We start from the raw sequence: 114307 nt of genomic DNA on the forward strand, positions 1-114307 counted from the left end.
CCGCCGCAGCCGCCATGACTTGCGCGTCGCTGAAGGTGCCAAAGGCGTCAAGGCTGGCCACGCCAAACGCCTCGGCCATGCGCTGGCGGGCGGCATCCGCGCTGGCGGGCGGGACGATGGTGGTGCGCCGGGCCGCGAAATCACCCAGTTCCACGTTATCCGCGCACAGGATTTCCGCCGGGTCCAGACGGCCCAGCAGGTCGTTCAGGTCACGCGCGGGAACAGCGGCGGTTTCAAACAGGCCGGTGGAAATGTCGATCCACGCAAGGCCGGGATAGTTGGCGTCGCGCCCGGTGGGGCAGACGATGGCGGCCAGCAGGTTCTGCCGTCCCGCCTCCAGCAGTTCATCTTCGGTCAGGGTGCCCGGCGTGATCAGGCGCACGACCTCGCGCCGCAGCGGCCCCTTGGATGCGGGGCGTCCCTTGCGGGGCTGTTCGGTCTGTTCGGCCACCGAGACACGGAACCCGCGCCGGATCAGCCGTGCCAGATAGGCCTGCGCCGCATGCACCGGCACCCCGCACATGGCGATGGGTTCGCCCCCATGCGTGCCGCGCGCGGTCAGCGATATGTCCAGCGCCGCCGCCGCTGCTTCCGCATCATTGAAAAACAGTTCGTAGAAATCCCCCATCCTGAAGAACAGCAGGGCGTCGGGGTGTTCGGCTTTCAGCGCAAACCACTGCGCCATGGCGGGTGTGGCACCCTCGGGGGATGGGAATGTCATGTCCGGTGTCTAGCGGCGGGATGGGGGATACGCCAGTGCGGATTCATGGCCCCTGTTCCCTATGCCGTCCGGTTGCGGCGCAGGCGGCGGCTGATCGCGGCCATGGCCTGGCGCATGTCCGCAATCCCCAGGACCTGCAGCGCCAGCAGGTAGATGCCCACGCCCAGCGTGACCATCGCGCCCACATCCACGATCCGCATGACCGCGCCTGCCTGCATGGCATCGCCCAGCGGCGTATGGCCCAGCATGAGCAGCCCCATCGCCATCATCACCGCGCACCCCGTCATGCCCGCCAGTTGCCGGATCAGGGTCGGGTCGGGCACCAGCGCGCCGCGCCGCAGCAGCAGGAACGCCAGCACCCCCGCATTGACCATCGCCGCAAGGCTGCTGGCCAGTGGCGGGCCGATATGGGCCAGCCAGTGCATGAAGCTTATGTTCAGGATGAAATTCAGCACCAGCGTGCCCATGCCCACCAGCACCGGCGTGCGCGTATCCCCGCGCGCGAAGAACCCCGGCGAGAGCACCTTGACCAGCACGAAGGCGGGCAGCCCCAGCGCATAGGCCCGCAGCGACTGCGCCGACAGCACCGCGTCATGCGCCGAAAAATGCCCATGCCCGAACAGCGCCATCATGACGGGCGCCGCAATGACCAGCAGTCCCGCCGCCGCCGGCAGCGTCAGGATCAGGGCGTAGGAAATGGCCCGGTTCTGGATATGGTGCGCCCCGTCGAGGTCATCCGCCGCAAGGTGGCGTGTCAGCACCGGCAGCAGCGTGGTGCCCGCCGCCGCCCCCAGCACGCCCAGCGGCAGCTGGTTCACCCGGTCGGCAAAATACATGAGCGAGACACTGCCCGCAGGCAGCAGGGTGGCGATGATGGTATCGACCAGGAAGTTGATCTGCGTGATCCCGCTGCCCACCAGCCCCACGCCCATGCGCGCCAGCAGCGTGCGGATGCGCGGCGTAAGGCAGGGCGTGACCAGGCGCAGGCGCATCCCCGCGCGGCCCGCGGCATACAGCAGGATGCCGAACTGCACCACGCCCGACGCGGTCACCCCCCATGCGGCGGCATGAGCGACATCACCCGCAAGCGGCGGCAGGATGAGGATGGCGGCAATGCCGATGACGTTGAAGCTGACATAGGCCGCCGCCGCCACGCCAAAATGGTGCATGCCGTTCAGCACGCCGGAAACCAGCGCCGCCCCGCAGATCATCAGCAGGTAGGGGAATGTGATGCGGCTGAGGGATATGGCCAGCGTGTCCCGCACGTCACCATGCGTGAACCCGGGTGCTATCAGGCGCAGCACGCCGGGCATGAAGATTTCCCCCAGCACCGTCAGCAGCAGCAGCCATGACAGCAGGACGCTCATCGTCTCGCTGGCGAACTGGCGCGCGGTGTCTTTCCCCTCGCGTTCCAGCAGGGCGGAAAACAGTGGCACGAAGGCGGCGTTCAGCGCGCCCTCGCCAAACAGGCGGCGGAACATGTTGGGCAGGCGGAAGGCGATCTGGTACGCATCCTGCGCCGCCCCCGTCCCCAGCAGGGCCGCAAGCAGCTGGTCGCGCACCAGCCCCAGCACGCGGCTGATCATGGTCCAGCCGCTGACGGTCAGGAAACCCTTCAGCATCGTGTCAGCATGACGCGCGCGGGCATGATGGGGGCATCAGTGATCCATCACCGCCCGTTCGACCGCCATGCGCACGCGCCGCGATTCGGGCGATGTGACGGAGGTGAACCAGTTGACCAGCTGCCCGTCGCGTCCGATCAGGTATTTGTAGAAATTCCAGCGCGGCAGCGACAGGAACCCGCCCTCACGCGCCAGCCACCGGAACAGCGGGATCGCCTGCGGTCCCTTCACATGACTCTTGGCGGTCAGGGGAAAGGTGACGTTGTAGTTGCGCTGGCAGAAGGTGGTGATCTGTTCGGGCGTGCCCGGCTCCTGGTTGCCGAAATCACTTGATGGCACGCCAATCACCATCAGGTCATGGCTGCGCCATGTGGTCCACAGGCTCTGCAACCCTTCGTACTGCGGCGTGAACCCGCATTTGGACGCCGTATTGGCGATCAGGATAGGCTTGCCCCGCAATTTGGACAGGTCGATGTCGGGACCATTCAGGGCAGGCAGGACAAAGTCATAGATCGTGGTCATGGGAATGCTCGGTTTCATAAGCGCGCCGGAGTAACCGGATTGCCGGGTCACATGCCGGGGGTCAAGCCGCCTGTTTGCAGATGTGGGATGTGGCGCAGGGTCCGGTCAGGCAAATTCATGTCCGACCGGGCGTGACAGCAGCAGCTGGCTGGCGTCATCAATGTCGATCGTGCCCGCCAGCAGGCTGGTGACGGTGGCGATGACCGGCGTGCCGGCGCCATGCTGGCGGGCAAGCTGCAGCAGTGCCGGGGCGGTCGCCCGGCCTTCGGCCACGCCCTCCAGCGCATCCGCCGCCTGCTGCGCGGGGGTGCCCTGCCCAATGGCCAGCCCAAGGCGGTAATTGCGTGACGCGGCACCGGTGCAGGTCAGCAGCAGGTCCCCGATTCCCGCAAGGCCCGACAGGGTTTCGGGCCGCCCGCCCAGCGCGTGGGACAGGCGCGACAGTTCGGCAATGCTGCGGGTAATCAGCGCCGCGCGGGCATTTTCCCCCAGCTTCGCCCCCATGGTGGCCCCCGCGGCGATGGCCACCACGTTCTTGGCGGCCCCCCCCAGTTGCACACCCGTCGGGTCGTCACTGGCATACAGCCGGAAGGCGGCCGTGGTCAGCAGGTCCGCCAGCCTGCGGGCCTGCGTGCGATCCGCACTGGCCAGCACGGCGGCGGCGGGCAGGCCGGCTGCGATTTCATGCGCGAAATTGGGGCCGGACAGGACCCCCAGCACGCTGTGGGGAAATATTTCCTCCAGCACCTGCAGCGGCATGAGGCCGGTCGCCTGTTCGATCCCCTTGCAGCACGCGATCAGCGGCGCGCAGGGCGGCACGGTGCGGGCGGTGGCGCGCAGGTGCTGCATGGGACAGGCCAGCAGGATCAGGTCGGCCTGACGCGGCATGACGTCACTTACGGTAATGCTGGATGGCAGGGCGTAGCCGGGCAGGCGGGGCATGACGCGGCCTGCCGACATGGCGGCGGGATTGCGTGCCCACAGGCTGACTTCGGCGCCCGCGCGCGCGGCCTGCAGCGCCAGCGCCGTCCCCCATGCGCCTGCGCCGATCACGGCAATCCGTGCGGTATGGGTCATCCGTTTGTTCCCCGACGGTTATGTGCCGTATCCGGCATCTTTGTTGTTTGCTTATCAGCCTGCTAACAAAACGGCCTGCAAATCATAAAGAAGTTTTTGGTGAAGCTTTTTTCAAAAAGCTGCCCGAAACGCCGCCTTTATTGAAAAAAGATGCCATCCGGAAATTTTTGTCTTTTCTTATCAAAAGGTTACTTTCAGATGGGCCTCCTGACCGCAAGGGCCGTCCCGACGCGTGGGGCGCATGCGATCAGGCGGGCAGGCTGTCCGCATCCGCCCTCATGCGCTGCGCCATTTCCGACAGCGGCCAGCGCGGGCGCGGACGCATGGCGATGTCATTGGGTATGGGCAGGCCCAAGGCCGCGCGTGCGCGCATGGTCTCGATCGCGGCCCATGCCACCATGACCGCATTGTCCGTGCACAGCCGCAGCGGCGGGGCGGCAAAGGGCAGGCCATGCGCCGTGGCGAATTCCTGCAGCCGTGCGCGCAGGACGCCATTGGCGGCCACCCCGCCNCGCCACGACCAGCGTGGTCGGGCGTTCCATCATGTCCAGCGCGTGACCAAGGCGGTCGATCACGATGTCGCTGACCGCCTGCTGGAAGCTTGCAGCGATATCGGCGGCCTGCTGCCGGGGCAGGGCGGCGCGGACCTCGGTCGGCAGTTTCTGCGCCACGGCGGTCTTGAGGCCGGAGAAGGAAAAATCACATCCCGGCCGCCCCATGAGCGGGCGCGGCAGGGGCACGGCATGCGGGTCGCCCTCACGCGCAAGCTGTTCCACTGCCGGGCCACCGGGCCAGCCAAGGCCAAGCATCTTGGCCACCTTGTCGAAGGCTTCGCCCGCCGCGTCGTCAATCGTGCCGCCCAGCCTGCGGTAATGGCCGACCCCTTCCACCGCGATGCACTGGCAGTGCCCGCCCGATACCAGCAGCAGCAGGTAGGGAAACGGCGCGCCATTGCCGGCGACACCGGGCAGGCGCGCGGTCAGGGCGTGGGCTTCGATATGGTTGACGGCAATGAAGGGCCGGTCCAGCGCGATGGCCATGCCCTTGCCCATGTCGGCGCCCACGATCAGGCCGCCAATCAGTCCCGGCCCGCAGCTTGCGGCAATCGCACCCAGTTCATGGGGCTGCATGCCGGCTGCGCGCAGCGTGTCGCGCACCAGTGTGGGCAGCGCGCCAAGATGGGCGCGGGCGGCGATTTCGGGCACGACCCCGCCAAATGGCACATGGCCGGATTGCGATAATGTCGCTTCTGCCAGGATCTGGCCCCCTGTCGTAACGATCGCGCAGGCCGTGTCATCGCATGAAGATTCAATGGCCATAACGGGAGTTGGCAGATCGGGGCATGTCGGTTCGGTATGGGGCATGGCGTAATTTACAATCCGGATGTGCCGAATGTCATCTTTCCTTTATCGCGGTGCGGTAATAGACACGCGATATGGAGTCCGCAAAGCCATCAGCCCCGTTTCCATCGTCCGCGCTACAGAAAGTCGCGGCCGAGGCCGCTGCACGCCAGCGAAAGGAAGCCACACATCCCGAACCCCACCGCCGGCAGCTGCCGCTGAAGGTCGGGACGCGCGCTTCCCCGCTGGCGCTGGTGCAGACACGGGCGTTCCTGACGCTGCTGACCCGTTTCTGTCCCGTGCTGCGCGACATGGGCGCGTTCCAGGAACACCAGATCAGCACCACCGGCGATCAGGTGCAGAACCGCAAGCTGGCGGAAATTGGCGGCAAGGGCCTGTTCGCCAAGGAAATTCATGATGCGCTGCTGGATGGCCGGATCGATTTCGCCGTCCATAGCCTGAAGGATCTTGAAACCACGCTGCCGCCGGGGCTGGTGCTGGCCTGCACCCTCAAGCGCGAGGATGCGCGTGACGCCCTGATCCTTGGCCCGGGCTGTGGGGAGCCTGATCCTGCCGATCCATATGCGGTCCTGCCACACGGCGCGCTGGTGGGCTGTGCCTCCGTCCGGCGTCAGGCGCAGATGCTGCATGTGCGTCCCGACCTGAAATTCGGCCTGCTGCGTGGCAATGTGCAGACGCGGCTGGACAAGCTGGCGGCACGGCAGTGCGATGCAACGCTGCTGGCCTATGCCGGGCTGCGTCGCCTTGGTATGGAAGACCGTGCCGATGTGATCCTTGATCCCACCATCATGGTGCCTGCGGCGGGGCAGGGCATTGTCGGGGTCACGGTGCGCGAAAGCGATATCGAGTTGCGTGAACTGCTTTCCGCGATCGAGGATTACGAAGCGCGCGCCGTCGCCACGGCCGAACGCGCGCTGCTGGCGGAACTCGATGGTTCGTGCCGTACGCCGATCGGTGGCTATGCCCGCCTGATCCCGGTCGTGGCCGGTGGCGCGCCCGAACTGCACCTGACCGGCCTTGTCGCGCGTGAAGACGGGACCTTCCTGCTCAAGCGTTCGATCAGCGGCGCGCCGGCCGATGCCGCGCGTCTGGGCCGTGACCTTGGCCGTAGCCTGCGCGCCGACAGTCCCGCCGATATTTTTGTTGAACAGCCGTAACCTGTCTCCATCCCCCGCCCTGCGCGCGGGGGTGATCGTGACCCGCCCGCCGCCGGGGCTTGGCCCCACCATGGCGGCGGTGGCGGCGCGGGGGCTGCACCCCATTGCCGCCCCCATGCTGCATGTCAGGCAGCGCGCGCTTTCCATCGGCGCATTCCGTCCCGACGCCATCGTCCTGACCAGTGGGCAGGCCGTGGGCAGCCTGACCGACCCGCAACTGCATGATATTCCCTGTTACGTTGTGGGGGCCGCCACCGCGCGGCGCGCCCGTGCGGCGGGTTTTTCCCATGTCACCGCCGCATCCGGCACGGCGGATGAGCTGACGATGTTGTTGCAGGCCGTCATGCCGTCCGCGTCCCGGCTGCTGCTGGCGGTGGGGCAGGGTTATGGGCACGAAATGGCCGTGGCGCTGCGCGGGCAGGGATACCGGGTGCTGCGGCGCTGCGTTTATGCCGTGCGGCCTGCACCATGCCTGCCGCCGGATGCCGTCGCGGCCCTGCGGGCAGGGCAGGTGGCGGCAGTGATGTTCTATTCCACCCGCACGGCGGAAGCCTTCATCGCGGCCCTGACGCCCGCGCTTGCGCCCCTGCTGGCTGTGGTGGAGGCCATCGCCATGTCGGATGGGGTCGCGGCCGTCCTTGGCGCGGGTGTGCGCTGGCATGGCCTGCGCGTGGCCGATCGTCCGGACCAGGACGCCATGCTGGCCTGCCTGCCCCATGGTGGTGTCTGAACCCGGTAATGAAAAAGGCCGGGAGCATATGCCCCCGGCCCGTTCATTAGAGACCGTTTCAAAAGTCCCGCAGAGTGACAGGGACGTTTCCGGTGAAGCTTTTTTCAAAAAAAGCGGCGCCAGAAACGTTTCCTATCAATGACTTATCCTGAAACAGCCTCTGGTATCAGGCGTGGCCAGGCGTCTGGTCGAAGGAGTTGCGCTTGGCCTGCCACAGCGCCACGAAGTCGATCGGCTGCAGCACCACGGGCGGGAACCCGCCATCGCGCGTGACTTCACTGAGGATGTTGCGCACATACGGGAAGATCAGGCGCGGCACTTCCACCAGCAGGATCGGCTCGATCAGTTCGGCCGGCGGGTTGTTCAGGGTCGCGATCGCGGCATAAGACAGTTCGGCAATGAAGACCGGGCGACCGGCGGGGCCACCTTCCTGCTGCGGGGCTTCGCTGGCTTCGGCCTTTACGGTCAGGACCACCTCGAACACCGGCTGTTCCTGTTCCAGCCGGTTGGCCTGCACGTCGATGTTGACCGAAATCTGCGGGTTCGTGCGCAGGGTTGCGAAGATTTCCGCGCCAGCGGGCACTTCAAACGAAAGGTCCTTGATATACTGCAGGTTGATCGCCAGCGGCAGCGCCGGGGGGGCGCTCTGGCCGTTTTCAGGGGTGGGCGGCTGAGTCGTGTCGGACATGCTTGTCTGTATTCCCCAGAAGATATGCGGAAAAAAGAAATGAATACCGTATTCTCTGGCCGTAGCATGGGTCTGCGGGCGATGCCATACCAGCTGTCGGAATTTTAACGGTCCTTGCGCATTGTGCTGGCTCCGGCCGTTGCCTATGTTGTTGCGCAGGGTAATCTGGGCAGGGGACCCGCCTGCATTATGGACGCGCGCGGCATGAATTTTTCTTTTGGTCATTTTCCGCTGGATCTGATTGTTCTGGGGCTGGTGGCTGTATTCCTTGTTCTGCGACTGCGCAGCATTCTTGGCCGCCGGGTTGGTGCGGAACCGGCCCCGCGCCCCATGGCGCCGCCGCCCATGGCCGCGAATGTCGTGGAACAGAAGCCCGAACCGCCGCCGCCAGCCATCAACTATGACATTCCCACACCCGATACACGGGTGGGTGGCGTGCTGGCCCGTATCGGCGCGCTCCAGCCCGGTTTCACCCCGCAGGATTTTGCAAGGGGAACCGAGGCCGCCTTCCGCCAGATTGTCGGCGCGTACGCGGCGGGCGACCTGAACGTGCTGCGCCAGCACCTGACGGCCGCGACGTTTTCCGCTTTCGAGGCCGCGATCCAGTCCCGCCAGCAGGCAGGCGAAGTCCTGCGCAGCGAAATCAGGGATATTACCGATATCGCCATCATCGGCGCGGACATTGACGAGACGACCGGCCCGCACCCGCTGGCCCGGATCGAGGTACGGATCGTGTCCGACCAGATCAGCCTGACCGTGGACAGCAACGGCCAGCCCGTGGCCGGTGTCGATGCCGTGACGGAATTTTCGGATCTGTGGACGTTCGAGCGTCTGCTGGGCGTCAACACCGATGGTGCGGGCTGGCGTCTGGGGGCCAGTCGCAGCGCCTAGGTCACCGTGCCATAATTTTTCGATAAATCCGTGATCAGTCTGTGTGTATGAAAGTAATGAAGCGTCTGGCGCCGTTGTGCGCCGTTCTCACCTTATGCGGATGTCATATCGGGGAAGCCCCCAATCTCGGGGCGCCCCAGGCCCCACGGGGACATCATAAATCAAGCCATGCCCGGCCCGTTTCCTTCAATGCCCTGCCGGGATGGAAGGATGATGCGCTGGAAGATGCCCTGCCGGTTTTCCTGCAGGACTGCCATCAGGTCGGCAGCCTGCCTGCCGACAGTTCGCTGGGCGGCGCAGACATCGGTTATCCCGGACGGCAGGTTGGTGACTGGCAGGCCGCCTGTAACGCGGCGCGCAGCGTGCCCGCAGGTGATCGCGCCGCGGCACAGGCATTTTTTGAACAATGGTTCGTGCCCTATGCCCTGCCGGCGGGCAAACGGGCGGATGGCACGCTGTTCACCGGGTATTATGAACCCGAAATCCGTGGTTCCCTGCGTCGTGGTGGCATTTACCAGACGCCGGTCTATCGCCGCCCGCCCGATCTGGTGCGCGAACGCGACGCGCAGGGCAAGGTCGTGACCGGCCGCAGCCAGGATGGGCAGATCGTGCCATACTGGAGCCGCGCGCAGATTGACCGGGGCGAACTTGCGCATAAAAAGCTTGAACTGCTGTGGCTGGCGGATCCGGTTGATCTGTTCTTCCTGCAACTGCAGGGCGCGGGCAGGGTGCGCCTGCCCAATGACAAGGTGATCCGCCTTGGCTTTGATGGCCTGAATGGGCAGCCTTACGTGCCGCTGGGCCGCGTGATGGTGGCGCAGGGCCTGTTGGGCGCCGATGACGTGAGCATGGCGTCCATCCGTGGCTGGCTTGAGGCGAATCCGGACAAGGCGAGGGACATGATGGAACAGAACCCGAATTATGTCTTTTTCCGTGAACTGGATCAGGACGATACGCAGGCCGGTGCGCCGGGCGCGCTGGGTGTGGCGTTGACGCCGGGCCGTTCCATGGCGGTGGACCGGGATTTCATTCCGCTGGGCAGCCCGGTATGGGTGCAGGCGCAGGTGCCGGTGGATGGACATCCCGTGACATGGAACCGGCTTGATTTCGCGCAGGATCTGGGAACCGACATCAAGGGGCCCGACCGTGCCGACCTGTATATGGGATGGGGGCCGGAGGCGGCACAGGCGGCTGGCAACCTGCGTTCGACCGGGCAGATGATCGTACTGGTGCCCCGTGCCGCGGCCGAACCGGCAAAAAAGACACACAAGCCCACACACTAGATCCGCATGAGCGGAGTGAAGAGCGTAGTAGCATCATGACAGGGCGACCCCGCGCGGGGCAGGCTTGCGCACCCCAGACCCGCCTGCCGCGGACTGTCCGCTATACCGAGGGGCCGCACCTGCTGGTGCGCGGCGACTGCGTCCGGGCCATGCGCCGCATGGAACCCGACAGCGTGGACGTGGTCGTGACCTCGCCCCCATACAATATCGGCCTGAAATACCGCACGTACCGCGACCGGCTGGAGGAAGACGGCTATCTGGACTGGATGGTTGATGTCGCGCGTGAGGCGCGTCGCGTCATGCGTCCTGACGGGTCGTTCTTCCTCAATGTCGCCGGTTCCTCGGCACAGCCATGGCTGCCGTTTGAACTGATGGTCCGGCTGCGCGAACTGTTCGTGCTGCAGAACCATATCACCTGGGTCAAGTCGATTTCGGTGGGAACGGAAACGCATGGGCATTTCAAGCCGGTCAACAGCCACCGTTACCTTAACCGCAATCACGAACATCTGTTCCACCTGACGCGTACGGGCAATGTCGGGCTGAAACGCCTGGATATCGGCGTGCCCTACATGGACAAGTCCAATATCGTGCGCCGGGGCCACCGGCAGGACCGGCGCTGCCGGGGCGACACATGGTTCATCCCGTATGAAACCGTGCAGGGCAAGGCGCAGAAATTCCACCATCCCGGCACATTTCCCGTGCTGCTGCCACAGATGTGCATCCGCCTGCATGGCAAGGCCGCACCCGTGGTGCTGGACCCGTTCATGGGGACGGGCACCACGCTGGTCGCCGCCGTGCGCGAAGGGGGGCAGGGCATCGGAATCGACCTGGATACCATCTATGTCAATGTCGCGCGGCAAAGGGTACGGCAGGCCATGCAGGCGCAGGTGGATGGCGCGGCCGGGACAGATGATCGAAAACTTTGATGGTTTTCATTTAAACGATTATTTTGACAGATAATCCCTGAATCGGCCAGAAACCCACTCAAGCAAGGGACAGGGGGTATGGATGTCGGTTAAAACAGCAGTGGCAGGGTTGGTGGCCGCGGGTATCGTGGCGTACGGGGGAACGGTCGCCTACCTGACTCATTTCGATCATGCGGGCGCACCTGCGCCAGCGGGTGCAGGGGTGGACCCCACATCGGCGGCCGCACTGAATGTCATACGTGAGGCCCGGTGTGACTACTGCCACGCGGCCAAGGTCGACCTGCCGTTCTATTTCAGCCTGCCCGTGGCCAATACGTTGATGAGCCATGACCGGGACCAGGGGCTGCGGCATTTCCGTGTGGAACCGGTCATAAACGCCCTGCAGAACGGTGGCGTGCCCGATCAGGAACCGCTGGCCCGCATTGAGGAAGTCATCAATCAGAACCGCATGCCGCCCACGTTGTACCTGCTCATGCACTGGCATGCCCACCTGTCGGCGGCCCAGCGTGAAAGCATGCTGGCATGGATTGCGCAGGTGCGCCGCCAGCATTACGCGACACCGGGCGTTGCCGACCGCTTTGCCGCCGAACCGGTACAGCCCGTGCCCGAATCCGTGCCGGTGGACAGCCATAAGGTCGCGCTGGGCCAGCGCCTGTTCTTTGACCGCAAACTGTCCGGTGATGGCACGCTGAACTGCGCCAGCTGCCACAGCCTGCAGCATGGTGGCGTGGACGGGCTGGTCACCGCCACCGGCATTCATGGACAGAAGGGGCCGATCAATGTGCCCACCGTCTATGATGCGGTGTTCAACAAATGGCAGTTCTGGAACGGCCGCGCGGGCACGCTGGCGCAGCAGGCGGCCGGCCCGGTCATGAACCCGGTCGAGATGGGATCGCATGACTGGACATCGGTTGCGGCCCGCCTGCGTGAAGACCCGACCTACGGCCCGGATTTCCAGGCTGCGTATGGCAGCGACACGATTGATGAAAACACCATCACCGACGCCATTGGGGAGTATGAAAAGACGCTGGTGACGCCCGACAGCCGCTTTGACCAATATCTCAAGGGGGATGACGCGGCGCTGAACACACAGGAAAAGCACGGTTATGCGCTGTTCAAGCAGGTTGGCTGTTCAGGCTGCCATACCGGCTCGTCCATGGGTGGGCAGGCGTTCGAGCCGCTGGGGCTGGAAGGCAATTATTTCTCGGCCCGTGGCGGCAAGCTGACGGATGCGGACAAGGGACGCTTTGAAGTGACCCACGATCCCGCCGACATGGAACGTTTCAAGGTGCCCAACCTGCGCAATATCGCGCTGACCGGTCCCTATTTCCATGACGGCAGCATCAAGACGCTGGACGACGCGGTGCGTGACATGGCGCGTTACCAGACGCCCGACCATGACATTTCCAATCAGGACGTGGCGGATATCGTGGCGTTCCTCAATACGCTGACCGGGCGTTATCAGGGCGAGACCCTGCGGAATACAACGCCGTAACACGGTTCCTGTCCGTGCGGGAACGCAGGCCCTGCCGCCCATGCGGCAGGGTTTTTGCGCATGGGGCGATGCCTGAAAACATGGACCTGTCGGGCGGGGTATGATTCTATGGCTACGGACAGCGGCCCGGAGAAAGGAATCATACCGTGAGGCAGCGCAGACTGAACGAGGAGGAACAGGCCCTGTGGGCGGCCTTCGCGCATGGGATCGCGCCATTGCGGACCGCCCGGCAGGCAAAACCCGTCGCCCTGCCGCCAGAACCGCCCGCCATTCCCCCCACCATCCCGGCAAAACCCGGCATGAGCCGCGCCGCCATCATGCAACGGCTGACAGCGGGTGGCGTGCATGCGGTGCATGGCACCGCCAGCCACAGCCTGACCGTGCAGAAAGGCAGGGGCGGGGCGTTTGAAATCGGCGTTCGCAGGCCGGGACTGGATGACACAAGCTGGCGCGGGCTGGTCAGTGGAAAGCTGCGCCCGGCCCGCAGGCTGGACCTGCACGGGCAGGTGGCGCAGACGGCGTTTCACCGCCTGCATGGCTTCCTGATCCAGGCGCATGCGGACAATGTGCGCTGTGTCGAGATCATAACCGGGCTGGGCAGCGGCCATAATGGCGGCATCCTGCGCCGTGAACTGCCGTTCTGGCTGGGGCGTGGCGATCTGGGGCGGCTGATCCTTGCGGTCGTGCACCCGCATGCCGCCAATCAGGGCGCGGTGCGTGTGCTGTTGCGCCGGTCAGTGCGTGGCAACGGTTTGTGAAAGATTGTCTGAAACGGCTGGCGGTGTCAGCCCAGGCGCCATGTCGGCAGGTTCGCAGCCAGCCAGCGGCGTAGCGTCATGATGGTGGACGTATCCCCTGCCGCCAGCCGCAATGCCTCGGTCGCATCGGTGCCGGTCAGCAGGATACGGCCGGTATCCTGCGCCATGGTATGCACGGCGCTGTCGCGTATGGCCTGTGTCGTGGCCGCGCGCCACCGGGCCAGTGTCGCGGGTTGGGTCAGCATGGGCAGCACAAGGGCCAGATCCACGCCTGCCGCCGCCGCCAGCGGCTTCCATGCGGCGTAAAGCAGGCCATGCAGGGCGGAATGCGCATCCTGCTGCAGGCGGCTTTGCATGCTCATGACCTGCTGGTCGGACAGGGTAAGTGGGTTCGCCTGCGTGCCGAGGGTGAACAGGGCGGGAAAACCGGCCTGCGCCAGGCTGCTGACCAGTGCGGAGGTCTCGGGCGTGCCCAGCGGGTCGGTGATCTGTATGGTATCGACCTGGTTGTCGCGCAGGGCGGCTGCCGCGGCCTGTGGCGTGGCAAGTCCGGTGACGGGAATGGGACGCAGCCCGAACAGGCTCATGGCCAGTACGGTCGGCAGTTCAATGCCCGTCAGGGTCGATACGGCAATGCGTACGGGCCGGTCACGTATGAAGCTGCCCAGGCCGCGGTGCAGTTGCGCGCGCCCGATCACCACCGGCATCGTCGTGCTGAGCAGCAGGGGCACCCAGCGGCTGTAGTCGAAATGCGCGCGCGGGTCGCCACACAGGGAAGCGATAAGCGCCGAACCGGGTGCTGCCAGCGCCATCATGCCATCGGACGCGAACTGGGAATCGAACAGGTTGGCCCCGGTCACGCCGTCCTGTCCCACCGTATCACGCACCGGCAGGGGGGCGGGCAGACCCAGCCCCTGCGCCAGCGCGCCGGGCAGGACCGGCTTCCACCGGTCGGCCATGGCGCTCTGGTTTCCCGCCATCAGCAACCCGGGCCCGCCTGCCATGCCCGCGGGCATGGGCAGGCGCTCACGCGGGAGTTCGGACGCGGCCCCCCGCCGCATGGGCGCTGCCATCGCCCCACCAGCCAGCAGGGCCAGAAGGGCCCGTCGGCCGATCATGACCGTGCCCGCGCAGGCGCGGTCCCGTCCATCCGCATGGCGCGGCAGGGGATCGGGACAGGTCGGGACGGGAGGCGTGAGGCAGGCATGGGCCTATTCTTATGGCCAGTGGACTTCCGGGGGAAGACTCATGAGGATGGCTTCGGTATTTCCGCCGGTTTTCAGGCCAAAAATGGTGCCGCGGTCATGCAGCAGGTTGAACTCCACATACCGCCCGCGGCGGACAAGCTGCGCCTTGCGCTGTTCGGCGGTCCACGGTTCCATCATGCGGCTGCGCACGATGTCGGGATAGGTTTCCAGGAAACCCAGCCCCACATCGCGCGTGAAGGCGAAGTCGGCGTCAATGTCGCCGGTATTGAGGCGGTCATAGAAAATGCCGCCCAGGCCGCGCGCTTCATCACGGTGGGGCAGGTAGAAATACCGATCGCACCATTCCTTGAAACGCGGGTAATATTCCGGATCATGCTTTTCGCATGCCAGCCGGAAACCATCATGGAAACGGGCGGCGTCGCTGATGGCCTCGGCACTTTCGGGGAACATGGGCGTAATGTCGCCGCCGCCGCCAAACCATCCCTGCGTCGTGACGATCATGCGGGTGTTGAAATGGGCGGCGGGTACCAGCGGGCTGCACATATGGGCGACAAGGCTTATGCCCGTGGCGAAGAAACGTGGATCTTCCGACGCGCCGGGAATCGAGTCGCGAAAGCCGGGACTGAATTCCCCGCTGACGGTGGAAACGTTGACCCCCACCTTTTCAAATACGCGTCCGCGCATGAGGCTGATCACCCCGCCGCCGCCGGGCGTGCCGTCATCATTCGTGCGGTTCCATGGCGTGCGTTCGAAGCGGCCGGGCGCATCCTTGCCCGGCAGGGTCGGGCTGCCCTGTGCCACGGCGTCGTCCTCGATCTTTTCGAAGGCGTCACATATCCGGTCGCGCAGGTTTTCAAACCAGGCCCGGGCCGTGTCCTTCAGTCCATCGTGGGCAACTGGGGTGCGGGATGTTGTCATGGTTGTATCGTTCTGCCCGTTCTGGTCATTCGCAATGGGTATTACGGGTGCCCGTTTGTTCCGCTTATTGCAAGACGGGCGATTGCAAGACCCGTTACGCAACCGCTAGGAAGGGGGCACGCTTTTGGCGGGAACGCGAAAAGGAACACGTAATTGCGGCGGGAACGTAGCGGACATGCATGAACGGGGTCATCAGCAGGGCAATGCGCCATCTGCGCGTAATTTGTTGCGACGTGGCATGCTGCTGGCCTGTCTTGTCATCCCGACATCCATGGTCGGTGGCGGGGCAATGGCGCAGGCGCATGACTATCGTGAACCACCCCGGCAGGACTGGAGCTTCACCGGGCCGCTGGGCCATTTCGACATGGCGTCGGTCCAGCGCGGCTATACCGTTTACGCACAGGTCTGTTCCGCCTGTCATGGCATGAAATCGGTCACCTATGGCGACCTTGCGGGACTGGGCCTGAAGGAGGCGGACATCAACGCCATAGCCGGCGCGCACCGCGTCCCGGCGGGGGTGGACGCCAGTGGCCATCCGACCACGCGCCCGGCCAACATGGATGACCACCTGCTGTCGCCCTATCCAGACACGCACACGGCCGCCGCCGCCAACCATGGCGTGGTCCCCCCGGACCAGTCGCGGCTGGCGGTGGTGCATCCCGGCGGCGTGGACCGGATCTATGCCTTCCTGACCGGGTACGGACAGACACCGCCACCGGGCACGGTCGTGCCGCCGGGCCTGTTCTACAACCCCTATGCCGCGAACGGGCAGATCGCCATGCCGCCGCCGTTGTACGATGGCGCGATCACCTATCCCGACGGGACGCCCGCAACCGTGGCGCAGCAGGCGCGCGACGTCACCACCTTCCTGGCATGGGCTGCCAGCCCGCATCTGGTGGAACGCCACCGTACGGGTGTCGGGGCGGCCGTGTTCCTGCTGATCCTGCTTATTCTTTCCATCTGCCTGAAACGGAGAACGTGGTCCAATGTCCACTAAGCCTGCCACCGAAGAACAGATCGAGCCGGTGATCGGCCTGATCGGCGGTTCCGGCCTGTATGATATCGAAGGCCTTGAAGACAAGGAATGGCGCACGGTCGAAACCCCGTGGGGCAAGCCGTCCGACCAGCTTCTGTTCGGCAGGCTTGATGGCGTGCGCTGCGTGTTCCTGCCGCGTCATGGCCGGGGCCATCCGCTGCCGCCCTCGCGCCTGAACTACCGCGCCAATATCGACGCGCTGAAACGTTCGGGCGTGACCGATATCGTGTCGCTTTCGGCTGTCGGTTCGCTGAAGGAAGAACTGCCGCCGGGCCACTTCGTGGTGATCGACCAGTTCATCGACCGTTCGTTCGCGCGTGAAAAGAGCTTTTTCGACACGGGCTGCGTGGCCCATGTCGGCATGGCCGACCCGCTGTGCCCGCGTATTGGCGACGTGCTGGAAGGCCAGTGCCGGGAACTGGGGCTGGATGTGACCCGTGGTGGCACATACCTGGTCATGGAAGGCCCGCAGTTTTCCACCCGCGCAGAAAGCAACCTGTACCGTTCATGGGACTGTTCCGTGGTGGGCATGACCAACATGCCCGAAGCCAAGCTCGCCCGTGAAGCCGAGATCTGCTACGCCACCGTCGCCATGGTCACGGATTACGACTGCTGGCATGCCGATCATGACAGCGTGACGGTAGATGCCGTGGTCAAGGTCATGCAGGAAAACGCCAGCCGTGCCCGCGCCCTTGTCCGTTCGGTCATCCCGAAGCTGGGTGCGAAGCGTGGCCCCTGTTACGCCGGTTGTGACCGCGCGCTGGAACACGCCATCATCACCGCACCGGACAAGCGCGACCCGGCCCTGCTGAAAAAGCTGGAAGCCATTGCGGGCCGCGTGCTGAACCGGGTTTGACCTGAAAAAGCGCCCATGCCGGAAGGCACGGGCGTTTTTTTATGCGGGCAGATTACAGCCAGTGTTCAAAAAAGCTTAGCGTGCGCTGCATCGCCAGGGTTGCGGCGGCCTAGTTATAGGAAGGGCGGTCGGTGCAGCCAAAGCCGTGATCGGCGCCTTCATACGTGAAAATCTCGATATCCTCATGCGCGGCACGGATCGCGTCCACCTCATCGGCGGGGATATGCGCGTCTTCGGCGCCAAAATGCAGTTGCACGGGGCAGTTGGGCATCTGGTTACGGGTCTGGGCGATGCCGCCGCCGTACCATGCCACCGCCGCCGCGAACGCTTTGGTATGGCACGCCGCTTCCCATGCCAGCTTGCCGCCCCAGCAGAACCCGACAATCCCCTTCTTTTCCGTCGGGAGCATTTCCGCCGCGGCGACAAGGTCCTTCAGCGTGTCGGCCTGTGCAATCTCGCTGCGCAGTTTCAGGCCTTCGTGCATGCCGGCGTTGTCATAGGGCAGGATGGCGTCGCGCTTCACGCGGTCAAACAGGGCGGGGGCGATCGCCTGATACCCCTGTGCCGCAAAGGAATCGCATACGGCGCGGATATAGGGTGTAACCCCGAATATTTCCTGCACCACCACAACACAGCGCGCGGCATCCGGCCGACCAGCCCGGTAGGCGGAAAACGTATGTCCGTCCGCCGCTGTAACGGTGATGACTGCGCCCATGGCCTTTACTCCATTCGTTCCTTCGTTGCCCGCCACACAATGATGCCGTGTCCTGCCGCGTCAATATGAAACCCGCGTGATGAGACGGTTTATAAGAATTTTTTCCCTGTCGCGCCGGTCTGTAACGGGGCGGCAGCCAGCGTTCCGGCAGTCTCCTGACCGACGGTCGGGAATCGGTGCGCGCATTCATCATGCGCTGGGGTGACGGCTGGGCTTCCGCTTTTGACTGGGCTGCACTTCTTCAATCAATGCATTGATATTAAACAATAAAGTTTCGATATCCCGCTTTCTTGTCTGCGGGGTGCGAATTATGCGCGCCCAGTCCCGTTCCGCTTCTTGACACCCGTCGGGGGGCTTCCTATCTGGTTCTTAGCACTCTCATGAGGGGAGTGCTAACGCGATGCGGCCTGGCGCGCGCGCCAACCGGTGGCGTTGCTTGATTCAAGGGCGTTACCTTTTAAGAGATTTGGAGCGATCCATGACGAAATTTCGTCCCCTGCATGACCGTGTGGTCGTCCGTCGCCTCAAGAGCGAGGAAAAAACAGCAGGTGGTATCATCATCCCTGAGACCGCCAAGGAAAAGCCGATGGAAGGCGAGGTGATCTCGGTGGGCGCAGGTGCCCGTAACGAGCAGGGGCAGATCGTCCCCCTCGACGTGAAGGCGGGTGACCGCGTCCTGTTCGGCAAGTGGTCGGGCACGGAAGTGACGATCGACGGTGAAGAACTGCTGATCATGAAGGAAAGCGACATCATGGGCGTGGTCGCCTGACCCACCCGGTGCTTTCCTGACCGAGTAACCTTTTAGAACTTTCCATATCGGAGAAGAAGAAAATGGCAGCCAAGGACGTAAAGTTCGGCGGTGAAGCCCGCCAGCGCATGCTGCGTGGCGTGGACATTCTTGCAGACGCGGTAAAGGTGACGCTGGGCCCGAAGGGTCGCAACGTTGTCCTGGACAAGAGCTTCGGCGCACCGCGCATCACGAAGGACGGTGTCTCCGTCGCCAAGGAAATCGAACTGGCTGACAAGTTCGAGAACATGGGCGCGCAGATGGTCCGTGAGGTCGCATCCAAGACCAACGACATCGCAGGCGACGGCACCACCACGGCGACCGTGCTGGCGCAGGCCATCGTGCGTGAAGGTGCCAAGGCTGTTGCCGCCGGCATGAACCCGATGGACCTCAAGCGCGGCATCGACAAGGCGGTTGGCGTTGTCGTTGAAGAGCTGAAGAAGAACGCGAAGAAGATCACGACCCCGGCCGAGACGGCGCAGGTCGGCACGATTTCCGCCAATGGCGAGCATGAAATCGGCGAGATGATCTCCAAGGCGATGCAGAAGGTCGGCTCCGAGGGCGTCATCACGGTGGAAGAGGCCAAGGGCCTGCACACCGAACTGGACGTGGTCGAGGGCATGCAGTTCGATCGTGGCTACATCTCCCCGTATTTCGTGACGAATGCGGAAAAGATGACCGTCGATCTGGACAGCCCCTACATCCTGATCCACGAAAAGAAGCTGTCCTCGCTGCAGCCGATCCTGCCGCTGCTTGAAGCGGTCGTGCAGTCCGGCCGTCCGCTGCTGATCATCGCGGAAGACGTTGATGGCGAAGCGCTGGCGACCCTGGTGGTCAACAAGCTGCGTGGTGGCCTGAAGATCGCCGCCGTCAAGGCGCCGGGCTTCGGTGACCGTCGCAAGGCCATGCTGGAAGACATCGCGATCCTGACCGGTGGCCAGGTCATCAGCGAAGACCTCGGCATCAAGCTGGAAAGCGTGACGCTGGACATGCTGGGCACCGCGAAGAAGGTGCACATCGACAAGGAAAACACCACCATTGTCGAAGGCGCCGGCAACACGGACGGCATCAAGGGCCGCTGTGCGCAGATCCGCGCGCAGATCGAGGAAACGACCTCCGACTACGACCGTGAAAAGCTGCAGGAACGCCTGGCGAAGCTGGCAGGCGGCGTTGCCGTGATCCGCGTCGGTGGTTCCACCGAGATCGAGGTGAAGGAACGCAAGGACCGCGTTGACGACGCCCTGCACGCGACCCGTGCGGCGGTTGAGGAAGGCATCGTCCCCGGTGGCGGCACGGCACTGGCCCGCGCATCGACCAAGCTGGGTGGCCTGCACTTCCATAACGACGACCAGCGCGTCGGTGCGGACATCATCCGCAAGGCCCTGCAGGCTCCGCTGCGCCAGATCGCCCACAACGCGGGTGAAGATGGTGCGGTCATCGCTGGCAAGGTTCTGGAAAACGACACCTACACCTTTGGTTTCGATGCCCAGATCGGCGACTACAAGGACCTGGTGGAAGCCGGCATCATCGATCCGATGAAGGTTGTCCGCACGGCGCTGCAGGATGCGGCATCGGTTGCCGGCCTGCTGATCACCACCGAAGCGATGGTGGCCGAGCGTCCGGAAAAGAAGGCCCCCGCAATGCCGGAAGGTGGCATGGGTGGTATGGGCGGCATGGATTTCTGATCCGGCCGGGCATGTCACGGTCCCCGCGCAGGCGGGGACCGGCGCCACGAAAAGAAGGGGGAAGGGCCAGTGGCCTTTCCCCCTTTTTTTGTACACATGGCAGGGATGTGCGCGGCGGGCATGTCAGGATGATTTGACACGGGCGGTCATTTCATGCTGCCCCTAGGGAGCACGAACGACGTGAAAGTGGCAGGGTGTTTTCCGGATGCCCCGTTTTTTTCATGGCCGTAAAGGCACGCGCCCGGATTGCCGGTATTAGGACCGGCAAGGATGGCGCTGGAGAAGAGACTGGCTATGGCTACCGGAAAAGTAAAATGGTTCAACGCAACCAAGGGTTTTGGCTTCATCATGCCTGATGATGGCGGCAAGGACGTGTTTGTGCACATCACCGCGGTGCAGGCCGCCGGCCTGCGTGGCCTGAACGAGGATCAGGCGGTCAGCTACGACATCGCCATGGAACGTGGCAAGGCCGCCGCGACCAACCTCAAGGCGCTCTGACGTCCTGCCCCGTAGCGGGGCGGCCCATGGGGGAGCAGTGATCAGGAAAGCTGGTCCACGGATGTATCCTGCGCCTGCAGGAAGGCCGTGATCTCCCGCGCTGCGGCACTCAGGCCAAGGCGGCGGACCGCCACCCCTTCGGGGAAGGCGGACAGAAGGCGTGACGGGGTGCGCCTGTCCAGCAGGACAAATACACCCCTGTCCTGTCGGCTGCGGATCAGGCGCCCGAACGCCTGGCGCAGGCGCAGGCGGGCGATCCTGTCGTCATAACGCCCCGGCGCGCCACCAGACAGGTGAATGCGCCGTTCACGGTGCAGGATATCGGGACGCGGCCACGGCACGCGCTCGAACGCCACCAGACGCAGGGCATTGCCCGGCACGTCCACCCCATCACGCATCGCATCGGTTCCCAGCAGGCAGGCATTGCGCTCACTGCGCAGGATGTCCACCAGCGTTGCATTGTCCATCGGGTCCACATGCTGGGCAAACAGCGGCAGGCCCGCGGCCTCCAGCGGGGTTACGATGCGGCGATAGACTTCGCGCAGGCGCGATATGGCGGTAAACAGCCCCAGCGCGCCGCCGTTCGATGCCATGAACAGCGTGCGGTAGGCCCCCGCCAGCGCTGCCGGGTCATCATGCGCCACGTCGGTGATGATGAAGGCGCGACTCTGTTTCGCGTAATCGAACGGGCTGGGAAATGACGACCGGATCGCGGGGGATGGCAGGTGGATTGCGCCCGACCGGGCTTCGGCTGCGTCCCATGCGCGCTCGGCGCTATCGTTTTCCGTGTCCTCTCCCGTTTCGTCACGCAATGTGGCCGATGTGACCAGCACGCCATGGGCCGGGGCCGCCAGCACGCTGGCAAACGGAATGGTCGGGTCCAGCCAGTGGCGGTACAGGCCCACATCCCGCTCGCCGGGGTTCTGGCCCTCGCGCCGGTCCATGCGGATATAATCGATATATTGCGGGGTCTCGCCTTCTGGCGGCGGCGCGCCCGCCTGCATGGTGCCCAGCATGGCGCACCAGCCATCCACGCGTGACAGCGCCCGCCTGCGGATCGAGCGGATGGCGGCGGCAATCCGTTCGCGCATGGGGGTGTCCAGCCAGTCGGCTTCGGTTTCCAGCGCTTCATCCAGCCGCGCGATCAGGGTGCGCAGCGGTTCGGCCAGCCGTCGCAGCGCACGCTCCAGCCCCTGTGCCGCCGCATGCAGGGATTCGGGCATGGGGTGCAGGTCGCATTCGCTGTCGCTGCGGCGACCGCCCCCCTCGGGGCTGCCATGGGTGCGGGCCAGCACCTGCTGGCGCAATTCGTGCAACAGGACTTCGGACGGGTTGGACAGGGCGGGCTCACCCGCTTCCACTGGGGTATCGGCAGGGGCTGCCGTCCTGTTGCCGGGGTCGAGCGCGGCAAGGCGGGCGGACCATCCCGGCGCGGGCAGGGCGCGGGCAGCCATCAGCGCCGTATCCAGCGGTGTCTCGATACGGGGAATATGCACCAGCAGGTCTTCCAGCCTGCGCCGCAGGCCGCGTGCGCGTGACCGTGCGCCCTCGGCCCCCAGCAGCCACCGCCGCAGTTCTGCCGCCTCCAGCCCCGACAGTTCCAGGGCGAAGGCGCTGTCGGCGGCATCGGCGATATGATGTCCCTCATCCATGATGTAGCGGGTGGGGGTGTTGTCCTCGTTATTGGTGTCCGCGCCATCCATGGCGTGCCATGCCGCCTGTGACATGACCAGCGCATGGTTGGCGATCACCAGGTCCGCCGTGCGGGCGCGACGGATGGAGTGTTCGACCATGCACTGCTGGTAATGCGGGCACGCGCCGTGAATGCATTCGCCGCGCCGGTCAGCGATGCTGGTCAGCAGGCCGCGCCCGAACAGGTCCGCAAACCACCCCGGCAGGTCACCGCCAAACAGGTCGCCATCACGCGTATGCGCCGCCCACAGCGCCACAAGCGCCAGACCGATGAAGGACGCATTTCCCGCCTGCCCACGCGACAGCGCGATATTCACGCTTTCTTCCATGTTCAGCAGGCACAGGTAGTTCTCCCGTCCCTTGCGCACCACCACATGGCTGCGCCGGATGTCCGGGTCGGGATAGACGCGGGCCAGTTCCGATTCGATCTGGCGCTGCAGGTGGCGGGTATAGGTGCTGACCCATACGGCCCCGCCATTGCGCTGCGCCCAGATGCTGGCGGGGGCGACGTAGCCAAGGGTCTTGCCTGTTCCCGTTCCCGCTTCCGCCAGAACCATGTGCGGGTCGCCCTGCGTCGTGCGCGGGGCGAAGGCGCGTGCGGCAACGTGGCTGAAGGCTTCCTGTGCCGGGCGATGCTCCGCCCCTTCGCCAAGGATGGCGCGCAGGTTGGCGCGTGCTTCCTCCCCCGTGACCGGATGCGCGGCGGGTGCGGGGCGGGGGGCGGTTTCTTCCCATTTGGGCAGGCGCGTCCAGACCTTCAGCGCCTCGTTGGGCTGGATCATGCCTGCGGGCAACCCGCCGGCGGGGGACAGCCCCAGTGCAGCGCAGACCGATGGCCCCCATGCCCATCCGGCGCGGCGCATGCCCCAGGCCAGCGTGGCCTTTATGCTCCCTTCGGGCGTGTTGCGGCTGGCTGCGATCCGGCGCAGCAGTTCAAACACCAGATCGGGCAGCAGGTCGGCTTCCGGCGCGTCCAGCCTGGCTTCGGCAATGCCAAGTGCCGTTCCCAACCCGCGTGCGGTGGGCGGCGCGCTGTGGGCGGGCAGGGCGAAGGCGAACAGTTCCAGCAGGTCCAGCCACGGGCTGGGGCGTGGCGGCGGCGGCAGGTCCAGCCTGCGCGCGGTCGCGGGCGCATGGATGACCATGGGGGCCGGCCACTGGGGCAGTTCGCGCCGTATGTCGTCGGCCGACATGGACAGGATTTCCCCGTCCGGGGTCAGGACCGACCATGCGCCGTGCCGGGGAATGAGCGCCGGCGCACTGTCCGGCAGGGGCGGGGTGTCTGGCATGTCGGTAAATGATATAGGGTACGAGCGGACGAATGTCGCCCGTCGTGTGTCATGTCATTATTATTGCTGTACCCCCGGGTGTGGAATAGGATAGATTGACCCGCGCCCCTCCTGTCCATAGCTTGCCGGTCCATGTCAGAACAGCATCGTCCCCTTATCTCGCCCCTTCCCAAATCCTGGCCGTTTGAGGAGGCCGCCAAACTGTCCACGCATGTTGGCGCGCGTGATGTCACGACTGAACGGCCTGTCCTGCTGGAAACCGGCTATGGCCCGTCGGGGCTGCCCCATATCGGCACGTTTGGCGAGGTCGCGCGCACATCATGGGTGCGTCAGGCGTTCACGAAGCTGACCGGCCTGCCCACGCGGCTACTGGCGTTTTCCGATGACATGGACGCCCTGCGCAAGGTGCCGGACAACGTTCCCAATCAGGACATGCTGCGCCAGTATATAGGCAAGCCGCTTTCGCGCGTGCCCGATCCCTTTGGCACGCATGAATCCTTTGCCGCCCACAACAATGCCCGCCTGCGCTCCTTCCTCGACGGGTTCGGGTTTGAATACGAATTCGCATCCTCCACGCAGTATTACGAAGGCGGTCGCTTTGATGCGGCCCTGAAGCGCGTGCTGGAGGTGCATGACAAGATTGTGGCCGTGATCGCCCCGACACTGGGGGAGGAACGCCGCGCGACCTATTCCCCCGTGCTGCCCATCCACCCGCGCACCGGTCAGGTCATGCAGGTGAAGATGGACGCCATCGACCCCGTGGCGGGCACGGTGCGCTGGACCGATGAGGACGGCGAGACGTTCGAGACCCCGGTCACCGGCGGCCATGCCAAGATGCAGTGGAAGGCCGACTGGGCCATGCGCTGGTATGCGCTGGGTGTCGATTACGAAATGTCGGGCAAGGACCTGATCGACAGCGTGCGCCTGTCGGGCAAGATCTGCCGTATCCTGGGTGGCCAGCCGCCTGCGGGCCTGACGTATGAGCTGTTCCTTGACCAGAACGGCCAGAAGATTTCCAAGTCCAGGGGCAATGGCATCTCGGTCGAGGAATGGCTGCGCTACGCCCCGGCGGAAAGTCTTGGGCAGTACATGTTCAATGCGCCGCAGCGCGCCAAGCGCCTGTTCTTTGACGTGATCCCCAAGGCGACGGACGAATATCTGGCCCATGTGGCCAAGGCGAAAACGCTGGCGGTGGAAGATCCCGCCCTGCTGACCAACCCGGCATGGTTCATTCACAAGGGGGAAATCCCGGCGGATGCAGGCAGCCCGGTCACGTTTGGCATGCTGCTCAACCTCGCCTCTGTCGCCAATGCCGAGACGCCGGACGTGCTGTGGAAGTTCATCCAGCGTTATGATGCGAAGGCCACCCCCGAAAGCTGCCCCATGCTGGCGCGGCTGGTGGATCATGCCATCGTCTATTACGCTGATTTTGTCCGCCCGACGAAGCACTACCGTGCCCCCGACGCGCATGAACGCACGGCGCTGGCTGCCCTGGCCGAAGCCCTGCGCGGGCTGGAGGGGGAGGATGTCTCCCCCGATACCTGCCAGAACCTTGTGTTCGAGATCGGCAAGACCCATGGTTTCGAGCCGCTGCGGGCGTGGTTCGGCTGCCTGTATGAAGTGCTGCTGGGGCAGAAGGAAGGCCCGCGTTTCGGGATTTTCGTGGCGCTGTACGGGATCGCGGAAACCGTGGCCCTGATCGAGGCGGCGCTGACCCGTGGCGAAGGGGTCGTGGCCTAAGGGCCAGCCCATGTCCGACCGTTCGTTGCACGATCCCCCCCCACAGCAGGTCGGGGATGACAATGCGGCCGGGGGAAGCGTGCCGCCACCGCCAAAACACTCGTTGCTGCGGCACCTGCCGCATGTGCTAGGCCTGCTGCTGCTGGTCGGCGCCGTGGTCGTGGTGCAGCGCGAGGTGCGCCACCTGCACTGGCGCGACATCAGCCATGCGCTGGCCGCCATCCCGGTGGGCACATTATGGGCCGGGGCGGGTTTTACGCTGCTGTCCTATCTTGTCCTGTCCTTCTACGACTGGCTTGCGGTGCGGCAGGTGGGCTGCCCGCTTGGGTTCAGGCGCACGGCGTTCGCCGCGTTCTGTTCCTACGTGCTGTCGCACAACCTTGGTTTTTCCGCCATTTCCGGTGCGGCGGTCCGTTTCAGGCTGTATGGCAACTGGGGGCTGAAGCCGTTCCAGATCGCGCAGATCATTGCCTTCTGTTCGGCCACCTACCTGCTGGGGGCGGCGGTGCTGATCGGCAGCGTGCTGGTGCTGGAACCCGGCACGGTGCCCTTCGTGGGCCATATGCTGCCCGGCTTCCTCATGCGGTTGGTGGGAATCGTGCTGTGGGGCGGGGTCGTCGCCTATGTCGTCATGGGCCGGTATGTGAACGAAATCCGGCTGTGGCGATGGCAGATCACCTTTCCCTCCTCGGGCATGGCGATCATGCAGACGGTTGTCGCGACGCTGGAGGTCGCGGCCACGGCGGCCATTGCCTATACCTTCCTGCCTGACGCACCCGGTCTGGATTACGGCACGTTCCTTGCCATTTATATCGCGTCCTACACGGCGGGCCTTGTGGCCAGCGTGCCCGGTGGGCTTGGTGTATTTGATGGCGCGATGATGTTCGCGCTGGGGCCGTACGTGCCCGCGACCCGCATCGTGACGGCCATCCTGATCTTCCGCCTGTTCTATTATATCGTGCCGCTGTTCGTGGCGGGCATCATGTTTGCAGCCCATGAACTGTTCCTGCGCGGGGATGCCGCGCTGTCGCGCAAGGTTGGCGCGCGCAGCCCGGTGCGGGGACCGCGCATGGGTCGTCCCAGTCAGGTCATACGTGAAAGCGAGGCCGATTTTTCCGTGGCGGTGGCAACCGGCGCGGTTTCACTGTGTGGCTGGCTTTTGCTGGCGCTGACCCTGCTGGACCCGGAAAACTGGCTGAATGCTGGCCGCATGCAGCCCCTGTTCGCGACGGTGGGGGATTACCTGCTGTCACTGATCGGGGTGGTGCTGATCGGTCTTGGCATCGGTCTGTCGCAGCGTGTGACCCTGGCGTGGAAGGCCACGATGGTGCTGCTGGCGGGGGCGTGCGGGCTGACGTTGCTGCGGGGATCGCCCATGGCGGTGCCGGGACTGCTCATGCTGGTCTGCATGCTGATCGCGCCATTTCGCGGGTCGTATTACCGCCATGCCCGGATCATGAGCGAGCCGCTTTCTTCCAACACCATCGTGTCGCTGGTGCTGCTGATCAGTTCCATCGTGATTCTGGTCATGGCGGGACCGCATGATTCCGCAGGTGGCAGCTGGTGGGAAATCATGCTGTTCGCCACGCGTCCCGGCATTGCGCAGTGGACGCTGGGGCTTGCGGTCATGCTGGCGCTGATCATGATCGTGCGGCTGGTACGGCCGGGTCGTGTTCACGTCATGCCATGGAATGCGCAGACGAAGGCCCTGTATCACAGCTTTGATCATTCGCTGGATGGACTGGGACAGATGACCCCGGTGCCGGTGTGGCTGATACCGGGCGCGCGCAGGCGCGCGCTTCTGCCATTTGTACGACTGGGACCGTATCTGGTCGGGCTGGGTGACCCGGCGGGGAAGGCGGATGATTGTACATCCGCCATATGGTGGTTGCGTGACCTTGCGCTGCAGGAAGGGTGTCAGCCGGTTTTCTGGCATGTCGGGATCAGCCTGCTGCCGGTCTATAATGAACTGGGGCTGACACCATGGCCCCTGACGGAAGAGGGGCATCCGACCCATCCCGGCTACCTGTGCGCCGCGGCGGAGGACCTGACCATGGTCCGCAGCCTGATGCGCCCGTCATTCCATGTCCCATCCCACGCAGGGGAATAAGCGCATGCAGGGACCGCGTGGCAGGAAGGGGCGATCATGACCAGCCATGCGGGATTACTGCTGACCCATTTTTCCACCGTGGTGGGGTTGCCCAGCCTGTCCGGTGCCTTCCTCATGGCGTTTCCGGCGCTGTTTTCCATTGTCAATCCGCTGGGGGCCGCGCTGATTTTCGCGCAGGTCACGGCAGGACATGACCGGCGTACCTGCATGGCGCTGGCACGGCAGGTGGCGTTCTATTCCGCGATGCTCATGCTGGCCTCGATCTGGATCGGGGGGCTGGTTCTTTCATTTTTTGGCATCACCATCGATGCCCTGCGTATCGCAGGCGGGCTGGTTGTGGCGGTGCGGGCCTGGTCCCTGCTGCAGGCCCCTGAAACGGAAGAAGCCCGCAAGCAGGCCCAGGCCAGTCAGGGCAGTAACGCGCAGGCCAGCAGCAACATGATGGGACAGGCATTCTTTCCCCTGACCATGCCCTTCACCGTTGGTCCGGGCACGATTGCGGTCGCCATTGCGCTGGGGTCGGAAGGACCGCCGGGCGGGCACCACATCATATTCTATGGCGTGCTGTCACTGGCGGCCATGCTGGTGGCTGCGATCGTATGGGCGGCCTATACCTATGCCGATCAGCTTCTGTGCCTGCTGGGCACGACCGGCACGCGCATTGTCTCGCGCCTTGCCGCCCTGATCCTGCTGTCGATTGGCGTGCAGATCCTGATTACCGGCATACAGGGCGTCATCCTGTCCAGCGCGCGCGCTGTCCTGCTCATGGCTGGCTGAAGGCCGGGGATAACGGCGGGATGTCCGGCAGGTCGTCACCCGCCAGTATGGCCCGCACGCAGGCCCGTAGCGCAGGCAGCACATCGGCGCCAAACCGGGGCGTGCGCCGTTCCCACGCCCCCGTGCGCCATGACGGGTGGGGCAGGGGGAAATACCGGGGCAGGTAACGCCGGAAATCAAGGCTGCGGTCACTGACGCGGCCCTTGCCCAGAATATGCAACTGCGCATAGGACCCGACCACAAGTGTCAGCCTGATATCGGGCATCTGCGCCATGATGCGCGCGCGCCATTGCTGTGCGCATTCGGGCCGGGGTGGACAGTCACCACCCTTTGGCAGCCTGCCGGGATAACACAGCCCCATGGGAACCAGTGCGACGCGGCTGGAATCATAGAATGTCGCCCGGTCGATTCCCATCCAGCCACGCAGCCTGTCGCCTGATGCATCATTGAAGGACTGCCCGGTCTCATGTACGCGCGTGCCGGGCGCCTGGCTTGCGATCAGTAGCCGCGCCGTGCGCGAGACATGCAGCACCGGACGCGGCCCAAGCGGCAGGTGGACGGCACAGGTCTGGCACGTGCGGATGGCGTCCAGAAGGTCTTCCAGTGTTTCGGCCATGGCCCATTTACGCTTCCAGCAGGTCACGTGTCCATGCGGGTACGGTGCGTGTCGCGGGACCCGCAATGGCCTGGTCAAAGGCGGAGGGACCGGATGGGATTTCCAGGTTGAACAGCATCGTATCCGCATGTCCGGCCACGCTGTCCACAAAACCGGCGGCAGGATAGACCACGCCGGATGTGCCTATGGCAACAAACAGGTCACATGCCGCCAGATGCCGGGAAATGGCCTCCATATGGTAGGGTATTTCCCCAAACCAGACGATATCGGGCCGTAATGTCGGCTGACCACAGGCAGGACACGGCGTATCGGGAAAACAGTCCGTGCGCCATGCCGGGGTCGCGCGGCAGGCGGTGCAGCGCAGGCGCAGCAGTTCACCATGCATGTGGATGACGTTGCGGCTACCGGCGCGTTCATGCAGGTCATCGATATTCTGGGTGACGATGGTGACCTGTCCGTCCCAGCGTCCCTCCCGTCCCGCGCGTTCCAGTTCCGCCAGCGCCAGATGGGCGGCGTTGGGATGGACAGTGGGTAACCGGGCCCGCAGGCCGTTGTAGAAACGGTCAACCCGCAGGGGATCGCGCTGGAAGCCCTGCGGCGTGCAGATGTCCTCAATCCGTTCATGGTTCCACAGGCCGTCCGCACCCCGGAAGGTCTGCAATCCCGATTCCTGGCTTATGCCCGCCCCGGTCAGGACCACGATGCGTTGCATGATGGCATTTCCCCCTGTTGGCTGCCCGCCCCAGTGTGGGGGAACGCCGTACATAAGAAAACCGCCATGGGCGGAACCCATGGCGGTTTTCAGTAACTGTATCAGGAGAAGGTGGTTCCAGTGGGGAACCACCCATCCGCCTTACTGTGCGGCGTCCTGACCGGTGTGCGTCTGCGGGGCAAACGTCCAGCCCGAGCCGTAAGGCTGCGGCAGGAAGACCGACCAGCCGCTGCTCACGCTGTTCCAGCCAGAGCTGGAAACCGGGGCGCCCGTGTCGCGCAGCTTGGTAACATCCGCAGCCGTAACGGTGCCGGGCGCCTTGTTGCCCCAGCTGGTGCGGATGAAGTTGACCACATCAGCAATCTGCTGGGCGGACAGCGACTTGCTGTAACCCGGCATTGCCACTGCGGACGGTGCCCAGTTGCTCGGCGGCAGCACGCCACCATGCGCAATCACGTTCACCAGCGAGGTCGGGTTCTCGGTCACGACAACCGGGTTGCCAGCCAGCGGCGGGAACATGCGGGCCACGCCACCACCGTCGTTACGGTGACAGATGGCGCATTCCTTCACATACGTATCAGCACCCGGAACGCTGGCGGTATTACCCGAAGCCAGCATGTTCGCGGTGGACGGATCGTAGGTGTAGTTGCCCTGTGACGGCGGCACCGGCGGCAGGCTCTTCAGGTACTTCGCGATGGCGTGCAGGTCGTCATCGGTGAAGTACTGGGTGCTCCATGCCACTACATCGCCCATGCCACCGAACACGGCGGAGTGGTCGATACGGCCGGACTTCAGGAAGGTGTAGATGTCATCCTCGGACCAGCGGCCCAGACCAACGACAGGATCGTTGCGCAGGCTCGGCGCGACCCAGTTGTCGATCGGTGCGCCACCGGACAGGAAGTCAGGACCACCGGCAGCGTCCAGCGCCTTTTCCTGAATGGCGAAGCCACGCGGGGTATGACACGCACCGCAATGCCCGGGGCCGGTAACCAGATAATCGCCACGTGCGATTTCAGGATCCGTGCCTGGCGCCGGCGTGAAGTCCTTCGGCGAAGGCGAGAACATCATGCGCCAGATGCCCAGCGGCCAGCGCATGGACAAGGGCCAGGAGATGTCCGGCTGCTTGTCCGGCTGCGCGACCGGCTTCACCCCATGCATGAAGTACGCATACAGCGCCTGCATGTCTTCCTTCGTCATGCGCGAGAAGGAGGGATACGGCATGGCCGGATACAGCGTGGAACCGTCCTTGCGGATACCATGGCGCACGGCTTCGTCGAATTCGGCGAAGGTGTAGCGACCGATACCGTAGGTCGGGTCCGGTGTGATGTTCGTGGAGTAGATCGTACCGATCGGGCTCTTGATTTCAAGCCCGCCTGCGTACGACTGTCCATGGAGAGCGGTATGACATGCTACGCAGTCACCCAGTCGCGCGACATATGCCCCCTTCTGGACCAGCGCGGAGTCAGCATCTGGCGTCTGTGCCAATGCCGTCCCTGCCAGCAGACTAAACGCTGCCGCGCTGAATGTCACCTTAAGTCTGTTGATCATTATGTTCACCATCATGCGTCGCGTTGATGCGAAAAATTGTCAAAACCGGGAGATTACGGCAGCTGCTCGGGGATACCGTCAGCGTTCTTCCGGGCATCAACTTCCCTCTGATAGGTCTCGTTCGCACGCTTGATCAGGAACTGGCGGATGTCCTCAATCTCGGTCGGGTTCATGTTACCGTCGAAGCGATCCATACCGTAGGCGGTAAGCGCGCCGCGGCCGACAACATTGTAGAACGCGTCCTCATGACGGATGGACCCGGACCAGCGCAGGTCAGGCAGCACACCGGCACCTTCTGCGTTATCGCCATGACAGGCGGCGCAATAGGTCTGGAACTGGAAGTAACCGTTATCGGTACGCTTGCTGTCGAACTGTGCCGGCGGCTTGACGGGCAGGAAGCCCTGGTCATTCTGCTTGGGCAGCGGGCCGGACTTGCCATCGAGCGAGAAGGCAATGATGCGCGAGTGGTTGACGGTCCAGCCGCTGGTACGGGCCAGGCCACCAAGGAAGAACGGATAGATGCCGCCCCAGCCCACTTCAACCGCAACATACTGCTTGCCATTGGCAAGGTAGGTCACAGGCGGTGCGATGATGCCGCTGTCCGCCGCGAAGTGGAACAGGTCGGAACCGTTCGTCGCGTCATAGGCATGGAATTCGCCGTTCGCCAAGCCCTGGAACAGCAGGTCGCCGCCAGTTGCCAGGATACCGCCGTTCCACGGCCCCTTGTGGTCCACGCGCCATGCTTCAGCCTGCTTCTGCGGATCCCAGGCCACGATCCAGCCCTTCAGGTCCTTCACGAAGGCCTGCTTGGCTTCAGGCGAGTCGGGAATACCGACCTTGTTCATGTCCAGACCCAGGTTCCAGCTGTCGGGGTGCGGCGTGAAGCCACCGACCTGATTGGTGTACAGGAACGGAACCTGCTGCGCCGGAATATAGACCAGCCCGGTCTTGGGGCTGAACGCCATGGCCGCGAAGTTATGGCCGCCAAGGTCACCCGGAATGCCGTACCATTCCTTGCCCGTAAGGGTGTAGAGCGCATCGGGGTTGTAGATCGGACGGCCGGTCTTGGGATCAAGGCCGCTGGCCCAGTTCACATAGACGTAGTTCTTGCCCGAGATGAACTCACCGGTCTTCGCATCGATGATGTAGAAGAAGCCGTTCTTCGGCGCATGGACGATGACGTGGCGGGTTTCACCATTGATCGGCAGGTCAAGCGTCATGATCTGCTGGACCGAGGTGAAGTCCCACTGGTCCATCGGCGTTTCCTGGAAATGCCAGACGTATTCGCCGGTTTCCGGCTTCAGTGCGACGATGCTGCCCAGGAACAGGTTGTCGCCCTTGCCTTCGGAACGGTACTTGTAGTTCCACGGCGAACCGTTGCCAACGCCCAGGTAGACCAGGTCGGCCACGGGGTCATACACGATGGAATCCCATACCGTGCCGCCGCCACCCTGGCGGGTCCAGGCGCCGGTCGGGCTCCAGGTCTGGTAGGCCTTGTTCATCAGCACGCTGTCGGATGCAGTGTGGTCCGGTTCGTTCTTGGGGTTCGGAACCGTGAAGAAGCGCCAGTCGACCTTGCCGGTTTCCGCATCGAACGCCGTGACGAAGCCACGGGCACCGAATTCGGAACCACCGTTACCGATGATCACGCGGCCCTTGGCGATACGGGGCGCGCCGTCAACCGTATAGGAACGCTGCTTGCCCAGTTCCGCTTCGGGCGGCATGGTGTTGACGCTCCAGACCAGCTTGCCGGTCTTGGCGTCCAGCGCGATCAGGCGACCGTCGAACGTGCCGAAATAGACCTTGCCATTCCAGTATGCCGCGCCACGGTTGACCGTGTCACAGCAGCCCTTGTCGGCAATGTTGCCGGGCACGCGCGGGTCATAGGACCACAGCAGCTTGCCGGTTGCGGCGTCGACGGCTTTCATCATGCTCCAGTTGGTGGTGGCGTACATGACGCCATCAATAACCAGGGGCGTGCCTTCCTGGCCACGGTTGGTATCAAGGTCCAGATACCAGGCCAGCTTCAGGTTACCGACATTGGAACGGTTGATCTGATCCAGCGGGCTGTAGCGCTGTTCAGAATAGGTGCGGCCATAGGTCATCCAGTTACCGGGGTGATCATCGGCATGGATGATCGCTTCCCCCGTGGCGCCCTGCCCGTCATCTGCGGATGCCATGGTGGCATACCCGGAGATGAGAGCCGCACATATCGTTCCGGCTGTAAGCGTTCTGCTCAGAGAACGTCTTTTTCCGAAAACGGCAGAAATCATATGTGATGTCCTCAGAAAACTAACGGTTTCGAATTCAGGATGCCGCCGCTGCAACTTTCTGCCCGGAGCAGCTTTCTGAATGTATCCGGCAAAAAAACGCGCTAGCGCTTCTTTTCCGGCCAGACAGGAAACCGGCTTCAGGCAGGAAAGACAAAGCAGGTGGTCCGTTTCATCCGAACATACTGAGGCTAGCACGCTCGTCTCCTGACATTTTAGTGTTCACCCTCACTAAAAAGTGAACATGCTGTCGCATAAGCAATGAAACGGATAGTTCGGAATTCCGCAGATTTTCATAAAATCTGTTGATATTTCAGGAAGAATGACAAGATGTGTCTACTGCGAACATGCAGGCGGTTCACAATGATTGATAAGAAAAATATTTTTATTATTCACAAATGGAATAGATGCCGGGCCGCGGAAGACTCCTGTTTGCGTCCATGTCGGGTGGGTGGAGCAGAGAATCAGAACTGTAACGGATAATGTTCCAGCGGCTCGTAAAACGGCCCGTCTGCATGGCGTATGGACCGGAACAGGGTGAAATGCCCCATCGTCCGGGCCTCCGCCGCGGGAACGGTGGTCGCAAGCCAGCGTTGCCGACGTTCCTGGTCGGGATGTTCCATCCGGCCGACAGTGACATGCGGGGTGAAATGGCGGCTGTTCCGCTCGGCTCCCGCCGGAATCGCGCGGTTCAGGCCCTTGCGCACCTTCTCGCGCAGTGTGGTCAGGGCATCGTCGGGTGCGCAGCCAATCCATAATGTGTCCGACCCGTTCGGACGGGCCGATGTGAACAGCCCCGTGCCCGCCGGTTGCAGTACAGGCGGTGTGGCGCGGATGGCGGACAGGACGTGATGGATTTCCTCGTGCAGGTGGGGATGGGTGACCTCCCCGATGAAATGCAGCGTGAGGTGGTAGGATTCAGGCGATTGCCACGTAACATCCGGCAGGCCGCCACGTAATTCGCCTATCGCGTGAAGCAGCGGAAGCGGGAGTTCAAGACCAACGAAAAGACGCATGACGAATACCTGTGGACAAGGGAAAAAGGCATATGCCGTGATGGGCGGTGTACAGTATATATAGGGTGATGTACCCGCGGCATGTTTGCCGTATTGTAATGTATTGGACACGCTCCCGATCTTGAACGTGTTCTAACATGTTCCAACATGCTGGGAGAGGCACGTCAGTCAAGGACGTGGAGGAAGGAAACACAATGGCTTTTGGCCCTGATTCGCGGAGTTTCATCCGCCCCGCCGCTGATAGTGTCGCAGGTTCTGTCGATATGGGCCTGCGTGCCTATATGCTGCGAGTCTATAACTGGATGGCATCCGGACTGGTCCTGACCGGGCTGGTTGCCTATCTGATCGCAAATACCAGCCTGCAGGCCCTGTTTTACCAGCATGTGCCAACCCCGATGGGCATGGCGCTGAAACCGACGGCGTTGTCCATGCTGGCCATGATTGCCCCGCTGGGCTTTGTGCTGGTCATGTCGTTTGGCGTGTACCGGCTGTCCACTCAGGCGGTGCAGACCCTGTTCTGGCTGTTCTGTGGCGTGATGGGCGCCAGCATGTCCAATATCTTTCTGGTGTTCACCGGGGTGTCGGTCACGCGGGTATTCTTCATTACCGCCGCGACCTTCTGCACCATGTCGATCTGGGGTTACACGACTCGTACCGACCTCAGCCGCTTCGGCTCTTTCCTTATGATGGGGCTGTTCGGCCTGATCATCGCGGGCGTGGTGAACATGTTCCTGCACAGCCCGGGTCTGTATTTTGTCTACAGCGCAGTGGGCGTGCTGCTGTTTGTCGGGCTGACCATGTTCGATACACAGCAGATCAAGGCGAACTACCAGCAGTTTGCCTATGCCGAGGGGCCGGACCAGGCAGCCAAGCGTTCGGTCTATGATGCGCTGAACCTTTATCTGAACTTCATCAACCTGTTCCAGTTCCTGCTGCAGTTCATGGGCGTGCGCAACAACAGCAACGACTGAGGATGCAGGAGTCCTGCGGAATCTGTACCGCTACGGTCTGGTATGAGAATATGGAGGGGTCGCCACGCAAGTGGCGGCCATTTTTGCATGGAAAGGGTTGCCATCCATGCGCACCGGTAAAAAAGATAAGACTTATTCATATATAGAAAATATAAGATGACATGAGTGTGAGGTTCATGACACTCGGACAACTCATTGTAAAAAAAGGATTTTCCTAGATAAATTTTTAGCAATGAAATCTATTGAAATATTATGTGAAGGCTTGCCTCTGAGGCCATTCAGGTCGGATAACCCTTGAATAGAAAAACTATATGAAAGGGTATGCGGCACAGAACATGCGCTTCAGCACACAGGACGGCGTCGCGATTTATGGTCCGATCTGCCCTGACAGTAATAATTACGTAAGGTCTGGCGGGCCGTATTGATCAAGATCATGGTCAGCCGGTCGGCAACTAACTCATGACGGATGCAAACCGAAAAAGGCCGTGTGTCGATTTCGGAAGTCGACGTAGGCGCGATGTCGCTGGGTGCCAGGGGAAAGTCGGATGCATTTTTCCTGCCAAGCGTATAACGTGGCCGTTGTTGTCTAAGCCCGTGGATGAAGCGAGGATGTGAGCAAAACAGGGTGATGTCGAAACCAACGAGGCGTGAGATGAAGAAAAAAATCTTGCCAAGATTAACGAAGCTGATGAGCCTATCTTCGGCAGCGCTGCTAGCAGGCTGTTCGTGGGATACGCTCGACCCCAAAGGCGTGATCGGTGCTCAGGAAAAAAGCCTGATCCTGACCTCGACCTACGCGATGCTGCTGGTCGTGATACCGGTATGTATCCTGACGCTGCTGTTTGCATGGCAGTACCGTCAGTCCAACACTGCGGCGGAATACCTGCCGAAATGGTCGCATTCCAACAAGATCGAGGTGGTTATCTGGGCCGTTCCCAGCCTGATCATCCTGTTCCTGGCGGTGCTGACCTATCAGACATGTCATTCGCTTGACCCGTACAAGCCGCTTGAGGCTGAAGCCAACGTCAAGCCTATTCATGTCGATGTTGTGGCACTGGACTGGAAGTGGCTCTTTATCTATCAGGATGAAGGGATCGCGACCGTCAACCAGATGGCCATGCCGGTTAACACGCCGGTTGATTTCCGGATCACCTCTGACTCCGTGATGAACTCTTTCTTCATCCCGCAGCTCGGTACGATGATCTACGCCATGGCCGGGATGCAGACACAGCTGCACCTGATCGCGAACGAAGCTGGTGACTTCCAGGGTGAATCCTCCAACTTCAGCGGCCGTGGCTTCTCCGACATGCGTTTCCGTGCGCTGGCAATGCCTGCGGACCAGTACAGCGCGTGGGTCGAGAAGGTGAAGGCTTCTTCCGAACAGCTGGACAGCGCAAGCTATCCGAAGCTGGCCGCGCCGAGCGAGGCCAACCCGGTTGAATACTTCTCGCATGTCGATGCGGGTCTCTTTGATGACATCGTTGCCAAGTACAACAACGGCATGGTCATGGATAAGAGCACCGGCAAGATGCTGCATGTGCAGCAGTCCGCGATGTCCGACATGAACATGAAGGAATAGGACAGATGTTAGGCAAATTAACTTTGTCGGCCATTCCTTATGATGTGCCGATCCTTGTTGGGACGTTCATCGGTGTGGCCATTGCTGGCCTGGCCGTTGTCGGTCTCATCACCTATTACGGTAAATGGGGCTACCTGTGGCGTGAATGGCTGACCTCGGTCGACCACAAGCGCATTGGTGTCATGTATATCGTTGTCGCGCTCGTGGCGCTGTTCCGTGGTTTCGCGGACGCGATCATGATGCGTTCCCAGCTTGCGCTGGCCTATGCCGGTAACCCCGGCTACCTGCCGCCGCACCATTATGACCAGATCTTCTCCGCACACGGCACGATCATGATCTTCTTCATGGCCATGGCGTTCATGCAGGGTCTGATGAACATCGTGGTGCCGCTGCAGATCGGTGCGCGTGACGTGGCCTTCCCGTTCGTGAACACGCTGAGCTTCTGGATGACGACCATCAGCTTCCTGCTGGTCAACGTCTCGCTGTTCATCGGTGAGTTCTCGCAGTGCGGCTGGCTGGCTTACCCGCCTCTGTCCGAACAGCAGTTCAGCCCCGGTGTCGGTGTCGACTACTACATCTGGGCGGTGCAGCTGTCCGGTGTCGGCACGCTGCTGACGGGTGTGAACTTCTTCGCGACCATCGTGAAGATGCGTGCGCCGGGCATGACCTACATGCGTATGCCGGTGTTCACCTGGACCATCTTCTGCACGACCGTGCTGATCATGGTTGCCTTCCCGATCCTGACCGTGGCCATGGGCCTGCTGGGTCTGGACCGTTACCTGGGCATGCACTTCTTCACCAATGACGGCGGCGGCAACCAGATGCTCTATCTGAGCGTGATCTGGGGCTGGGGCCATCCGGAAGTGTACATCCTTGTCCTGCCTGCCTTCGGTGCTTTCTCCGAAATCACGCAGACCTTCTCCCGCAAGCCGCTGTTCGGCTACAAGACCATGGTCTACGCGACCGCTTCCATCATGGTCCTGTCGCTTGTGGTTTGGGTTCACCACTTCTTCACCATGGGTGCCGGCCCGAACGTCAACGCGTTCTTCGGTGTCATGACGATGGTCATCGCGGTTCCGACCGGGGTGAAAATCTTCAACTGGCTATTCACGATGTACAAGGGGCGTATCGAATTCCACGCGACCATGTACTGGGTGATCGGCTTCATGATCACCTTCTCCATCGGTGGTATGACCGGTGTCATGCTGGCAATCCCGGCGTCTGACTTCGTTCTCCACAACAGCCTGTTCGTTATCGCCCACTTCCATAACGTGATTATCGGTGGTGTGTATTTCGGTTACGTCGCTGCCATGAACTTCTGGTTCCCGAAGGCTTTCGGCTTCAAGCTGAACGAAGCCTGGGGCAAGCGCGCGTTCTGGTGCTGGTTCATTGGTTTCTATGTTGCGTTCATGCCGCTTTATGTCCTCGGTTTCGAAGGCATGACCCGTCGTATGAACCACTACGACAACCCCGAATGGCATCCCTGGCTGCTGATTGCTGAAGTTGGTGCGGTTCTGATCGCACTGGGTATCGTGTGCCAGCTGACCCAGCTGTATGTCTCGATCCGTGATCGCAACCTGGCCGAAAACCGTGACCTGACGGGCGATCCCTGGAACGCACGTACGCTGGAATGGTCCACGTCTTCGCCGCCGCCGTTCTACAACTTCGCCATCCTGCCGGAAGTCCACGAACTGGACGCCTTTGCCCATGACAAGGAAGCCGGTATCGACACGCGTCAGGCCGGTGGCAACTATCAGCCGATCCATATGCCGAAGAACACGGCATGCGGTTTCCTGATCGGTGCCTTCAGCTTCGTGCTTGGCTTCGGTGCGATCTGGTACATCTGGTGGCTGGCGGCTGTTGGTCTGATCGGTGTCATCGCTACGGTGATCGCCCGTTCGTCCGACAACGACGTCGATTACTATGTGCCGGTGTCCGAGGTGGTTCGCATTGAGCAGGAGCACACCCATAACCTTATGGCAGCACAGGCAGCGGAATAATGGCGCAAAACATGACTGCTGATGCAGCCCATGCCCATGATGAACACCACGAATCTCCCGTGGTGTTCGGGTTCTGGCTGTATCTGATGACGGACTGCATCATCTTCGGTACACTGTTTGCAGTGTTCGCGGTGTTGCGTGACCAGTTTGCCGGCGGTCCGACCGGCCACGAAGTGTTCGAACTTTCGGGTGTTGGCATTGAAACGGCAATCCTGCTGTTCAGCTCCATCACCTACGGTTTCGGCATGATTGCCGCCCACGAGAACAAGGTCAGCACCATGCGGACCTGGCTCGGGGTGACCTTCCTGCTGGGGCTGGGCTTCCTGTTCATGGAAATCCGTGAGTTCTCTCACATGATTGCCGAAGGCAATGGCCCGGATCGCAGCGCGTTCCTGTCCGCCTTCTTCACGCTGGTTGGCACGCATGGTCTGCATGTCACCTGCGGCCTGCTGTGGATGGCTGTCCTGCTGTTCCAGACGGCTGGCAAGACCGAGCTGAACGAACGCATGATCGGCAAGCTGACCTGCCTCAGCCTGTTCTGGCACTTTCTGGATATCGTCTGGATCTGTGTCTTCACCTTTGTCTATCTGATGAGTGTGATCTGATGGCAGACCATATTTCTTCCTCGGGAGAGAGCCACGGGAGTGTAGGGTCTTACCTTACCGGGTTCGTACTTGCCGTTATCCTGACGGTTGCATCCTTCGGTCTGGTGATGTCGCATGCGATGTCGCCGGCCGGCACCGGCGGGGCGATTGCCCTGCTGGCGGTGGTGCAGATTGTTGTTCACCTCATTTACTTCCTGCACATGAACGGTTCGTCCGAACAGCGCTGGAACGTCATGGCATTTGTCTTCACGGTGCTTTCGGTCCTGGTCCTTGTGGCCGGCACGATGTTCATCATGCATGACACGGCCATCAACATGATGTCGCGCTAAGCGGTGTCATGTCAGGGTGCGGGGGCAGGCAACTGCCCCCGGACCAGACGGCATAAAAAAAGACCGGCACGAGAAATCGTGCCGGTCTTTTTTTATGGTGCAACCCGATGGGAAAGGCGGGATCAGCCTTTCTGGGGTTCGGGGGAAAGCAGCTCTTTCTTGTTGGGCTTGTCTCTCCATTCCTCGGCATCGGCCGGGGCGTCGATCTTGCGCGTGATGTTGGGCCACACGGCGGCGTATTTGGCGTTCAGTTCGGCCCACGGGGTCGCGCGGTCGTCGCTATCGGGGAAGATGGCCTCGGCCGGGCATTCTGGTTCGCACACACCGCAGTCGATGCATTCATCCGGGTTGATTACCAGAAAGTTTTCGCCGGCGTAGAAGCAGTCAACCGGACAGACTTCGACACAATCTGTGAATTTGCAGCGAATGCAGTTTTCGGTGACCACATAGGTCATCGCCTATCTCCGATCATTATTTGTTCGGCCTGCGGCAATAGGCCCGGCCATTAAAAGGGATGAGGTGCCGCATGGCGCACGACCTCATCAGGAATGGCGGAAGATATGAGAGTGTTTTCCGGCCGTGGCAAGCCCAAGACGGCGGCTAATGCATAATCATGGTCTGTATTGGCCTGTTGGCCACAATATTCAGACAGTTTCCGGAACAATTTCATACAGAAGTTGTGCAAGTGGGGCGGATTGCCGCCGCTCGGTACAGGCCACGACACGTATGACAATCACGGTCTGCCGGTCCGGGGATGGCAGGGTCAGGATATCGCCCACATGCACCTGTGCATGCGCCTTCGTCACGCGCTGGCGATTGATGCGGACATGGCCGCCAGATGCGATCTTTGCGCAGATGCCGCGGCTGCGACCAAAACGGGCATGCAGCAGCCATAGGTCCAGCCGCTGGGTCATGATGGGATCAGGGGTCTGTGTCATGGCGGTCAGGGACGATTGAACAGGGTCGCCAGGGCGGCGAAGGGGCTGTCGGTCCGTTGCGGGCGCCGGGGTGCTGCCGGTCGCCTGCCATTGCGGGCGGATGCCGTCCGCACGGTTTTTTCCCGGCTGGCATTTTCATGCTCGGACGCGAAGCGGATCATGACCGGGGCGGGTGGGCCGTAGCGGTTGGCCGCCATGGGGCGCGGATGGTACACGCGCATGTTCAGCCCTTTCATCACCGCAGGTAGCATTTCGCGTCGTATCCCCAGGCGGGACGCCAGGTGGGGTGGCAGCGGTATGGGGGCCCGACGTGTCATGCGCGCCAGTTCGACGACAAATTTTTCCGCGATATCCAGCCTGATCCGCACCGGCCCGGCATCCAGCCAGCCCATCCGGTCCATGAAGGCGGGCGGCAGTGCATCCGGCGGCAGGGTAACGCGTCCCATGGCGGGCAGGGGCGGGCAGGGCATGTTCAGGCTGATCGCCACCAGCCAGGCCCGTAACTGCATGGGGCGTTCCTTCAGGATCGTCGGCATGAACAGGCTGTAGTGCCCGACCCGCACGCCCAGCCGCCTCAGTCGCTGGATCATGTCGTGCCCGGGGCGTTCGCCACGATGCAGCGGAGCCACCCCGGCGCCTTCCATAAGGCGATGGATGATGCCGCGCAGGTCCGGCGTGCCGGCCACCGCAGCCTGAACGGCAAAGAGCGGCGCAAGATGCTCGCGCACGACCTGTCCCAGCCATGTCTGAAGGCGATTGCGGATTCGTTCGCGCTGGGCATTGTCCAGCAGCGGGTTGTCCAGCACCTGCGGGCGTGGCGATAGCAGGTCACTGCCCGGCAGCATCCGCGCAATGGGCATGTCCTGCCACAGGATATGCGCCCCATCGGCGGAAAAGGTGAACTGCCGGTCATCATCTTGCACCAGGGCCGCGACACGGCGCGGGATTTCGCTGCGTACCGCCCGCCGCGCCGCGCGCATGAGCAGGCGCCCGTCCTCCGCATCGGTATGTTCGCCCGCGATCAGGTCCAGCCCGGCAATGCGGCCGACCTCATGACCTTCCACCACGACATTGCCCTGCGCCGTCACGGCTGAAAGCAGGTTGTCATGCCCGCCTTCATCCAGCCTGCGGATAAGGGTGGTGGCGCGACGGTCCACGAAACGCGCGGTCAGTTGTTCATGCAGGACATCGGACAGCCTGTCCTCCGCCTCCCGCGTGCGGGCCTGCCAGTGTTCGGCATTGGCGATCCAGCCGGGGCGGGCGGCGATGTAACTGCATACGCGAATGCCCGCCAGACGCTGCATGAGCGAGTCTATGGTGCCCGCCGTCTGGAAAAAATGGGTAATCTGGCTGTCCATCCATGCCGACGGGATGCGGCCATCGTGGATCAGGTGGGTAAAGATCCGTCCGCACAGGCGGATATGGCTGTCATCGCCCAGCTTGCGGAAATCGGGTATCTGGCAGCTTTCCCACAACAGGCGCGTGGCGGCGCGGGAATGGACCAGTGGACGGATTTCGCTATTCCCCGCCAGCGCGGACAGGGCGAGCACGTCGCTTGCCTCATGCCCCGCGATCAGTTCGACGCGGGGGGAGGGACGGTTGAGGCTGGACAGCAGCCGGTCAGGCGATGAAAAATCCAGGTCGCTGTTCCGCCACGCCAGACGGGTCAGCGGGTCGAAACGGTGTTCCTCCACCGCTTCGGCCAGTTCCTCGGACAGGGGCGGGCAGGTCCCGGTGGTGCCGAACGTGCCATCACGCAGCCCGCGTCCGGCGCGGCCCGCCACCTGCGCGATTTCCCCCGCCGCAAGCGGCCGGATGCGCGTGCCGTCGAATTTGGACAGGCTGGCAAAGGCCACATGATTTACGTCCATGTTCAGGCCCATGCCGATCGCATCGGTCGCGACCAGATAGTCGACCTCCTTTTCCTGATACAGCGCCACCTGCGCATTGCGGGTGCGGGGCGAAAGCTGCCCCATGACAATGGCGCATCCCCCCCGCCTGCGGCGCAGCAGTTCGGCAATGGCGTAAACCTCGCCCGCGGAAAAGGCGACAATGGCCGAACGCGGCGGCAGGCGCGTCAGCTTGCACGCCCCCGCATGCGTCAGTTGCGACAGACGCGGGCGATGTTCGATCTCGATGCCCGGCACAAGGCGGCGGATCAGGTTGCGTATGGTATCCGCACCCAAAAACATGGTTTCCGCCAGGCCACGCGCATGCAGCAGCCGGTCGGTAAAGATGTGGCCGCGATCGGGATCGGCACAGAGCTGGATTTCATCCACCGCCACGAATTCCACGCGGCGGTCCAGCGGCATGGCTTCCACCGTGCATGAAAACCAGCGTGCCTTTGGCGGGATGATCTTTTCCTCGCCCGTGATCAGGGCGACGGCATGCGCGCCCTTCTGCGCCACCATGCGGTCATAGTTTTCGCGCGCCAGCAGCCGCAGGGGAAAACCGATGATGCCGCTGGAATGCGAAAGCAGCCTTTCTATGGCCAGATGGGTCTTTCCGGTATTCGTCGGGCCGAGCACCGCCCGGACCAGCGTATCGGAATGGGGGCCGGAACCATGTCCGGCCGCTGCGCGATAGGGGCCACCAGTGCCCTTGGGTACACCCGTCATGAATGCATGCTCCGGCCAAGTGGCGGCAAATGCAAGCAAAACCACATGCCGGTCGCGATGGGGTGTTGCGTTGCCCGGACGGGGGACGCACCCTGCTGGAAATAGGAACATATGCAGGGAAGGGACGTGCAATGAACGCGTTGGAAATGCAGGACTGTCTGGTCGCGGCGGCCGATATGCGGGATGGGGCCGCGGGTATGGTGCATGCCATCCGTCCCTCCGCGCTGGGGGAACTGGATGCGGTGGTGGGCGAAGTGGCGGCCCGCTTTGCCCGTCAGGCCGGTTTTGCCGCCCGTTATGGCCAGGTGCTGCTGCTGCCCGGCGCGGATGGCACGATCGCGACAGCCCTGCTGGGCATTGCGGAACAGGCGGATGGCGCCGACCCGTTCGTGTTCGGGGCGTTGCCCGACTCGCTTCCCGCCGGATCATGGCGGGTCAGCGCGCCTGCGGATGTGCAGGCGGGCGACATCGCACTGGGTTTCTGCCTTGGCGCCTATCGCATGCCCGCTTTTGGCCGCGACACGGCCCCCGCTGCCCCGCCTGCGCGGCTGGTGGTGGATGCGGCGGGGCAGGCGGCGGCCAGCATGGCGCGCTGCATCAACCTTGCCCGGTCGCTGATCAATACGCCGCCCAACCTCATGGGGCCGGATGACCTGGCCAAGGCGGCCGAGATGGCGCTTGCCCAGCTGGGGGCGGATGTATCGGTCATTCGCGGGGCGCGGCTGGCGCAGGAATTCCCGACCGTGCTGCATGTCGGCGTGGGGTCGGACCGCGCGCCCTGCGTGGTCGAGGCCCGCTGGCAGGGCAGCACCGCCACTGAGACGGCGCCACTGGTGTCGCTGGTGGGCAAGGGCGTGTGTTTCGATACGGGCGGGTATGACCTCAAGCCGCCCTCCTCCATGCTGCGGATGAAAAAGGACATGGGCGGGGCCGCCATCATGCTGGCCCTTGCGCGCCTGGTCATGCTGCGCGACCTGCCAGTCAGGCTGGAACTGCGCCTGGGCTGCGTGGAAAACAGCGTATCGGGTCATGCCATGCGGCCATCGGACGTGGTGAAGACCCGCGCCGGGCTGACGGTGGAAATCGGCAATACCGACGCCGAAGGCAGGCTGGTCCTGTGTGACCTGCTGCACGCGGCGTGCGAACGCCAGCCCGACCTGCTGGTGGATGCCGCGACCCTGACCGGGGCGGCCCGCGTGGCGCTGGGGCCGGATGTGCCGGCCCTGTTCACCAACCATGACGCGACGGGGGCCGTGCTGGTGGCGTCCGGCCTGGCCTGCGGGGACCCGCTGTGGCAGTTGCCGCTATGGCCGGGTTACCGGAAATGGCTGCGCAGTCCGGTGGCAGATATGAACAATATTTCATCCAAACCCATGGGTGGAGCGATCACGGCAGCGCTTTTTCTAGAGAATTTTGTCAAAACTGATGTGCGCTGGGTTCATATCGATACGTATGGATGGAATGATTCGTCGCGGCCCGGACGGCCAGAAGGCGGAGAAAGTCTTGGTTTAAGAGCGGTTTACGAAGGAATATTAAAAATATTTAATATCGAGGACAGAATGCATCACTAAAGAAACAATGCCGGATGCGAACTAATTTGGTTGGTGCGACTTATATATGCCGTAAATGCCAATTATATAGGCAGAACGAGAACGCACCATTCCAGTCCACCCGATTCCGCATCCATGCGCGCCGGTGTGCAGGCTGATTTCTGACAGAGGATTTTCACCGATGAGCAAGTCATCAGACGCTAACACGGATCAGATGATCAATTCGCTGCGCGACACCATTGTCGCGATGGTCCGCCGTGACGGGCCCGACCTGTCGGCACGGCAGCTGGCCGTGTTCCTGACCTGCTACCTGCGCGGCGACGGTTCGCATACCGTGCGTGGTCTTGCGGCTGAACTGAACGTGTCCAAGCCCGCCATCACCCGCGCGCTGGACCGGCTGAAGGCGCTGGACCTGGCCCGCCGTGCGCCTGACCCGATGGACCGCCGTTCCGTGCTGATCAAGCACACGATCAAGGGCAAGGCCTACCTGCGCGACCTGTGCAGCATCGTGAATGAAGCGGCAACGCAGGAAAAGGCGGCACCCGTGCGCAAGACCACGCGCACCCGCCGGACCGAGGAACAACACCGCGCTGGCTGAGTTACATGAGGGTTCACTTCATGCTCGAACGGACAGAAGGTTTCAATTCCATGCGCATCTCACGACGTCTGGTTGCCCTTGCCATGATCATGGCGCCGCTTGCGGCGGCGCCGACACTGGCCCGGGCCGCGGAATCATCGCTTGGCACGCCGTCGGGGCATGTCACGATGAAGTTCAAGTCGCTTGATATCGGGGTTGGCCACACATGGGGCACGGGCAAGCTGGTGTTCCAGAACCACACCTACCGTTTCAAGATCGAGGGCGGTTCGCTGGCGGCCGTAGGCTATGCCAACATCAGTGGCCAGGGGGAGGTCTATAACCTCACCAAGGTCAAGGATTTTGAAGGCAGCTATGCCGCCGTCAACGGGGATGTCACGGCCGGTACCGGCGTGGGCGCCGTGCTGCTCAACAACCCCGCAGGTGTCCGTATCCGCCTTGATACGTCCAGTTCCGGTGGTCGCCTGGCCGCCGCGGCACAGGGCATGAAGATTACCCTGCGCAAATAAGATCCGCTGTCAGGACAAAGGAAACAGGGGGAATGGCCGGCAGGCTGCTCCCCCTGTTTTTTTGGCTACCATGACAGGCCGGGCGCACGTCCCACCCGGCGTATGACGGCGGTAATCCAGACAAGCTGGATTAAACTGACCGCCAGCACGACCGGACCGGGCCTGACCCATCCCATGCCCATGACCACGGCCCCCATGCCGCCGCATACGGTGCTGGCCCATGTCACGACCGTAATATCGGCCGCCTGCATGCCGCTGCGATGGGCCATCTGATAGAAATGTTCCCGGTGCGCGCGCATGACGGGACGGCGATGGTACATCCGCCGCAGCAGGGTTGCGATGACATCCACCAGCAGCCCCGACAGCATGAGCGGCATGAGCCACGCCCCATGGACCAGTTGCGGCATGCCCGCCATGCGCAGGCCCAGCGCCCCCAGCACCAGCCCGCAGCACTGGCTTCCCACATCCCCCATGAACAGCCGCGCATGGGGAAAGTTGAAGGGCAGGAACCCGGCACAGGCGGCCGCCAGAATCAGGGCGCTGCCCCATGTTTCCACCCCGCCGCCCGCCAGCATGAACAGCCCCGCCGCGATCACGCCCGCGATCAGCGTGCACCCGCTGGCAAGTCCGTTCAGCCCGTCCATGAAATTGAGACAGTTGCACAGGGCCACCAGCCACACGACCCGCAGCCCCAGGCCGCCTGTTGTCAGCGCATGCACCGTCCCGCCAGCCATGTCGCCCCACGCCACCAGCAGGGCGGCTGCAATCTGCGCCCCCAGTTTCCACAGGGGCGGCATGGGCTGCATGTCATCGCGCCATGAAAACAGTCCCAGTCCCACCGTGGCCAGCAGCAGCGTCACGTCCGTCATGTCCGCGTGGCGGTGGCAGATCATCTGTCCCAGCGGCACGCCCACCACGAATACGATCAAAATCGCAAGTCCGCCGCCCTTTGGCACCGGCATGTCATGGGCGCTGCGCCCGGTCGGGTAATCCAGCACGCGCATCGCAATCACCCGTCGCGACAGCACGGCGGACATCAGGGCCGCCGCCAGCAGGAACAGCGCGAAAAAGGCGGTTTCCGCATGAAATGGGTGGGACATGGTCATGAAAGCTGGAAGGGGCGCATGATCTCTCCTTCTTGCCCTGCATCTGCTCGGCTATAGGGGGAGGGTAATGGTTACGCAATCCTCAGACAGCGGTGGCATGGCGGAGTGTCTGCGCAAGATACGGACACTGGCCGTAAACAGCGCCCTTGATACGGTCATGGGCGGCCTTGCCGCAATCGTGGCGACGGGATTGAGCGCCTGTCGTGATGTCCCATGGCCATGGTGGGGCCTGCCCGCGCTGGGCATGGCCGCCATCGGGGTTGCGGGCTGGCCGTTCCGGGTATTCCAGCAGCACTGGCGTTTTGCGGGCCGGTCCGATTTCTGGCGGCTGGCGGGCGCGTGCGTGCTGGCGGGCATGATGGTCACGGGCGTGCTCGGCCTGTCGGGTGTGATGCGCGCGGCGGCGTTCGGCGCGGCGTACGCCATGGTGGCCTTTGTTATCATGGCGGGCGCACGCGCGGGCTACCAGTTCTGGCGGTCCTGTCGGGATGGTCGGGACAGGGGCGGGCGACGGCGCGTGATCCTGCTGGGGGACGGGGAGGACGCCAGCCGTTTTCTCAGCCTGATGCCGGATATGGGCGGGCTGGTCGTGGGCATGGTGGTCGAAGGCCGCCAGCGCCGCCCCGGCCGCAGGCTGCGTGGCGTGCCGGTGCTGGGGCAGGTGGCGGATCTGCCCTGTATCCTGTCGGCTTTCAGGGCGGAAGATGAACTGCTGCTGGTGGTGGCCGATCCCCGCTTTCGTGGCGAACGCCTGTCTGCCGTTTTGCGGATGGCGCAGGAAACCGGCACGCAGGTACGCTGCATGCCCGATCTGTCCGGTATTGCCGGGGGGGGCGTGGCGCCGCTGCACCCGGTCAGGCTGCCGGACCTGCTCAACCGTCCGGCTGTGGCGCCTGACGGGCAGGGCATTGCCGATATGCTGCGCGGCAGGCGCGTGCTGATTACGGGGGCAGGCGGGTCAATCGGCAGCGAACTGGCCCGCCAGATCGCGGACTACGCCCCTGACCAGCTGGTTTTGGTGGATATTGGCGAATTCCCGTTATGGCAGGTGGATATCGACCTGGCGGAAAAGGCCCCTGACATTACGCGCCACCTTGTTCTGGCCGATATACGCGATGCAGGCAGGATGGAGCGTGTATTCGCCCGTTTCCGCCCCGAACTGGTGTTCCATGCCGCGGCGCTGAAGCACGTGCCCATGGTGGAGGAAAACCCGTGCGAGGGACTGCTGACCAACGTGACCGGCACCCGCATCGTGGCCGATACCGCCGCCCGGCACGGGGTCAGGGCCATGGTTCTGGTTTCGACCGACAAGGCGGTCAACCCCGCCAGTGTGATGGGGGCGTCCAAGCGCATTGCGGAAATGTACTGCCAGGCGCTGGATGTTAAAGCCCGAAACCGCGACGACGGGCACGCCATGCAATGCGTGACCGTGCGGTTTGGCAATGTCATGGGATCGACGGGGTCGGTCATTCCCCTGTTCCGTCACCAGCTGGAATGTGGTGGCCCGCTTACGGTGACCGACCCGCGCATGACGCGGTATTTCATGACCGTGTCGGAAGCGGTCGGCCTCGTGCTGCAGGCCAGTGCCCGGGGCACGGGGCAACAGGCGGACGGCATGGCGGTGCTGCTGCGTAGCGGGGGGGTGTTCGTGCTGGACATGGGGACGCCGGTGCGCATTGTCGATCTGGCGCGCCAGATGATCGTGCTGGCCGGGTTGCGGCCCGACCGGGACGTGCAGATCCGCTTTACCGGGCTGAGGCCGGGGGAAAAGCTGGCCGAGGACCTGTTTTACAAGCAGGAAATCCTGCAACCCACCGACTGTCCCGGCCTGCGGATGGCAACGCCGCGTACGGTGGACCTTGCGCAGGTGGCCAATATCATGGATGCACTTACATTGGCATGCCGGGATGGTGATGGCGCGCGCGCGCTGGACCTTGTCCGCAGGCTTGTCCCCGAATTTGCCCATAACCCGCATGGTGTGGCCACTCCGGACACAGCGGGGCAGATCGATGTGGAAAGGAATGCATCATGAACGCTCCGGCGGAAGCACCCATAGGTTTTCTGAACCTGCCCCAGCAGCAGAGCCTGATTTCCAACGAAATCCGGCAGCGTGTCGATGCGGTCATGAAACACTGCCGCTTTGTCATGGGGCCGGAAGTCACCGAACTGGAAGGGCGGCTGGCCAGCTATAGCGGGGCTGCGCAGTGTGTTGGCGTCTCATCCGGCACGGATGCCATCCAGATCGTCCTGATGGCCGAGGGAATCGGTGCGGGTGACGCCGTGTTCCTGCCCGCCTTCACCTATACCGCCACGGCGGAGGTGCCGCTGGTGCTGGGGGCAACCCCGGTTTTCGTGGATGTGGACCCCGCCACCTTCCAGATCGATCCCGCCAGCCTGCGCAGACGCATTGCCGATGTCCGCAAGGCAGGAAAGCTGCGCCCGCGCGCGGTGATCGGCGTGGACCTGTTTGGCCAGCCCGCCCCGTGGCCCGAACTGCGTGCGATCGCGGCGGAGGAGAAGCTGTTCCTCATGGCCGACTGTGCGCAGGCATTCGGTGCGACGCTGTCGGGCCGCAGGCTGGGGCGCGAAGCGGTGGCGACCACCCTGTCCTTTTTCCCTTCCAAGCCGCTGGGCGCCTATGGCGATGCGGGTGGCATCCTGACCGATGACCCCGAGCGGGCCGAACTCTACCGCTCGCTGCGCACGCATGGCGAAGGCAAGACCCGCTACGAGGTGCTGCGCACCGGCATGAACGCGCGGCTGGACACCATCCAGGCCGCGATCCTGCTGGCCAAGCTGGATGTGTTCGACATGGAACTCGAACGCAGGCGCGCCATTGCCGATGCGTATGACGCGGGCATCGCGGGCCGCGTGATCCCGCCCGCGCGCGTGGCGCACAGCCATGGTTCGTGGGCGATCTATTCCGTGCTGACGAAGGGGCAGGAAGACCGCGCCGCCCTGCAGCACAAGCTGAAAAGCCATGGCGTGGCGTCGGCCATCTATTATCCGCTTCCGCTGCACCAGCAGCCTGCCTATGTCGCCGCCCATGATGGCGCGGCGCTGCCTGTGGCGGAAGACCTGTCGCGCCGGATCATGGCGCTGCCGCTGCATGCGGAACTGTCGGATCATGACGTGGGCCGGGTCGTCGCGGCCGTGCGTGCATAAGGAGATCATACGCAAATGAGACGCGAGACAGCCCTGCTGATCGGGTTCCTGGTTATCACGATCGGTACGGCGGCGGGGCTGTGGCTTATCGCCCTGCCCAATTTCCGGCCCCTCAGCTTTCCCACCATGGAAACGGGCACCATTGCCGTCGGGCCGATGCGCAGGGAACGCACGCTGACGGCGGCACAGGTCCATACGCTCAATGACTGGCTGCAGGCCCATACCGCGGGCTGGGGCCCGCTGGGGCAGACCCCGCCATCCAGCGGGGATGCGGTGCTGGAAATGCAGGTCGAGCACAAGGGCCAGCAGCCTGCCGGTGAGCCGGCGGCCCCCTACCGCATCACGCTGTGGACCGGTATCAGCGCCGCTGACTGGAACAACACCGTGTTTGTGGAGGAAAAGCCCGGCGCGGTCATCCGCTTCCACCATTTCAAGGACAGGGACTTCAACGCCCTGCGTGACCTGGTCAACCAGTACGACTATCCCCGGTCCGCCTTTCCATGAGCCCGGTGCGCGCGGATACGGCTGGCCTGATCTTTGACTGTGACGGCACGCTGGTCGACAGCCTGCCGTTATACCGCGAGGGCTGGATCGCGGCCCTTGAGGACGCCATAGAGCAGAGCGTGCCGCCCGAATGGTTCCACGGCCATGGCGGCATGTCCGAACACATGGTGCTGGATATTGTCGAGGCCAGGCTGGGCCGCAGCGTGAATCGCCACGGCATCATTTCACAGGCGCGCGACAGCATGCTGCGCAGGCTGCATGTGCTGCGTGAAATTACCGTGGTGGCGGACATCGCCCGCCAGTACCACGGTCGCCTGCCCATGGCGGTGGCGTCCAACGGGTCACGGCAGATCGTGACCGCCTGCCTGCGCCACCTTGGGCTGGAACGGCTGTTTGACGCCATCATTACCATAGATGACGTGGACAATCCCAAGCCCGCGCCGGACATGTTCCTGCTGGCGGCGGGCAGGCTGGCTCTGCCGCCTGCGTCATGCCTTGTATTCGAGGACAGCCGCGAGGGCATGCTGGCCGCCACCCGCGCGGGCATGGCGCATGTGGATGTGAATACCCTGCTGGCCGGATAAGGATAACCGCGCCCCGACCCGGCTTCGTTTGTCCGGGGCGCATCGATACGGGCGGGTGCAATGCACCGGGGTGTGGTCTGGCTGGCTACAGCCCCGGATATGATCGGGGGCATGGTCGGAACAGGGCATGCAGCCCTTGCGGCAGATGTCTGCCTGCTCTTTTTCATAAATAATATAGACAGGGTGGTATTATAATGTGTTAGGGCAGGTATGCCTTGTCCATATGGAAACATTCGTACGCAGGAATCGGAACGTGACAGAGACGCCTTCCACCTACAAGATAGTCCTGCTCTACCTGCTGGTGGGGGTCATGTTTCAGGTATTCATCTTTGGATTCCATGGTATTCAATACATAACGTTCCATACGTTTCTGCATGTTCTGCTCTGGCCACTGTTTGTGGCGTACTATTTCGTCATGGCGGCTCTGGCCCTTGCGGTAATATGGATAGCCGGGGCAATTATCTACTTCTTTATGGTCGTCTGCGCTCCTCGCGATCCCCGTTACAGGTGGTATGATGATTAATCATGCGTATGAAACCCTGACCATCGGGGAAGCGCAAAATGTTAATAATATATCAGAAATATAATAATACTATATTGGCGCATCTGAATTATTAATTCAGTTTATCATGATTTATGTATTTTATATAAATCAAAATAATATACAGATAAATAACTATTTATGATTTATTAAAATAACACTTCATTGAATCAATAATATAATTATAGAAAATACCGTCATCCATCGGACTCTGCTGAAACGGTCAAACTGGACGCCTCACGCGCAATGCCAGTCGTCCGGGGCGGAATGTCGCTGGTCATAAGTGCAGCGATGTCCCGTTTCTGAAACGGGTCGTCCGTTCCGGGTCAAGAAAAATCAGGAGGCTGGTCCTTGCATTCATACATCCGGGTCCAGCTGTTCCGCCGCTGCCAGAGTTTTCCGGGTGCCCCCTTGTTTTCCTGAAAAGGGGCACCCGGAAATGGTGATTCATTATCAATCCATTGTTGTGAGGGGGGCGTTCAGACCCGCTCGTCGTCCTTCAGCTTCGGGGTGGCGCGGTCGGCGGTCGCCAGCAGGGCCGCCGTCAGCGGTGACGCCAGGATAAGCCCCGGAATGCCCAGAATGGTGCCAAAGATCGTCTGGGACAGGATGGTCAGGCCCGGCGGCATCTTCACCGCGTGGCGCTGGATCAGCGGGGCCATGACATTGCCCTCAAAGAACTGGATGGCGGCATACAGGCCCAGCACCATGACCCCTTCGCGCGTGCCCTGTGACAGGCCGATCAGCACGGCGGGCACCGCGCCGACGAATGCGCCGATATAGGGGATGAAGTTGGCCATGCCCGCCACGACCCCCAGCGCCAGCGCCAGCGGCACGCCAATGCACCACAGCCCGATGAAGGACAGCAGCCCCACCACGGTCATGTCCAGCGCCTGTCCCGCCGTCCATGCCCACAGGGTGCGTCCTGCCGTCAGCAGCAGTTCGCGCGATGTGCGACGGTATTCATGCGGGATCAGCCGCAGCATGCCGTTGACATACAGTTCGGGCGAGATGGCGAAATACAGTCCCGCGATCAGAATGACCGCCAGCGTGCCCGCAGCCCCGAACGCGGAGGAGACGAAACCGGTCATGGACCCTGCCAGCGAACCGAATCCGCTGCTGCTGGCTGACTGCTCATTTCCCCCCAGCGTCGTGGGCAGGTTGTCGAGGATCATGCGCCCGGTGGAGGAATGGCCCATGCTGTCACGCAGGTTATGCGCCTGCTCGCTCAGTGCGGTGCGCAGTTTTACGGCCTGTTCCGATATTTCGGGCCCGCTGCTCCAGATCAGTCCGGTCAGCGCGCTGATGATGACCACGACCACCGCCGTAAGCGACAGCCAGTAGGGCATGCGCGTGTGGCGTTCCACAAGTCCGGCAAGGTTATGCAGGATCACGGCGACAAGGGTTGCCGCGAAAATGACCATCAGTACGTCGCCCACCACCCAGATCAGCATGACCACGATGGTGATGACCAGTGTCAGCCGCAGCAGGGCGTAGATGCGCGCCAGCTGCTGGGCACGGGGATCGGGTGTTTCGTCTTTTTTCGGGGCAGGTCGGGAAGCAGGTGCGTCAGGCGTGGGATCCAGCGGGGAAGAGGCTGTCATCTATATGTCCGTATGGTGGTCATGAAAGGGGCTGCGTGGAACGTGAACGCCAGCACAGCCGCAGCCGGGATAACGTCCGGGAAGGGGGTATGGATTGCGTTGGCCTAAAATTCCACTAACTGGCGGCAGGCCAGGGCGTGGGATCCAGCGGGAGCGTTCCCTTCGTGACCGTTTAAGGCGTAAGCCAATATCTGCTGTCGGAAAAGGGCGGACATGTGAGTACTCCAGATATTTCTTCATCACATCCGGCCCCGCCCGTGCGGCCCGGGCGGACAGGATGGGCATTGGCTGTCGCTACCTTTGCCATAGGCACGGGGGAGTTCGCATTGATGGCGATGCTGCCCGGTGTCGCCCGTTCGCTTGGTGTGTCGGTACCGGTGGCGGGACATGTCATCAGTGCCTATGCGGTGGGTGTGGTGATCGGTGCCCCACTGGCCACGCTGATTGGCGCGCGGCTGTCACGCTACCGGTTGCTGCTGGCGCTGCAGGCCATGTTTGTCGTGGGCAATGCGGCATCAGCGCTGTCGCCGGGTTACGGGACGCTGCTGGTCATACGTTTCCTGACCGGGTTGCCGCATGGGGCCTTTTATGGCGTGGCGGCACTTGTGGCCGCGGGCATGGCCGATCCCGCGCGAAGGGGACGGGCGGTGGCCGGCGTGTTCGTGGGATTGACGGTCGCCCATGTCATGGGGGTGCCGCTGGTGACCTGGGCGGGGCAGATGCTGGGCTGGCGAGCGGTTTATGCCTTCATCGCGGCCATGGAACTGCTGGCGCTTGTCATGATCGCGCGCACGGTGCCCGCCATGATGCCTGATCCGCAGGGTTCACTGTTGCGTGAACTGGGTGCGCTGCGGCGGCCACAGGTATGGTTCACGCTGGCGACGGGGGCGGTCGGTTTTGGCGGCATGTTCTGTGTCGGCACCTACCTGTCGGAGGTGCTGCTTACGGTGACTGGTGTGCCGGCCTGGATCGTGCCGCTGGCGCAGTCATTGTGGGGCGTGGGCATGGTGGCGGGAAACATGGCCGGTGCCCGGCTGGTGGATATCAGCCCCGCGCTGGCGGTGGTGGTGACGCTGGTGGCCAGTACCGTCATGTTGTGCCTGTTTTCCGTATGCGCGGGAAACATGGTTCTGGTGCTGATCGTGACCAGCCTGATGGGGGGCATCATTGCCCTGCTGCCCGCGTTGCAGACACGGCTTATGGATGTGGCGGCGGATGCGCAGGGACTGGTGGCGGCGCTGAACCATTCCGCCGTCAACGTGGCCAATGCCTCTGGCGCCTGGCTGGGCGGGGCGGTGATTGCCGCGGGCTACGGCGCGCAGGACGTGGGATGGGCCGGGGCGGGGCTATCGGCCATGGGGCTGGTGATTTTCCTGACCGGACTGCTGGCCCAACGTGGGGAACGGCACGCGCCTGACCCGGTTTAGAACAGGATAACAGATTGATATAAAACAATAAAAGTTTTCGGGTGCCGCCTTTTTTAAAAAAGCTTCATCAAGAACTTCTGGGCAATGTCTACTCCGTGCTGGCAGCTTCCAGTTCCGTTTCGGCTTCCAGCCAGTCCTCTTCCGCGCTGTCATGTTCGTGCCCGATGGCGGCCAGCCGGGTGTTCAGTGCGGTGACTTCATCCGCCTTGCCGCTTTCATACAATTTGGGATCCGCCAGACGGGCTTCCAGCTTCGCGCGCTCGGCCGCCAGCCGGGCCATAAGCTGTTCCGCGTCGCGGATGCGCTTGCGCAGCGGGGCCGTGGCCTTGCGGGCTTCGGCGCGTTCGCGGCGGTCATCGCGCCTGGGGGCCGCGGCGGGACGGGCAGGATCGTTGTTCGAGACCGCGCGCGCCCGTTCGGTCAGCCATGTGCGGTATTCGGCCATGTCGCCCTCGAACGGGCGGACCGTGCCATCGCCCACCAGCCACAGGCGGTCGGCCACTAGTTCAACCAGATGCGGGTCATGGCTGATCAGCAGGACCGCGCCCTCGAATTCCGCCAGTGCCCGGATCAGCGCGTCACGTGCGTCAAGGTCAAGGTGGTTGGTCGGTTCATCCAGAATCAGCAGGTGCGGCGCATCGCGCGTCGCCAGCGCGAGCAGCAGGCGGGCTTTCTCCCCTCCCGACAGGTCGCGCGTGGGTGTTTCCGCGCGTTCCGCATCCAGCCCGAAACGGGCCAGCTGCGCGCGCACGGCGGGCGGCGTGGCGTCGGGCAGGGCGCGGGCCATGTGGTCCACCGGGGTTTCGTTCGGACGCAGTTCCTCGGCCTGGTGCTGGGCGAAATAGCCGACCTTCAGCTTCGGGCTGTGCTGGATCGTGCCTGACTGGGGTTTCAGCCGTCCCGCCACCAGCTTGGCGAAGGTGGATTTGCCGTTGCCGTTGGCGCCCAGCAGGGCGATCCGGTCTTCCATGTCGATGCGCAGCGACAGGTTGGACAGAATGGTGTGATCGCCGTAACCGGCTGAAACACGCTCCATCGTCAGCATGGGCGGCGGCAGGGGGGAGGGTTCGGGAAAGGAGAAGTGGCTGGGCGTATCTTCCACCACGCTGTCGATCTGTGGCAGTTTTTCCAGTGCCTTGATGCGGGCCTGCGCCTGCTTGGCTTTGGTGGCCTTGGCGCGGAAACGGTCCACGAAGGACTGCATGTGCGCGCGCTTGGCATTGATGCGTTCGGCCATGCGGGCCTGCTGCAGGGCCTGTTCGGTGCGGATGCGCACGAATTCCTCATACCCGCCCGGCGTCAGCGTCAGCTTGCCGTGGTCCAGATGGGCGATGGCGTCCACCGCGCGGTCCAGCAGTCCGCGGTCATGGCTGACGATCAGCGCCGCGCCCGAAAAACGCGCCAGCCAGTTTTCCAGCCAGATCGTGGCCTCAAGGTCCAGGTGGTTGGTCGGCTCATCCAGCAAAAGCAGGTCGGGGTTGAGGAACAGAGCGGTGGCCAGCGCCACGCGCATGCGCCACCCGCCTGAAAAGTCCGAGACCGGGCGGGTCTGCGCCTGCGCATCGAACCCCAGCCCGGACAGGATGGCCGCAGCCCGCGCCGGCGCGCTGTGGGCGTCGATTGCCAGCAGGCGTTCATGGATGTCGGCAATGCGGGTGGGGTCGGTCGTGGTTTCGGATTCGCGCAGCAGGTCCGTCCGTTCGGTATCGCCCGCCAGCACCGTATCCAGCAGCGAACCATAGCCCGTGGGCGCTTCCTGCTTGATCCGCGCCATGCGCGCGCGCGCTGATATGTGGATCGTACCGCCATCGGGCGCGATATCCCCCGCGATCGCGGCCAGAAGGGTCGATTTGCCCGCCCCGTTACGACCGACCAGGCCGACCTTGCGGCCCGGATCAATGCTCAGGCTGGCGCCATCAAGCAGGGTGCGGCCTGCGATGCGCAGGGTCAGGTCGGATATGACGAGCAGGCTCACGGGCGGAAAACTCCGGCAATATGGGGTGCATGGCTGGTTTCGTGCGGGTTGTACCTACCAGTCTGCGGCGATATGCTCTAGATGGCGCTTGTAAGGTGATGTCGGCTTATGTCCAATGCCGCCTCGTATATTTCAGAACCCGTTTGAAAGGAGCTGTCCCATGGCAGTCGAACGTACCCTCTCGATCATCAAGCCCGATGCGACCCGCCGTAACCTGACCGGCAAGATCAATGCCGTGTTCGAAGGCAATGGCCTGCGCATCGTCGCCCAGAAGCGCATCCAGCTGACGAAGGCGACCGCTGGCGCGTTCTATGAAGTGCACAAGGAACGCCCGTTCTACAACGACCTGGTGTCCTTCATGATCTCCGGTCCGGTCGTGGTGCAGGTTCTCGAAGGTGAGAACGCTGTCCTGAAGAACCGTGAAGTGATGGGTGCGACCGACCCGAAGAAGGCCGAAGCCCACACCATCCGCGCGCAGTTTGCCGAAAGCATCGAAGCAAACTCCGTCCACGGTTCCGACAGCCTTGAAAACGCGAAGAACGAGATTGCCTTTTTCTTCGCCGGCACGGAAATCCTGCCCTGATCCGCATGGATCATGGTGGCGGGGTTTTTTGTCCCCGCCAATGGAAAAGCCGGCCTTCGGGTCGGCTTTTTTCATGTCCGGGGGCATTTGGAAAATACAGCCTCCGGGGATCGCGCGGATCATGAAAAGTTTCTGGTGAAGCCTTTTTCAGGAAGCTTCAAAGAACGCCGCCGTCTTGAAAAAAGGCGACACCCGAAAACCGCGGTTCTTATTTCATCATTGATCAGACCGACAGCAGGCAGTCTGATGCAGTGGCGGCGGGTGCTGCGTCGGGCACCAGAACGCGGTGCAGGGCGGCGGGATACAGGCGGTGTTCCTGCTGCAGTACCCGCGCGCCCAGCACATCGGGCGTGTCATCGGCCAGTATGGGCACGGCGGCCTGACCGATGATGGGGCCTTCATCCATGCCCTCCGTCACCCAGTGGACGGTGCAGCCATGGATGCGCGCGCCACTTTCCAGTGCCCGTTCATGCGTATGCAGGCCGGGATAGGCCGGTAGAAGGCTGGGATGGATGTTCAGCATCCGCCCGGCCCATGCCGTGGTCAGGAACGGCGTCAGCAGGCGCATGTAGCCCGCAAGGCAGACATATTCCACGCCCGCCGCGCGCAGGGCGGTGTCCAGCGCGCGTTCATGCGCTGCACGGTCCCGGCGGTAGTCACGGTGGTCGATGGCCTGTGTCGCAAGCCCCGCCGCCCGGGCGACAGCCAGCCCCGGCGCATCGGGGTTGTTGCTCAGCACCAGGGCGATGCGGGCGGGATAATCGGGGCGGGCACACGATTCGATCAGCGCGCGCATGTTGCTGCCGCGCCCGCTGATCAGGATGGCGATGGGTGTCTTGTGGATCACGGGTCGGTTCAGTCGCGCAGTTCAGGCAGTTCGTCAAAGCTCAGCGTGGCTGGGCTGTCGGGGCTTTCACCCGCAACAATCGTGCCGATGACAAAGGCCTGCTGTCCACGCGCATCCAGCCGCGCCATGGCGGCATCACTGTCACGCACCACCAGCACCATGCCCACGCCGCAGTTGAAGACGCGCAGCATTTCCTCGGTCGTGACATCGCCGGTGCTGGCCAGCCACGGGAACACCGGCGGGATCGGCCATGCCGTGCCATCGACCACCGCCCGCACGCCCTTCGGCAGCACGCGTGGCAGGTTGCCCGGCAGGCCGCCACCCGTAATGTGGGCCGCACCCACCAGCAGCCCCGCGTGATGCAGGTCCAGCACGGGGTGGACATACAGGGTGGTGGGCGTCATCAGCGCTTCACCCAGCGTCTGCCCATCGGCAAACGGGCACGGCGCGTCCCATCCCAGCCCGCTGCGCGCGACGATATTGCGCACCAGAGAAAAGCCATTGGAATGCACCCCTGCCGATGGCAGGGCGATCAGCGTATCACCGGGGCGGATGTCACCGGGCAGCAGCGCCGTGCGTTCCGCCGCCCCGACCGAAAACCCGGCAAGGTCATAATGGCCGGGCGCGTACATGCCCGGCATTTCCGCCGTTTCCCCGCCTACCAGCGCGCAGCCGGAATCGGCGCAGCCCCTGGCGATGCCGCGCACGACCTTGGCCGCGTCCTCGACGGACAGTTTGCCAGTGGCGAAATAATCCAGGAAAAACAGTGGTGTCGCCCCCTGCACCACCAGGTCGTTGACGCACATGGCGACAAGGTCGATGCCCACCGTCTCATGCAGTCCGCTTTCGATGGCGATCATGAGCTTGGTGCCCACGCCATCGGTGCAGGAAACAAGGATGGGGTCGGAAAAACCGGCCGCCTTCAGGTCAAACAGCGCCCCGAAACCGCCCAGGCCGCCCATGGTGCCGGGGCGGTCCGTGGCGCGGGCCGCGGGCTTGATGACTTCGACAAGCGCGTCACCGGCTTCGATGTCCACCCCGGCATCCCGGTAGGTGGCGCCGGACGTGGTGGGGGAAGACGCGTTGGGCGGGCAGGGGGCGGATGTCATGCGGGGGCCTTTTTTTCCGTAATCAAACTATCACTTTCCCGGACTCCCGCACGCGGGGTATGAAAACCGCCATGCGGGACCGGGGTCAGAGGGACTTCCGGCCTTCTTACGTCAAGGCGGGGCAACGCACAAAGCGGTGGTTGAGCGCACGAAGCTGAAAACGGATGAAAACGCGGTTGCGGGCATGATCGGGCAACTGGTGTTGCCGTTTGCCCACACGCCACGTTTCGCCGCGGGGGATTTTGTCTTTTCCGCTTCCAACGCCGCCGCACGCAGCTGGCTGCTTGGCCCCACCCCGTGGCCCGAGCGCAGGCTGGCGCTGTGGGGGGCGGCGGGAACGGGCAAGACCCATATGCTGGAAATATGGGCCCGCATGCATGATGCGGTGCTGCTGCATGGCGGCAGCCTGTCGCATGCCCATGTCACGGCGCTGTTCGCGGCCCGCGCCACCGGGGTGCCGGTCATGGCCATGGCGGTGGACCGGGCCGACGAATGCGCGGATGAACGTGCGCTGCTGCACCTGCTGAACACCGCGCGTGAACAGAGGATCGCGCTGCTGCTGGGCGGGCGCACGTCACCGGCGCGCTGGCCCGTGGCGCTGCCCGACCTGGCAAGCCGGCTGCGGGCGACCATGGCGGTGGCCATACGCCAGCCCGGCGATGGGCTTTTGCGCGTGCTGCTGCTGCGCCTGCTGGCGGAACGCCAGATTGTCGTATCGCAGCCGGTCGTGGAATGGCTGCTGCGCCACCTGCCGCGCACGGCCGTGGCCATGCAGGAAGCCGTGGACCGGCTGGACCATGCCGCCCTTGCGTCCGGCCGCCCCGTGACCCGCGCACTGGCCACGCGCGTGCTGGCCGACATGCTGATGGGGGACACCATGGCGACCACGGACATGGAACCTGGCGCCTGAACGGGCCGCCTGCTCTGGCCAAGTGGCGTGTCACTGGCCTAGGGTCGTACGCAACAAGGAATATCACCCCCGAACGGGAGATCGAATCCATTGGCCAGAACGCCCCGTAAAGCCCCCGACGGCACAGCCCCCAAGCCCCGTGCCCGCGCACGCAGCCGCAGGACGGCTGCGACCGGGCGACAGGTGGCGGTGCGCGCGCCGGTGGAACCCATGCCCGACGCGACATCGCCCAAGCGCTTCATCAACCGTGAACTGTCATGGCTCGATTTCAACCAGCGCGTGGTGGATGAAGCCGACAATCCCCGCAACCCGCTGCTTGAACGCGTGCGTTTCCTGTCGATCAGCGCCAGCAACCTTGATGAATTCTATTCCGTGCGCGTGGCGGGGCTGGTGGGACAGGTGCGCGAGGGGCTGGTCAAGACCTCGCCCGACGGGCTGACGCCACAACAGCAGCTTTCCGCCGTGCGCGAACGCACCGGCCGCCTGCTGCAGGAACAGCAGCGCATCTGGCGCGACCTGCAGCGCGAGCTGGAGGGGGCGGGCATTGTCGTATGCGACGAAATCTCCTTTACGGAAGAAGAACAGGCCTGGCTGGAAACCTGTTTCATGGAACGGGTCTTTCCCGTCCTGACGCCGCTGGCGATCGACCCGGCCCATCCGCTGCCCTTCATCCCCAACATGGGCATTGCGCAGGCCCTGCGGCTGATGAATGCCGAAACCGGGCAGTTCGTGATGGAGGCGCTGATCCTGCTGCCCGCGCGGATCGAACGCTTCATCCGGCTGCCCGTCGCCCTGTCGCCGCCGGGGGTGACGCGCTTCATCCTGCTTGAACGCCTGATTGTCATGTGCATCGACCGCCTTTTCCCCGGCCTTGTGGCGGGGGACTGGGGGGTGATGCGCGTGGTGCGCGACACGGACGTGGAATTCGAGGACGAGGCCGAGGATCTGGTCCGTTCGTATGAAAGCGCGCTCAAGCGCCGCAGGCGTGGCGTGGTGATCCACCTCGATATCGAATCCCGCATGCCCGAGGACCTGGCCCGGTCAATGGCGGAAGGGCTGGCCCCGCCCCCTGACGAGGTATTCGTGCAGTCCGGGCTGATCGGGGTGGTGGATCTCAAGCAGCTGATTGTCGATGACCGGCCGGACCTGCTGTTTCCGCCCTATACCCCACGCTTTCCCGAACGGATCGTTGACTGCGGCGGTGACTGCTTCGCCGCGATCCGCGCGCGCGACATGATCGTCCACCATCCGTTCGAAAGCTTTGACGTGGTGGTGCAGTTCCTGCGGCAGGCGGCCATTGACCCCGCCGTGGTGGCGATCAAGCAGACGCTGTACCGCACGTCGCGCGACAGCCCCATCGTCAAGGCCCTGATCGAGGCGGCGGAGGCCGGCAAGGCCGTGACCGCCATGGTGGAACTGCGCGCCCGTTTTGACGAGGAGGCCAACATCCGCCTCGCCCGCGCGCTGGAAGCGGCGGGCGTGCAGGTGGTCTTCGGTTTTTCAGACCTCAAGACACATGCCAAGCTCAGCCTTGTCGTACGGCGGGAGGGCGGCGCGCTGCGGTCCTACGCCCATTTCGGCACCGGCAACTACCACCCGATCACGGCGCGGATCTATACCGACCTGTCGTTCTTTACCTGCAATCCGGAACTGGCGCGGGATTCGGCGCGGCTGTTCAATTACATGACCGGCTATGCCGTGCCCGCGCGGATGGAGGCGATCGCGTTTTCGCCCGTGACCATCCGCCGCACGCTGGAAGACCTGATCGCGGGCGAAATCGCCCATGTGCAGGCAGGGCGTCCGGGGCAGATCTGGCTCAAGATGAACTCCCTGGTGGATCCCGACCTGATCGACCGGTTGTATGCCGCGTCGTGCGCGGGGGTAAAGGTCATGGCCGTGGTGCGCGGCATCTGCTGCCTGCGGCCCGGCGTGCCGGGGCTGTCGGAAAACATCCGGGTCAAGTCGATTGTGGGGCGGTTCCTGGAACACGCGCGCATCTATGCCTTTGGCGATGGGCACCGGCTGCCCAGCAGGCAGGCGAAGCTGTATATCTCATCGGCGGACTGGATGCAGCGCAACATGGACTGGCGGGTGGAAAGCATGGTCCCCATGCTGGACCCGCAGGTGCATGCCCGCGTGCTGGACCAGATCATGATGATCGACCTCAAGGACAACCTGCAGTCATGGATTCTACAGCGCAATGGTGTATGGCGGCGTCTGGAGCCGGGGCGCAGGCCATTTTCGTCGCATGAATATTTCATGGAACATCCGGTTCATGCGGGGCGCGGCGCCACGGCGGGGGAAGCCCCGATCCGGGTCAGCGCGTCACAGCCATGGCATGCGGAACAGACTATTGAGGACTGAGGATTACGGTATGGACGCGGTCATGGCAGTATGGGCGGACGACGTATGGGGCCGGATGTGACGGGTGTGGGCGGGTTTCGCCGTTCGGCGGTCATAGATCTGGGATCGAATTCTGTCCGGCTTGTGGTGTTTGACGGGATTTCACGCAATCCGGCCCCCATTTTCAATGAAAAGGTGGTCCTGCGGCTGGGCCGGGGCCTGAACGCGACGGGGCGCCTGAATGAAGAAGCCGTGCCGCTGGCGATGGAGGTCATGGCCCGTTTCAACGCCATTGCGCGCGGGATGGAGGCCAGTCCCTTCGAGGTGCTGGCCACCGCCGCCGTGCGGGACGCCAGCAATGGGCCGGAATTCGTGGCGGGGCTGAAATCACGCCTGCCCGGCGTGCCGATCCGTATCCTGAGCGGAGAGGAGGAAGCCGATTATTCCGCCACCGGCGTGCTGTGCGGCATACCCGATGCCAATGGTCTGGTGGCCGATATCGGTGGCGGGTCGCTGGAACTGATCCGGCTGGAAAACGGGCGCAAGCTCAATGCCTGCACCCTGCCGCTGGGTGTGATCCGGCTCAACGACCGTGCCGATGGCGACCTTGCCCGCGCGCGCGCGCTGGTGGATGAGGATCTGGCCCGCGTCGGCTGGCTGGATGATGTGCAGGACCAGGACCTGTACCTGGTGGGCGGCGCGTTCCGTGCACTGGCGCGCATGCAGATCGCGCGCACGGCCTATCCGCTGAATATCGTCCATCTTTATCGCCTGGCCCCCGATACGGGGCGGGAAATGGCGGACTGGATCATCGGCGCGGGCAAGCGTTCGCTTGAGCGCCTGCCGGGCGTGCCGCGCAAGCGGCTGGAGGATGCGCCCTATGCCGCAACCGTGCTGCGCAGGCTCATGCGGCGCACGCGTTCAACGGGGCTGGTGTTCTGTGTCGATGGCCTGCGCGAAGGGTGGTACATGCGCAATGTTGCCGCAAGTGTTGCCGATAACGACCCGCAGGATGCCGTGGCGCGGGAAATGTGCTGCATGCTGGGCCGCAGCGTGACCCTGCCGGAACGGCTGGCGGAATGGACCGCGCCCCTTTTCCCCGATGAAGGGCAGGTGGCGACCCGCCTGCGCGGGGTTGCGTGCTGGCTGTCGGATGTGGGCGCGCATGATCACCCCGAATACCGGGCGGAACAGACCTACCTGCGTATCCTGCGCATGCAGGGCGTGGGCTTTACCCATCAGGCGCGGGCCTTCCTGTCGTTGACGCTTGCGGTGCGGTACGGGGCCGATCTGTCGGTGGCGTACCTGCAGCCATCGCGGCAGTTGCTGGATCAGGTGCAGTTTGGCCGCGCCGTGGCGCTGGGGCAGGCGTTGCGGCTGGCCTATACCGTCAGTGGCGGGACCGAGGCGCTGCTGGATGGCACGCGGCTGGAATGTGAGGATCGTGTCCTGTCCCTGCATTTCGCGCCCGGGCGTGACGTGGTGCAGGGCGAAAGCGTGCGGCGCAGGCTGGAACGCCTGGGCAATGAGCTGGACATGACGGTCCGGATCCGCGACCACTGACCCGTATGGGGCTGGAAACAATAAAATTTTTGGTGAAGCTTTTTTCCAAAAAGCTTCAGGGGAGTGTTGCCTTTCTGAAAAAAGGCGACGCGGCAAAACTTTTTGTAATTTGCACGATGCCGCAAGGACGGGCTTTTCAGGCGGTCTCTTCAGGTATGGGCAGGACATAACGCAGCATGGGCACACGGCATGGACACACGCGCGACCTGCTGCTGATCCGTGGCGGGACGGTGGTGACGGCGCAGGCGTCATTCCGGGTTGACGTGCTGTGCGGTGGCGAGGGCGAGATCCTGGCCGTTGGCCCCGACCTGGACAGGCCGACCGGCTGCACGGTGGTGGATGCGGGGGGGCTGCTGGTCATGCCCGGCGGGGTGGACCCGCAGGTTGGCATTGGCGCGGATGACGCCGGTTTCGCCCGCACGGTGGCGGCGCTGTCCGGTGGCACCACCACCATACTCGACACCATGCGTCCCGACGGTAGCGGACTGGATGCGGCATGGCGGGACTGGCGGNNNGCCGCACGCCATGCCCATGTCGATGTCGGGCTGCATATGGCGCTGCCCGATGCCAGTGCATCCGTGCTGCGGCACATGGATGAACTGGTTGCGGACAGGGGGGTGAATGCCTTCCGCCTGTCCATGGCGGATGGACTGTCTGATCGCGATATCCTGCAACTGACCCGCCATGCCGCCGATTATGGCGCCCTGTGCATGATCGAGGCCCAGAATGCGCAGGCCGTGGCCTACCTGCGGGCGGAACTGGATCATGCAGGCATTACCGGCAACGAGGCCTGCCTGCTGTCCGCCCCGCCGCAGGTCGAGGACGAAGCGGTGGGCCGCGCCATCATGCTGGCAGGACTGGCCGGGGGGCCGGTGCATGTGGGGCCGGTATCCACCATTGGCGCCACGGACATCCTGGCGCATGCACGCCTGCGCGGGCAGCGGGTGGAGGGTCATGTGCTGGCCCCCCATCTGGTGGTGGATGAAGCGGTCTATGATCCCGAGGGCGATGCTGCATCGGATCCCTGCGTCACCCTGCCACCCTTTCGTGACGGCACGCACCGGCGGGCGTTATGGGGTGGGCTGGCATCAGGCAATATCGGCATGGTGGCCAGTGGCTTCCGCCCGTCCGGTGCTGCTGGAAACGGGGTGACTGATGGGCTTGCGCAGCGCATGCGCGTGGTCTGGCAGCACGGCGTGCGCGCGGGTATCCTGACGGCGGAGGAATTCGTGGCCGTCACATCGCAGGCGGCGGCCCGCGCCTTCAACATCTACCCCCGCAAGGGCGCGATCATGCCGGGGGCCGATGCCGATATCGTACTGTGGGATCCCGATGCGCTGGAAACGTGCACATCCGGCCTGTATGCCGGGATCACGCTGGGTGGCAGGGCGGTGCGGGTCATTCGCGGCGGGGTGACGGTGTGGCAGGACGACATGCCGTGCGAAGGCGTGGGATATGGGGCCTACGTGCCATGTCCGGCCTTCAGCCCCGGACTGTCGGAACGGATGCGCAGGGCGGCGCACCTGTCCATGCATGACGGCGAAATACAGGATCGTGGCCCTGGAGCATGTTGATAAAAAACAACAAAAATTTTTGGGTGTCGCCTTGTCTGAAAAAGGCGGCGTTTCAGGAAGCTTTCTGAAAAAGCACCACCAGAAACTTCCTGAATAATTTGCCGGATATCCCAAGGACGGGTTTTTCAGGCCGTCTCCTGTCCTTTGCCGGGGTGACAAGGCCGGACCGGGTTCCATATATTACATAGATCAGAATGAAAGGCTGTTCCGGCTGTCTGCCTTGAGGGGGGTGAGGCAGTCCGTGGCCATGATAGAGGGAACAGATTTGACGGGGATCAGACACGGTATCCGTTTCTATGTCGGAAACGAATGCCATACGTTGGCCGATGTCGCGCCAACGCGTACGCTGCTGGACTGGCTACGGGAAGATCGCGGCCTGACCGGCACCAAGGAAGGCTGCAACGAAGGCGATTGCGGGGCCTGCACCGTGCTGGTGGTGCGGCTGGAAGGGGACCGTCTGGTCTGGCGCGCGGTCAATGCGTGCATCCAGTTCGTGTCCATGCTGGACGGTGCGCAGGTCCTGACCATCGAGGACATGCGCGCGCCCGATGGCAGCCTGCACCCGGTGCAGCAGGCCATGGTGGACCAGCATGGCTCGCAATGCGGTTTCTGCACGCCCGGTTTTGTCATGTCCATGGTGGCCGGGCGCAAGGCCGACGGGCTGGCGCAGGATGAACACGCGATTGACGACATGCTGGCCGGCAACCTGTGCCGCTGCACCGGATATGCGCCGATCGTGCGTGCCATGCGGCAGGCCATGCAGGCGGGACCGGACCATTTTGACGCCATGGCTGGAGAAATCGCCGACCGGCTGCGCGCCCTGTGCGATGGGGCCACGGTCGAATGCGATGGACCAGCGGGCCGCCTGACCATTCCGGCAAGTGCTGACGCACTGGCGCAGGCCATGATGGCGGATCCCGATGCACGGATCGTGGCCGGGGCGACCGATGTGGGCCTGTGGGTGACCAAGGGGATGCGGAACCTGCCGCACGTTGTCGCCATCGGGCAGGTGCCTGACCTGCGCCGGATCGAATGTGATGGGGATGGGGTGTATCTCGGCGCTGCGGTAACATGGCAGGAGGCCCGCGCGGCACTGGCCGACATCCTGCCGCAGCCGGATACGGAGATCATCCGCCGCATCGGCTCGGTGCAGGTGCGCAACAGCGGCACGGTATGCGGCAATATCGCCAATGGATCACCCATTGGCGACGGACCGCCGGTGCTGATCGCTGCGGGGGCGAAACTGCACCTGCGCCGTGGCGACGCGCGGCGTGTCATCGCGCTGGAAGATTTCTTCATCGATTATGGCAGGCAGGACCGTGCGCCCGGTGAGTTTGTGGAAGGTGTAAGCATTCCCCGTCCCGGCGCGGAGACGGTTGTGCGTGCCTGGAAAGTTTCCAAGCGGTTCGATCAGGATATTTCCGCCATTCTGGGGGCATTTTCCCTGACGTTTGCGCCGGATGGCGCCATTGCCAGCGCCCGCGTGGCCTTTGGCGGCATGGCGGCCACCCCACGCCGTGCCACCCGGACGGAGGCGGCACTTGAAGGTCATATGTGGGATGAAACCACGCTGGCGGCGGCGCGTCAGGCCATCATGGATGATTTCGCCCCCATTACCGACATGCGGGCCAGCGACTGGTACCGCCGCACGGTTGCGGCCAATCTGCTGACCCGGCTTTACGCCGATTGCGGGCCGGAAAGCGCACGCGCCGATATCAGCGTGCGCGCGGCCTGCGCCAATGCGGGAGGACACGCCCATGGCTGATGGAAACGGCTTTGCCAATGCATCCCCCACGGCGGGCGACGGCATTGTGCCCGGTGGGGCATCAGGCAGCCTGCGGCATGAAAGTGCCGCCATGCATGTCCAGGGCAGCGCCGCCTATATTGATGACCTGCCCGAACCGCGCGGCACGCTGCATCTGGTTCCGGGACTGAGCACCCGCGCCCATGCCCGGATCCTGTCCATGGACCTTGAGGCCGTGCGGCAGGTGGATGGCGTGGTGGGCGTCTATACCGCCGCCGACATTCCCGGTGACAACCAGATCAGCCCCGTGGGCAAGGGGGACGAACCGCTGCTGGCAACCACCGAAGTCTCGTTCTATGGCCAGCCGATGTTCGTGGTTGCCGCCACCACCCGTGGTGCGGCGCGTCGCGCCGTACGTCTGGCGAAGGTGGAATATGAGGACCTGCCCGCCATCCTGAACGTGGCCGAGGCCCGTGCCGCCGGTAGCCCGCTGGTCTGGCGGCCAATGGAAATGAAGCGCGGCGACGTGGAGGCGGGACTTGGGCACGCGCCCCGCAGGCTGTCGGGCCGCGTGATCGTGGGCGGGCAGGAACATTTCTACCTTGAAGGGCAGGTCGCGCTGGCCCGCCCGGGTGAAGAGGGGGAGATGCATGTCACCTCGTCCACCCAGCACCCGACCGAAACCCAGCATATGGTCGCCCATGTGCTGGACCGTCCCGCCAACCTGGTCACGGTCGAGGTCCGGCGCATGGGCGGTGGCTTTGGCGGCAAGGAAACGCAGGCCAACGCCTGTGCCTGCCTTGCCGCCCTAGTGGCCGACCGGACCGGGCGTGCGGCCAAGATGCGGCTGGACCGTGATGACGACATGACCATGACCGGCAAGCGGCATGATTTCGTCATTGATTACGATGTCGGCTTTACCGACGAGGGCCAGATCGTTGCCGTGGACATGGTGCTGGCGGCGCGGTGCGGGTGGTCGGCCGACCTGTCCGGCCCCGTGATCGACCGCGCACTGTTCCATGCCGATAATGCCTATTTCTATCCCGACGTGCGCCTGCGTTCCGAGCCACTGCGCACCAATACGCAGTCCAACACCGCCTATCGCGGTTTTGGCGGCCCGCAGGGCGTTGTCGCGGCGGAACGCGTGATCGAGGAAATCGCCTTTGCCACCGGGCTTGACCCGCTGGAGGTCCGCCAGCGCAACGTCTATGGCACGCATGATCGCAACGTCACGCCCTACAACATGGTGGTCGAGGACTCGATCACCGCCGAACTGCTGCCCGAACTGGCGCGGCGCTGCCATTACGTAAAACGGCGCCAGGCCTGCCGCGCGTTCAATGTCGACAGCCCCTACCTGCGGCGCGGCATCGCGATCACGCCGGTCAAATTCGGCATTTCCTTTACCGCCACCCATTACAACCAGGCCGGTGCGCTGGTTCATGTCTATACCGACGGGTCGGTGCAGGTGAACCATGGCGGCACGGAAATGGGGCAGGGCCTGCATACCAAGATGGTGCAGGTCGCCATGCGTGAATTGGGCCTGGGCACGGATCAGGTACGCATTACCGCCACCACGACCGGCAAGGTACCCAATACGTCGGCCACGGCGGCGTCCTCGGGCGCGGACCTTAATGGCATGGCTGTTCTGGACGCGGTGCGCCGCATCAAGCGCAGGCTGGTGGAATTCGCGGCCGCCCACTGGAACGTGGGCGAGGACGAAGTCCGCTTCGCCCCCGATGGCGTGCATGTGGGGCACAGGGTCATCGCGTTTGCGCACCTGACGCGGCAGGCCTATTTCGCGCGCGTGTCCATGTCCGCCAACGGGTTTTACAAGACGCCGAAGATTTCATGGAATGGCGATACCGGGCAGGGCCGTCCGTTCTATTACTTCGCCTATGGCGCGGCCTGTTCGGAGGTCGTGATCGACCTGCTGACGGGTGAGATGAAGATCGACCGCGTGGATATCCTGCATGACGCGGGGCAGTCCCTGAACCCCGCGCTGGATATCGGCCAGATCGAAGGGGGATTCGTGCAGGGCGCCGGGTGGCTGACGTGTGAGGAACTGGTCTGGGACAAGGCGGGCCGCCTGCGCACGCATGCGCCCAGCACGTACAAGATCCCGGCCTGTTCCGACCGCCCGTGGGTATTCAATGTCGAACTGCTGGAAAACGCGCCCAATCGCGAATACACCATCTTCCGTTCCAAGGCGGTGGGGGAACCGCCCTTCGTCCATGGTGTGTCGGTGCTGCAGGCGGTGTCCGATGCGCTGGCCAGCCTGGATGGCTATCGCACATGTCCCCGTCTGGACGCGCCCGCCACGCCGGAAATGATCCTGCGCGTGGCCGAACGCATGCGGCACGGCAACCCGCCCGCCTGAGTGCCATGAGCATGGAAATGCGCGCGGATCTGGTGCGCTGGCGGCTGTCAGGCCAGCCGGTCGCCCGGATCAGTGTATCGGAAGCACGCGGGTCTACCCCGCGTGAGGCCGGGACCTTCATGCTGGTCACGCCCACCGAACACTCCGGCACGATCGGTGGCGGCGATCTGGAATGGAACGCGATCCATCAGGCGCGCAGGCTGCTGGATGCGGGGTGGCGGATGCTGGTGCAGCGCATAAGCCTTGGCGGCAGTTCGGGGCAGTGCTGCGGTGGCGAGGTCCAGTTGACCCTTGATGTGCCGGATCCGCCGGGTCTGGATGGCATCATGGCACGGCTTGAACACCTGCGCCGCACGCAGCCGCTGCTGCTGCTGTTTGGCGCGGGGCATGTGGGCCGCGCGCTGGCGCATGTGCTGGCCCCGCTGCCGCTGCGGCTGGCATGGTGCGATTCGCGGCCGCATGAATTCGGCCCCTCCGTTCCCCCGGGTGTTACGGTGCATGATGATGGTGCATGGGAACCGCTTGTGGCCCACGCCCCGCCGGGTTCCGGTGCGCTGGTGCTGACACAGAGCCACGCGCTGGACAGCCTTATTGTTGCATCCCTCCTCGAACGGGGTGATTTTCGCTATGTCGGGCTGATAGGCTCGCACACGAAACGCCGCCGGTTCGAGGCGGGCTTCCGTCGGATCGGCCTGCCCGAGGACCGGATTGCCGCCATGGTCTGCCCGATCGGGGGGCGTGACATACGCGACAAGCGGCCTGCCGTCATTGCCGCACTGGTCGCAGCGGAAATCGTCACCCGCTTCCTGCATCCGGCGCAGGCAGGCGGTCATGCAAACGGGGATGACACCAGCCCATGAATGATCCGCTTTCCCGTACCCCCCGCATGATGCGGCTGCATGCGCGGGGCATTTCCTATTTCAATGCCGTGCGGGAATGCCGGTCGATCCGCGAGGCCGCGCGCAGGCTGAATGTCACGCCATCCGCCCTGACCCGCCAGCTTGCGCAGATGGAAGCCGAAATCGGCGCCCCCCTGTTCGACCGCCTGCCCGATGGCATGGTGCTGACGGAAGTGGGCACGATCATGGCCCGTCATATCGTGACCGTGATGCAGGATGCCGCCCGGACGGAAGAACAGATCAACGCCCTGTCCGGCCGGCATGACGGGCGGCTGCGCATCATGGCGGTGGAAGGGATCGCGGGGCAGTTGCTGCCCGCCCTGCTGGAACGCATCATTTCCGCCTATCCGTCCGTGGAACTGCATGTGGAGGTCGGCGCGCCCAAGACCATCGTATCAGCCCTGCAGGACGGGCGGGTGGATCTGGGCATTGCGTTTTCGCTGGCGCTGTATCCCGAACTGCGGCGCGTGGCGGTCGGGCATTTCCCGGTGGGGGCCGTGGTGCGTGCGGATCATCCGCTGGCGCATCTGCGCACTGTCACGGTGGAGGAATGCACCGCCTATCGCCTGATCCTGCCCACGCGCACGCTGTCGCTGTACCGTGTCATGGAACCCATGCTGCGTCCGTGGCAGGACAGGCTGAACGTGGTGCTGCAGACCGGATCGATCGAACTGACCAACCGCATGGTGCAGGCGGGGGCGGGGCTGGCGTTCCAGTCACCGCTGGCGGTGGGCGTGCAGCCGGGACAGGACAGCCTGCGCCATGTGCCGCTGCGTGACACGCGCGCGGTGACGGACCTGGGGGCCTATGTGCGCGAATCCCGCTGGCTGCCGCCCCTGCTGGAAACGGTGATCGAGGAACTGCGCCTGGAACTGCGTCGCGTGCAGGGGGTCAGCGACGAACGGGTGGTCTGACCCCGTGTTGCGTTTTGGGCAACGGAACGGTCAGATCATTATACTAGACGAAACAGGTAGCGGGCTGATTAGATTTACCCATCATGGTGCGGTTGGGGACTATCCGCATGGCGTCGGGGGACGCCATGCGGGCTGCATCGACAAACAGTAAAACATGATGGGAACCCGCAGATGGACACCACAACGCCGCCGAATGCCCGGATGGACAGCGGGCTTGCAGCACTGGATGCGGCGGTGCGCCGGGATCTGGAAATCATCCGCTATCCCCGCAAGGAATGGGTTCCCCCCATGGAACGTGACGGCCAGCGCGTGCTGGACGTGGCCATTATCGGGGCGGGGCAGGGTGGTCTTGCCACGGCCTTTGCGCTCAAGCGCAACAACATCACCAATGTCCGGATTTTCGATCGTGCGGCGAAGGGCGGCGAAGGCCCGTGGGTGACATTCGCGCGCATGATCACGCTGCGCACGCCCAAATACGTGACCGGCCCCGACCTTGGCGTGCCCTCGCTTACGCCGCGTTCATGGTATGAAGCCCAGCATGGGGCCGAGGCATGGGAAAAGCTGGACAAGATCCCGCGCGGGCAGTGGCAGGACTATCTGGACTGGTACCGCGACATCCTGAAGCTGCCGGTTGCCAATGACCATGATTTCCAGGGTGTTACATGGGAAGACGGCCTGCTGCGCCTGACCTTCCGCCGCCCCGACGGCTCCACCCATGTGCATTATGCCCGCAAGCTGGTGCTGGCCACCGGGATTGAAGGCTGCGGTTCGTGGCATGTGCCCGACTTCATCCGTGATGGCCTGCCGCGCGCGCGGTATGCCCATACGTCGGAAGACATCGACTTCGCGGCGCTGAAGGGCAAGCGCATTGGCGTGCTGGGGGCCGGGGCATCCGCGTTCGACAACGCGGCCACGGCGCTGGAAGAAGGCGCGGGCAGTGTCACGCTGTGCCTGCGGCGCAAGGAAATCCCTTCCATCAACCCCTACCGGTGGATGGAGAATACCGGCTTCCTCGCCTACTACCCCGCCCTGTCCGATGACCTGCGCTGGGGTTTCATGCGCCGGATATTCGAACTCAACCAGCCGCCGCCGCAGGATACGTTCTGGCGCTGCCGCCGCCATGAAAACTTCTCCTTCCGCACCGGATGCCCGTGGACGGGCGCGCGCATGGATGGGGACGAGATCGTGGTCGATTCGCCCACGGGTGAAATGCGCTTCGATTTCGTGATCATCGGCACCGGGTTCACGACCGACCTGTCACGCCGGCCGGAAACGAAATCCTTTGCATCTTCCGTCGCCCTGTGGGGCGATCGCTATACCGCGCCTGCGGGGGCGGAAAGCGCCGTGCTGGAAAGCTATCCCTATCTGGGTGAAAACTACCAGTTCCTGCCGCGCCGGGCGGATGACGCGCTGGCGCCCATGCTGGCGAACATCCACAATTTCACGTTTTCGGCAACGCCCAGCATGGGACTGTCGGGGGCGTCGATCAGCGGCATGCGCTTTGGCGTGGAACGCCTGGCCCGCGGGCTGGGGCGTGACCTGTATGTGGCTGATGGCAGGCAACACCTTGAAAGTCTGCTGGCCTATGACGTGCCGGAACTGGTCAGTCTCGATCCTCCTGTTGCATGATGCGCCCCGGGTAGATTGATCCATCCGGGAGAGAGTTGAGTAGATGAGCAGCGCAGCACGCCTTTCCCCCCCGTCGCCGGGTCTTTCCGGCGCGGGGGGGCATGATGACCGCAAGGTTCCCCCCGTGGCCGACATGGCGCGGATTATCGGCCTGTCCATACCGGCCGCCTGCATGCCCGACGTGGTGGCGAATACAGCCCTGCTGCACGGTTATGCTGATCTGGTCGGCAGCTTTGCGCTGCCGGATGACTGTGAACCTGCCTACGAGTACGTGCCATGACCGTTCATGGGCACAAGGCGGGGGCAGCCCTTGCCATTGCGGCGGATGTGCGCGCGGGCCGTCGCAGCGCCGTATCGGTCGTGACGGACGTGATTGCGGATATCGAAGCCCGTGACACCCGCTTCAACAGTGTCACCCGCATCCTTGGTCCCGCCGCCGTGGCGCAGGCCGAGGAAGTGGACAAAACCATTGCCGCGGGCCGCGATCCCGGCCCGCTGGCGGGCGTGCCTTTCGGGGTGAAGGACCTGTTTGACGTCCGGGGCGAAGTCACCACGGCAGGGTCCATCGTGCTGCGCGACAACCTGCCCGCCACGCGTGACGCGGTTGTCGTCGAACGCCTGCGGGCCGCGGGCGCCGTGCCGGTCGCGACCCTGAACATGGATGAATTCGCCTACGGTTTTTCCACTGAAAACGCCCATACCGGCACGACCCGCAACCCGCATGATACCGCGCGTCTGGCCGGTGGGTCATCGGGCGGGTCGGCGGCGTCGGTGGCGGCTGGCCTGCTGCCATTCACGCTGGGGTCGGACACCAACGGGTCCATCCGCATCCCGTCCTCGCTGTGCGGGGTATGGGGGCTGAAGCCGACCTATGGGCAGATGCCGCTGGGCGGTGTCTATCCGTTCGTGGCCAGTCTGGATGTGGTTGGTCCCATGGCGGACACGGTGGAGGACCTGCGGGCCGTCTACACCATCATGGCCGGTGGCGCGCCGGTGGGCGAACCCGATGTGGGTGATGTGCGCGTGGCCCGCCTTGGTGGCTGGTTTGCAAATAATATCAGCACGGAACTGACGACAGGTATTGACGCCGTCATGGCGCATCTGGGCCGGGACCAGGTGATCGAACTGCCGGAAGTCGCGCGTGCGCGGGCATCCGCCTTCCTGATCAGTGCGGCGGAGGGGGGCAACCTGCACCTTGCGCGCCTGCGGCGGCGGTCCATGCAGTATGATCCCGCGACACGCGGGCGGCTTATGGCCGGGGCCATGCTGCCAGCCGCAACATTCGTGCAGGCGCAGCGTTTCCGTCGCTGGTTCCGTGAACATGTGCATGCCGCCCTTGCCCATGCGGATGTGCTGGTCGCCCCCACCACGGTGGGCGTTGCACCGCGTATCGACCAGCCTTCCATCGTGGTGGACGGCCGGACAGTTTCCGCCCGTGCCAATCTTGGCATTTTCACGCAACCGATCAGCCTTGCGGGCCTGCCGGTGCTGGCGGCCCCGCTGTCGGTGGACGGCCTGCCGCTGGGCATCCAGCTTATTGGCGCGCCGGGCGGGGAGGCGAAGCTGTTTGCCGTGGCAGCCGAACTGCAGCGCGCGGGACTTGCCGCCTGTCGCCCGCTTGATGCGGGATACGCACGGAAGGACAGCTGATGCTGAATACGCCGCGTTCATGCCGGGGGATGGTCACATCCCCCCACCATCTGGCCAGTCAGGCCGGTCTTGACGTGCTCAAGGCCGGTGGCACCGCGCTGGAGGCCGCAGTCGCGACGGCAGCCGCGCTGGCCGTGGTCTATCCGCACATGACCGGTATCGGTGGTGATGCGTTCTGGCTGACCATGTGGCCTGATGGACGGGTGGAAACCATCGATGCCTGTGGGGCGGCGGCGCAGAAGGCCGATGCCGGTTTCTACCATGCGGCGGGGCTGGATACGATTCCGTGGCGCGGCCCGCTGGCGGCCAATACCGTGGCGGGTACCATCTCGGGATGGGATCTTGCGCTGTCATGGAGCCACGCAATGGCGCCCGCCCTGCCACTGGGCCGCGTATTGCGTGACGCGATGTTCTATGCCGAGCAGGGCGCGCCCGTTACCGACAGCGCAGCCGGAATTACGGCTGAAAAAGCCGATGAACTGAAAGATGTCCCCGGTTTCGCGGAACTGTTCATGCCCGGCGGCAAACTGCCGCAGCCCGGCGACATCCTGCACAATCCGCGCCTTGCCAATACATTGCGGCAACTGGCGGATGAAGGCCTGTCGAGCTTTTATCGCGGCAATGTCGCGCGTGAACTGGCTGCCGACCTGCATGACCTTGGCAGCCCGCTGGCCCTTGCGGACCTGCAGGCGCACAGGGCCACCCATCAGCCAGCCCTGCATGCCCGCATCAACGGGGCGGACCTATATAACATGGCCCCCCCGACGCAGGGCGTGGCGTCCCTGCTGATCCTTGCGCTGTTCGACCGGCTGAAGGCGGCGAAGGCGGATGATTTCGATTACCTGCACGGGCTGGTCGAGGCGACAAAACAGGCCTTCCGTTATCGCGACACCCATGTGGGCGATCCCGCCTACATGACGGTTCAGGCGCAGGACATTCTTGATGACCGCAAGGCGCTGGATCGCATGGCCGCCAGCATCGATCCCAACCGGGCGGCCCCATGGCCGTGGCCGTCACAGGCGGGCGATACGGTCTGGCTGGGCGTGGTTGATTCCGACGGTCTGGCCGTCAGCATGATCCAGAGCCTGTATTTCGAATACGGATCGGGCATCGTGCTGCCGCGCACCGGCGTGGTCTGGCAGAACCGTGGCACCAGCTTCGGCCTTGACCCGCAGGGGTGGAATGGCCTGCGCCCCGGTCGCAAGCCGTTCCACACGCCCAACCCCGCCGGTGCCCGTTTCGATGACGGGCGCACCATGGTCTATGGCACCATGGGGGGCGAGGGGCAGCCACAGACACAGGCCGCCATCTTCACCCGTTACGCGCGCTACGGCATGGAACTGCAGGAAGCGGTGACCGCGCCGCGCTGGCTGCTGGGGCGGACATGGGGCGAAAGCAGTGTCAGCCTGAAATACGAAGACCGCTTTGATCCCGAAGTGATTGCCCGGATGCAGGCTGCGGGTCACCAGATGGAACGCGTCGCGCCGTTTTCTTCCAAGATGGGTCATGCGGGTGCGCTGGTGCGCCATGCTTCCGGCCTGCTGGAAGGGGCGACCGATCCGCGCAGCGACGGGTGCGTCGCGGCATGGTAGCGCAGGCAGGCAACATGGATCACCCATCTGGCGCGCGTGCGGTCGCGCGCTGTATTGAACTGGGCCGCGCACCGTATTCGGAAATGGAAGGCGGGCTGTTCCGCCCCTATCTCGGCCCGTCCTACCGCGCCGCCTGTGAGCGGCTGGCGCAATGGATGTCTGATGCGGGCATGACCACGCGCATGGACGCGGCGGGCAACCTGATTGGCCGGTACGAAGGGCTTGCGCCTGATGCTCCGGTGGTGCTGCTGGGATCGCATATCGACAGCGTGCGTGATGGCGGGTTCTTTGACGGGATGCTGGGGGTAGTCCTTGGCATTGAAACCGTGGCCCATTTCGCCCGATCGGGAAAACGCTTTCCCTTCGCACTGGAAGTCGTGGGGTTTGGTGATGAGGAAGGATCGCGCTTTCCATCCGGTATGCTGACCTCCCATGCCGTGGCGGGCGTGCTGGAAACACCGGATCCGGCCATGCGTGACTGGGCCGAGACCGCGACGCTGGCCAGCGCGCTGGAAGGTTTCGGGCTGGATGTGGGACGCATGCATACCGCGTCGCGCAAGGGCGATCCGATCGTGGCCTATGTCGAGGCGCATATCGAACAGGGACCGGCGCTGGAAGCCGAAGGCCGCGCCCTTGGCGTGGTCAGCGCCATTGCGGCCCAGCACCGTTACCGCGTGACATTGCGCGGCATGGCGGGCCATGCGGGCACCGTGGCCATGAAGCTGCGGCGCGATGCGCTGGCGGGGGCTGCGGAAATCATCCTTGCCGCCGAACGCGTGGGCCGCGCTGGCACGGACGGACTGGTGGCGACCGTCGGGTCTCTGGATGTCATGCCGGGTGCGGCCAATGTCGTGCCGGGCGATGTGGTGTTCACCATTGATGTCCGTGCGGGGACAAATGCCACCCGCGACCGTGCGGCGCGTGAAATCCTGGACATGGCCCGTGATGTCGCGGCCCGGCGCGGGCTGGAAATGGATGTGGCGTTGCAGCAGGATCTTGACGCCACGCCGTGTGATCCGGTGCTGACGGATCTTATGGAACAGGCGGTGCGCGACGTGACCCATGCCCCGGCCCCCGTGCTGGTCAGCGGGGCGGGACATGACGCCATGATCATGGCGCATCTGGCCCCGGTTTCCATGCTGTTCATCCGGTGCGCGGGCGGGATCAGCCACAACCCGGCGGAATCCGTAACAGATGCCGATACGGATGCCGCCCTGCGCGCGATGATTACCTTTATCGGACTTTTTGAAAGACACTTCGGATGACCCAGACCTTTTTCGGCCAGATCAATCCTCCCGCCCGGTTGCTGATGGGGCCGGGACCGGTCAATGCACACCCGCGCGTGCTGCGGGCCATGGCGGCCGACATGCTGGGGCAGTTCGACCCGGAAATGACCGAATACATGAACCAGACGATGGATCTGTACCGTCAGGTGTTCATGACCAACAATCGCTGGACCTTTCTGGTTGATGGCACGGCGCGCGCGGGGATCGAGGCATCGCTGGTCTCGCTGGTTGAACCGGGGATGAAGCTGCTGATCGTGCGCGCGGGCCGGTTCGGGCTGCTGCTGTCCGAAATCGCGCAGCGCATTGGCGCCGAAATCGTGACGCTGGACATTCCGTGGGGCGAAGTCGCCACGCTGGAGCAGATCGAGGACGCGATCACCACCCACCGCCCGCATGTGCTGGCGTGCATCCATGGTGATACGTCCACCACCATTGCCCAGCCGCTGGACGGGGTGGGCGCGCTGTGCCGCAAGTATGACGTGCTGTCCTATGTTGACACCACCGCGACGCTGGGCGGGATGGAGGTCGCGACCGACCGCTGGGGCGTGGACGTGGTCAGTGGCGGGCTGCAGAAATGCATGGGCGGCCCGCCGGGTTCAGCCCCCATCACCATTTCCGACCGCGCGGCGGAACACATCTTCGCCCGCCGCCATGTCGAGGCCGGAATCCGTGGCAGCGACACGCGCGATGGCACGCGGGCGCGCATTCCGTCCAACTATTTCGATCTGGCCATGGTCATGGATTACTGGTCCGAAAAGCGCCTGAACCACCATACCGAGGCGACAACCATGCTGTATGGCGCACGCGAAGCCGCCCGCGTGGTGCTGGAGGAAGGATTGCAGGCCCGCTTCGCCCGCCATGCCCGTGCATCGCGCGCGGTCTGTGCCGGGCTGCGCGCCATCGGGCTGGAACTGTTTGGTGGCGACGAATACCGCATGACCAACGTGACCGGCGTGTACATTCCCAAGGGCGTGGATGGCGAAAAGGTGCGCGCCCGCATGCGCGAGGATTTCGAGATCGAGATCGGTTCCGCCTTCGGTCCGCTGCAGGGCAGGATCTGGCGCATCGGGGCGATGGGCTACAACGCCGAAAAGCACAAGGTGCTGCTGACCATCGGCGCGCTGGAAACCGTCCTGCGCCATGAAGGCCACGGCTTTGCCGCGGGCCGTGGCGTTGATGCCGCCCTTGCGGCCTATGACGCATAAGAACGGGGATACGGCGTAATGTCTGGAACAGGTGTCTATCCCCGTGATCTGGTCGGCTATGGCGGTAACCCGCCGGATGCGAAATGGCCGGGCGGGGCGCGGATCGCGGTGCAGTTCGTCATTAATTACGAGGAGGGGGCCGAGAATTCGGTCCTGCATGGTGATCGCGGGTCGGAAGCCTTCCTGTCGGAAATGATCGGGGCGCAGTCGATTACCGGCGCGCGCGCGATCGCGATGGAAAGCCTGTATGAATACGGGTCGCGCGCCGGGTTCTGGCGGCTGCATCGCATTTTTACCCAGCGTAAGCAGCCGCTTACGGTATTTGGCGTGGCGGCCGCCATGGCACGCAACCCCGCAGCCGTCGCGGCGATGAAGGAAGCGGGCTGGGAAATCGCATCCCACGGGCTGCGCTGGATTGATTACCAGCACGTGCCCGAAGCGGTGGAGCGCGCGCATATCCAGGAATGCATCGCGCTGCATACGAAGCTGACCGGATCGCGGCCGCTGGGGTGGTATCAGGGGCGCACCAGTCCCAATACCGCCCGGCTGATCGCGGAAGAAGGCGGCTTTGTCTATGACGCGTATTCCTATGCCGATGACCTGCCGTATTATGATCGCAGCCATGGTCGTGCGCAGTTGATCGTACCCTATACGCTGGATGTCAACGACATGCGTTTCGTGGCGATCAATGGCTTTACCGAAGGTGAGCAGTTCTTCACCTACCTGCGCGATACCTTTGACGAACTGTATGAGGAGGGGGCGGACAGGCCCCGCATGATGTCGGTGGGCCTGCACTGCCGTGTGGCGGGCCGTCCGGGGCGTGCGCGGGCCGTGGCGCGTTTCCTTGATTACATTGCCACGCGGGAAAAGGTCTGGGTCGCGACCCGGCTGGATATCGCCCGGCACTGGCTGGAAACGCACCCGGCATGAAAAGCGTGATGGACCGCGTCAATGGCGCTTCCGCTGTCAGGTTTGTGGAACTGTTCGGGCCGATATACGAACATTCCCCATGGATTGCCCAGCGCGCCCGCGTCCATGGCCCCTTTGCGGACATGGACGCCATGCTGGCGGCCATGCGCCATGAACTGGACCGGGCGACGCAGGCGGAAAAGATGGCGCTGATCCGCGCCCATCCCGAACTGGCGCAGCGCATGGGCGTGGACCCGACGCTGACCTCTGCTTCCGCGTCCGAACAGGCTTCCGCCGGGCTGGACCGCCTGACGCCGGAGGAGTTCACGACCTTCCGCACCCTGAATGACGCCTATGCCGCCAAATTCGGCATCCCGTTCATCATCTGTGTGCGTCGGTCGGACAAGGAAGGTATCCTGAACGGGATGCGCACGCGGCTGGACAACACGCCCGAAGCGGAACAGCAGGCCGCCCTGCGTGAAATCAACAAGATTGCCGCGTTGCGTCTGGCGGATGTGCTGGCGCGGCTGGAGCAGGAACCATGAGCACCCTTTCCACCCACGTCCTCGACCTTGTTTCAGGCAAGCCCGCTTCTGGCATGGCGATCAGCCTGTGGGCGGGGCAGGATTGCCTGTTCCGCGGCGTGACCAATGCGGATGGCCGTTGCCCGGACCTGGGCCAGCAGACCGGGGACATGCAGGCCGGTGCCTACCGGCTGGAATTCAGTGTGGCGGACTATTTCCGCAACCGGGATGTCGCGCTGTCGGACCCGCCATTCCTTGATGTCGTGCCCATCGCCTTTGGCATGGCGCAGGTGGCAAAGGGGGAGAAGGGGGGACATTACCACGTGCCGCTTCTGGTCTCGCCCTACGGGTTTTCGACCTATCGCGGTAGCTGAGCGGATCAGGGGAACTATTTGAAAACAAAAAGGGCCGTGGCGCATGTAACGCCACGGCCCTTTTTCGTATCCCGCGACAGGCTGGCTGCAGCAGGGAAAAACCGTATCAGACCAGCGCCTGCTTCAGGGCGGCGGTCAGTTCGGTCGTGGTGGCCTTGCCACCCAGGTCGCCCGTGCGCACGGCGCCCGAGGTGATGACCTTTTCGATGGCCTTGTCGATGCGGGTGGCCAGATCCTGACGGCCCACATGCGCCAGCATCATGTTGGCAGCCAGCAGCAGCGAGGTCGGGTTGGCCTTGTTCTGGCCCGCGATATCCGGTGCCGAACCATGGACGGCTTCGAACACGGCGGCCTTTTCGCCAATGTTCGCACCCGGCGCCAGACCAAGCCCGCCAACCAGACCGGCGGTCAGATCGGACAGGATGTCACCAAACAGGTTGGTGGTGACGATGCAGTCATACTGCCACGGATCGGTCACAAGCTGCATGGCGCAGGCGTCGACAATCCGCTCGTTCACTTCCACGCGGCCTTCATATTCCTTGGCGACCTTGCGGCCTTCTTCAAGGAACAGGCCCGTCAGCAGCTTCAGGATGTTGGCCTTGTGTACCAGGGTGACGCGCTTGCGGTTGTTCTTGACCGCGTATTCAAAGGCATAGCGGACGATGCGGTTGCATTCCCTGCGCGTGGTGTAACCCGCGCTGGTGGCGATGGCGTGCGGGTCATCACCGTATGGAATGTAGTTTTCCATCGCCGCGTAATACCCTTCGAGGTTTTCGCGGAAGATGACGAGGTTGATGTTCTCGAAACGGCCACCGGGCACGATTGTCTTGGTCGGACGGACATTCGCGAACAGGCCGAACTCCTGACGCAGTGTCACGTTGATGGACTTGAAGCCACCACCGACGGGGGTCGTCAGCGGGCCTTTCAGCGCAAGGCCGGTGCGGCGGATGCTTTCGATCGTTTCCTTGGGCAGCGGGCTGCCGGTGGCGTCAAGTGCCGCGACACCGCCAAGTGCCTTTTCCCATTTGAAAGGGGCGCCAACCGCATCAAGGATCTCGGTCACGGACTGGACGATTTCAGGCCCGATTCCGTCACCCGGAATCAGGGTGGCGGGAATTGTTTTTTCTGTAGACATTCTCGAACGTCTCCCTTTGTGCTTGCTACTGAAAAGCGTTTCAGCATGCGCACCGGCTTGGCGGACCCGGTTCGTTGCCGGGTGCCCCGTCGGAACTGGTTAAAAGTCCTAGGCCCCCCAGCCCCGTGTGACAATCGGGCCACCGGGCGATGACCGTGGTTTTGCAGTCACATTATCCGGCGTTCAGCGGTGCGCATGCAACGCCAAGCCATGTGCGTTCCTGACTTCCCAGATGTGGGGCGACCCTTTCAAAAACGCGTGCATGATAGGCATCCAGCCAGGCAATTTCATTTTCCTGCAGGCTGGCCACGTCAATCAGCCGCCGGTCGAACGGGGCCAGGGTCAGGACCTCGAATTCCAGAAAATCACGCCCCGCCTCCGCCGTGGGGGATGGCTGGACCAGATGCAGGTTTTCCAGACGGATGCCGAATGCGCCGGGGCGGTAATAGCCCGGTTCATTCGACAGGATCATGCCCGCATGCAGTTTTACAGGACGAAAAACAGGGGAAATGGTCGCCGGCCCCTCATGCACCGACAGGTAGCTGCCAATGCCGTGGCCGGTGCCATGGTCATAGTCCAGTCCCCCTTCCCACAACGCATGGCGGGCAAGGGCATCGAGCGCGTGGCCGGTCACGCCACGCGGGAAGTGCGCACGGGCCAGCGCGATATGCCCGCGCAGCACGCGGGTGAAGGCGTCACGCACATCCGCCCCCGGCGCGTCCGGTCCGGTCCAGACCGTGCGGGTGATGTCGGTGGTGCCAAAGGGGTACTGTCCGCCACTGTCGATCAGATAGACCTCGTTCGGCTGTAGCCTGCGGTCGGTCCCGGGCGTTACGCGGTAATGGATGATCGCACCGTTGGGGCCGGAACCGGAAATGGCGGGGAAGCTTTCCTCCCGGTAATCGGGGCTGGCGGCGCGGAAGCGGTCAAGCTGCTCCGCCGCTGCCAGTTCCGTCGTGTCTGTTGCGTTTTCATCCAGCCAGTGCAGGAAACGGCAGATGGCGATCCCGTCCAGCAGGTGGGCGCGGCGGCTGCCTTCCTGTTCCGTCCGGTTCTTGATCGCCTTGGGCAACTGGCAGGGGTCGCCCCTGCGGATGACCGTGGCCCCCGCGTCCTCCAGCGTCTGGATGAACCATACGGCGTTGCTGGCCGGGTCCACCTGCACGCGCGCGCCGGACAGGGCGCGCAGGTTTTTCTCCAGCGCGGCGGGCGGCGCGATCGTGATATCGTCCCCCAGCCATTGCCGCGTTGTGTCGGCAACCTTGGCCGGGTCGATCAGCAACGTGACGCGCCCGGTCTCATGCACGATGGCGAAGGACAGGCTGAGCGGCGTGTAAGGCACGTCACGGCCACGGATGTTCAGCAGCCATGCGATTGATGCCGGGTCGCTCAGCACCAGCGCAGCATCGCCTGCATCGCGCAAGCCCTCCGCAATGGCCGCGCGCTTGTCCTGACTGGACTGTCCGGCCCATTCCTCGGGCTGCGGGACACACGGCGTGCAGGGGGCGGCGGGACGATCGGCCCAGATCCGGTCAACCGGGTTGGCGGGCAGGGCGACAAGTTCCAGCCCCGCGTCACTGAACGGGCGCAGCGCGCTTTCGCTGATCAGGCGCGGGTCGTAACCGATCCGGCAGGTGGCCCCATGCCGCGCCAGCCATGTGGCGGGGGGGACATCACGGATATGCAGCCGCTCCCATGCCTGTCCGTCCACCTGCTGGTCCATCTGGGTGATGTAGCGGCCATCGGAAAAGACGGCGGCGATGTCAGGCAGCACCGCTGCCAGCCCCGCGCTGCCGGTAAACCCGGTCAGCCACGCCAGGCGTTCGGCGCAGGGGGCGACGTATTCCCCCAGGTGTTCATCCCCACGAGGCAGGATAAATCCGTCAACGCCCATCTGTTTCAGCACGGCGCGCAGCGCGTCGGGGCGGGTCGGGGCGGTAGGCATGGGCATATCCTTCGGCGTAGGGGATCAGGAAACGGACATGATGCGGTACAGGAACAAAAGGTCCATCCACCGCCCGTATTTCGTGCCACATTCGGGCAGCAGGCCACCATGCTGAAAGCCGAAGCGTTCATGCAGCTTGCGCGACGCGATGTTGGTGGAGGTAATGCCCGCGATCATGACATGCACCCCCTCCGTCTTCGCCCGGTCACACAGGGCCTGCAGCAGGGCGCTGCCAATGCCACGGCGCTTGTAGGCCGGGGCGATGTACAGCGAATGCTCGACCGTGTGCCTGTAGCCGGAAAAGGGCCGGAACGTCTTCCAGCTGCTGTAGCCCGCCACGTGGCCATCGGGGGTTTCGGCCACCAGCACGGGAAATCCGCTGGCCTGGCTGGAATGAAGCCACTCCAGCCGGGCGGCGATGGTGGTTTCGTGGGTTTCCCACATGGATGTGCTGTTGCGGATGGCATGATTGACGATTTCGACAATGGCGGGAATGTCCGCATCCGTCGCGTCACGGATCAGCAGGGACGCGGTATCAGCCATTGGGCTTGCGCAGGATAAGCGTGCCCCAGTCCCCTTCACGCAGGTGGCGTTCCAGCACCAGCCCGTGGCGGCGGTGTGCTGCCAGCACCATGCGTACCTGTGTATTCAGCAGCCCCGCGAGGATGGCCGTGCCACCGGGCAGCAGGTTGCGCGCAAGGTCGGCCGCCATGCTGCATAGCGGACGGGCGAGGATGTTGGCGAATACAAGGTCATAGGGCGCATGGTGGCGGATGGCAGGCGTGGACCAGCCATTGCCCAGGTGACAGTCCACCAGGTTGGACAGCCCGTTCATGGCCGCGTTGCGCCGCGTCACGCGTACCGACCACGGGTCGATATCGGTCGCCAGCACGCGTTTGTGCAGCAGGGATGCGGCCGCCATGGCCAGGATGCCCGACCCGCAGCCAAGGTCGAGGATGCGCCGGGGTCTGCGATAGGCGACCATTTCCAGCGCGCGCAGGCAGCCACGGGTCGAACCATGTTCCCCCGACCCGAAGGCGACGCCCGCATCCAGCGTGATGGTGATGCGCTGGGGGCGGGTGGTGCGTTCAAGGTGCGTGCCCCGGATGGCGAAGCGCCTGCCCGCAAGCTGTTCGGGAAAGGATTCATAGGTGCGGGCCAGCCAGCCTTCGGATTCCGTGTGGCTGCGTTCCAGTTCCGCATCCACGCCACTGGTCAGGGCAGCCAGGATCAGGGCGGCGCGCAGTTCGTCCTCCCCGCTGCCGGTATCCTTGACGCCTTCCACGCGCCACAGGGTCTGGCTGTCATCGACTTCGAAAATGCCGATGGTGGCGCAGACGGTGGACAGGGCGGATTCATAGGCTTCGACCGCATCAGGCGGGACCGTGACCGATATGGTTTCCAGTTCTGTGGCGTGACGCCGGGGGGAAAGGCTCATCTATACCTGCTCAACAAATGTATCGATCACCCGCTTGGGGCCTGCTTTTTCAAACGCGACTTCCAGCCGGTTTCCCTCGACCGAGGTAATCGTGCCGTAGCCGAATTTCTGGTGGAACACACGCACCCCCACCTTCATGCCCGACGTGGCGGTGGTGGACGGGGTTACGTCATGCACGCGCCGGGACGCCACCAGCGGGAAGGGCGTGCTGCCGAACACGGCGGGGCGGCCGAGGAAGCTGCGCCTGCTGTTGGCCGTATCGCCGCGCGTCTCGATATGTTCGGCGGGCAGTTCCTCGACAAAGCGGCTGGGAATGGCGGACTGCCAGTTGCCGTATATGCGGCGGTTGGCGGCGTGGCTGATCATGGCCAGCCTGCGCGCCCGCGTAATGCCGACATAGGCCAGGCGGCGTTCTTCCTCCAGCCCTTTCAGGCCGCCTTCATCCAGCGTGCGCTGGGAGGGGAACACGCCTTCCTCCCATCCCGGCAGGAACACGGTGTCGAATTCCAGCCCCTTGGCGCCATGGAGCGTCATGATGCTCATGCTGTCCGCGCCCGATTTATCCTCGGTATCCATGACGAGGGCGACATGTTCCAGGAAACCGCCAAGGTTTTCGTAATCCGCCAGCGAGCGTACCAGTTCCTTCAGGTTTTCCAGCCGTCCCGGCGCATCGGGGGATTTGTCGGCCTTCCACATGTCGATATACCCGCTGTCCTCCAGCAGGTGATCGATGGCGACGACATGTCCCTCGCGCCCCAGCATGTCGCGCGTGGCGCCCAGCGTGCGCATGAGGGCGGCAAGCTGTTCCTTCGCCCGGCCCTTGATGTCGCCCGCGCCCAGCATTTCCAGCACGGCCGCGGTCAGCGGGATCTGGCGTTCGCGGGCATGCATGTGCATTTTCTGCAGCCCCGTGGTGCCCACGCCCCGGCGGGGCACGTTGATGATGCGTTCAAACGCAAGGTCGTCCGACGGCTGGTTGACCACGCGCATGTAGGCGATGGCATCGCGGATTTCGGCACGTTCGTAAAAACGCAGGCCGCCCACCACGCGGTAGGGCAGGCCGAGGGTAATCAGCCGTTCTTCAAACGCGCGGGTCTGGAAACCGGCGCGGACAAGGATGGCGATTTCCGCCATCGGGTGGCCATCGGCGCGCAGGCGTTCGATCTCGGTGCCGACCATGCGGGCTTCATCATCCGAATCCTGCACGGAAATCACGCGCACCTTCTCGCCTTCCGCATCCTCGCGGCCGGGATGCAGGGTCTTGCCCAGACGTTCCTCGTTATGCGCGATCAGGCCCGACGCCGCCCCAAGGATCTGCCGGGTGGAACGGTAATTGCGTTCCAGCCGCACGACCTTCGCGCCGGGGAAATCACGTTCGAAGCGCAGGATGTTTTCCACTTCCGCCCCGCGCCAGGAATAGATCGACTGGTCATCATCGCCGACGCAGCAGATGTTGGACGGCTGGTTGTCCCGATGGGCCAGCAGCCGCAGCCACAGGTACTGGATGGTGTTGGTGTCCTGATATTCGTCCACCAGGATGTAGCGGAAGAAACGGTGATACTGCGCCAGCACATCGGGATGTTTGCGCAGGATTTCCGTCATGTGCAGCATGAGGTCGCCAAAGTCGCAGGCGTTGAGCTGCTTCAGGCGCTGCTGGTAATCGGTATAGATCTCGGCGCAGCGCCCATTGGCGAAATCCGTGTCCTCGGCCGCCGTGATGGCGTCTGGCACCAGCCCGCGATCCTTCCACCGCTGGATTACGCCCATGATCGCCTGTGGCGGCCAGCGCTTGGTATCGATGCGGTAGGGTTCAAGCACCTGCTTGAGCAGGCGCAGCTGGTCATCGGTGTCAAGGATGGTGAAGCTGCTGGTCAGCCCGACATATTCCGCATGGCGGCGCAGCATGCGCGCGCACAGCGCATGGAACGTGCCCAGCCACAGCCCTTCCGCCGGTTCGCCCAGCAGGGCGCTGACACGTTCGCGCATTTCACGCGCGGCCTTGTTGGTAAAGGTCACGGCCAGGATCTGGTTGGGCCGTGCGCGGCCCGACAGTAGGATATGCGCGAACCGCGTGGTCAGCACCCGCGTCTTTCCGGTGCCGGCGCCGGCAAGGACCAGCAGTGGGCCATCCGTCGTCTCGATCGCGGCCCGCTGTTCGGGATTGAGGCGGTTCAGGTAATCCGGCGCGGGGCCGGTGGGGATAAGGCTGTCCATGACATTATCTTCTATAGCAATCCCGTCGCCGGGTAACCAATGCTATCAATCATGGCGAGGGGAAATGCGGTGGGGGAAGCGATGGCATGAATACGCTCAGGGGAACGGGGCCGGGTGGCCACCGGGCACGCATGCGCAGGCGTATCCGCACGGCAGGCGCGCATTCGCTGGCTGATTACGAATTGCTGGAGGTCCTGCTGTTCGCAGCCGTGCCCCGGCGCGATACCAAGCCGCAGGCCAAGGCACTTCTGGCCCATTTCGGCGATCTTGAGGCCGTGCTGGACGCCGGTCCCGCCGCCCTGCGCGCGGCGGGGCTTGGGCCGCGCGGGGTGGCGGTGCTTGGGTGTCCCGTACAGGTGGCCCGGCGTCTGGCGCATCCCGACCTGCGGGGTCAGGTGATTTTCGCGGACATGGCGGCGGTGCTGGCATACTGCGACCGGCTGCCCGCGCGCGATCCCGACGCGTGGCGGCTGTTCTATCTTGATTCCGCGCGGCATGTGCTGGCCGATGAAGCTGTCGCCCCCGCCCCGCCTGCCGATATGTGCCGGACCGTGCTGGCGCGCGCGCTGGAACTGCATGCCGTCTCCCTGGTTGCGGTCAGGGATATCGGCCAGCGCACGCCGCCAGCGGACGGGCAGGATGCCGACCTGCGTTTTGGCCGCATGCTGGAAACCCACGCCCGCCTGCTGGGCCTGATCGTGCATGACTGCGTGGTGCGCGGCTGCGGGACGGATGCAAGCCTGCGGGCGATGATCGCGCGATAGGGCGTATCAGCCGTGCGGGTGGGCTTCGGCCGCGGCAAACTGCTGGCGGATCGCGTCCAGCAGTTCGGACGGCTGGCTGACCAGCGCATCGGCACCGGCCTGCGTCAGTTCCTCCCGCGTGCCGTATCCCCACAATACGCCCAGCGCGCGAACGTGGTTGGCATGTGCGCCGCTTATGTCAAAACGCCGGTCGCCGATCATCAGCGCGTCCTCGCGCCGGATGTCGTGTTCACGCAGCACGGCGGCGATCAGTTCGGGTTTTTCCGCGCCGCTGTCATCGGCGCGCGCGCCCGACAGGCCATCGAAATACTGCACGAGATTGCGCAGGTGCAGGATCTTGCGCGCAAGATGGCGTGGCTTGGATGTCGCAACAAACAGCCGCACCCCTTCCGCGGACAGGGTCTCGATCACGTTGCGCATGTGGTCGAAAACCGGGCTTTTGTGCATGCCTTCCGATTCGTAGTGCTTGCGGTAAAGCGCCATCGCTTCCTGCACCCGGTCATCGCCATAATGCGCGAGGATATGGGCGATCAGTTCCTCCAGCGGGGGACCGACCACCCATGTCAGGTCGATCGACATGTCGGGTTCATGACCAAGGTCGCGCAGTACGGCGTAAATGGATTCCACAATGCCATCGCGGGAACGGACGATGGTTCCGTCCAGGTCAAAAAGTACGGTATGGTTTTCATGAAACGGCATGCAGGTTCATAACCTCCTTGTTCTGAGCGCATAATGCACCATCGGGACGGCTTTTGTCCTGCAATTGTTGGGAAAACACCGTTTGCACGATCACACATCGCCCGAACCGGTCGCACTTCCCCTTGGGGGCGGTATCAGCCGGGCGGATGACCATGCCTTCCTGCAGCGCCTGATCCGCACGCTTGATTCCTCCCATCCCGCACCGGACCGTCTGGCCGCCAGCTTCCTGGCCCGTTTTGGTTCAGCGGGGATGGCGCTGTCGGCGCATGTGGGGGCGCTGGATGAAGTGGCGGGACGTGAAACCGTCCTGCCGCCCCTGCTGGCGGTCGTGACGGAGGCGGCGCTGCGCCTGTACCGTGCCCGCGTGCGGCGCACGGACATTCTGGCGGGACAGGCGGGGCTGGAAGCCTACCTGCAGGCCTGCAGGGGCCATGAAGTGATCGAACAGTTCCGCGTGCTGTTTCTTGATGAAGACTTCCACCTGCTGGCCGATGAACTGATGGGCACCGGCACGGTCAACCATTCCCCGGTCTACCCGCGCGAAATCATGCGCCGCGCGCTGAAACTGGGGGCCAGGCGGCTGGTGCTGGCGCATAACCACCCCGCGGGCCAGCCGGAACCCTCGTCCGCCGATATCGAAATGACCCTGCGCATCGCCCAGATCGGCAAGCCCATGCAGGTCACGGTGCATGACCACATCATCGTGGGCAATGGCCGGACCCACAGTTTCCGCGCGGCGGGACTGCTGATCTAGTTACGCAGCGCCCTTGCGGTCCGCCAGTGGGCCGAGGGCGGCTTCCACCCCGAATTCACCGGGTAGCGCACCCTTGGGAAACAGCACGTTGACATGTCCCATCTTGCGCCCCGGGCGGGCTTCCGCCTTGCCGTAATGATGCGCCAGCAGGCCCGGGGCAGTCATGATTTCAGGCCACAGGGCCATGTCAGCGGGGCCGATCAGGTTTTTCATGACCGCGTCGCTGTGGCGGCCGGCGGGGGGCAGTGGCAGGCCGGTCACGGCACGCACATGCATCTCGAACTGGTCCACGGGGCAGGCATTCATGGTCCAGTGGCCCGAATTATGGGGGCGGGGCGCGATTTCGTTCACGCGCAGGCTGCCGTCCCGGTCCACGAACATCTCGACCCCCAGCAGGCCGGTCAGGTCCAGCGCCGTGGCAATGCGGCGGGCAAGGTCGCGCGCCTGCGCCGCAAGGTCGGGTGCGATTCGGGCCGGGGCCAGGCTTATGTCCAGAATGCCGTTGCGATGGCGGTTTTCGGTTACGTCAAAGGTCACGGTATCGCCGCGTGCGTTACGCGCGACCATCACGCTGACCTCACAGGCGAAGCGCACCATGCCCTCGGCCACCAGCGGGTGGGGACGCAGGCTGTCGAATGCCGCATCCAGTTCCGATGCATCGTGGATGCGGGCCTGGCCCTTGCCATCATAACCAAGGCGCGTGGTCTTGAGGATGAAGGGATAGCCCAGCGCTTCTGCCGCCCGGTCCAGATCGGCGCGGTCATGCACGCCCCGCCATGGCGCCACCGGAATGTCGTTTTCCGCCATGAAGGTCTTTTCGGCTATACGGTCCTGGCTTATGCGCAGGATGCGACCGGCAGGGTGCACCGGGCGGATGCTGGACAGCAGGTCCAGACCGTCGGCGCTGATATTCTCGAATTCAAAGGTGATGACATCCACCGCATCGGCAAAGCGGCGCAGGGCGTCATGATCATCATACCGGCCAAGGGTAATGGCATGCGCAACCTGTGCGGCCGGGCCGTCGGCTTCCGTCGTCAGGATATGGGCGCGGTAGCCAAGGCGGGCGGCGGCAATGGCGGACATGCGGCCAAGCTGTCCGCCGCCGACAATGCCCAGGACCGAACCGGGGGCAAGCGGCGTCATCGCACGGGTTCCTGCGCCACGGCCGCCGTCTGTTTCGCCCGCCATGCGGCCAGCCGCCCACCAAGGTCAGGGTCGGACAGCGCAAGGATGGAGGCCGCCAGCAGCGCCGCGTTGGTCGCCCCGGCCTTGCCAATGGCCAGCGTGCCCACGGGAATGCCGCCGGGCATCTGCACGATCGAAAGCAGGCTGTCCATGCCCTTCAGCGCATGCGATTCGACCGGCACCCCCAGCACAGGAAGCGCCGTCCACGCGGCACACATGCCCGGCAGGTGCGCGGCCCCCCCGGCGCCCGCGATGATCACCGACAGGCCACGTCCCTGCGCCGATTTTGCGTATTCCGCCAGGCGGTCGGGCGTGCGGTGGGCGGAGACGATGCGCACCTCATGCGCGATATCCAGCGCTTCCAGCACGGCGGTGGCGTGACGCATGGTTTCCCAGTCGGACTGGCTGCCCATGATCAGCCCCACGCGCGGGGATTTCGTGCCGGGGGACGGAAGGGGGGAAAGGCTCACGATTGCAATACTTTCGTCAGGGAATCAGGCGATACTGTCGGGGATCATGCGGCTTTCCAACCATGTGATCTCATCCTTCAGCAGCAGCTTGCGCTTTTTCAGCCGTTGCAGCTGCAACTGGTCCGTTACCTGCTGGGCCATGCGGCTTATGACCGTATCAAGGTCACGATGTTCGCTGCGCAGTTCGTGCAGCTTGCGAAGCAGGGTATCCCGATCTGTCAGCATGGCGGCTCATCTGTTAAGTGGGCATGTCGTATCCTAAGCATATCCGCCGCAAAAGGCGAAATGCCGGACATGATCCCCAGGGGCTGCAATTTTAGCATGGAAATTGCAGCATCGTCTGGTCTAGCCTGATCGGGTTGCAGTAAAGACGCTGGAGGGTTCCATGTCGTACGAAGCACGTATCAACAGCCTCAAAACCCGTCATGCGCGGCTTGACGCCCGCATTTTCGATGAAGACCGCAGGCCCATGCCCGATGAGGGTGCCCTGCGGCGGCTCAAGCTTGAGAAACTTCGTGTGAAGGAAGAGATCGAGCGCCTGGCCCGGCTGGGCTGACAACATTCCCGCCGCCCGGGCGGTCCGGGCGGCGGGGTGTTGGTCAGATGCCGTGTTCGTTGTCGTCATCCAGTTCCAGCGGCGGCGGCACGGCCTGGCCTTCGCGCGCCAGGCGTTCATTGGCGGCGGCGACCATGGCGTTCAGGTCCGTCTGGCTGCACAGGCCCAGCGTGACCGGGTCGCGCGGCTTGATGTTGGCGCTGTTCCAGTGCTGCTTGGTGCGCACCTTCTCGATGGTGTCCTTGGTGGTGCCCAGCAGCTTGCTGGTCTGCTGTTCCGACAGTTGCGGGAAATTGCGCAGGATGAAGGCAATCGCGTCCGGACGGTCGTTACGCTTGGCCACCGGGGTGTAGCGCGCGCCCTTGGACCGGCGGTTGATCGGGTTGGCGGGCGGCAGTCCCTTGAGGCGTTCCTCGGGGTCTTTTTCGCAACGTGTAATTTCCGCCTGGGTCAACTGGTGGTGGGCGATCGGGTCATAGCCCCGGATTCCCTGTGCCACTTCCCCGTCCGCGATGGCCTGGACTTCAAGGGGATGCATTCCACAATACGCGGCAATCTGGGTAAAGGTCAGCGCCGTCTTTTCAATAAGCCACACGGCGGTCGCCTTGGGCATTAAGGGCAGGGCAGTCATTCTCAGGTCCTACAGCGTGTGGCGCCACACGCAGGCACCTGAAAGGGTGTTTGAAACGGCCCCTGAAAAGGTGGAAGCCGTGCGTACCTGCTGGCGCGCCAGAAACAGAAAACACTCGTGGAAGTGATATGACGGTTGCAGGCGGCAAAGGTCAAGACTTCAATCCACCCGTCCCGGATGTTTCCCATCAATAAAAACAGGGGCAGACCCGTGGCCTGCCCCTGCGGCAAACAGACTGTGATCGCCCACTTATGCGGCACGGCTTGCGGGCTGTGGAGCAGGGGCGGCGGCGCCTGCCGCGATCGTGCCGGCCATGGCATCGGTGGCGGGTTGGGGGGGCTCGGCCCGTGGGGCGGTATCGCCCGCCATGGTCTGGCCTGATGAAATGGGGATACGGCGTGGCTTCAGCGCCTCGGGCACGATATGGCGCACCGCGATGCGCAGCAGGCCGTTGGTCAGGTCCGCCTTTTCCACCACGACATGGTCAGCCAGCACGAAACGGCGTTCGAAGGCGCGCGTGGCGATGCCGCGATAGAGCATTTCCCTGTCCTGCGTGCCATCGCTGACACGACCTGACACGATCAGGGTATTGTCCTGTACCGTCAGTTCGATGTCATCGGGACCAAATCCCGCGACCGCCATCGTCAGTGTATATTGCGCGTCGGACAGTTTTTCGATGTTGTAGGGGGGATAGGACGAACCGACCGGGTTCTGTGCCGCCGTGTCGACAAGCTGGGCCAGGCGGTCAAATCCTATGGCGCTGCGAAATAGCGGCGCGAAATCGTAAGCCATGTGAAACCTCCATGAAGCAAGGTCTGGTGTCATGCGGTCCCTCGGTTGAGCTGACCGCGATTTTGGGTGATGCGCATGGACCCGCTATGGGCATCCGGCGCACTCCAGACATGGGAATGCCCGGCCCCCTGTTCAAGGGACCGGGCATTGCCACGGACTTCAGACCTGATCGAGAGGAAGGAGGGATCAGCCCTTCTTGCGCTGGCCCAGTGCGCCGAACTTCTTGTTGAACTTGGCGACCTGGCCCCCGGTGTCCATCATGCGCTGCACGCCGGTCCATGCCGGGTGGGACTTCGGATCGATGTCCAGGCGCAGCGTATCGCCAGCCTTGCCGTAGCACGAACGGGTCGTGTACTCGGTGCCATCGGTCATGATGACATTGATTTCATGGTAGTCGGGGTGGATGCCGGATTTCATTTCAAACACTTTCGCGCTGGGCCCACCGATGCCGACCGGGGGCGTTGTATCGGCAGGCGTATAGACGACAAGTGCCGCCAAGATCAACACCCGATGGCAAGAAAAGGCCGCCCTTCCGTCTTCGCGCCATGGTGTTACCCGGTTGCATCATGCCGGGGAATGGAAGGGCCACATGATAATATATGGTCGTCATGATGTCGGGATGTTGCTAGAGCTAGGGCGTATTCCATTAAACAAGGATTGGCATTCATGGCGAAACTGCCGGATCACGTGCCCGAACTGCACGTCAAGGATCTTCATGTACCCGGTTGGCTGGGAGAATTCCGCGCGTTCCTCATGCGCGGCAATGTGGTTGACCTTGCGGTCGGTGTGATCGTGGGTGCTGCGTTCACGGCCATCGTGAACAGCCTGGTGAAGGACGTGTTCACGCCGGTACTGGGCCTGCTGATCGGCGGTATCGACTTTACCAACCTGTTCATCACCCTGCGTGGCCCGCACATGGCGACGCTGGCCGATGCGCAGAAGGCTGGCGCGGTCACGATCAATATCGGCCTGTTCCTGAATGCGGTGATCCAGTTCATCATCATCGGTTTCGTGATTTTCTGGGTGGTGAAGGCCATTAACCGTCTGACGGTGAAGAAAGAAGCCGAAAAGCCCGCGACGCCGCCCGCGCCGCCGCGCAACGAAGTGCTGCTGCAGGACATCCTTGATGTGCTGAAGACGGAAGCAGCCCAGAAATCGGCTGCGACCGCGCCCAAGGCCTGATCCCACATATCAGACTGCCGGAACGCAGGACGGGCACCCCGATGGGTGCCAGTTTTTTTTGGCGCATCCCTGACCGCACTTGTGCCGGGGGACGGGACTGCCCAATATCCCCCGGTATGGTGAAGGTGGCTGGCTTATGATTGATATGACACGATATATGCGCGGGCGGCTGCTGGCCCTGTCGGCAGTGGCGCTGCTGGCGGGCTGTCATTCGTCAGGCAGGGCGGACATGTCCCGCCTGTCGGCCCCGGCACAGGATTACCTGCTGATCACGTCCTATTTCATGGCCGAAGGGGGCATGGTCAGTCGCCTGCAGGATGGCGGCCTGTCGGGGCAGCAGGTGTATGACATGGCGACCTCGCTCAAATACGGCAAGAGCATGATCCTCGCCGCCCTGACCAAGCCATCGCGCAAGGCGCGCCGTAATGGGCAACAGGCAGTGGAACTGATGGTGGCCTGCACCAACCAGCCCGATCCGTCCACGCTTGGTGGCAGGACGCCGCGCAGTTGCCTGCCGAATGGTCCAGCCAGTCCTGATGCAAAAGGGCAGGTGCCGCCGCAACCGGCCACACCTGCCCACAAGTAAAAGTATGAATATATAAAAGTTTTTGGGTGCCGCCTTTTTTCAGGAAGGCGGCGTCGTGTGAAGCTTTTTGAAAAAAAGCCTTACCAGGAACGTCTTTATGCTGCGGGCAGATCCCGCGCATATCCGTTTCGCGCGTGGCCAGCGCCGGGTTTCAGTTGCGCACGGGGGGGCGTGCGTCACGACGCAGGCGCTTTTCCCCCAGCAGCAGCAGCAGCGGTGCGGCAATGAAGATGGACGATGACGTGCCCACCACGATCCCGAACAGCATCACCCACGCAAACCCCGACAGGCTGGCCCCACCGAACAGCGCCAGCGGGAGTGCAGCAAGAAACACCGTCGATGACGTGCCCAGCGTACGGCTGAGTGTTTCGTTGATCGACAGGTCAATCAGTTCTGCCAGCGGCATGGTGCGGTATTTGCGCAGGTTTTCACGTACGCGGTCATAGACCACCACCTTGTCATTGGTGGAATAGCCAAGGATGGTCAGGATGGCCGCCACCATCACCAGATCGAATTCGAAATGCGTGATGACCAGGAAACCGATGGCCTTGGTCAGGTCCAGCACCAGCGTCACCACCGCGCTGACCGCGAACTCCCATTCAAAACGGAACCAGATATAGGCCAGGATCATCAGCAGGCTGATGCCGAGCGCCAGCATGCCGTTGCGGAACAGTTCCTTCGATACCGACGCACCCACCGCATCGGCCCGCAGCACCTGCGCGCCGGGCAGGGTGCCGATGGCATGACGCACGGAATCGACCATGGCCTGCGTGCGGGCCTCATGGTCGGGTTCGCTTTCGGGTGGCGTATCAAGGCGGATCAGCACGTCATCCGGGCCGCCAAAGGACTGCACGCCCGCAGCCGTCACGTGCTGGGCGGCAAGGGCGGCGCGGATTGCGTTGAAATCCGCCGGTCCCTGCGTGCGGGCTTCCACCACGATACCACCACGGAAATCCAGCCCCAGCGTCAGGCCGGGATGGAAGAACAGGATCAGCGAGGCAATGGACAGCACGGCCGATGTCGCAAGCCCGATGAAGCGGCCGCGCATGAAGTTGATTTTCGTGCCACGCGGCACGAACCGGAGAAGGGGACGATCAAACATCATTCGGCGCGCCTCAGACCGGCAGGGTGCTGGGACGTGTGCGGGCATACCAGCGCACCATCAGCATCCTGGATAGGAGAAGGGTGGTGAAAAGGGTGGTCACGATGCCGATCGTAATCGTCAGCGCGAAGCCGCGTACCGGCCCGGTCCCGAAAACAAACAGCATGACATGCGCCAGCAGCGCCGTGGCGTTACTGTCCACGATCGTGCCGGTCGCGCGTTCGAAACCCGCCTGCATGGCCTGCAGCGCGCTGCGGCCACGGGCCACTTCCTCGCGGATGCGTTCGTTGATCAGGATGTTCGCATCCACCGCCATGCCCAGGGTCAGCAGCATGCCCGCCATGCCCGGCAGGGTCAGCGTCGCCTCGAACAGCGACAGGATGGCGGTCATCAGCACCAGGTTGGCCAGCAGCGCAATGTTCGCGTACCAGCCGAACCGGCCATAGAACAGCGCCATGAACGCGATCACCAGCACGAAACCGGCAGCAAGGCTGTAGCCGCCCGCGCGGATCGAATCAGCACCCAGCGACGGGCCGATGGAACGCTGCTCGATCACGTTCAGCGGTGCGGGCAGCGCGCCCGCGCGCAGCAGCAGCGCCATGTCGGTGGCCTGCTGTGCGCTGAACCCGCCGGTGATCTGCCCGCTGCCGCCGGTAATGGCGGTGCGGATGACCGGGGCCTCGATCACCTTGTTATCCAGCACGATGGCGAAGCGCTTGCCCACATTGGTCCGCGTCACGTCGCCAAATTCCTGCGCCCCGGTCGAATCGAAGGTGAAGTTCACCGCCCATTCGCCGCTCTGCTGGTCGATCGAGGCGCTGGCGTTGGTCAGGTCCGCGCCATCCACATCAACATGGGAAAAGACCGGCAGCTTGGTCTGCCCGTCGGTCATGGGCAGCATTTCCACGCCCGGTGGCGGCACGGCGGACCCGATGGCGGAATCGGCAACCAGATGGAACGTCATCTTGGCCGTGGTGCCCAACAGGTTCTTGACCCGTTCGGGGTCACTGATGCCGGGCAGTTCGACAATGATCCGGTCATCGCCCTGGCGGGTGATTTCGGGGTCGATGGCGCCGGTCGCGTCGATACGGCGGCGCACGATCTCGATCGACTGGGTCACGGCGTCATAGGCGCGCTGGCGCGCGGCCTCGGCCGACAGGGTGATGGCGATCTGGCCGCCTTCGGCCTGTTCCACCCTGAATTCGCCCGGCACGTTCATCGGCATGGCGCGCAGCGCCTTCAGGTCGGGCTGCGCTTCTTCCGGCGTGCGGGGCGTGAATGTCACGCCATGCGCGGTGGTGGTCAGGTTGCGGTAACCCAGCGAATTCTTCAGTAGGGTCTGGCGTGTTTCATCCTGCAGCCCGCGCAGCCTGTCGGCTGTCACGCTGTTCATATCAACCTGCAGCAGCAGGTATGACCCGCCCCGCAGGTCAAGGCCCAGATGGATCTGCCGCCATGGCAGGGACGCCACGGGCTGGCGGATGACATTGGGCAGGCACAGCGCCAGCCCGATCAGACATACGCCAATGACCGAAGCCATTCTGAGCCGACTGTAATACATCATGACTTGATGGAGAGCTCCCTACGCCCGGCTGGCCGGTTCCCTGTCCGGCATGGTCAGTGTATCGCGTGTGCGAAAAATCAGTGGCGGGAACATGCCGGTCCCTGCCCGATGATGCAACCGCTGATACGCCGGCAGGGCCGCCGCCGTTGCCGTTTTGCCGCAATTTTCCCGCCCCGTCATGCCGCCCGTGCGGCCAGCGGGGGTGTGCGCCTGCGTGGCGGCCTGCTAATCCGGGAACAGGTACGGACACGAAACAGGCAGGAAGGGCAGGACATGACGCAGGCGGGAATGCGGTTGTTACGTGTCGGGATCGTGGGGGCGGGCCACTTCGGCCGCTTCCATGCGCTAAAGGTGCAGGCCGCCGCGCGGGAAATCCTGACCGGCATCCATGACCCCGATGCCGCGCGCGCGCGCAAGGTCGCGGCGGAAGCCGGGGGCGTGCCCGTCCTGTCATATCCCGATCTGCTGGCCTGTTCGGATGCGATTATTGTCGCAGCACCCGCGGAACACCATTTCGACCTGACCCGGCGCGCGCTGGCGGCGGGGAAGCATGTGCTGGTGGAAAAGCCCATGGCGGCCACACTGGCGCAGGCCGATGAACTGGCGCATCTGGCGCAGATGCACGGGGTCGTGCTGCAGGTCGGGCACCTGCTGCGCTATTCCGCCGAACATCAGGCCATTACCGACCGTATTTCCCGTCCCCTCTATATCGAGGCCACGCGCCTTGCGCCCTACAAGCCGCGCGGGACGGATGTCTCGGTGATCCTTGACCTCATGATCCATGACCTTGATCTGGTGCTGTCCATCGTGGACAGCCCGATCGAAAGCGTCGATGCGCTGGGGGCGGCGGTCAGTTCACCGTTCGAGGACATCGCCAACGCCCGCGTGCGGTTTGAAAATGGCTGTGTCGCCACCATCGCGGCCAGCCGAATTTCCCTCAAGACCGAGCGGCGGATGCGCGTCTTTTCACAGGAAGGCTACCTGTCGGCTGATTTCATGAAGCGTGAACTGACCATGATCGGGCGCACGCGCGGCCTGCCGCTGCCCGGATCGGGCGGGTTCCGGCGCGAATCCGTAACGTGGCGCGACCATGATACGCTGGCGGCGGAACATGCCGCCTTTGCCGCTTCGTGCCTTGATGGCGCGAAAGTGCTGGTGGACGCCGTGGCGGGCCGCCGGGCGCTGGCGGCGGCGCTGGCGGTGACACAGGGGATCGCCGCCACCCGCGCACGGATGGAGGCGTCCGGCCTGATCATCCCCCCCGTTCAGGAAGACTGAAGCGTCTCGCGCAGCATTTCGAGTTCCAGCCACCGTTCTTCCGCCGCCGTCAGGTCGGCCTCTGCCTTTTCCAGCGCCGTGGTGGCGGCCGTAAAGGTGGCGGGGTCGCGCGCATACAGGCCCCCGTCGGACAGGATGGCGCGCAGGCGCTCGATTTCCGTCTCCAGCGCCGCCATCTGCTTGGGTAGCTGTTCCAGCGCGTGCTTGTCCTTGTACGACATCTTGCGCGCGGGCTGCCGGGGGGAGGAGGACGGGGTCACATCGGTTCTGGCCGGTGTGGTTTCCGCGCGGTCCTGCCGGGGGCGGGCGGCCAGTGTGGCGTCCTGCCGCTGGGCCAGCATGTCGCTGTAGCCACCGGCATATTCCACCCACTTTCCGCCGCCTTCCGCCATCAGGATGGAGGAGGCGACCCGGTCGAGGAAGTCACGGTCATGGCTGACCAGCAGCACCGTGCCGGAATAGCTGGCCAGCATGTCCTGCAGCAGGTCGAGCGTTTCAAGGTCAAGGTCGTTGGTCGGCTCGTCCAGCACCAGCAGGTTGGACGGCCGCGCCAGCGCGCAGGCCAGCATGAGCCGCCCGCGCTCCCCCCCCGACAGCACGCCCACCGGGGTACGCGCCTGTTCGGGGCGGAACAGGAAGTCCTTCATGTAGCCGATGACATGGCGTTTCTCATTGCCAACCTGCACCATGTCCCCGCCGCCGCCCGTCAGCGTATCCGCCAGCGTGGTGTCGGGATCAAGCGAGCGGCGCTGCTGGTCCAGTGTGACGACATTGAGCGCGCTGCCGATATTGATGGTGCCGGAATCCGGCCTGTCCAGTCCCGTCAGCAGGCGCAGCAGGGTGCTCTTGCCCGCGCCATTGGCCCCCACGATCCCCAGCCGGTCCCCGCGCAGGACACGCAGGTCCAGATGGCTGACCACCGGGTGGGCAGGGTCATAGGCGCGTGACATATCTTCTGCCACCGCAACCAGCTTGCCCGACAGGTCGCTTTCGCGGGCTTCCATCTTCAGGCCGCCGGGCTGCCTTATGGCGGTGCGACGGGTATTGCGCAGTTCGGCCAGTTCAGCCACGCGGCGGACATTGCGCTTGCGCCGCGCGGTCACGCCGTAACGCATCCAGTCTTCCTCACGCGCGATCTGGCGGTCCAGCTTGTGGCTGTCGCGATCTTCCTGCTCCAGCACTTCCTCGCGCCATGTCTCGAACCGGGCGAAGCCCTGATCCAGCCTGCGGGTGACACCCCGGTCCAGCCACACGACCGAACGCGACAGCGTTTCCAGCAGCCTGCGGTCATGGCTTATGATGACCATGGCCGATGACAGCGACAGCAGTTCACGTTCCAGCCATTCAATGGTGGGCATGTCCAGGTGGTTGGTGGGTTCGTCCAGCAAAAGCAGGTCGGGTTCGGGCGCAAGGGCGCGGGCCAGCGCGCAGCGCCGCGCTTCCCCGCCCGACAGGGTGGCCGGGTCTTCCGTGCCGTTCAGCCCCAGTTCGGTCAGCAGCAGTTCGGCGCGGTATTCCGGGTCGCCCGGCCCCATGCCCGCGCGGACGTAATCCAGCGTGGTGTCAAAGCCCGACAGGTCGGGTTCCTGCGGCAGGTAGCGCACGGTGGTGCCGGGCTGGACAAAAACGGTGCCGTCATCGGCCTGTATCTCACCCGCCGCGATGCGCAGCAGGGTGGACTTGCCACAGCCATTGCGCCCGACAAGGCAGACGCGCTCGCCAGGGCCAACGCCGAAGCCCGCGCCATTGAGCAGCGGCGCGCCGCCAAGGGTCAGGGTGATATCCTGAAGGAGAAGAAGGGGAGGTGAGGCCATGCCCACTTATGTATTCTCAACCACCCCGTGCGCAAGGCTGGTGTGGGGCTTAACGCCGCTTCGCGTTTTCAAGGATGTTCAGGAACGACAGCCCCCAGCCAAGGGCCGTACGGTTGGCAATGCTGTTCCAGCATGCCTGCCAGCGTTCGCGCCGTTCCTCGGGCGACATGGCCAGCGCGCGTTCCAGCGCATCGGCCATGCCGTCATGATCCAGCGGGTTGACCAGCAGGGCGGCCTCAAGCTGCTTTGCCGCCCCGGCAAGGCGGGAGAGGATCAGCACGCCGGGATTTTCAGGATCCTGGGCTGCGATGAATTCCTTGGCCACAAGATTCATGCCATCGCGCAGCGGGGTGATGTAGCCGATATCCGCCAGCCGCATGTACCCGGCCACGGTGGGGCGCGGGCTGCCGCGTGTCAGGAAGCGCAGCGGGGTCCAGTCGGCCTGTCCCTTATGTGCGTTCAGCTTGCCGATCTGGTGTTCCAGCTTGTTGCGCAGCACCTGGTAGGATGGCACGTCCGTCCGGCTTTCGGCCGCGATCTGCAGGAACGTCACCTGCCGTTCCCGCCTGGGGTAGGTTTCCAGCAGGCGTTCGTAGCCAGCCAGCCGGTGGTCCAGACCCTTGGTCGGGTCCATGCGGTCCACGCCAAAGATCAGCTTGCGTCCCGCCAGCGAACCCGACAGGCGGCGCAGGTCCGCCGACCCGGCGGCGGTAACGGCGGTCTGGGCAAAGGTCTGGGGATCGATTTCCACGGGGAAGGTGCCGACATGCACGCGGCGTCCCTCGAATGTCAGGGTGCTGTCATCTTCCGCAATGGCCCCGGCCTTGCGGGTGGCGGCGAAGATGAAATTGGCCGTGTCGTCCGCTGTCTGGAACCCCAGCAGGTCCGCCTTCATCAGGTCGCGCAGGAACGTACCGCCATCGGGGGCCGTGGCCAGCATGTCGGGCGCGGGAAAGGGGGTATGGAGGAAAAAGCCGATGGGCTGGCGCACGCCATGGCGGCGCAGCAGGGCAGGCAGTGGCAGCAGATGATAGTCATGGATCCAGATGACATCTTCCGCACGCAGCAGTGGCAGCAGGTTTTCACAGAACCGTTCGTTCACCGACCAGTAAGTGGCCAGTTCCCGCCGCTCGAAATGGATATGCTCGGGCAGCGAATGCATGAGCGGCCATAGCGTGGAATTGGAAAAGCCGGTGTAGTAGTTGCGATGTTCGGCTGGCGTCAGGCCGATGGTGGCGTATTCCACCCCTTCCGCCTGCTGTATCTCGGGTGGCAGGTGCGCGGCATCGGGATGGCAGGTGCCGTTCCAGCCGAACCACATGCCCCCCTTGCGCGCCAGCAGGTCCTTCAGCACAACCGCGAGGCCGCCGGGGCGCAGCCCCTCCTTGGGAACGGGAACGCGATTGGATACGATGACCAGCCGTTTCATTACTGCCCTCTCTGATAAGCTGTCGCATGGCGGATCAGCCCCATCCGGCTGCGCAGCCGGGACACGCACCATACACGCCGGGTCATGCAGGGGGGATGGCGCAGGCGCGGGACTGGCATGCGGCAGTGTCAGTTCAGGGATACGCCACCCGAAACCGCCTGATAGGTGGAGACCGCCAGCGTAAGCGGTTCAAAGGGCTTGGTAATGACGAATGCCGGTTCGATCGTGTCGCCCGTCAGCAGGCGTTCGGGGTAGGCGGTCACGAAAATGATGGGAATGTCCTGGTGCTGCAGGATGCTCGAGACCGCCTTCATCCCGTCGCCGCCGTCACCGAGGTTGATATCGGCCAGGATCAGGCCGGGGCGGGTCTCACGCGCCAGCTTTATGGCCTCCGCCTCGCTGCTGGCGACACCTGCGATGGTATGGCCGCACTGGCGCACCAGTTCCTCGATATCCATCGCGATGATCGGTTCGTCCTCGATGATCAGCACGCTGGTCTGCGCGCATGAACGCAGGCGGGCGTGTGCGTCCTCCAGTATGGTGGCGGCCTGCTCGGGGGGCAGTGACAGGACACGGGCGGCGTCATTGACCGACAGTTCCTCAAGCGAGGTCAGCAGCAGCAGCTTGCGCCCCAGCGGCGGCATGCCGCCAGCGGTGTCCCCGGTGCCCCCATGTTCGGCATGGTGGCGGGATATCCACTGGTAAAGGCGCAGCCTTGGAGGCAGGGATGGGTCATCCACCGCCATGAGTTCGCGCAGGCTTTCGGCGACCAGCAGGTCGCTACTCGACTGGCTGCCACATAACGCCCGGGCGTAACGCCGGGCATAGGGCAGGGCGCGAAGCAGGTCTTGACGCCGTGATAGCGGCATGAGGCATTCATCTCCCCAGATAAACTGTTACACTCCGGATCATGACAGCGTTAGGCTGTGCTGCAAGAGTTGAAGAGTAAACAAACTGGAATCCAGAATACCACTCGATCCGTCGGCGGTCACGCACTTGCGTGGGGAGATCCTGTCCCTTCTGCCGCAATTACGTGGTTTTGCCCGTTTTCTGACCGGGCAGCCCGCGCAGGCGGACGATCTTGTCCAGGAAACCGTGCTGCGCGCGCTGGCGGCCCTGGACCAGTTCGCGCCGGGCACCAGCATGAAGGCATGGCTGTACACGATCGCGCGCAACCTTTTTTATGAGCAGCGCCGCCATGGCCAGCGCGAACGTGATGTCATGTCCGACTATGCCCACCGCCCCGACCAGCCCGAAAGCGGCACGGGGGAAGGGGAGGCGGATGTGCTGCGTGACCTCGATGGCGCGATCTGGCGGCTGTCCCCCCGCCTGCGTGAGGCGCTGGTGCTGGTTGGCGTGCAGGAAATGACCTATGCGGAGGCGGCGCATGTCTGCGGGGTCACGGTCGGCACCATCAAGGCCCGCGTCTCCCGCGCGCGTGCGCAGATCATGGAGTACATGAACGCCCGCCCCGATGATGGCTGAGGGAACCATCGGTCACCTGCTCGCGTTTTCGTTATGTGGGTGGATGTAACCTTTTGCCCTTCCCGTTCATTGCACCTGCATGAACGACAATACAGGGGAGAAGAACATGACCAACAGCTTTCATGACGAGATGATTGCAATCCTGCCCCGTCTGCGCGTTCAGGCCCTGTCACTGACACGCAACCGTGCGGCGGCGGATGATCTGGTGCAGGATGCCGTGTGCAATGCGCTGGCCGCCCAGCACAGCTTCACGCCGGGTACCAATTTTTCCGCGTGGATGCACCGTATCCTGCGCAACCGTTTCATCTCGGACCTGCGCAAGAAACGCGAAACCGGGAATATCGAGGACGTGCCCGCGTCCGCCATGGCTGGCAGCGGCGCGCATGATGAACGCCTGATGGTCAAGGAACTGGCCGAAGCCATGAACCGCCTGCCCACCGATCAGCGCGAGGCGCTGGTGCTGGTGGTGATGCAGGGCATGAGCTATGATGAACTGGCCGCGGCAACCGGCTGCGCCGTCGGTACCGCCAAGAGCCGTGTCTTCCGCGCCCGTCGCCAGCTGGCCACATGGCTCTATGGTGAAGAACGCGACATTTCCACGGTCGAACTGCGCGGTGCGGTGCAGCGCCTGCGCACGCGGGTGCAGGCACGTCCCGCGGCAGCGGTCTGATGAGTGGATTCCCACTTTGAATTGCGGCACGAATATGGCACTGACAGTAATGTCTTCATCAGTATCTTGGAATCTGCAGGGTAAGATGCAGCCCTGACATAGACAGGGATTGTGTGAAGTGGGAATTTACTTCGGGATAATGCGATGGCTCTGAAGGACAAGTGTCCTCCCAGGCAACCAGGAAAGAAGTCCATAAACAGATCGGATGATGCGTTCGAGCTATGGCTGAAGCGCGGATTGCATCAGTTGTTTGATGATGTGACGAAAGAGCCCGTTCCCGAGGAACTCCTGCGTCTGATTGAGGAAGACCGGAAACGGACAAAATAACGCATGTCCGTATTCCCATCTTCCGGCCACGGCAGGCAGGTCCGTCATCGGAGCCTGTTCAGTCATGTGGGCCGTGTATTCGATGCCGTGCGTGGCCGGATGATGGCGATCATTCTGCTGGCCGCCATGCCCATTGCCTTGATCGGGGCCGTACAGGCATGGCATAGTTACCGTTCCACGCTTGAAGCGCCCGGCGACCGTACCGACCTGACGGTATCGCGCATCGATCTTGAACTGCGCCACGAATCCGAACATCTCAGTTCCCTGCTGCAGGCCGTCTCACGCATGCGGCTGGATGATGCGGGCCTGCGCCATATGCTCGAACTGGTCCAGTCGCTGACCGGACGGCATTACAGCCAGATCGCGCTGGCGGATGACCGGGGCAACATCCTGACCGCTGTCGGGCAGCAGGGCGGGTCGGCCCCGCTGACCATGGACGCCATGCCCCGTTTCCAGGGTGATGTCGGGATCGTGGCCCTGAACGATCCGGTGACCCATGTGCCCGGTTATTTCCGCATTACGGTATCCACCACCATTTATGACGATGCCGGCAGGCCCGCCCGCCCGGGCTACCTGACGGCCATCATGCCGCTGTCATGGCGCAGCGCCATACTGCAGGCCAGTGACCCGCGCCTGGACCTGGTGCAGCAGAACGGCCCGGTGGAAATATGGCTGGTGGACAGCCACGCCCGGGCATCTGCCCCCCTGTGTTCGGATTGCAACTGGTCCCCCCATCCGCCCGAACGCATCATGCAGTGGGCGCGCGGCACGCTGGCAATGGGGGAGGAGCATGCCCATATCACCCTGCCCGATGGGTCGTTTTCGATCGGCCGGGTGCAGGATGGCGTGCATGTCCTCAGCATGACGCGGCGCAACGCGGGCGAACGGCATGCGGTGGTGATGTTCGCCATATCGCTGGTCAGCAGCGGACTGCTGCTGCTGATGGGGCTGCTGGGCGCATCCAAGAGCGCCGACGTGCTGGTGATCACGCCGTTGCGCCAGCTGACCACGTCGGTCAACCAGTGGCAGCTGGGGGGGATGTATGACGTGCGCTCCAACTGGGCCATGCCGCTGGAGGTCAGGCAGCTTGCCCATGCCTTCAGCAAGGCCACCCGCAAGCTGGCGCGGCATGAAAGGCGGCTGGAACGCGCGCAGGCCCGGCAGGAACTGCTGCTCAAGGAAATGCACCATCGCGTCAAGAACAACCTGCAGATCGTGGCGTCGCTGCTGAACCTGCAGGCAGGGCGCATCCGCCTGCCCGCCGCGCGTGAGGAATTCGCGCAGGCGCGTGACCGTGTGCGCGCGCTGGCCACCCTTCACCGCTATCTTTATGCCGATGGTGAACTGTACAGCCTGAACATGCAGAGCTTCGTGCGTGAACTGTGTGGCCAGATCATGCATGCCATCGGTGAATCCGATGAAAGCCGCATCACGCTGGATATCCGCGTCGATGACCTGCTGATGGTGCCTGACCAGGCGGTGCCCCTTGCCCTGATCGTGACGGAAGCGGTCAGCAACACGATAAAATACGCTTTTCCCGATCGGCAGCATGGCACGCTGGAAGTTGGCCTGCGCGCGCTATCCGGTGACCGGGCGTGCCTGTGGATCGCCGATAACGGCGTGGGCATGGCGGCGGTGCGGAACCAGCCCGGGACGGAAGAAGGGCGCAGCGGGATCGGCATGCAGCTGATCCGTGGCTTTGCCCGGCAGCTGGGCGGCGAACTGCAGATGTTTGAGGAAAACGGGACACGTTATGTCCTTGTTTTTCCACTAAAGCAGCCCGAACAGGATGAAACGGCAGGCTGAATCCATGCAAAAATGCATGGCAGAGTTATGGTGTAGACGGTTTTCAGCCGTGGATGATGGCTGTCCCTGTGTCGTGTCCTTCGGTATAGGGAGCGGTCATGAACGATGACAAGACAGTGATGAAGGCGTGGACGAAGGCACAGTCGCGTCTTGGGCGCCGACAGGCCATGCCGGTTGTGTTGCTGGGACTGGCCCTGGCTGCGACCGCGGTGGGGCAGGTCTGGTGCATTGCCAGCGTGCTGGCAAGCGTGCTGGTGCCCGGTGGGGAACCGGCGGTGATGTGGCCGCTGGCGGGGCTGGTGGTGCTGGCCATCGTGCGCGCTGTCCTGCAGATGGGGTCGGACATCCTTGCCGCCCGTGCGGGCATGAAGGCGCGGGCACGCCTGCGTGGCGGGGTGCTGGACGCCATCCTGCGTGGCGGGCCGGGGCTGCTGCGCCGCCACCATACGGGGGAACTGACGGCGCTGGCCGTTGACCGGATCGAGGCGCTGGACGGTTTCTTCGCCCGCTGGCTGCCCGCCTCCGTGCTGTGGATCGCGGCCCCGCTTGTCATCGGTGTCCTTGCCGCATGCATCCAGCCCGGCTCTGCGCTGATCATGGCGATATGCGGCCTTGCCGTGCCGTTCGGGCAGGCGCTGTTCGGGATCGTGGCGGCGGTTGCCTCACGCAATCAGTTCCTGGCCATGACCCGTCTGCAGGCCCGCTTCCTTGACCGCGTGCGCGGGATCGCCACCATTGTCCTGTCGGGCCGGACGGAGGATGAAACCCGCCGCCTTGCCGCAGCCGCGGAAGAACTGCGGGTGCGCACCATGAAGGTGCTGCGGGTTGCGTTCCTGTCCTCGGCTTCCATCGATTGCGCCATGGTCGTGGCCCTTGTGCTGGTGGCGCTGCGCAATGGCGCGCAGCTCATGGCGCTGCATGACCAGGGCGTGCCCGCTGCGATCATGGCGGCCCATGTTGCGCGCGGGCTGTTTGTCGTGCTGCTGGTGCCGGAATTCTTCGCCCCCTTCCGCAGCCTTGCGCTGGCGTACCAGGACCGCGCCCATGCATCGGGCGCGGCGGCGGCCATGCGGATCCTGCCGGACGCCACGGCGGTGCGGGCGGCGGGGCAGGCGGTCTGTCAAACGGGGCAGGGCGTCAGTGTCGCGTTCGAACATGTGGGCTTCACATGGGATCCCGCCCGTGGCGCGACACTCGATGATGTCTCGTTCACCGCACCTGCCGGGCAGACGGTGGTGCTGTGGGGCCCGTCGGGGTCGGGCAAGTCCACCATCATCGAAATGCTGCTGGGCTTCATCCAGCCCGAAAGCGGACGTATTGCCATCAATGGTACCGACATGGCCACCATCGTGCCCGAGGCACTGGTGGCCATGACATCATGGATCGGGCAGAAGCCGGTCCTGTTCGCGGGCACGCTACGCGAAAACATCCTGTTCGCCCGCCCCGACGCGACGGACGTGCAGTTGCAGGCCGCCATCCGGGCGGCGGCGGCGGATGTGTTCATTGCCAGCCTGCCGCACGGGCTTGAGACCCTGATTGGTGAAGGCGGGTTCGGCCTGTCGGGCGGACAGGCGCAGCGCGTGGCGATTGCGCGCGCCTTCCTCAAGGATGCGCCGCTGCTTTTGCTGGATGAACCGACATCCCATCTCGACCCGCAGACGGAAGCCGACGTGTTCAGCAGCCTGCGTGCGCTTGCGGCCAATCGCACGGTTATCCTCGCCAGCCATTCCGCGGCGGCGGAAGGGTTCGGGGGGCGGAAGGTGGTCCTTGATCATGGCCGGATTGTCACCAGTGGGGAGAATGCATCGTGAAATCCTCGGAAAACCGGGAATTCGCACGGCAGGCACGGCGTGAAGGCGTGATGGGGCCGGTGCTGCAGATCCTGCATATATGGCAGCGTCGCGCCCCGCTGCTGACGGCGGGGGCGCTGTTGTCCCTGCTGGCGGTGCTGATTGGCCTTGTGCTGATGCGCGAGGCGGGCATGCGGGTGGCCGCCATGACGCTGGGCGTGATCGTGGTGACGACCGGGGCGCTGCGCATCTTTGGCGGTGCCCGGGTCATCCTGCGCTATACCGAACGTCTGGTCACGCATGACGCCATGTTCCGCGCACTGGCGGACGTGCGGGTCTGGTTCTTCCGCAACCTGGCGCGTGGCGCGGCGGCGGGTCTTGGCTTCCGTCGCGCGGGTGACCTGCTGTCGCGGCTGGTATCTGATGTCGAGACGCTGGACGGGCTGTACCTGCGCATCATCATTCCGCTGCTTGGCGCATGCCTAGTGCTGCCGTTCCTGTTCATCGCCATCAACATGGTCAGCACCGTGCTCGCGGTTGTCGTGGCGGGGCTGTTTGCCTGCGGTGCCTTTGTCCTGCCCCTGATCGCCGCCATTATGGGGCGGCGCGAGGGTGGTCTGGTCAACCATGCCAGCGCGCAGCTGCGTATCGGCGTGCTGGACATGGTCGGGGGGCTGCGTGAAATCGCGACCTTCGGGGCGGAGGGGCGCATGCTGGCGCATGTCCGTGACCGTGATGACGCCCTGTATCGCGCGCAGATGAAACAGGCGCGGATGCTGGCCATGGCCGGCGCCGCGTCCTATCTGTGCGGGCAGGCGGCGGTAGTGGCGGTGCTGGCCGCGGCCCTTGGCCTGGGGCTGCCACGCATTGCCCCGCTGCCTGCGGCGGCAGTGCTGTTCCTGACGGTCGCGGCTTTTGAAACCGTGGGCGGCCTGACCCGCGCGGGCGCGCTGGCGGGCAGCATTACCCGTGCTGCGGCCCGTGTCGTGGCCGTAAGCGAAATGCCCGAACATGCCCCCCCCGAAGGCACCGAACCCGCGCCAGCGGGCACCGACATCAGCTTCCAGCATGTGTCCTTCCGCTGGAGTGCCGACCGTGCCCCGGTGCTTGATGACCTGAACCTGAACATCCCGGCAGGCCAGCGCATTGCGGTGCTGGGGCCGTCGGGTGCGGGCAAGTCCACCCTGGCGGCGCTGCTGCTCAAGGCGGTGGCGCCGCAGGCCGGGTGCATCACGCTGGGTGGACGCGATATCGCCACCATCCGTGATGATGACCTGCGGGGACGGATCGCATGGCTGTCGCAGGCCACGCACCTGTTTGCCGATACGATTCGCGCCAATCTGCTGCTTGGCCGCCCCGATGCAAGTGAAGCCGACCTGTGGACCGCGCTGGAACAGGCCCGGGTTGCGGATGTCGTGCGTGAACTGCCCGACGGGCTGGATAGCTGGCTGGGTGAAGGCGGGGCCAGTCTGTCAGGCGGGCAGGGCAGGCGGCTGGCGCTGGCGCGTGTGCTGCTGTCACGCGCGCCTATCCTGATACTGGATGAACCGGCCACGGGGCTGGATGCACGCACCGAGCAGGAGTTCCTCCAGACCCTGAATGAGGTGACGCATGGCCGCACTGTCATCCTGATCGCGCATCGCCTGACAGGTGTCGAAAATCTGGATAAGGTATGGCATGTTTCTGGCGGGAAAGTGGTCAGTGCCCATTCATGATGGGGTGGCCATGCCGGTTGAAAGGATTGACGCGGCTAGTCCCACAGGGCACGAAGTAGCGGAAAACCGGATCGGGCATACCAGAAGGCTGATAGCGATCCGTCTTGAATCCCTGAATCAGGAGTAAATCCATCATGCGTCGCCTGTCCCTTCTTCTTGGTCTCGGTCTGCTGACAGGATGTGCTGGTGGCCATCCGGGTAAATATGTCGTGTTCTTTACCAAGAACTCCACCCAGCTTGATACGCCGGCCCAGACGGTGATTACGCAGGCGGCCCAGCGCGCGGCCTCGACCCATGGCAAGGTACGTGTCGAAGGCTACGCCGCTGCCAGCCATGACCTGTCGGCTGATGAACTGCTGGCGATCGACCGCGCCAAGATCGTGGCCCGCCAGCTGGCGGTTGATGGCGTGGATGCCAGCCGTATCAGCCAGCAGCCGCGCGGCCCGGTGAACAACGAAGACGGCGCCCTGGCGTCCCGCCGTGTCGAAATCGAGGTTGGTGGACGCTGAATAACGGCTTCCCCTTTGATGATATGACGGCTGGTGACGGCACATCACGCAACCCGCGTGATGTGCTGGCCGAGATCTTCGGCTTTCCTGATTTCCGCGGGCTGCAGCAGCAGGCCGTGGATGAGGTCATGGCGGGCCGGGACTGCCTGGTGCTCATGCCGACCGGTGGCGGCAAGAGCGTATGCTATCAGGTGCCCGCCCTTGCGCGGCCCGGCACCGGCCTTGTCATTTCCCCCCTGATCGCACTGATGGACGATCAGGTCGCGGCCCTGCGCCAGCTGGGGGTGAACGCGGGTGCGCTGCATTCCGAACAGGAAGCCGATGACGCCGCCCGCGTCCGTTCGGACCTTATGGCCGGGCGGCTGGATATCCTTTACGTCTCGCCCGAACGGCTGCTTTCCCCCGGTATGCTGGAACGGCTGGGGCGGCTGACGCTGTCGATCATCGCGATTGACGAAGCGCACTGCATTTCCGCATGGGGACATGAATTCCGGCCCGAATACCGCGAACTCGCGGCCCTGCCGCAGCATTTCCCCAATGTCCCCCGCATTGCCCTGACGGCTACGGCGGACGCGCGCACGCGCACCGACATCCTTGACGCGCTGGCCATGCCGGACGCCACGGTGCTGAAGGCCAGTTTCCACCGGCCCAACCTTGATATTGCAGTAAAGCCCAAGACATCGGAACTGCGCCAGCTGACCGGCATACTGGACCGCCATCGCGGGGCGGCGTCCATCGTCTATTGCGGCAGCCGCAGCAAGACCGAACGGATTGCCCGTTCGCTTGCGGGCAAGGGATATGTGGCGCTACCGTTCCATGCCGGCCTGTCGCCAGTGGAAAAGCGCGCCGCCCTCATGCGGTTCCGTTCGGGCGAACCGGTGGTGATCGTCGCCACCATTGCCTTTGGCATGGGCATTGACCGGCCGGATGTGCGTGCCGTGGTGCATCTGGACATGCCGTCCTCACCCGAAGGGTATTACCAGCAGATCGGTCGCGCGGGCCGCGATGGCGAACAGGCCGAGACCGTCCTGCTGTACGGCGGTGACGACATGGCCCGTGCCCGGTACTGGCTGGAGCAGTCCAACGCCTCCGATGCCCAGAAACGGATCATGAGCGCCCGGCTGGAAGCGATGATCGCGCTGACCGAAACCACGGGCTGCCGCACGCAGGCGCTGCTGTCATGTTTTGGCGAGGAACTGCCCGCCGCCTGCGGCCATTGCGACAACTGCCGCAATCCCGTCGCGACGTTTGACGGCACCGTGGCGGCGCAGAAGGTCCTGTCGGCCATCTATCGCACCGGGCAGCGTTTTGGCGCGGTGCATGTGGCGGGCGTGCTGCGCGGCAAGGCGTCGGACATGGCGTCCCGGCACGGGCATGAAAAGCTGAGCGTCTTCGGGATTGGCAGGGACCGCCCCGAACCCTTCTGGCGTGGCGTGATCCGCCAGTTGATCGCACGGGGCGCGATAAAGGTGACGGGGGAATATAATGCCCTTGCCCTTGAGGAAGGGCGCGCCCGTCCCATATTGCGTGGCGAGGAGCAGATCATGCTGCGCGAGGACGCGACCGAGGATCTCAAGGCGGCAGGACGCGTGTCAGGTGGCGGGCAGCGTCCCCAGATGGCCGATCTGACGCCGGAAGCCGCTGCACGCTACGAGGCGCTGCGGCAGTGGCGGCTGGGTGAGGCACGGGAACAGGAAATCCCGCCCTATGTCATTTTTCATGATGCCGTGCTGCATGATATTGCCCTTGAACGTCCGGCCACATTGGATGAATTGGGCATGATCCGTGGGGTGGGTGGGTCCAAGCTGGCCCGCTATGGCGCGGCGGTGCTGGACGTACTGGCCGATGTCGGCGCCTAGCCTGTCATGCCGCGCGCGCGTGGCGTGTTCTGTTGTATCGCGTAGTCAGGAAACGGTTTTGCATGCGTTGCCCTTTTTGTGGAAATGATGACACGCAGGTGAAGGACAGCCGCCCGCATGAAGATGGCGCGGCCATCCGGCGCAGGCGCATATGCGGGTCGTGCGGGCAACGTTTCACCACCATCGAACGCGTGCAGTTGCGCGACCTTGTGGTGGTCAAGGCCGATGGTCGCCGCGTGCCCTTCGAGCGTGACAAGATGGCGCGTTCGGTCCGTATCGCATTGCGCAAGCGTCCCGTCGAGGCGGACAGGATCGAACGGATCGTCAATGGGCTGGTCCGGCATCTGGAAGCCACGGGGGAGACGGATATCCCTTCACGCGATATCGGCCGGCTGATTATGGAAACGCTGCGTGAAATTGATTCCGTGGCCTATATCCGTTTCGCCAGCGTGCACTGGGATTTTCGTGAAACCAAGGATTTCGCTGATATTCTGGAAACGATTTCAGCCTCCGTTTCAGGCGATGCTGGCGAAGACCTGCCCCCGTCCGGCCCCGGGGACAAAGATTGAACTGGACCCCGCCACGCAAAGAGGCGATGAAACGCAGAATTCGCAGCAATGCCACAGCAGGAGTAACGCGCCATGACACAGACAGACGGTGACCGGCAGCACAAGGTCCGTTCCCGCACCGCATCGCGTGTCGCGGCGGTGCAGGCCCTGTTCCAGATCGAACAGGGAAACGAAAGCCCGGAACGCGTCATAAACCAGTTCATGCGCCACCGGCTGGGCACGTCCGCATCCGATCAGTGCGATTATGCCGAAGGGCACGTGCCCGATGCCGATGCACGGCTGTTCGGCATCGTGGTGCGTGGCGCCATGGCCCGGCAGGACCGCATTGACGCCCTGCTGCACGACATCCTGCCCGCGTCCTGGCCGCTGGCCCGGCTGGATCCGGTGCTGCGGGCGATCATGCACGCCGCGGGCGGTGAAATGACGGGAGCGGATCCCATTCCCGCCCGTGTCATCATCAATGAATACATGGATATCGCCCATGGTTTCCTGGCGGGGGAGGAACCGCGCATGCTCAACGGCGTGCTCGATGCCCTGTCGCGGCGGATCAGTGAACCGGCGGCACCCGTGACGGATGCGGCCGATGAAACGGTTGCGGTAGCAGATGATGCCCCCGTGGCTGATGCCACCACCGACAGCAAACCCGCCTGAACCTGGAAGAAAGGCATGACGGCCATGGGACAGGACACGCTGTCGGATAATG

At 63.9% G+C, this 114307-nt stretch carries 102 protein-coding genes and 2 pseudogenes (1 of these 104 only partly in view); 64 read left to right on the top strand and 40 right to left on the bottom strand.

Going from position 1 to position 114307, the window contains the following annotated elements; genetic code table 11:
* From GEU01_RS27705 to tsaD, 5 genes and pseudogenes are all read right to left on the bottom strand, one after another.
* A pseudogene (locus GEU01_RS27705) lies at window positions 1–721 on the bottom strand (MutS N-terminal domain-containing protein); the annotation flags it as partial.
* Window positions 722–780: 59 nt separating this feature from the next.
* Window positions 781–2343: a murein biosynthesis integral membrane protein MurJ gene (gene murJ / locus GEU01_RS02005; protein ID WP_019084736.1), complete on the bottom strand. Its 1563-nt coding sequence runs from the start codon at window positions 2341–2343 to the stop codon at window positions 781–783.
* A gap of 36 nt (window positions 2344–2379) precedes the next feature.
* Window positions 2380–2865, bottom strand: a complete 486-nt coding sequence (locus GEU01_RS02010) for a glutathione peroxidase (protein WP_010507681.1) — start codon at window positions 2863–2865, stop codon at window positions 2380–2382.
* 105 nt (window positions 2866–2970) lie between these two features.
* The gene (locus GEU01_RS02015) at window positions 2971–3942 is read right to left on the bottom strand and encodes an NAD(P)H-dependent glycerol-3-phosphate dehydrogenase (RefSeq protein WP_019084737.1); all 972 of its coding nucleotides are present in this window, start codon (window positions 3940–3942) and stop codon (window positions 2971–2973) included.
* Between the two features lie 247 nt (window positions 3943–4189).
* Window positions 4190–5306: pseudogene (gene tsaD, locus GEU01_RS22220) on the bottom strand (tRNA (adenosine(37)-N6)-threonylcarbamoyltransferase complex transferase subunit TsaD).
* Window positions 5307–5377: 71 nt separating this feature from the next.
* Between tsaD and hemC the strand changes: the two are divergent.
* A complete protein-coding gene (hemC, locus tag GEU01_RS02025; RefSeq protein ID WP_010507677.1) occupies window positions 5378–6460 on the top strand; it encodes a hydroxymethylbilane synthase in 1083 nt (360 codons plus the stop codon).
* On the top strand, window positions 6447–7190 hold the full coding sequence (locus GEU01_RS02030) for a uroporphyrinogen-III synthase (protein WP_019084738.1): 744 nt from the start codon (window positions 6447–6449) through the stop codon (window positions 7188–7190). The genes hemC and GEU01_RS02030 overlap by 14 nt, the downstream gene beginning before the upstream one ends.
* A 166-nt stretch (window positions 7191–7356) precedes the next feature.
* Here GEU01_RS02030 and secB read toward each other — a convergent pair whose 3' ends face one another.
* Window positions 7357–7878 carry a protein-export chaperone SecB gene (gene secB, locus GEU01_RS02035; RefSeq protein WP_010507675.1) on the bottom strand — a complete coding sequence of 174 codons (522 nt, stop codon included), beginning with the start codon at window positions 7876–7878 and terminating at the stop codon, window positions 7357–7359.
* A gap of 204 nt (window positions 7879–8082) precedes the next feature.
* Here secB and GEU01_RS02040 point away from each other — a divergent pair, with 204 nt between their 5' ends.
* From GEU01_RS02040 to GEU01_RS02060, 5 genes are all read left to right on the top strand, one after another.
* On the top strand, window positions 8083–8769 hold the full coding sequence (locus GEU01_RS02040) for a Tim44/TimA family putative adaptor protein (RefSeq protein WP_026018418.1): 687 nt from the start codon (window positions 8083–8085) through the stop codon (window positions 8767–8769).
* Window positions 8770–8825: 56 nt separating this feature from the next.
* A complete protein-coding gene (gene mltA / locus GEU01_RS02045; RefSeq protein WP_019084739.1) occupies window positions 8826–10052 on the top strand; it encodes a murein transglycosylase A in 1227 nt (408 codons plus the stop codon).
* Between the two features lie 35 nt (window positions 10053–10087).
* On the top strand, window positions 10088–10978 hold the full coding sequence (locus GEU01_RS02050; RefSeq protein ID WP_019084740.1) for a DNA-methyltransferase: 891 nt from the start codon (window positions 10088–10090) through the stop codon (window positions 10976–10978).
* Window positions 10979–11060: 82 nt separating this feature from the next.
* Complete coding sequence (locus GEU01_RS02055) at window positions 11061–12473, top strand: cytochrome-c peroxidase (protein WP_026018419.1); 1413 nt, start codon at window positions 11061–11063, stop codon at window positions 12471–12473.
* Between the two features lie 146 nt (window positions 12474–12619).
* Window positions 12620–13231 carry a Smr/MutS family protein gene (locus tag GEU01_RS02060; RefSeq protein ID WP_010507670.1) on the top strand — a complete coding sequence of 204 codons (612 nt, stop codon included), beginning with the start codon at window positions 12620–12622 and terminating at the stop codon, window positions 13229–13231.
* A gap of 26 nt (window positions 13232–13257) precedes the next feature.
* Here the strand turns inward: GEU01_RS02060 and GEU01_RS02065 are convergent, their stop codons facing one another.
* The gene (locus tag GEU01_RS02065) at window positions 13258–14349 is read right to left on the bottom strand and encodes a hypothetical protein (RefSeq protein WP_019084742.1); all 1092 of its coding nucleotides are present in this window, start codon (window positions 14347–14349) and stop codon (window positions 13258–13260) included.
* Window positions 14350–14448: 99 nt separating this feature from the next.
* Window positions 14449–15357 (bottom strand): oxygen-dependent coproporphyrinogen oxidase, encoded by a 909-nt coding sequence (gene hemF / locus GEU01_RS02070; RefSeq protein ID WP_010507667.1) that lies wholly within the window; start codon window positions 15355–15357, stop codon window positions 14449–14451.
* 175 nt (window positions 15358–15532) lie between these two features.
* On the opposite strand from hemF, the gene GEU01_RS02075 reads away from it, so the two are divergent.
* Complete coding sequence (locus tag GEU01_RS02075; RefSeq protein WP_019084743.1) at window positions 15533–16354, top strand: cytochrome c1; 822 nt, start codon at window positions 15533–15535, stop codon at window positions 16352–16354.
* Window positions 16344–17249, top strand: coding sequence for an S-methyl-5'-thioadenosine phosphorylase (locus GEU01_RS02080; protein WP_019084744.1), 906 nt, complete (start codon window positions 16344–16346; stop codon window positions 17247–17249). Before GEU01_RS02075 ends, GEU01_RS02080 begins: the two co-directional genes overlap by 11 nt.
* 109 nt (window positions 17250–17358) lie before the next feature.
* On the opposite strand, the gene GEU01_RS02085 is transcribed toward GEU01_RS02080, so the two are convergent.
* Entirely contained in the window at window positions 17359–17964 is a 606-nt protein-coding gene (locus tag GEU01_RS02085) for a dienelactone hydrolase family protein (RefSeq protein ID WP_019084745.1), read from the bottom strand.
* 478 nt (window positions 17965–18442) lie between these two features.
* Between GEU01_RS02085 and groES the strand changes: the two genes are divergently transcribed.
* From groES to GEU01_RS02100, 3 genes are all read left to right on the top strand, one after another.
* Entirely contained in the window at window positions 18443–18733 is a 291-nt protein-coding gene (gene groES, locus GEU01_RS02090) for a co-chaperone GroES (RefSeq protein ID WP_010507662.1), read from the top strand.
* Window positions 18734–18795: 62 nt separating this feature from the next.
* The gene (groL, locus tag GEU01_RS02095) at window positions 18796–20436 is read left to right on the top strand and encodes a chaperonin GroEL (RefSeq protein WP_019084746.1); all 1641 of its coding nucleotides are present in this window, start codon (window positions 18796–18798) and stop codon (window positions 20434–20436) included.
* Window positions 20437–20730: 294 nt separating this feature from the next.
* The gene (locus GEU01_RS02100) at window positions 20731–20934 is read left to right on the top strand and encodes a cold-shock protein (protein ID WP_010507660.1); all 204 of its coding nucleotides are present in this window, start codon (window positions 20731–20733) and stop codon (window positions 20932–20934) included.
* A gap of 41 nt (window positions 20935–20975) precedes the next feature.
* Here GEU01_RS02100 and GEU01_RS02105 read toward each other — a convergent pair whose 3' ends face one another.
* Window positions 20976–23915, bottom strand: coding sequence for an ATP-dependent DNA helicase (locus tag GEU01_RS02105; protein ID WP_019084747.1), 2940 nt, complete (start codon window positions 23913–23915; stop codon window positions 20976–20978).
* 132 nt (window positions 23916–24047) lie between these two features.
* Here GEU01_RS02105 and GEU01_RS02110 point away from each other — a divergent pair, with 132 nt between their 5' ends.
* From GEU01_RS02110 to GEU01_RS02120, 3 genes are read left to right on the top strand one after another with little or no spacing between them, the layout of a single operon-like run.
* Window positions 24048–25655 carry a lysine--tRNA ligase gene (locus tag GEU01_RS02110; RefSeq protein ID WP_019084748.1) on the top strand — a complete coding sequence of 536 codons (1608 nt, stop codon included), beginning with the start codon at window positions 24048–24050 and terminating at the stop codon, window positions 25653–25655.
* A gap of 10 nt (window positions 25656–25665) precedes the next feature.
* A complete protein-coding gene (locus GEU01_RS02115; RefSeq protein WP_019084749.1) occupies window positions 25666–27765 on the top strand; it encodes a lysylphosphatidylglycerol synthase domain-containing protein in 2100 nt (699 codons plus the stop codon).
* A gap of 36 nt (window positions 27766–27801) precedes the next feature.
* Window positions 27802–28542, top strand: coding sequence for a MarC family protein (locus tag GEU01_RS02120; protein WP_010507655.1), 741 nt, complete (start codon window positions 27802–27804; stop codon window positions 28540–28542).
* On the opposite strand, the gene GEU01_RS02125 is transcribed toward GEU01_RS02120, so the two are convergent.
* The 5 genes from GEU01_RS02125 to thpR all read right to left on the bottom strand — a co-directional run bounded on the left by GEU01_RS02125 (window position 28529) and on the right by thpR (window position 34704).
* On the bottom strand, window positions 28529–29158 hold the full coding sequence (locus GEU01_RS02125; protein ID WP_019084750.1) for a uracil-DNA glycosylase family protein: 630 nt from the start codon (window positions 29156–29158) through the stop codon (window positions 28529–28531). The two genes, GEU01_RS02120 and GEU01_RS02125, sit on opposite strands and share 14 nt — an antisense overlap.
* Window positions 29159–29165: 7 nt before the next feature.
* Window positions 29166–29870: an NAD-dependent deacylase gene (locus GEU01_RS02130; protein WP_019084751.1), complete on the bottom strand. Its 705-nt coding sequence runs from the start codon at window positions 29868–29870 to the stop codon at window positions 29166–29168.
* 141 nt (window positions 29871–30011) lie between these two features.
* Window positions 30012–31418 (bottom strand): c-type cytochrome, encoded by a 1407-nt coding sequence (locus tag GEU01_RS02135; RefSeq protein WP_019084752.1) that lies wholly within the window; start codon window positions 31416–31418, stop codon window positions 30012–30014.
* Window positions 31419–31471: 53 nt separating this feature from the next.
* Complete coding sequence (locus GEU01_RS02140; protein ID WP_026018421.1) at window positions 31472–33691, bottom strand: PQQ-dependent dehydrogenase, methanol/ethanol family; 2220 nt, start codon at window positions 33689–33691, stop codon at window positions 31472–31474.
* A 461-nt stretch (window positions 33692–34152) separates the two neighbouring features.
* Window positions 34153–34704 carry an RNA 2',3'-cyclic phosphodiesterase gene (gene thpR / locus GEU01_RS02145; RefSeq protein WP_019084754.1) on the bottom strand — a complete coding sequence of 184 codons (552 nt, stop codon included), beginning with the start codon at window positions 34702–34704 and terminating at the stop codon, window positions 34153–34155.
* Window positions 34705–34898: 194 nt separating this feature from the next.
* Here thpR and GEU01_RS02150 point away from each other — a divergent pair, with 194 nt between their 5' ends.
* The 5 genes from GEU01_RS02150 (at window position 34899) to cyoD (ending at window position 40188) form a co-directional block, all read left to right on the top strand.
* Entirely contained in the window at window positions 34899–35675 is a 777-nt protein-coding gene (locus GEU01_RS02150) for a Bax inhibitor-1/YccA family protein (RefSeq protein WP_010507648.1), read from the top strand.
* A 652-nt stretch (window positions 35676–36327) separates the two neighbouring features.
* Window positions 36328–37254, top strand: coding sequence for a ubiquinol oxidase subunit II (gene cyoA / locus GEU01_RS02160; protein WP_026018422.1), 927 nt, complete (start codon window positions 36328–36330; stop codon window positions 37252–37254).
* A 5-nt stretch (window positions 37255–37259) separates the two neighbouring features.
* Window positions 37260–39254, top strand: coding sequence for a cytochrome o ubiquinol oxidase subunit I (gene cyoB, locus GEU01_RS02165; RefSeq protein ID WP_026018423.1), 1995 nt, complete (start codon window positions 37260–37262; stop codon window positions 39252–39254).
* Window positions 39254–39859: a cytochrome o ubiquinol oxidase subunit III gene (gene cyoC / locus GEU01_RS02170; RefSeq protein WP_010507645.1), complete on the top strand. Its 606-nt coding sequence runs from the start codon at window positions 39254–39256 to the stop codon at window positions 39857–39859. Before cyoB ends, cyoC begins: the two co-directional genes overlap by 1 nt.
* Complete coding sequence (gene cyoD / locus GEU01_RS02175; RefSeq protein ID WP_026018424.1) at window positions 39859–40188, top strand: cytochrome o ubiquinol oxidase subunit IV; 330 nt, start codon at window positions 39859–39861, stop codon at window positions 40186–40188. Before cyoC ends, cyoD begins: the two co-directional genes overlap by 1 nt.
* A gap of 122 nt (window positions 40189–40310) precedes the next feature.
* Here cyoD and fdxA read toward each other — a convergent pair whose 3' ends face one another.
* The 3 genes from fdxA to GEU01_RS02190 form a co-directional block, all read right to left on the bottom strand.
* Window positions 40311–40643, bottom strand: coding sequence for a ferredoxin FdxA (gene fdxA / locus GEU01_RS02180; protein ID WP_019084759.1), 333 nt, complete (start codon window positions 40641–40643; stop codon window positions 40311–40313).
* A 189-nt stretch (window positions 40644–40832) separates the two neighbouring features.
* Window positions 40833–41126, bottom strand: coding sequence for an RNA-binding S4 domain-containing protein (locus GEU01_RS02185; protein WP_019084760.1), 294 nt, complete (start codon window positions 41124–41126; stop codon window positions 40833–40835).
* Between the two features lie 5 nt (window positions 41127–41131).
* A complete protein-coding gene (locus GEU01_RS02190) occupies window positions 41132–43744 on the bottom strand; it encodes a helicase-related protein (protein ID WP_019084761.1) in 2613 nt (870 codons plus the stop codon).
* Window positions 43745–43875: 131 nt separating this feature from the next.
* Here GEU01_RS02190 and GEU01_RS02195 point away from each other — a divergent pair, with 131 nt between their 5' ends.
* The 3 genes from GEU01_RS02195 (at window position 43876) to GEU01_RS02205 (ending at window position 46398) form a co-directional block, all read left to right on the top strand.
* A complete protein-coding gene (locus GEU01_RS02195; protein WP_019084762.1) occupies window positions 43876–45315 on the top strand; it encodes a leucyl aminopeptidase family protein in 1440 nt (479 codons plus the stop codon).
* Between the two features lie 160 nt (window positions 45316–45475).
* The gene (locus tag GEU01_RS02200; protein WP_019084763.1) at window positions 45476–45892 is read left to right on the top strand and encodes a MarR family winged helix-turn-helix transcriptional regulator; all 417 of its coding nucleotides are present in this window, start codon (window positions 45476–45478) and stop codon (window positions 45890–45892) included.
* A 20-nt stretch (window positions 45893–45912) separates the two neighbouring features.
* On the top strand, window positions 45913–46398 hold the full coding sequence (locus tag GEU01_RS02205; RefSeq protein ID WP_010507636.1) for a hypothetical protein: 486 nt from the start codon (window positions 45913–45915) through the stop codon (window positions 46396–46398).
* A 65-nt stretch (window positions 46399–46463) separates the two neighbouring features.
* Here GEU01_RS02205 and GEU01_RS02210 read toward each other — a convergent pair whose 3' ends face one another.
* Complete coding sequence (locus GEU01_RS02210) at window positions 46464–47498, bottom strand: glycosyltransferase family 4 protein (protein WP_232272382.1); 1035 nt, start codon at window positions 47496–47498, stop codon at window positions 46464–46466.
* Window positions 47499–47601: 103 nt separating this feature from the next.
* Between GEU01_RS02210 and GEU01_RS02215 the strand changes: the two genes are divergently transcribed.
* The 5 genes from GEU01_RS02215 (at window position 47602) to GEU01_RS02235 (ending at window position 52280) form a co-directional block, all read left to right on the top strand.
* Window positions 47602–49536: a polysaccharide biosynthesis protein gene (locus GEU01_RS02215; RefSeq protein WP_019084765.1), complete on the top strand. Its 1935-nt coding sequence runs from the start codon at window positions 47602–47604 to the stop codon at window positions 49534–49536.
* The gene (locus GEU01_RS02220) at window positions 49533–50669 is read left to right on the top strand and encodes a DegT/DnrJ/EryC1/StrS family aminotransferase (protein WP_010507632.1); all 1137 of its coding nucleotides are present in this window, start codon (window positions 49533–49535) and stop codon (window positions 50667–50669) included. The genes GEU01_RS02215 and GEU01_RS02220 overlap by 4 nt, the downstream gene beginning before the upstream one ends.
* Before the next feature lie 15 nt (window positions 50670–50684).
* Entirely contained in the window at window positions 50685–51173 is a 489-nt protein-coding gene (locus GEU01_RS02225; protein WP_019084766.1) for a hypothetical protein, read from the top strand.
* Complete coding sequence (locus GEU01_RS02230) at window positions 51170–51757, top strand: HAD family hydrolase (protein ID WP_010507630.1); 588 nt, start codon at window positions 51170–51172, stop codon at window positions 51755–51757. Before GEU01_RS02225 ends, GEU01_RS02230 begins: the two co-directional genes overlap by 4 nt.
* Before the next feature lie 253 nt (window positions 51758–52010).
* Window positions 52011–52280: a hypothetical protein gene (locus GEU01_RS02235; RefSeq protein ID WP_019084767.1), complete on the top strand. Its 270-nt coding sequence runs from the start codon at window positions 52011–52013 to the stop codon at window positions 52278–52280.
* A gap of 497 nt (window positions 52281–52777) precedes the next feature.
* On the opposite strand, the gene GEU01_RS02240 is transcribed toward GEU01_RS02235, so the two are convergent.
* Window positions 52778–53902 (bottom strand): AI-2E family transporter, encoded by a 1125-nt coding sequence (locus GEU01_RS02240; RefSeq protein ID WP_010507628.1) that lies wholly within the window; start codon window positions 53900–53902, stop codon window positions 52778–52780.
* A gap of 284 nt (window positions 53903–54186) precedes the next feature.
* Here GEU01_RS02240 and GEU01_RS02245 point away from each other — a divergent pair, with 284 nt between their 5' ends.
* The gene (locus GEU01_RS02245; protein WP_019084768.1) at window positions 54187–55329 is read left to right on the top strand and encodes an MFS transporter; all 1143 of its coding nucleotides are present in this window, start codon (window positions 54187–54189) and stop codon (window positions 55327–55329) included.
* An 88-nt stretch (window positions 55330–55417) separates the two neighbouring features.
* On the opposite strand, the gene GEU01_RS02250 is transcribed toward GEU01_RS02245, so the two are convergent.
* The gene (locus GEU01_RS02250; protein ID WP_019084769.1) at window positions 55418–57304 is read right to left on the bottom strand and encodes an ABC-F family ATP-binding cassette domain-containing protein; all 1887 of its coding nucleotides are present in this window, start codon (window positions 57302–57304) and stop codon (window positions 55418–55420) included.
* A 160-nt stretch (window positions 57305–57464) separates the two neighbouring features.
* Between GEU01_RS02250 and ndk the strand changes: the two genes are divergently transcribed.
* The gene (ndk, locus tag GEU01_RS02255) at window positions 57465–57887 is read left to right on the top strand and encodes a nucleoside-diphosphate kinase (RefSeq protein WP_010507624.1); all 423 of its coding nucleotides are present in this window, start codon (window positions 57465–57467) and stop codon (window positions 57885–57887) included.
* 223 nt (window positions 57888–58110) lie between these two features.
* Here ndk and purN read toward each other — a convergent pair whose 3' ends face one another.
* The gene (purN, locus tag GEU01_RS02265) at window positions 58111–58734 is read right to left on the bottom strand and encodes a phosphoribosylglycinamide formyltransferase (RefSeq protein WP_010507623.1); all 624 of its coding nucleotides are present in this window, start codon (window positions 58732–58734) and stop codon (window positions 58111–58113) included.
* Window positions 58735–58742: 8 nt separating this feature from the next.
* A complete protein-coding gene (gene purM / locus GEU01_RS02270) occupies window positions 58743–59843 on the bottom strand; it encodes a phosphoribosylformylglycinamidine cyclo-ligase (RefSeq protein ID WP_019084771.1) in 1101 nt (366 codons plus the stop codon).
* A gap of 136 nt (window positions 59844–59979) precedes the next feature.
* On the opposite strand from purM, the gene GEU01_RS02275 reads away from it, so the two are divergent.
* The 17 genes from GEU01_RS02275 (at window position 59980) to uraH (ending at window position 81336) form a co-directional block, all read left to right on the top strand.
* Window positions 59980–60753 carry an HdaA/DnaA family protein gene (locus GEU01_RS02275; RefSeq protein ID WP_019084772.1) on the top strand — a complete coding sequence of 258 codons (774 nt, stop codon included), beginning with the start codon at window positions 59980–59982 and terminating at the stop codon, window positions 60751–60753.
* Window positions 60754–60963: 210 nt separating this feature from the next.
* Entirely contained in the window at window positions 60964–63117 is a 2154-nt protein-coding gene (locus GEU01_RS02280) for an RNA degradosome polyphosphate kinase (RefSeq protein WP_231289830.1), read from the top strand.
* Between the two features lie 45 nt (window positions 63118–63162).
* Window positions 63163–64659 carry a Ppx/GppA family phosphatase gene (locus GEU01_RS02285; RefSeq protein ID WP_019084774.1) on the top strand — a complete coding sequence of 499 codons (1497 nt, stop codon included), beginning with the start codon at window positions 63163–63165 and terminating at the stop codon, window positions 64657–64659.
* 359 nt (window positions 64660–65018) lie between these two features.
* Complete coding sequence (locus tag GEU01_RS02295) at window positions 65019–66233, top strand: amidohydrolase family protein (RefSeq protein WP_456303503.1); 1215 nt, start codon at window positions 65019–65021, stop codon at window positions 66231–66233.
* Window positions 66234–66480: 247 nt separating this feature from the next.
* A complete protein-coding gene (gene xdhA / locus GEU01_RS02300) occupies window positions 66481–67998 on the top strand; it encodes a xanthine dehydrogenase small subunit (protein ID WP_232272383.1) in 1518 nt (505 codons plus the stop codon).
* Entirely contained in the window at window positions 67991–70354 is a 2364-nt protein-coding gene (gene xdhB / locus GEU01_RS02305) for a xanthine dehydrogenase molybdopterin binding subunit (RefSeq protein ID WP_042710757.1), read from the top strand. Before xdhA ends, xdhB begins: the two co-directional genes overlap by 8 nt.
* Before the next feature lie 5 nt (window positions 70355–70359).
* Entirely contained in the window at window positions 70360–71214 is an 855-nt protein-coding gene (xdhC, locus tag GEU01_RS02310; RefSeq protein ID WP_019084779.1) for a xanthine dehydrogenase accessory protein XdhC, read from the top strand.
* On the top strand, window positions 71211–72167 hold the full coding sequence (locus GEU01_RS02315) for a LysR family transcriptional regulator (RefSeq protein WP_019084780.1): 957 nt from the start codon (window positions 71211–71213) through the stop codon (window positions 72165–72167). The genes xdhC and GEU01_RS02315 overlap by 4 nt, the downstream gene beginning before the upstream one ends.
* Window positions 72168–72338: 171 nt before the next feature.
* Window positions 72339–73796 (top strand): NAD(P)-binding domain-containing protein, encoded by a 1458-nt coding sequence (locus GEU01_RS02320; protein WP_019084781.1) that lies wholly within the window; start codon window positions 72339–72341, stop codon window positions 73794–73796.
* Between the two features lie 43 nt (window positions 73797–73839).
* Window positions 73840–74076, top strand: coding sequence for a DUF4089 domain-containing protein (locus GEU01_RS02325; protein ID WP_010507611.1), 237 nt, complete (start codon window positions 73840–73842; stop codon window positions 74074–74076).
* Window positions 74073–75446 (top strand): AtzE family amidohydrolase, encoded by a 1374-nt coding sequence (locus GEU01_RS02330; protein ID WP_010507610.1) that lies wholly within the window; start codon window positions 74073–74075, stop codon window positions 75444–75446. Before GEU01_RS02325 ends, GEU01_RS02330 begins: the two co-directional genes overlap by 4 nt.
* Window positions 75446–77038 (top strand): gamma-glutamyltransferase family protein, encoded by a 1593-nt coding sequence (locus GEU01_RS02335; protein WP_019084782.1) that lies wholly within the window; start codon window positions 75446–75448, stop codon window positions 77036–77038. Before GEU01_RS02330 ends, GEU01_RS02335 begins: the two co-directional genes overlap by 1 nt.
* Entirely contained in the window at window positions 77032–78303 is a 1272-nt protein-coding gene (locus GEU01_RS02340; protein WP_019084783.1) for an allantoate amidohydrolase, read from the top strand. Before GEU01_RS02335 ends, GEU01_RS02340 begins: the two co-directional genes overlap by 7 nt.
* The gene (locus GEU01_RS02345; RefSeq protein WP_019084784.1) at window positions 78300–79529 is read left to right on the top strand and encodes a pyridoxal-phosphate-dependent aminotransferase family protein; all 1230 of its coding nucleotides are present in this window, start codon (window positions 78300–78302) and stop codon (window positions 79527–79529) included. The genes GEU01_RS02340 and GEU01_RS02345 overlap by 4 nt, the downstream gene beginning before the upstream one ends.
* A gap of 18 nt (window positions 79530–79547) precedes the next feature.
* Complete coding sequence (gene puuE, locus GEU01_RS02350) at window positions 79548–80459, top strand: allantoinase PuuE (RefSeq protein WP_019084785.1); 912 nt, start codon at window positions 79548–79550, stop codon at window positions 80457–80459.
* Between the two features lie 8 nt (window positions 80460–80467).
* Window positions 80468–80983 (top strand): 2-oxo-4-hydroxy-4-carboxy-5-ureidoimidazoline decarboxylase, encoded by a 516-nt coding sequence (gene uraD, locus GEU01_RS02355; RefSeq protein ID WP_019084786.1) that lies wholly within the window; start codon window positions 80468–80470, stop codon window positions 80981–80983.
* The gene (gene uraH / locus GEU01_RS02360) at window positions 80980–81336 is read left to right on the top strand and encodes a hydroxyisourate hydrolase (protein WP_019084787.1); all 357 of its coding nucleotides are present in this window, start codon (window positions 80980–80982) and stop codon (window positions 81334–81336) included. The genes uraD and uraH overlap by 4 nt, the downstream gene beginning before the upstream one ends.
* Before the next feature lie 106 nt (window positions 81337–81442).
* On the opposite strand, the gene GEU01_RS02365 is transcribed toward uraH, so the two are convergent.
* The 5 genes from GEU01_RS02365 to GEU01_RS02385 form a co-directional block, all read right to left on the bottom strand.
* Window positions 81443–82471 (bottom strand): isocitrate/isopropylmalate dehydrogenase family protein, encoded by a 1029-nt coding sequence (locus GEU01_RS02365; protein ID WP_010507600.1) that lies wholly within the window; start codon window positions 82469–82471, stop codon window positions 81443–81445.
* A 172-nt stretch (window positions 82472–82643) separates the two neighbouring features.
* Window positions 82644–84416 (bottom strand): aminopeptidase P family protein, encoded by a 1773-nt coding sequence (locus GEU01_RS02370; protein WP_026018431.1) that lies wholly within the window; start codon window positions 84414–84416, stop codon window positions 82644–82646.
* A gap of 24 nt (window positions 84417–84440) precedes the next feature.
* Window positions 84441–84959, bottom strand: a complete 519-nt coding sequence (locus GEU01_RS02375; protein ID WP_010507598.1) for a GNAT family N-acetyltransferase — start codon at window positions 84957–84959, stop codon at window positions 84441–84443.
* Window positions 84952–85854: a 50S ribosomal protein L11 methyltransferase gene (locus GEU01_RS02380; protein ID WP_019084789.1), complete on the bottom strand. Its 903-nt coding sequence runs from the start codon at window positions 85852–85854 to the stop codon at window positions 84952–84954. Before GEU01_RS02380 ends, GEU01_RS02375 begins: the two co-directional genes overlap by 8 nt.
* Window positions 85855–88068 carry an ATP-dependent helicase gene (locus tag GEU01_RS02385; RefSeq protein WP_010507596.1) on the bottom strand — a complete coding sequence of 738 codons (2214 nt, stop codon included), beginning with the start codon at window positions 88066–88068 and terminating at the stop codon, window positions 85855–85857.
* 86 nt (window positions 88069–88154) lie between these two features.
* Here GEU01_RS02385 and GEU01_RS02390 point away from each other — a divergent pair, with 86 nt between their 5' ends.
* The gene (locus tag GEU01_RS02390) at window positions 88155–88832 is read left to right on the top strand and encodes a JAB domain-containing protein (protein WP_232272384.1); all 678 of its coding nucleotides are present in this window, start codon (window positions 88155–88157) and stop codon (window positions 88830–88832) included.
* Between the two features lie 6 nt (window positions 88833–88838).
* Here the strand turns inward: GEU01_RS02390 and GEU01_RS02395 are convergent, their stop codons facing one another.
* Entirely contained in the window at window positions 88839–89531 is a 693-nt protein-coding gene (locus tag GEU01_RS02395) for an HAD hydrolase-like protein (protein WP_010507593.1), read from the bottom strand.
* An 82-nt stretch (window positions 89532–89613) separates the two neighbouring features.
* Here GEU01_RS02395 and GEU01_RS02400 point away from each other — a divergent pair, with 82 nt between their 5' ends.
* Entirely contained in the window at window positions 89614–90285 is a 672-nt protein-coding gene (locus GEU01_RS02400; RefSeq protein WP_019084791.1) for a JAB domain-containing protein, read from the top strand.
* Here GEU01_RS02400 and GEU01_RS02405 read toward each other — a convergent pair whose 3' ends face one another.
* Genes GEU01_RS02405 through GEU01_RS02415 form a run of 3 tightly spaced genes read right to left on the bottom strand, consistent with a single transcriptional unit; the run spans window position 90286 to window position 92165 of the window.
* A complete protein-coding gene (locus tag GEU01_RS02405) occupies window positions 90286–91428 on the bottom strand; it encodes a 5-(carboxyamino)imidazole ribonucleotide synthase (protein WP_019084792.1) in 1143 nt (380 codons plus the stop codon).
* Window positions 91425–91940 carry a 5-(carboxyamino)imidazole ribonucleotide mutase gene (purE, locus tag GEU01_RS02410; RefSeq protein ID WP_019084793.1) on the bottom strand — a complete coding sequence of 172 codons (516 nt, stop codon included), beginning with the start codon at window positions 91938–91940 and terminating at the stop codon, window positions 91425–91427. Before purE ends, GEU01_RS02405 begins: the two co-directional genes overlap by 4 nt.
* Window positions 91941–91964: 24 nt before the next feature.
* The gene (locus tag GEU01_RS02415) at window positions 91965–92165 is read right to left on the bottom strand and encodes a YdcH family protein (RefSeq protein WP_010507587.1); all 201 of its coding nucleotides are present in this window, start codon (window positions 92163–92165) and stop codon (window positions 91965–91967) included.
* 160 nt (window positions 92166–92325) lie between these two features.
* On the opposite strand from GEU01_RS02415, the gene GEU01_RS24130 reads away from it, so the two are divergent.
* Entirely contained in the window at window positions 92326–92496 is a 171-nt protein-coding gene (locus tag GEU01_RS24130) for a YdcH family protein (RefSeq protein ID WP_010507586.1), read from the top strand.
* A gap of 43 nt (window positions 92497–92539) precedes the next feature.
* Here the strand turns inward: GEU01_RS24130 and GEU01_RS02425 are convergent, their stop codons facing one another.
* The 3 genes from GEU01_RS02425 to rpmE form a co-directional block, all read right to left on the bottom strand.
* Window positions 92540–93127, bottom strand: a complete 588-nt coding sequence (locus GEU01_RS02425; protein WP_026018432.1) for a DUF1013 domain-containing protein — start codon at window positions 93125–93127, stop codon at window positions 92540–92542.
* 249 nt (window positions 93128–93376) lie between these two features.
* Window positions 93377–93919 (bottom strand): Hsp20 family protein, encoded by a 543-nt coding sequence (locus GEU01_RS02430; RefSeq protein WP_019084794.1) that lies wholly within the window; start codon window positions 93917–93919, stop codon window positions 93377–93379.
* Window positions 93920–94105: 186 nt separating this feature from the next.
* Entirely contained in the window at window positions 94106–94336 is a 231-nt protein-coding gene (rpmE, locus tag GEU01_RS02435) for a 50S ribosomal protein L31 (RefSeq protein ID WP_010507580.1), read from the bottom strand.
* A 249-nt stretch (window positions 94337–94585) separates the two neighbouring features.
* Here rpmE and mscL point away from each other — a divergent pair, with 249 nt between their 5' ends.
* Together mscL and GEU01_RS02445 are read left to right on the top strand one after the other, a co-directional pair.
* On the top strand, window positions 94586–95101 hold the full coding sequence (gene mscL, locus GEU01_RS02440; protein WP_010507579.1) for a large conductance mechanosensitive channel protein MscL: 516 nt from the start codon (window positions 94586–94588) through the stop codon (window positions 95099–95101).
* Window positions 95102–95246: 145 nt separating this feature from the next.
* On the top strand, window positions 95247–95687 hold the full coding sequence (locus GEU01_RS02445) for a hypothetical protein (protein WP_231289826.1): 441 nt from the start codon (window positions 95247–95249) through the stop codon (window positions 95685–95687).
* Between the two features lie 151 nt (window positions 95688–95838).
* Here the strand turns inward: GEU01_RS02445 and secF are convergent, their stop codons facing one another.
* Both secF and secD read right to left on the bottom strand, forming a co-directional pair.
* Window positions 95839–96789, bottom strand: coding sequence for a protein translocase subunit SecF (gene secF, locus GEU01_RS02450; RefSeq protein WP_026018433.1), 951 nt, complete (start codon window positions 96787–96789; stop codon window positions 95839–95841).
* A gap of 13 nt (window positions 96790–96802) precedes the next feature.
* Window positions 96803–98353: a protein translocase subunit SecD gene (gene secD / locus GEU01_RS02455; protein WP_081499923.1), complete on the bottom strand. Its 1551-nt coding sequence runs from the start codon at window positions 98351–98353 to the stop codon at window positions 96803–96805.
* 273 nt (window positions 98354–98626) lie between these two features.
* Between secD and GEU01_RS02460 the strand changes: the two genes are divergently transcribed.
* Complete coding sequence (locus GEU01_RS02460) at window positions 98627–99631, top strand: Gfo/Idh/MocA family protein (protein ID WP_026018435.1); 1005 nt, start codon at window positions 98627–98629, stop codon at window positions 99629–99631.
* Here the strand turns inward: GEU01_RS02460 and GEU01_RS02465 are convergent.
* From GEU01_RS02465 to GEU01_RS02475, 3 genes are all read right to left on the bottom strand, one after another.
* Window positions 99619–101445, bottom strand: coding sequence for an ABC-F family ATP-binding cassette domain-containing protein (locus tag GEU01_RS02465; protein WP_019084799.1), 1827 nt, complete (start codon window positions 101443–101445; stop codon window positions 99619–99621). The genes GEU01_RS02460 and GEU01_RS02465 overlap by 13 nt on opposite strands.
* A 49-nt stretch (window positions 101446–101494) precedes the next feature.
* Window positions 101495–102874 (bottom strand): alpha,alpha-trehalose-phosphate synthase (UDP-forming), encoded by a 1380-nt coding sequence (locus tag GEU01_RS02470; RefSeq protein WP_019084800.1) that lies wholly within the window; start codon window positions 102872–102874, stop codon window positions 101495–101497.
* Between the two features lie 128 nt (window positions 102875–103002).
* Complete coding sequence (locus tag GEU01_RS02475) at window positions 103003–103743, bottom strand: response regulator (protein WP_019084801.1); 741 nt, start codon at window positions 103741–103743, stop codon at window positions 103003–103005.
* A gap of 127 nt (window positions 103744–103870) precedes the next feature.
* Here GEU01_RS02475 and GEU01_RS02480 point away from each other — a divergent pair, with 127 nt between their 5' ends.
* The 11 genes from GEU01_RS02480 to thiL all read left to right on the top strand — a co-directional run.
* On the top strand, window positions 103871–104359 hold the full coding sequence (locus GEU01_RS02480) for a sigma-70 family RNA polymerase sigma factor (protein ID WP_019084802.1): 489 nt from the start codon (window positions 103871–103873) through the stop codon (window positions 104357–104359).
* Between the two features lie 106 nt (window positions 104360–104465).
* Window positions 104466–105029: a sigma-70 family RNA polymerase sigma factor gene (locus GEU01_RS02485; protein ID WP_010507567.1), complete on the top strand. Its 564-nt coding sequence runs from the start codon at window positions 104466–104468 to the stop codon at window positions 105027–105029.
* A gap of 144 nt (window positions 105030–105173) precedes the next feature.
* Complete coding sequence (locus GEU01_RS26655; RefSeq protein ID WP_010514389.1) at window positions 105174–105356, top strand: hypothetical protein; 183 nt, start codon at window positions 105174–105176, stop codon at window positions 105354–105356.
* Window positions 105357–105359: 3 nt separating this feature from the next.
* The gene (locus GEU01_RS02495) at window positions 105360–107162 is read left to right on the top strand and encodes a sensor histidine kinase (RefSeq protein ID WP_026018436.1); all 1803 of its coding nucleotides are present in this window, start codon (window positions 105360–105362) and stop codon (window positions 107160–107162) included.
* 98 nt (window positions 107163–107260) lie between these two features.
* The gene (gene cydD, locus GEU01_RS02500) at window positions 107261–108973 is read left to right on the top strand and encodes a thiol reductant ABC exporter subunit CydD (protein ID WP_026018437.1); all 1713 of its coding nucleotides are present in this window, start codon (window positions 107261–107263) and stop codon (window positions 108971–108973) included.
* Entirely contained in the window at window positions 108970–110667 is a 1698-nt protein-coding gene (cydC, locus tag GEU01_RS02505; protein WP_019084806.1) for a thiol reductant ABC exporter subunit CydC, read from the top strand. Before cydD ends, cydC begins: the two co-directional genes overlap by 4 nt.
* Before the next feature lie 134 nt (window positions 110668–110801).
* Window positions 110802–111176, top strand: coding sequence for an OmpA family protein (locus tag GEU01_RS02510; protein WP_019084807.1), 375 nt, complete (start codon window positions 110802–110804; stop codon window positions 111174–111176).
* A 23-nt stretch (window positions 111177–111199) separates the two neighbouring features.
* Window positions 111200–113035, top strand: coding sequence for a DNA helicase RecQ (gene recQ, locus GEU01_RS02515; RefSeq protein ID WP_019084808.1), 1836 nt, complete (start codon window positions 111200–111202; stop codon window positions 113033–113035).
* Window positions 113036–113097: 62 nt separating this feature from the next.
* The gene (gene nrdR, locus GEU01_RS02520) at window positions 113098–113604 is read left to right on the top strand and encodes a transcriptional regulator NrdR (RefSeq protein WP_019084809.1); all 507 of its coding nucleotides are present in this window, start codon (window positions 113098–113100) and stop codon (window positions 113602–113604) included.
* A gap of 72 nt (window positions 113605–113676) precedes the next feature.
* A complete protein-coding gene (gene nusB, locus GEU01_RS02525; RefSeq protein ID WP_019084810.1) occupies window positions 113677–114255 on the top strand; it encodes a transcription antitermination factor NusB in 579 nt (192 codons plus the stop codon).
* A gap of 15 nt (window positions 114256–114270) precedes the next feature.
* A protein-coding gene (gene thiL, locus GEU01_RS02530) for a thiamine-phosphate kinase (protein WP_019084811.1) crosses the window boundary here: on the top strand, window positions 114271–114307 show its beginning. It continues 956 nt past the right edge of the window; the window shows 37 of its 993 coding nt (coding positions 1–37); the start codon lies at window positions 114271–114273; its stop codon lies beyond the right edge, outside the window.

Source organism: Komagataeibacter europaeus LMG 18890 (genome assembly GCF_000285295.1).
Classification (GTDB): domain Bacteria; phylum Pseudomonadota; class Alphaproteobacteria; order Acetobacterales; family Acetobacteraceae; genus Komagataeibacter; species Komagataeibacter europaeus.

Excerpts from the sequence above, each read along its gene's own strand:
- uraH (WP_019084787.1), top strand. The coding sequence starts at position 80,980 with ATGAGCACCCTTTCCACCCACGTCCTCGACCTTGTTTCAGGCAAGCCC.
- GEU01_RS26655 (WP_010514389.1), top strand. The coding sequence starts at position 105,174 with ATGGCTCTGAAGGACAAGTGTCCTCCCAGGCAACCAGGAAAGAAGTCC.
- GEU01_RS02460 (WP_026018435.1), top strand. The coding sequence starts at position 98,627 with ATGACGCAGGCGGGAATGCGGTTGTTACGTGTCGGGATCGTGGGGGCG.
- GEU01_RS02375 (WP_010507598.1), bottom strand. The coding sequence starts at position 84,959 with ATGGCTGATACCGCGTCCCTGCTGATCCGTGACGCGACGGATGCGGAC.
- secB (WP_010507675.1), bottom strand. The coding sequence starts at position 7,878 with ATGTCCGACACGACTCAGCCGCCCACCCCTGAAAACGGCCAGAGCGCC.
- GEU01_RS02100 (WP_010507660.1), top strand. The coding sequence starts at position 20,731 with ATGGCTACCGGAAAAGTAAAATGGTTCAACGCAACCAAGGGTTTTGGC.
- thpR (WP_019084754.1), bottom strand. The coding sequence starts at position 34,704 with ATGCGTCTTTTCGTTGGTCTTGAACTCCCGCTTCCGCTGCTTCACGCG.
- GEU01_RS02220 (WP_010507632.1), top strand. The coding sequence starts at position 49,533 with ATGAACGCTCCGGCGGAAGCACCCATAGGTTTTCTGAACCTGCCCCAG.
- GEU01_RS02065 (WP_019084742.1), bottom strand. The coding sequence starts at position 14,349 with ATGATCGGCCGACGGGCCCTTCTGGCCCTGCTGGCTGGTGGGGCGATG.
- puuE (WP_019084785.1), top strand. The coding sequence starts at position 79,548 with ATGTCTGGAACAGGTGTCTATCCCCGTGATCTGGTCGGCTATGGCGGT.
- secF (WP_026018433.1), bottom strand. The coding sequence starts at position 96,789 with ATGTTTGATCGTCCCCTTCTCCGGTTCGTGCCGCGTGGCACGAAAATC.
- GEU01_RS02380 (WP_019084789.1), bottom strand. The coding sequence starts at position 85,854 with ATGAGCCTTTCCCCCCGGCGTCACGCCACAGAACTGGAAACCATATCG.
- GEU01_RS02315 (WP_019084780.1), top strand. The coding sequence starts at position 71,211 with ATGAATGATCCGCTTTCCCGTACCCCCCGCATGATGCGGCTGCATGCG.
- GEU01_RS02115 (WP_019084749.1), top strand. The coding sequence starts at position 25,666 with ATGTCCGACCGTTCGTTGCACGATCCCCCCCCACAGCAGGTCGGGGAT.
- cydD (WP_026018437.1), top strand. The coding sequence starts at position 107,261 with ATGAACGATGACAAGACAGTGATGAAGGCGTGGACGAAGGCACAGTCG.
- GEU01_RS02085 (WP_019084745.1), bottom strand. The coding sequence starts at position 17,964 with ATGGGCGCAGTCATCACCGTTACAGCGGCGGACGGACATACGTTTTCC.
- GEU01_RS02280 (WP_231289830.1), top strand. The coding sequence starts at position 60,964 with ATGCCCGACGCGACATCGCCCAAGCGCTTCATCAACCGTGAACTGTCA.
- GEU01_RS02390 (WP_232272384.1), top strand. The coding sequence starts at position 88,155 with ATGAATACGCTCAGGGGAACGGGGCCGGGTGGCCACCGGGCACGCATG.
- murJ (WP_019084736.1), bottom strand. The coding sequence starts at position 2,343 with ATGCTGAAGGGTTTCCTGACCGTCAGCGGCTGGACCATGATCAGCCGC.
- GEU01_RS02335 (WP_019084782.1), top strand. The coding sequence starts at position 75,446 with ATGCTGAATACGCCGCGTTCATGCCGGGGGATGGTCACATCCCCCCAC.
- GEU01_RS02185 (WP_019084760.1), bottom strand. The coding sequence starts at position 41,126 with ATGACACAGACCCCTGATCCCATCATGACCCAGCGGCTGGACCTATGG.
- recQ (WP_019084808.1), top strand. The coding sequence starts at position 111,200 with ATGACGGCTGGTGACGGCACATCACGCAACCCGCGTGATGTGCTGGCC.
- GEU01_RS02325 (WP_010507611.1), top strand. The coding sequence starts at position 73,840 with ATGAGCAGCGCAGCACGCCTTTCCCCCCCGTCGCCGGGTCTTTCCGGC.
- nusB (WP_019084810.1), top strand. The coding sequence starts at position 113,677 with ATGACACAGACAGACGGTGACCGGCAGCACAAGGTCCGTTCCCGCACC.
- GEU01_RS02340 (WP_019084783.1), top strand. The coding sequence starts at position 77,032 with ATGGTAGCGCAGGCAGGCAACATGGATCACCCATCTGGCGCGCGTGCG.
- hemF (WP_010507667.1), bottom strand. The coding sequence starts at position 15,357 with ATGACAACATCCCGCACCCCAGTTGCCCACGATGGACTGAAGGACACG.
- GEU01_RS02150 (WP_010507648.1), top strand. The coding sequence starts at position 34,899 with ATGGCTTTTGGCCCTGATTCGCGGAGTTTCATCCGCCCCGCCGCTGAT.
- groES (WP_010507662.1), top strand. The coding sequence starts at position 18,443 with ATGACGAAATTTCGTCCCCTGCATGACCGTGTGGTCGTCCGTCGCCTC.
- mltA (WP_019084739.1), top strand. The coding sequence starts at position 8,826 with ATGAAGCGTCTGGCGCCGTTGTGCGCCGTTCTCACCTTATGCGGATGT.
- GEU01_RS24130 (WP_010507586.1), top strand. The coding sequence starts at position 92,326 with ATGTCGTACGAAGCACGTATCAACAGCCTCAAAACCCGTCATGCGCGG.
- GEU01_RS02190 (WP_019084761.1), bottom strand. The coding sequence starts at position 43,744 with ATGACGGGTGTACCCAAGGGCACTGGTGGCCCCTATCGCGCAGCGGCC.
- GEU01_RS02405 (WP_019084792.1), bottom strand. The coding sequence starts at position 91,428 with ATGACGCCGCTTGCCCCCGGTTCGGTCCTGGGCATTGTCGGCGGCGGA.
- secD (WP_081499923.1), bottom strand. The coding sequence starts at position 98,353 with ATGATGTATTACAGTCGGCTCAGAATGGCTTCGGTCATTGGCGTATGT.
- GEU01_RS02320 (WP_019084781.1), top strand. The coding sequence starts at position 72,339 with ATGGACACCACAACGCCGCCGAATGCCCGGATGGACAGCGGGCTTGCA.
- GEU01_RS02140 (WP_026018421.1), bottom strand. The coding sequence starts at position 33,691 with ATGATTTCTGCCGTTTTCGGAAAAAGACGTTCTCTGAGCAGAACGCTT.
- GEU01_RS02205 (WP_010507636.1), top strand. The coding sequence starts at position 45,913 with ATGCTCGAACGGACAGAAGGTTTCAATTCCATGCGCATCTCACGACGT.
- GEU01_RS02080 (WP_019084744.1), top strand. The coding sequence starts at position 16,344 with ATGTCCACTAAGCCTGCCACCGAAGAACAGATCGAGCCGGTGATCGGC.
- xdhA (WP_232272383.1), top strand. The coding sequence starts at position 66,481 with ATGATAGAGGGAACAGATTTGACGGGGATCAGACACGGTATCCGTTTC.
- GEU01_RS02395 (WP_010507593.1), bottom strand. The coding sequence starts at position 89,531 with ATGCCGTTTCATGAAAACCATACCGTACTTTTTGACCTGGACGGAACC.
- GEU01_RS02510 (WP_019084807.1), top strand. The coding sequence starts at position 110,802 with ATGCGTCGCCTGTCCCTTCTTCTTGGTCTCGGTCTGCTGACAGGATGT.
- GEU01_RS02200 (WP_019084763.1), top strand. The coding sequence starts at position 45,476 with ATGAGCAAGTCATCAGACGCTAACACGGATCAGATGATCAATTCGCTG.
- GEU01_RS02135 (WP_019084752.1), bottom strand. The coding sequence starts at position 31,418 with ATGATCAACAGACTTAAGGTGACATTCAGCGCGGCAGCGTTTAGTCTG.
- GEU01_RS02195 (WP_019084762.1), top strand. The coding sequence starts at position 43,876 with ATGAACGCGTTGGAAATGCAGGACTGTCTGGTCGCGGCGGCCGATATG.
- GEU01_RS02230 (WP_010507630.1), top strand. The coding sequence starts at position 51,170 with ATGAGCCCGGTGCGCGCGGATACGGCTGGCCTGATCTTTGACTGTGAC.
- GEU01_RS02240 (WP_010507628.1), bottom strand. The coding sequence starts at position 53,902 with ATGACAGCCTCTTCCCCGCTGGATCCCACGCCTGACGCACCTGCTTCC.
- GEU01_RS02055 (WP_026018419.1), top strand. The coding sequence starts at position 11,061 with ATGTCGGTTAAAACAGCAGTGGCAGGGTTGGTGGCCGCGGGTATCGTG.
- cyoC (WP_010507645.1), top strand. The coding sequence starts at position 39,254 with ATGGCGCAAAACATGACTGCTGATGCAGCCCATGCCCATGATGAACAC.
- GEU01_RS02415 (WP_010507587.1), bottom strand. The coding sequence starts at position 92,165 with ATGCTGACAGATCGGGATACCCTGCTTCGCAAGCTGCACGAACTGCGC.
- GEU01_RS02050 (WP_019084740.1), top strand. The coding sequence starts at position 10,088 with ATGACAGGGCGACCCCGCGCGGGGCAGGCTTGCGCACCCCAGACCCGC.
- GEU01_RS02110 (WP_019084748.1), top strand. The coding sequence starts at position 24,048 with ATGTCAGAACAGCATCGTCCCCTTATCTCGCCCCTTCCCAAATCCTGG.
- GEU01_RS02040 (WP_026018418.1), top strand. The coding sequence starts at position 8,083 with ATGAATTTTTCTTTTGGTCATTTTCCGCTGGATCTGATTGTTCTGGGG.
- uraD (WP_019084786.1), top strand. The coding sequence starts at position 80,468 with ATGGACCGCGTCAATGGCGCTTCCGCTGTCAGGTTTGTGGAACTGTTC.
- GEU01_RS02215 (WP_019084765.1), top strand. The coding sequence starts at position 47,602 with ATGGCGGAGTGTCTGCGCAAGATACGGACACTGGCCGTAAACAGCGCC.
- GEU01_RS02465 (WP_019084799.1), bottom strand. The coding sequence starts at position 101,445 with ATGGCCTCACCTCCCCTTCTTCTCCTTCAGGATATCACCCTGACCCTT.
- GEU01_RS02345 (WP_019084784.1), top strand. The coding sequence starts at position 78,300 with ATGACCCAGACCTTTTTCGGCCAGATCAATCCTCCCGCCCGGTTGCTG.
- GEU01_RS02125 (WP_019084750.1), bottom strand. The coding sequence starts at position 29,158 with ATGGCCGAAACACTGGAAGACCTTCTGGACGCCATCCGCACGTGCCAG.
- GEU01_RS02330 (WP_010507610.1), top strand. The coding sequence starts at position 74,073 with ATGACCGTTCATGGGCACAAGGCGGGGGCAGCCCTTGCCATTGCGGCG.
- rpmE (WP_010507580.1), bottom strand. The coding sequence starts at position 94,336 with ATGAAATCCGGCATCCACCCCGACTACCATGAAATCAATGTCATCATG.
- GEU01_RS02225 (WP_019084766.1), top strand. The coding sequence starts at position 50,685 with ATGAGACGCGAGACAGCCCTGCTGATCGGGTTCCTGGTTATCACGATC.
- GEU01_RS02015 (WP_019084737.1), bottom strand. The coding sequence starts at position 3,942 with ATGACCCATACCGCACGGATTGCCGTGATCGGCGCAGGCGCATGGGGG.
- GEU01_RS02370 (WP_026018431.1), bottom strand. The coding sequence starts at position 84,416 with ATGCCTACCGCCCCGACCCGCCCCGACGCGCTGCGCGCCGTGCTGAAA.
- GEU01_RS02010 (WP_010507681.1), bottom strand. The coding sequence starts at position 2,865 with ATGACCACGATCTATGACTTTGTCCTGCCTGCCCTGAATGGTCCCGAC.
- cyoA (WP_026018422.1), top strand. The coding sequence starts at position 36,328 with ATGAAGAAAAAAATCTTGCCAAGATTAACGAAGCTGATGAGCCTATCT.
- nrdR (WP_019084809.1), top strand. The coding sequence starts at position 113,098 with ATGCGTTGCCCTTTTTGTGGAAATGATGACACGCAGGTGAAGGACAGC.
- purM (WP_019084771.1), bottom strand. The coding sequence starts at position 59,843 with ATGACATCCGCCCCCTGCCCGCCCAACGCGTCTTCCCCCACCACGTCC.
- GEU01_RS02075 (WP_019084743.1), top strand. The coding sequence starts at position 15,533 with ATGCATGAACGGGGTCATCAGCAGGGCAATGCGCCATCTGCGCGTAAT.
- GEU01_RS02425 (WP_026018432.1), bottom strand. The coding sequence starts at position 93,127 with ATGACTGCCCTGCCCTTAATGCCCAAGGCGACCGCCGTGTGGCTTATT.
- ndk (WP_010507624.1), top strand. The coding sequence starts at position 57,465 with ATGGCAGTCGAACGTACCCTCTCGATCATCAAGCCCGATGCGACCCGC.
- groL (WP_019084746.1), top strand. The coding sequence starts at position 18,796 with ATGGCAGCCAAGGACGTAAAGTTCGGCGGTGAAGCCCGCCAGCGCATG.
- mscL (WP_010507579.1), top strand. The coding sequence starts at position 94,586 with ATGGCGAAACTGCCGGATCACGTGCCCGAACTGCACGTCAAGGATCTT.
- GEU01_RS02385 (WP_010507596.1), bottom strand. The coding sequence starts at position 88,068 with ATGGACAGCCTTATCCCCACCGGCCCCGCGCCGGATTACCTGAACCGC.
- GEU01_RS02445 (WP_231289826.1), top strand. The coding sequence starts at position 95,247 with ATGACACGATATATGCGCGGGCGGCTGCTGGCCCTGTCGGCAGTGGCG.
- GEU01_RS02105 (WP_019084747.1), bottom strand. The coding sequence starts at position 23,915 with ATGCCAGACACCCCGCCCCTGCCGGACAGTGCGCCGGCGCTCATTCCC.
- xdhB (WP_042710757.1), top strand. The coding sequence starts at position 67,991 with ATGGCTGATGGAAACGGCTTTGCCAATGCATCCCCCACGGCGGGCGAC.
- GEU01_RS02485 (WP_010507567.1), top strand. The coding sequence starts at position 104,466 with ATGACCAACAGCTTTCATGACGAGATGATTGCAATCCTGCCCCGTCTG.
- xdhC (WP_019084779.1), top strand. The coding sequence starts at position 70,360 with ATGAGCATGGAAATGCGCGCGGATCTGGTGCGCTGGCGGCTGTCAGGC.
- GEU01_RS02130 (WP_019084751.1), bottom strand. The coding sequence starts at position 29,870 with ATGCAACGCATCGTGGTCCTGACCGGGGCGGGCATAAGCCAGGAATCG.
- GEU01_RS02475 (WP_019084801.1), bottom strand. The coding sequence starts at position 103,743 with ATGCCGCTATCACGGCGTCAAGACCTGCTTCGCGCCCTGCCCTATGCC.
- GEU01_RS02365 (WP_010507600.1), bottom strand. The coding sequence starts at position 82,471 with ATGTCTACAGAAAAAACAATTCCCGCCACCCTGATTCCGGGTGACGGA.
- GEU01_RS02495 (WP_026018436.1), top strand. The coding sequence starts at position 105,360 with ATGTCCGTATTCCCATCTTCCGGCCACGGCAGGCAGGTCCGTCATCGG.
- GEU01_RS02210 (WP_232272382.1), bottom strand. The coding sequence starts at position 47,498 with ATGTCCCACCCATTTCATGCGGAAACCGCCTTTTTCGCGCTGTTCCTG.
- GEU01_RS02470 (WP_019084800.1), bottom strand. The coding sequence starts at position 102,874 with ATGAAACGGCTGGTCATCGTATCCAATCGCGTTCCCGTTCCCAAGGAG.
- cyoD (WP_026018424.1), top strand. The coding sequence starts at position 39,859 with ATGGCAGACCATATTTCTTCCTCGGGAGAGAGCCACGGGAGTGTAGGG.
- GEU01_RS02430 (WP_019084794.1), bottom strand. The coding sequence starts at position 93,919 with ATGGCTTACGATTTCGCGCCGCTATTTCGCAGCGCCATAGGATTTGAC.
- cyoB (WP_026018423.1), top strand. The coding sequence starts at position 37,260 with ATGTTAGGCAAATTAACTTTGTCGGCCATTCCTTATGATGTGCCGATC.
- GEU01_RS02120 (WP_010507655.1), top strand. The coding sequence starts at position 27,802 with ATGACCAGCCATGCGGGATTACTGCTGACCCATTTTTCCACCGTGGTG.
- hemC (WP_010507677.1), top strand. The coding sequence starts at position 5,378 with ATGGAGTCCGCAAAGCCATCAGCCCCGTTTCCATCGTCCGCGCTACAG.
- fdxA (WP_019084759.1), bottom strand. The coding sequence starts at position 40,643 with ATGACCTATGTGGTCACCGAAAACTGCATTCGCTGCAAATTCACAGAT.
- GEU01_RS02285 (WP_019084774.1), top strand. The coding sequence starts at position 63,163 with ATGGGGCCGGATGTGACGGGTGTGGGCGGGTTTCGCCGTTCGGCGGTC.